105 protein-coding genes (2 of these 105 only partly in view) are annotated in these 115,343 nt (G+C 40.7%); 47 read left to right on the forward strand and 58 right to left on the reverse strand.

What is annotated here, in order from left to right; translation table 11 throughout:
- Positions 1–435: the 3' portion of a hypothetical protein gene (locus MST18_RS12935; protein ID WP_111884741.1), read on the forward strand. 135 nt of this gene lie to the left of the window's left edge; the window shows 435 of its 570 coding nt (coding positions 136–570); its start codon lies off the left edge, out of view; the stop codon is at positions 433–435.
- Positions 436–511: 76 nt separating this feature from the next.
- On the opposite strand, the gene der is transcribed toward MST18_RS12935, so the two are convergent.
- The 23 genes from der to MST18_RS13050 form a co-directional block, all read right to left on the reverse strand.
- Positions 512–1,921: a ribosome biogenesis GTPase Der gene (gene der / locus MST18_RS12940; protein ID WP_180073270.1), complete on the reverse strand. Its 1,410-nt coding sequence runs from the start codon at positions 1,919–1,921 to the stop codon at positions 512–514.
- Positions 1,922–2,094: 173 nt separating this feature from the next.
- Positions 2,095–3,240 carry an outer membrane protein assembly factor BamB gene (gene bamB, locus MST18_RS12945; RefSeq protein ID WP_078189607.1) on the reverse strand — a complete coding sequence of 382 codons (1,146 nt, stop codon included), beginning with the start codon at positions 3,238–3,240 and terminating at the stop codon, positions 2,095–2,097.
- Positions 3,237–3,935, reverse strand: coding sequence for a tetratricopeptide repeat protein (locus MST18_RS12950; protein WP_078192660.1), 699 nt, complete (start codon positions 3,933–3,935; stop codon positions 3,237–3,239). Before MST18_RS12950 ends, bamB begins: the two co-directional genes overlap by 4 nt.
- A gap of 30 nt (positions 3,936–3,965) precedes the next feature.
- Entirely contained in the window at positions 3,966–5,261 is a 1,296-nt protein-coding gene (hisS, locus tag MST18_RS12955; RefSeq protein WP_180005380.1) for a histidine--tRNA ligase, read from the reverse strand.
- Between the two features lie 3 nt (positions 5,262–5,264).
- Positions 5,265–6,386, reverse strand: coding sequence for a flavodoxin-dependent (E)-4-hydroxy-3-methylbut-2-enyl-diphosphate synthase (gene ispG / locus MST18_RS12960; RefSeq protein ID WP_078192661.1), 1,122 nt, complete (start codon positions 6,384–6,386; stop codon positions 5,265–5,267).
- Between the two features lie 23 nt (positions 6,387–6,409).
- Positions 6,410–7,204: a RodZ domain-containing protein gene (locus tag MST18_RS12965; protein WP_180124989.1), complete on the reverse strand. Its 795-nt coding sequence runs from the start codon at positions 7,202–7,204 to the stop codon at positions 6,410–6,412.
- Entirely contained in the window at positions 7,195–7,944 is a 750-nt protein-coding gene (gene pilW, locus MST18_RS12970; protein WP_373691629.1) for a type IV pilus biogenesis/stability protein PilW, read from the reverse strand. The genes MST18_RS12965 and pilW overlap by 10 nt, the downstream gene beginning before the upstream one ends.
- A gap of 69 nt (positions 7,945–8,013) precedes the next feature.
- Positions 8,014–9,249 (reverse strand): 23S rRNA (adenine(2503)-C(2))-methyltransferase RlmN, encoded by a 1,236-nt coding sequence (rlmN, locus tag MST18_RS12975; RefSeq protein ID WP_180034883.1) that lies wholly within the window; start codon positions 9,247–9,249, stop codon positions 8,014–8,016.
- 123 nt (positions 9,250–9,372) lie between these two features.
- The gene (gene ndk, locus MST18_RS12980; protein WP_004697669.1) at positions 9,373–9,804 is read right to left on the reverse strand and encodes a nucleoside-diphosphate kinase; all 432 of its coding nucleotides are present in this window, start codon (positions 9,802–9,804) and stop codon (positions 9,373–9,375) included.
- 109 nt (positions 9,805–9,913) lie between these two features.
- Positions 9,914–10,114, reverse strand: coding sequence for a Fe-S cluster assembly protein IscX (iscX, locus tag MST18_RS12985; protein ID WP_078189615.1), 201 nt, complete (start codon positions 10,112–10,114; stop codon positions 9,914–9,916).
- A gap of 121 nt (positions 10,115–10,235) precedes the next feature.
- Positions 10,236–10,787 (reverse strand): phosphatase PAP2 family protein, encoded by a 552-nt coding sequence (locus tag MST18_RS12990; RefSeq protein WP_180132660.1) that lies wholly within the window; start codon positions 10,785–10,787, stop codon positions 10,236–10,238.
- Positions 10,788–10,980: 193 nt separating this feature from the next.
- Complete coding sequence (locus tag MST18_RS12995) at positions 10,981–12,258, reverse strand: glycosyltransferase family 4 protein (RefSeq protein ID WP_373686661.1); 1,278 nt, start codon at positions 12,256–12,258, stop codon at positions 10,981–10,983.
- A 213-nt stretch (positions 12,259–12,471) separates the two neighbouring features.
- A complete protein-coding gene (locus tag MST18_RS13000) occupies positions 12,472–12,675 on the reverse strand; it encodes an ATP-binding protein (protein WP_180132662.1) in 204 nt (67 codons plus the stop codon).
- 277 nt (positions 12,676–12,952) lie between these two features.
- The gene (locus MST18_RS13005; RefSeq protein ID WP_180007213.1) at positions 12,953–13,363 is read right to left on the reverse strand and encodes a hypothetical protein; all 411 of its coding nucleotides are present in this window, start codon (positions 13,361–13,363) and stop codon (positions 12,953–12,955) included.
- Positions 13,364–13,376: 13 nt separating this feature from the next.
- The gene (locus tag MST18_RS13010) at positions 13,377–15,686 is read right to left on the reverse strand and encodes a fimbria/pilus outer membrane usher protein (protein ID WP_180132663.1); all 2,310 of its coding nucleotides are present in this window, start codon (positions 15,684–15,686) and stop codon (positions 13,377–13,379) included.
- A gap of 5 nt (positions 15,687–15,691) precedes the next feature.
- Entirely contained in the window at positions 15,692–16,420 is a 729-nt protein-coding gene (locus MST18_RS13015; protein ID WP_180132664.1) for a molecular chaperone, read from the reverse strand.
- A gap of 91 nt (positions 16,421–16,511) precedes the next feature.
- The gene (locus MST18_RS13020) at positions 16,512–17,012 is read right to left on the reverse strand and encodes a hypothetical protein (protein ID WP_078192670.1); all 501 of its coding nucleotides are present in this window, start codon (positions 17,010–17,012) and stop codon (positions 16,512–16,514) included.
- Positions 17,013–17,847: 835 nt separating this feature from the next.
- Positions 17,848–18,672 (reverse strand): hypothetical protein, encoded by an 825-nt coding sequence (locus MST18_RS13025; protein ID WP_257227484.1) that lies wholly within the window; start codon positions 18,670–18,672, stop codon positions 17,848–17,850.
- A 114-nt stretch (positions 18,673–18,786) separates the two neighbouring features.
- The gene (locus MST18_RS13030; RefSeq protein WP_180132666.1) at positions 18,787–19,380 is read right to left on the reverse strand and encodes a hypothetical protein; all 594 of its coding nucleotides are present in this window, start codon (positions 19,378–19,380) and stop codon (positions 18,787–18,789) included.
- On the reverse strand, positions 19,367–19,618 hold the full coding sequence (locus MST18_RS13035) for a hypothetical protein (protein ID WP_078192672.1): 252 nt from the start codon (positions 19,616–19,618) through the stop codon (positions 19,367–19,369). The genes MST18_RS13030 and MST18_RS13035 overlap by 14 nt, the downstream gene beginning before the upstream one ends.
- 439 nt (positions 19,619–20,057) lie before the next feature.
- A complete protein-coding gene (gene ilvC / locus MST18_RS13040) occupies positions 20,058–21,074 on the reverse strand; it encodes a ketol-acid reductoisomerase (RefSeq protein ID WP_078192867.1) in 1,017 nt (338 codons plus the stop codon).
- A 109-nt stretch (positions 21,075–21,183) separates the two neighbouring features.
- Positions 21,184–21,675, reverse strand: coding sequence for an acetolactate synthase small subunit (gene ilvN, locus MST18_RS13045; protein ID WP_078189625.1), 492 nt, complete (start codon positions 21,673–21,675; stop codon positions 21,184–21,186).
- Entirely contained in the window at positions 21,672–23,399 is a 1,728-nt protein-coding gene (locus tag MST18_RS13050; protein ID WP_180132667.1) for an acetolactate synthase 3 large subunit, read from the reverse strand. Before MST18_RS13050 ends, ilvN begins: the two co-directional genes overlap by 4 nt.
- A gap of 699 nt (positions 23,400–24,098) precedes the next feature.
- Between MST18_RS13050 and MST18_RS13055 the strand changes: the two genes are divergently transcribed.
- The 7 genes from MST18_RS13055 to MST18_RS13085 all read left to right on the forward strand — a co-directional run bounded on the left by MST18_RS13055 (position 24,099) and on the right by MST18_RS13085 (position 33,798).
- Positions 24,099–24,440 carry a DUF4124 domain-containing protein gene (locus tag MST18_RS13055; protein ID WP_257227485.1) on the forward strand — a complete coding sequence of 114 codons (342 nt, stop codon included), beginning with the start codon at positions 24,099–24,101 and terminating at the stop codon, positions 24,438–24,440.
- A gap of 127 nt (positions 24,441–24,567) precedes the next feature.
- A complete protein-coding gene (leuS, locus tag MST18_RS13060) occupies positions 24,568–27,189 on the forward strand; it encodes a leucine--tRNA ligase (protein WP_180132668.1) in 2,622 nt (873 codons plus the stop codon).
- Between the two features lie 197 nt (positions 27,190–27,386).
- A complete protein-coding gene (gene lptE / locus MST18_RS13065; RefSeq protein ID WP_078192675.1) occupies positions 27,387–27,920 on the forward strand; it encodes an LPS assembly lipoprotein LptE in 534 nt (177 codons plus the stop codon).
- Between the two features lie 9 nt (positions 27,921–27,929).
- Positions 27,930–28,913 (forward strand): DNA polymerase III subunit delta, encoded by a 984-nt coding sequence (gene holA, locus MST18_RS13070; protein WP_180109003.1) that lies wholly within the window; start codon positions 27,930–27,932, stop codon positions 28,911–28,913.
- 136 nt (positions 28,914–29,049) lie between these two features.
- Positions 29,050–30,402, forward strand: coding sequence for a MacA family efflux pump subunit (locus MST18_RS13075; protein WP_180132669.1), 1,353 nt, complete (start codon positions 29,050–29,052; stop codon positions 30,400–30,402).
- 2 nt (positions 30,403–30,404) lie between these two features.
- Complete coding sequence (locus tag MST18_RS13080; RefSeq protein ID WP_180132670.1) at positions 30,405–32,384, forward strand: MacB family efflux pump subunit; 1,980 nt, start codon at positions 30,405–30,407, stop codon at positions 32,382–32,384.
- A 10-nt stretch (positions 32,385–32,394) separates the two neighbouring features.
- Positions 32,395–33,798, forward strand: a complete 1,404-nt coding sequence (locus tag MST18_RS13085) for an efflux transporter outer membrane subunit (RefSeq protein ID WP_180132671.1) — start codon at positions 32,395–32,397, stop codon at positions 33,796–33,798.
- A gap of 30 nt (positions 33,799–33,828) precedes the next feature.
- On the opposite strand, the gene MST18_RS13090 is transcribed toward MST18_RS13085, so the two are convergent.
- The 6 genes from MST18_RS13090 to MST18_RS13115 all read right to left on the reverse strand — a co-directional run bounded on the left by MST18_RS13090 (position 33,829) and on the right by MST18_RS13115 (position 44,196).
- Positions 33,829–34,818 (reverse strand): hypothetical protein, encoded by a 990-nt coding sequence (locus MST18_RS13090; protein ID WP_180132672.1) that lies wholly within the window; start codon positions 34,816–34,818, stop codon positions 33,829–33,831.
- Position 34,819: 1 nt separating this feature from the next.
- Complete coding sequence (locus tag MST18_RS13095; RefSeq protein ID WP_180132673.1) at positions 34,820–37,798, reverse strand: toxin VasX; 2,979 nt, start codon at positions 37,796–37,798, stop codon at positions 34,820–34,822.
- Positions 37,788–38,642 carry a hypothetical protein gene (locus MST18_RS13100; RefSeq protein WP_180132674.1) on the reverse strand — a complete coding sequence of 285 codons (855 nt, stop codon included), beginning with the start codon at positions 38,640–38,642 and terminating at the stop codon, positions 37,788–37,790. Before MST18_RS13100 ends, MST18_RS13095 begins: the two co-directional genes overlap by 11 nt.
- Positions 38,642–41,260, reverse strand: a complete 2,619-nt coding sequence (locus MST18_RS13105) for a type VI secretion system Vgr family protein (protein ID WP_180132675.1) — start codon at positions 41,258–41,260, stop codon at positions 38,642–38,644. The genes MST18_RS13100 and MST18_RS13105 overlap by 1 nt, the downstream gene beginning before the upstream one ends.
- Positions 41,261–41,496: 236 nt before the next feature.
- Entirely contained in the window at positions 41,497–43,311 is a 1,815-nt protein-coding gene (locus MST18_RS13110) for a tetratricopeptide repeat protein (protein ID WP_180132676.1), read from the reverse strand.
- Positions 43,312–43,425: 114 nt separating this feature from the next.
- Positions 43,426–44,196, reverse strand: coding sequence for a ThiF family adenylyltransferase (locus MST18_RS13115; RefSeq protein ID WP_180004537.1), 771 nt, complete (start codon positions 44,194–44,196; stop codon positions 43,426–43,428).
- 199 nt (positions 44,197–44,395) lie between these two features.
- Between MST18_RS13115 and MST18_RS13120 the strand changes: the two genes are divergently transcribed.
- Positions 44,396–44,836, forward strand: a complete 441-nt coding sequence (locus tag MST18_RS13120; RefSeq protein ID WP_180128438.1) for a GNAT family N-acetyltransferase — start codon at positions 44,396–44,398, stop codon at positions 44,834–44,836.
- A 57-nt stretch (positions 44,837–44,893) separates the two neighbouring features.
- On the opposite strand, the gene orn is transcribed toward MST18_RS13120, so the two are convergent.
- The gene (gene orn / locus MST18_RS13125; RefSeq protein ID WP_067763591.1) at positions 44,894–45,451 is read right to left on the reverse strand and encodes an oligoribonuclease; all 558 of its coding nucleotides are present in this window, start codon (positions 45,449–45,451) and stop codon (positions 44,894–44,896) included.
- 125 nt (positions 45,452–45,576) lie between these two features.
- Here orn and rsgA point away from each other — a divergent pair, with 125 nt between their 5' ends.
- From rsgA to secB, 4 genes are all read left to right on the forward strand, one after another.
- Positions 45,577–46,635, forward strand: a complete 1,059-nt coding sequence (gene rsgA / locus MST18_RS13130; protein WP_180004539.1) for a ribosome small subunit-dependent GTPase A — start codon at positions 45,577–45,579, stop codon at positions 46,633–46,635.
- Positions 46,636–46,728: 93 nt separating this feature from the next.
- Positions 46,729–47,136 (forward strand): rhodanese-like domain-containing protein, encoded by a 408-nt coding sequence (locus MST18_RS13135; RefSeq protein ID WP_078189639.1) that lies wholly within the window; start codon positions 46,729–46,731, stop codon positions 47,134–47,136.
- 20 nt (positions 47,137–47,156) lie between these two features.
- Positions 47,157–47,411, forward strand: a complete 255-nt coding sequence (grxC, locus tag MST18_RS13140; protein ID WP_078189640.1) for a glutaredoxin 3 — start codon at positions 47,157–47,159, stop codon at positions 47,409–47,411.
- Between the two features lie 40 nt (positions 47,412–47,451).
- The gene (gene secB, locus MST18_RS13145; RefSeq protein ID WP_078189641.1) at positions 47,452–47,907 is read left to right on the forward strand and encodes a protein-export chaperone SecB; all 456 of its coding nucleotides are present in this window, start codon (positions 47,452–47,454) and stop codon (positions 47,905–47,907) included.
- Positions 47,908–48,059: 152 nt separating this feature from the next.
- On the opposite strand, the gene MST18_RS13150 is transcribed toward secB, so the two are convergent.
- The 7 genes from MST18_RS13150 to MST18_RS13180 form a co-directional block, all read right to left on the reverse strand.
- Positions 48,060–48,866: an enoyl-ACP reductase gene (locus tag MST18_RS13150; protein WP_180055657.1), complete on the reverse strand. Its 807-nt coding sequence runs from the start codon at positions 48,864–48,866 to the stop codon at positions 48,060–48,062.
- Between the two features lie 151 nt (positions 48,867–49,017).
- Positions 49,018–49,839: a TatD family hydrolase gene (locus tag MST18_RS13155; RefSeq protein ID WP_180132677.1), complete on the reverse strand. Its 822-nt coding sequence runs from the start codon at positions 49,837–49,839 to the stop codon at positions 49,018–49,020.
- 8 nt (positions 49,840–49,847) lie between these two features.
- Entirely contained in the window at positions 49,848–50,804 is a 957-nt protein-coding gene (locus MST18_RS13160) for an RsiV family protein (RefSeq protein ID WP_180132678.1), read from the reverse strand.
- A 74-nt stretch (positions 50,805–50,878) separates the two neighbouring features.
- Positions 50,879–51,706, reverse strand: coding sequence for a hypothetical protein (locus MST18_RS13165; protein ID WP_180132679.1), 828 nt, complete (start codon positions 51,704–51,706; stop codon positions 50,879–50,881).
- 106 nt (positions 51,707–51,812) lie between these two features.
- Positions 51,813–53,405 (reverse strand): peptide chain release factor 3, encoded by a 1,593-nt coding sequence (locus MST18_RS13170; protein ID WP_078192693.1) that lies wholly within the window; start codon positions 53,403–53,405, stop codon positions 51,813–51,815.
- A gap of 241 nt (positions 53,406–53,646) precedes the next feature.
- Positions 53,647–55,713: an EAL domain-containing protein gene (locus MST18_RS13175; protein ID WP_180132680.1), complete on the reverse strand. Its 2,067-nt coding sequence runs from the start codon at positions 55,711–55,713 to the stop codon at positions 53,647–53,649.
- A 437-nt stretch (positions 55,714–56,150) separates the two neighbouring features.
- The gene (locus MST18_RS13180; RefSeq protein ID WP_180084689.1) at positions 56,151–58,361 is read right to left on the reverse strand and encodes a carboxy terminal-processing peptidase; all 2,211 of its coding nucleotides are present in this window, start codon (positions 58,359–58,361) and stop codon (positions 56,151–56,153) included.
- A 200-nt stretch (positions 58,362–58,561) separates the two neighbouring features.
- Between MST18_RS13180 and nagZ the strand changes: the two genes are divergently transcribed.
- Positions 58,562–59,584, forward strand: a complete 1,023-nt coding sequence (gene nagZ / locus MST18_RS13185) for a beta-N-acetylhexosaminidase (RefSeq protein ID WP_180132681.1) — start codon at positions 58,562–58,564, stop codon at positions 59,582–59,584.
- Between the two features lie 130 nt (positions 59,585–59,714).
- The gene (locus MST18_RS13190; protein WP_180132682.1) at positions 59,715–60,584 is read left to right on the forward strand and encodes a class I SAM-dependent methyltransferase; all 870 of its coding nucleotides are present in this window, start codon (positions 59,715–59,717) and stop codon (positions 60,582–60,584) included.
- Positions 60,585–60,613: 29 nt separating this feature from the next.
- Here MST18_RS13190 and MST18_RS13195 read toward each other — a convergent pair whose 3' ends face one another.
- Complete coding sequence (locus tag MST18_RS13195) at positions 60,614–61,942, reverse strand: alpha/beta fold hydrolase (RefSeq protein ID WP_180128424.1); 1,329 nt, start codon at positions 61,940–61,942, stop codon at positions 60,614–60,616.
- Positions 61,943–62,245: 303 nt separating this feature from the next.
- Here MST18_RS13195 and MST18_RS13200 point away from each other — a divergent pair, with 303 nt between their 5' ends.
- The 4 genes from MST18_RS13200 (at position 62,246) to MST18_RS13215 (ending at position 68,357) form a co-directional block, all read left to right on the forward strand.
- Positions 62,246–63,511 carry a glutamate-5-semialdehyde dehydrogenase gene (locus tag MST18_RS13200; protein WP_180132683.1) on the forward strand — a complete coding sequence of 422 codons (1,266 nt, stop codon included), beginning with the start codon at positions 62,246–62,248 and terminating at the stop codon, positions 63,509–63,511.
- A gap of 493 nt (positions 63,512–64,004) precedes the next feature.
- Positions 64,005–65,222, forward strand: coding sequence for an acetate/propionate family kinase (locus MST18_RS13205; protein WP_078192700.1), 1,218 nt, complete (start codon positions 64,005–64,007; stop codon positions 65,220–65,222).
- A gap of 59 nt (positions 65,223–65,281) precedes the next feature.
- On the forward strand, positions 65,282–67,423 hold the full coding sequence (gene pta / locus MST18_RS13210; protein ID WP_180132684.1) for a phosphate acetyltransferase: 2,142 nt from the start codon (positions 65,282–65,284) through the stop codon (positions 67,421–67,423).
- A 259-nt stretch (positions 67,424–67,682) separates the two neighbouring features.
- Positions 67,683–68,357 carry a phosphatase PAP2 family protein gene (locus MST18_RS13215; protein ID WP_180132685.1) on the forward strand — a complete coding sequence of 225 codons (675 nt, stop codon included), beginning with the start codon at positions 67,683–67,685 and terminating at the stop codon, positions 68,355–68,357.
- Between the two features lie 152 nt (positions 68,358–68,509).
- Here the strand turns inward: MST18_RS13215 and MST18_RS13220 are convergent, their stop codons facing one another.
- From MST18_RS13220 to MST18_RS13230, 3 genes are all read right to left on the reverse strand, one after another.
- Positions 68,510–70,132: an alkaline phosphatase gene (locus MST18_RS13220; RefSeq protein WP_078192703.1), complete on the reverse strand. Its 1,623-nt coding sequence runs from the start codon at positions 70,130–70,132 to the stop codon at positions 68,510–68,512.
- 49 nt (positions 70,133–70,181) lie between these two features.
- Positions 70,182–71,402, reverse strand: a complete 1,221-nt coding sequence (locus MST18_RS13225; RefSeq protein WP_180132686.1) for an OprD family outer membrane porin — start codon at positions 71,400–71,402, stop codon at positions 70,182–70,184.
- 235 nt (positions 71,403–71,637) lie between these two features.
- Complete coding sequence (locus MST18_RS13230; protein ID WP_306674318.1) at positions 71,638–72,087, reverse strand: GNAT family N-acetyltransferase; 450 nt, start codon at positions 72,085–72,087, stop codon at positions 71,638–71,640.
- A gap of 761 nt (positions 72,088–72,848) precedes the next feature.
- Here MST18_RS13230 and MST18_RS13235 point away from each other — a divergent pair.
- Positions 72,849–74,375 carry a fumarate hydratase gene (locus MST18_RS13235; protein ID WP_078189659.1) on the forward strand — a complete coding sequence of 509 codons (1,527 nt, stop codon included), beginning with the start codon at positions 72,849–72,851 and terminating at the stop codon, positions 74,373–74,375.
- Positions 74,376–74,504: 129 nt separating this feature from the next.
- On the opposite strand, the gene MST18_RS13240 is transcribed toward MST18_RS13235, so the two are convergent.
- From MST18_RS13240 to tig, 4 genes are all read right to left on the reverse strand, one after another.
- Complete coding sequence (locus MST18_RS13240; protein WP_180055647.1) at positions 74,505–75,218, reverse strand: DUF2846 domain-containing protein; 714 nt, start codon at positions 75,216–75,218, stop codon at positions 74,505–74,507.
- 163 nt (positions 75,219–75,381) lie between these two features.
- Complete coding sequence (clpX, locus tag MST18_RS13245; protein ID WP_078189661.1) at positions 75,382–76,692, reverse strand: ATP-dependent protease ATP-binding subunit ClpX; 1,311 nt, start codon at positions 76,690–76,692, stop codon at positions 75,382–75,384.
- Positions 76,693–76,721: 29 nt separating this feature from the next.
- Positions 76,722–77,327 (reverse strand): ATP-dependent Clp endopeptidase proteolytic subunit ClpP, encoded by a 606-nt coding sequence (clpP, locus tag MST18_RS13250; protein ID WP_078192707.1) that lies wholly within the window; start codon positions 77,325–77,327, stop codon positions 76,722–76,724.
- Between the two features lie 195 nt (positions 77,328–77,522).
- Positions 77,523–78,854 (reverse strand): trigger factor, encoded by a 1,332-nt coding sequence (tig, locus tag MST18_RS13255; protein ID WP_078192708.1) that lies wholly within the window; start codon positions 78,852–78,854, stop codon positions 77,523–77,525.
- A gap of 272 nt (positions 78,855–79,126) precedes the next feature.
- On the opposite strand from tig, the gene MST18_RS13260 reads away from it, so the two are divergent.
- From MST18_RS13260 to MST18_RS13305, 10 genes are all read left to right on the forward strand, one after another.
- Entirely contained in the window at positions 79,127–81,337 is a 2,211-nt protein-coding gene (locus MST18_RS13260) for a TonB-dependent receptor domain-containing protein (RefSeq protein WP_180132687.1), read from the forward strand.
- Positions 81,338–81,637: 300 nt separating this feature from the next.
- Entirely contained in the window at positions 81,638–83,950 is a 2,313-nt protein-coding gene (locus tag MST18_RS13265; protein WP_180132688.1) for a TonB-dependent siderophore receptor, read from the forward strand.
- A gap of 110 nt (positions 83,951–84,060) precedes the next feature.
- The gene (locus MST18_RS13270; RefSeq protein WP_078192711.1) at positions 84,061–84,744 is read left to right on the forward strand and encodes a Fe2+-dependent dioxygenase; all 684 of its coding nucleotides are present in this window, start codon (positions 84,061–84,063) and stop codon (positions 84,742–84,744) included.
- A gap of 33 nt (positions 84,745–84,777) precedes the next feature.
- Positions 84,778–85,884: an alpha-hydroxy acid oxidase gene (locus MST18_RS13275; protein WP_180132847.1), complete on the forward strand. Its 1,107-nt coding sequence runs from the start codon at positions 84,778–84,780 to the stop codon at positions 85,882–85,884.
- Between the two features lie 263 nt (positions 85,885–86,147).
- Positions 86,148–87,845, forward strand: a complete 1,698-nt coding sequence (leuA, locus tag MST18_RS13280) for a 2-isopropylmalate synthase (protein ID WP_180132689.1) — start codon at positions 86,148–86,150, stop codon at positions 87,843–87,845.
- A 104-nt stretch (positions 87,846–87,949) separates the two neighbouring features.
- The gene (locus MST18_RS13285; RefSeq protein ID WP_078192713.1) at positions 87,950–89,110 is read left to right on the forward strand and encodes a homoserine O-acetyltransferase; all 1,161 of its coding nucleotides are present in this window, start codon (positions 87,950–87,952) and stop codon (positions 89,108–89,110) included.
- Positions 89,110–89,703, forward strand: coding sequence for a methionine biosynthesis protein MetW (gene metW, locus MST18_RS13290; protein WP_067763682.1), 594 nt, complete (start codon positions 89,110–89,112; stop codon positions 89,701–89,703). Before MST18_RS13285 ends, metW begins: the two co-directional genes overlap by 1 nt.
- Positions 89,700–90,290, forward strand: coding sequence for a tetratricopeptide repeat protein (locus tag MST18_RS13295; RefSeq protein ID WP_078189669.1), 591 nt, complete (start codon positions 89,700–89,702; stop codon positions 90,288–90,290). The genes metW and MST18_RS13295 overlap by 4 nt, the downstream gene beginning before the upstream one ends.
- A 103-nt stretch (positions 90,291–90,393) precedes the next feature.
- Entirely contained in the window at positions 90,394–91,017 is a 624-nt protein-coding gene (gene rdgB / locus MST18_RS13300) for an RdgB/HAM1 family non-canonical purine NTP pyrophosphatase (RefSeq protein WP_078192870.1), read from the forward strand.
- A gap of 65 nt (positions 91,018–91,082) precedes the next feature.
- Positions 91,083–91,376: a hypothetical protein gene (locus MST18_RS13305; RefSeq protein WP_180132690.1), complete on the forward strand. Its 294-nt coding sequence runs from the start codon at positions 91,083–91,085 to the stop codon at positions 91,374–91,376.
- A gap of 36 nt (positions 91,377–91,412) precedes the next feature.
- Here the strand turns inward: MST18_RS13305 and MST18_RS13310 are convergent, their stop codons facing one another.
- The gene (locus MST18_RS13310) at positions 91,413–92,294 is read right to left on the reverse strand and encodes a permease (RefSeq protein WP_180106416.1); all 882 of its coding nucleotides are present in this window, start codon (positions 92,292–92,294) and stop codon (positions 91,413–91,415) included.
- A gap of 141 nt (positions 92,295–92,435) precedes the next feature.
- On the opposite strand from MST18_RS13310, the gene tatA reads away from it, so the two are divergent.
- The 4 genes from tatA to MST18_RS13330 all read left to right on the forward strand — a co-directional run bounded on the left by tatA (position 92,436) and on the right by MST18_RS13330 (position 96,350).
- Complete coding sequence (gene tatA, locus MST18_RS13315; protein WP_078189673.1) at positions 92,436–92,657, forward strand: Sec-independent protein translocase subunit TatA; 222 nt, start codon at positions 92,436–92,438, stop codon at positions 92,655–92,657.
- A 12-nt stretch (positions 92,658–92,669) separates the two neighbouring features.
- Positions 92,670–93,146 (forward strand): Sec-independent protein translocase protein TatB, encoded by a 477-nt coding sequence (gene tatB / locus MST18_RS13320; protein ID WP_180040547.1) that lies wholly within the window; start codon positions 92,670–92,672, stop codon positions 93,144–93,146.
- Positions 93,143–93,913: a twin-arginine translocase subunit TatC gene (gene tatC / locus MST18_RS13325; RefSeq protein ID WP_180111316.1), complete on the forward strand. Its 771-nt coding sequence runs from the start codon at positions 93,143–93,145 to the stop codon at positions 93,911–93,913. Before tatB ends, tatC begins: the two co-directional genes overlap by 4 nt.
- Positions 93,914–94,133: 220 nt before the next feature.
- On the forward strand, positions 94,134–96,350 hold the full coding sequence (locus MST18_RS13330) for a PhoX family phosphatase (protein ID WP_180132691.1): 2,217 nt from the start codon (positions 94,134–94,136) through the stop codon (positions 96,348–96,350).
- A gap of 41 nt (positions 96,351–96,391) precedes the next feature.
- Here MST18_RS13330 and MST18_RS13335 read toward each other — a convergent pair whose 3' ends face one another.
- Positions 96,392–97,171, reverse strand: coding sequence for an NRDE family protein (locus tag MST18_RS13335; protein ID WP_180132692.1), 780 nt, complete (start codon positions 97,169–97,171; stop codon positions 96,392–96,394).
- A 93-nt stretch (positions 97,172–97,264) separates the two neighbouring features.
- Between MST18_RS13335 and lgt the strand changes: the two genes are divergently transcribed.
- The 3 genes from lgt to MST18_RS13350 all read left to right on the forward strand — a co-directional run bounded on the left by lgt (position 97,265) and on the right by MST18_RS13350 (position 98,994).
- A complete protein-coding gene (lgt, locus tag MST18_RS13340; protein ID WP_180007176.1) occupies positions 97,265–98,077 on the forward strand; it encodes a prolipoprotein diacylglyceryl transferase in 813 nt (270 codons plus the stop codon).
- A 156-nt stretch (positions 98,078–98,233) separates the two neighbouring features.
- Positions 98,234–98,632: a hypothetical protein gene (locus tag MST18_RS13345; protein WP_180132693.1), complete on the forward strand. Its 399-nt coding sequence runs from the start codon at positions 98,234–98,236 to the stop codon at positions 98,630–98,632.
- Positions 98,626–98,994, forward strand: coding sequence for a hypothetical protein (locus MST18_RS13350; RefSeq protein ID WP_180115879.1), 369 nt, complete (start codon positions 98,626–98,628; stop codon positions 98,992–98,994). Before MST18_RS13345 ends, MST18_RS13350 begins: the two co-directional genes overlap by 7 nt.
- Positions 98,995–99,016: 22 nt before the next feature.
- Here MST18_RS13350 and MST18_RS13355 read toward each other — a convergent pair whose 3' ends face one another.
- The gene (locus MST18_RS13355) at positions 99,017–99,529 is read right to left on the reverse strand and encodes a peptidoglycan amidohydrolase family protein (RefSeq protein ID WP_078189680.1); all 513 of its coding nucleotides are present in this window, start codon (positions 99,527–99,529) and stop codon (positions 99,017–99,019) included.
- Positions 99,530–100,089: 560 nt separating this feature from the next.
- On the opposite strand from MST18_RS13355, the gene thyA reads away from it, so the two are divergent.
- From thyA to msrA, 5 genes are all read left to right on the forward strand, one after another.
- Positions 100,090–100,932 carry a thymidylate synthase gene (gene thyA / locus MST18_RS13360; protein ID WP_078189681.1) on the forward strand — a complete coding sequence of 281 codons (843 nt, stop codon included), beginning with the start codon at positions 100,090–100,092 and terminating at the stop codon, positions 100,930–100,932.
- Between the two features lie 100 nt (positions 100,933–101,032).
- On the forward strand, positions 101,033–101,545 hold the full coding sequence (locus MST18_RS13365; RefSeq protein ID WP_168377882.1) for a dihydrofolate reductase: 513 nt from the start codon (positions 101,033–101,035) through the stop codon (positions 101,543–101,545).
- 27 nt (positions 101,546–101,572) lie between these two features.
- On the forward strand, positions 101,573–102,643 hold the full coding sequence (locus MST18_RS13370; RefSeq protein ID WP_180132694.1) for a DUF4105 domain-containing protein: 1,071 nt from the start codon (positions 101,573–101,575) through the stop codon (positions 102,641–102,643).
- 84 nt (positions 102,644–102,727) lie between these two features.
- A complete protein-coding gene (locus tag MST18_RS13375) occupies positions 102,728–103,186 on the forward strand; it encodes an META domain-containing protein (protein WP_111884063.1) in 459 nt (152 codons plus the stop codon).
- 159 nt (positions 103,187–103,345) lie between these two features.
- A complete protein-coding gene (msrA, locus tag MST18_RS13380) occupies positions 103,346–103,870 on the forward strand; it encodes a peptide-methionine (S)-S-oxide reductase MsrA (protein ID WP_180106278.1) in 525 nt (174 codons plus the stop codon).
- A gap of 86 nt (positions 103,871–103,956) precedes the next feature.
- On the opposite strand, the gene MST18_RS13385 is transcribed toward msrA, so the two are convergent.
- The 5 genes from MST18_RS13385 to MST18_RS13405 form a co-directional block, all read right to left on the reverse strand.
- Entirely contained in the window at positions 103,957–104,361 is a 405-nt protein-coding gene (locus tag MST18_RS13385; protein WP_078192724.1) for a biopolymer transporter ExbD, read from the reverse strand.
- Positions 104,361–104,984, reverse strand: a complete 624-nt coding sequence (locus MST18_RS13390; protein ID WP_078192725.1) for a MotA/TolQ/ExbB proton channel family protein — start codon at positions 104,982–104,984, stop codon at positions 104,361–104,363. The genes MST18_RS13385 and MST18_RS13390 overlap by 1 nt, the downstream gene beginning before the upstream one ends.
- 30 nt (positions 104,985–105,014) lie before the next feature.
- A complete protein-coding gene (locus MST18_RS13395; RefSeq protein ID WP_111884065.1) occupies positions 105,015–105,779 on the reverse strand; it encodes a TonB family protein in 765 nt (254 codons plus the stop codon).
- A gap of 210 nt (positions 105,780–105,989) precedes the next feature.
- A complete protein-coding gene (gene purU / locus MST18_RS13400) occupies positions 105,990–106,856 on the reverse strand; it encodes a formyltetrahydrofolate deformylase (RefSeq protein WP_078192727.1) in 867 nt (288 codons plus the stop codon).
- Positions 106,857–106,935: 79 nt separating this feature from the next.
- Positions 106,936–107,637 (reverse strand): TetR/AcrR family transcriptional regulator, encoded by a 702-nt coding sequence (locus MST18_RS13405; RefSeq protein WP_078192728.1) that lies wholly within the window; start codon positions 107,635–107,637, stop codon positions 106,936–106,938.
- 116 nt (positions 107,638–107,753) lie between these two features.
- Between MST18_RS13405 and MST18_RS13410 the strand changes: the two genes are divergently transcribed.
- From MST18_RS13410 to MST18_RS13430, 5 genes are all read left to right on the forward strand, one after another.
- A complete protein-coding gene (locus MST18_RS13410) occupies positions 107,754–109,202 on the forward strand; it encodes a coniferyl aldehyde dehydrogenase (RefSeq protein ID WP_180132695.1) in 1,449 nt (482 codons plus the stop codon).
- A 162-nt stretch (positions 109,203–109,364) separates the two neighbouring features.
- On the forward strand, positions 109,365–109,601 hold the full coding sequence (rpmB, locus tag MST18_RS13415) for a 50S ribosomal protein L28 (RefSeq protein WP_000048256.1): 237 nt from the start codon (positions 109,365–109,367) through the stop codon (positions 109,599–109,601).
- Between the two features lie 12 nt (positions 109,602–109,613).
- Positions 109,614–109,769, forward strand: coding sequence for a 50S ribosomal protein L33 (rpmG, locus tag MST18_RS13420; protein ID WP_001205031.1), 156 nt, complete (start codon positions 109,614–109,616; stop codon positions 109,767–109,769).
- Positions 109,770–109,910: 141 nt separating this feature from the next.
- On the forward strand, positions 109,911–111,629 hold the full coding sequence (locus MST18_RS13425; RefSeq protein ID WP_078192730.1) for a cation:proton antiporter: 1,719 nt from the start codon (positions 109,911–109,913) through the stop codon (positions 111,627–111,629).
- Between the two features lie 177 nt (positions 111,630–111,806).
- Positions 111,807–112,049: a hypothetical protein gene (locus MST18_RS13430; RefSeq protein ID WP_180024452.1), complete on the forward strand. Its 243-nt coding sequence runs from the start codon at positions 111,807–111,809 to the stop codon at positions 112,047–112,049.
- Between the two features lie 78 nt (positions 112,050–112,127).
- Here MST18_RS13430 and MST18_RS13435 read toward each other — a convergent pair whose 3' ends face one another.
- The 5 genes from MST18_RS13435 to MST18_RS13455 form a co-directional block, all read right to left on the reverse strand.
- Positions 112,128–112,406: a hypothetical protein gene (locus MST18_RS13435; RefSeq protein WP_078192732.1), complete on the reverse strand. Its 279-nt coding sequence runs from the start codon at positions 112,404–112,406 to the stop codon at positions 112,128–112,130.
- 105 nt (positions 112,407–112,511) lie between these two features.
- A complete protein-coding gene (locus tag MST18_RS13440) occupies positions 112,512–113,015 on the reverse strand; it encodes a DUF6586 family protein (protein ID WP_180010190.1) in 504 nt (167 codons plus the stop codon).
- A 75-nt stretch (positions 113,016–113,090) separates the two neighbouring features.
- On the reverse strand, positions 113,091–113,453 hold the full coding sequence (locus tag MST18_RS13445; protein ID WP_180132696.1) for an ASCH domain-containing protein: 363 nt from the start codon (positions 113,451–113,453) through the stop codon (positions 113,091–113,093).
- A 42-nt stretch (positions 113,454–113,495) separates the two neighbouring features.
- Positions 113,496–113,747, reverse strand: a complete 252-nt coding sequence (locus MST18_RS13450) for an RNA-binding protein (RefSeq protein WP_078189697.1) — start codon at positions 113,745–113,747, stop codon at positions 113,496–113,498.
- Positions 113,748–113,833: 86 nt separating this feature from the next.
- Positions 113,834–115,343, reverse strand: the 3' portion of a protein-coding gene (locus tag MST18_RS13455; RefSeq protein WP_168377891.1) for an ATP-dependent helicase. 479 nt of this gene lie beyond the right edge of the window; 1,510 of the gene's 1,989 nt are visible here — the last part of the coding sequence; the start codon falls outside the window, past its right edge; it ends in the stop codon at positions 113,834–113,836.

Here is a 115,343-nt window from a genome sequence, read left to right on the forward strand (position 1 = left end):
AATCAAAGCCGTCAAGAAGCTGCCAATGCTGTAGCTCAAGCAGACCGTGGCTATGCCTCAAATTTCAATCAAGCTAACCAAACCAACAATAGTGTTTATAGCACCAGTTATTTAAAAACCTTAGATTGCACTGATCTGAGCGTTGAACGTAAAACTTTCGAACGTACATTGGAAGCATCGCAACTGGCATTAAGCCAAGCGTCTGCACAGCAAAATAATCAAGTGTCAAAATGGGCGGGGCTTGCTGGCAACGCGCTATCCGCATTTTCAGGTCAATCTGAAACAGCCGCGCGTATGGGACAATTTGCGACAGCTTTTTCTGGCAATAAAAATACACAACAGGATAGCAGCAGCGCACAGCAAGCCATGGAAATTGCTCAAGCTAATCTGGATAATATTGATATTTACCGCCAAGCTAAAAAGTGTAAAAACTAATTTCTACATCTTTTTAGATAAATAAAGTGAAATAAAAAAGCCTGCATATCTGCAGGCTTTTTTTGTTCATCTAAACTTAGCGTTTGAATTTCTTTTCCGCCTTTTTGAACTTCTGAACATAACGACGTTTACGTGCCGCCGTACGCTCATCGATTTGCGACTTACGACCTTCAAATGGGTTATCAGAGGTTTTAAATTCAATTTTGACTGGCGTACCTTCAAGTTTATAAACTTTACGGAACACGTTTTCTAGGTAACGTCGATAGTCATTTGGCGTTTTATCGACTTTGTTACCATGAATCACAATCGTCGGTGGATTTTGCCCGCCAATATGCGCATAACGCATTTTGATACGACGACCTTGAACCATTGGTGGTTGGTGCGCATCAGTTGCATCATTCAAGATCTGAGTGATTTTCGCAGGTGATACTTTCAAATGCGAAGAATCATAAGCACGGTGGATCGATGGATAAAGATCACCAACACCTGTACCGTGAAGTGCAGAAATTAAGTGAATTTTTGCCCATGGAATAAAGTCAAAACGACGTTCAACATCTAATTTACATTGTTTACGGTCGTAGTCTGACATGTTGTCCCATTTGTTGATGGCAATCACCATCGCACGGCCTGCTTCAAGCGCATAACCGATCAAATGCAAGTCTTGCTCAACGATCCCTTCACGTGCATCGACAACAATAACCACAACATGCGCATCTTTCATCGCTTGTAAAGTTTTCACAATCGAGAATTTCTCGATCATTTCGTCCACTTTACCTTTACGACGTACACCCGCAGTATCGATTAATGTGTATTTACGACCGTCACGTTCAAATGGAATATAAATTGAGTCACGTGTAGTACCCGGCTGGTCAAATGCAACCACACGGTCTTCACCCAACAAACGGTTCACTAAAGTCGATTTACCTACGTTTGGACGACCAATAATCGCTAAACGTAAGCCTGTGTCTTTATCGTGTTGTTCTTCACTTTCATCTTCAGGTACATCAGCCAACACTTCTTCAAGCATCTGCTGAACACCACGACCATGGCTGGCAGCCACTTGAAGTGGTTCACCCATACCCAATTTAAAGAATTCAACTAAAGCTGCTTCGGCATGTACACCATCAACTTTGTTGGCAACAAGATAAACTTTTTTACCCAGCGTACGTAAGTCACGTGCAATTTGCTCATCAGATGCCAATAAGCCTGCGCGCGCATCGACCACAAAGACAATAATATCTGCTTCATTAATGGCAGTTTTTGACTGTTCTGCCATGTACGAGTCGATACCGCCCTCAGTTTCGCCAATACCCCCAGTATCAACGACGATGAAGGATTTATTTTGATAAGTCGCGTCACCATACTTACGGTCACGAGTCAGACCTGCAAAGTCAGCAACGAGAGCATCACGGCTCTTGGTTATCTGGTTAAACAACGTTGATTTTCCGACGTTCGGACGACCAATGAGCGCAATTACGGGTTTCATAGATTAACCTTTATTCCAGATCAGCCAGTTTGGTCTGGTCTGAACATCAGAAAGCTTAGGAAGAATGGAAATAGGATAAATGCCTAAAATAAATAAAAACACGGGGCATTGATGATTCAATCCCCCGCGTTAAAAATACGGTTTGGCTTATTTTAACATAAGCCGCAGAAAAATTAACGGTTCTGCCAAATGCTTAATGCACCCTTACGTGTCGACACATATAATTGATTGTCAATTACACGTAGTGAACGTACTTCACCACTGGTTTTAGAACGACCAACCAACTCACCTGTCGCTGGGTTGATTAAGTGAAGTACACCATCCAGATCACCAACCACAAGGTCTTGACCTAACATCACTGGGTTACTCAAATTACGATTAAGCAATTGGTCATTTTCCCACAATGTTTGACCAGTGGTAATTTCATAAGCCACAATTTTACCATCAGTTTGTGTCACAAAGACACCATTGCCCGCAACTTCAGGACGCTGAATGCTGCTCGCATCATTGCTCCAGATCACTTGTTGTGAGGCAAGATCAAGCGCTGTCACTTGGCCTTGGTAACTGGTGGTAATTAAAAATTGACCTGCTACAGTCGGTTCACCGTCAATATCAATGAGACGTTGTACATCTGAACGACCGTCTGACACTGCAACACGACGCTGCATTTTCGGAATACCGCTCAATGCATCAATCACATAGATATAGGCATTTGAAGAAGCGATGAGAACATGACGCGCATCGAGTGATACCGGTGCTGCCATACCACGTAAACTAAACTGTACATTTGGCAAGTTATAGGTCCAAGTTTGTTGGCCCGTTGCCACATCGTTTGCGTATACCGTACCATCATTGGTAACTGAAATAACGCGACCTGCTTGAATCAACGACGGTGAAAGTAACGCGCCGGTTAATTGCGCAGTCCACTTTTGTTCACCTGTTGCCTGATCTAATGCAAATAATTGACCTTTTGCATTACCAACAACCACAATTCCGTCAGCTGCTTCTACACCTGCAGTCAAACCTTGTTTAGAGATTTTCTTCTGCCATAAACGCTCTTTGCCTTTGTAGGCTTGAACTTCACCATTAGGATTTACGCTAAAAACAACGCCATTATCTGCATCCATACGTAAACGCAGTGGATCTGCTTCTTCAGTTGAAGCCACACTGTTTGAAAATACAGGTGCTAAAGTTTTTGCCTGTTCCAATTTTGGTAAAGGATTTGGTTTTACTTTTTCTACTTTTCCTTTATTTGCACAACCAGCCAAAGCAAGTGTTAAAACTGTCAGCGCACAGGTAATTTTGTATTTTCTATTCATTCAGTTGCTTCCACTTGTGTATCTATAATCGGACGTTCAATTTCAGGATCATCAACTAAAACGCCTACACTTTCGAGTTTAATTTGTAAAATTTGACGTTCTTCTTGTCGCTCAACCAAAGCATCCCATGCACTTTGATAAACTTTCTTTGCATTTTCAATATCATTTTTCGCAACATAGACGTCGCCACGGGCTTCATCTGCAGTCGCTTGAAAAGCAGGTTCTTTAACTGCTTCTAAGGTTTTTAATGCTTCATCAAATTTCTTTTGCGCCAATTGTGCATATGCCAAACGTAATTTCACCAATTGAATTAAGCCTGCATCATCAACTTTTGAATTTTCAACTTTTTTCAAAGCTTTTTCAGCGTTGGCATAATCCGCTTTATCATACGCCAATTTTGCCATAAGCAACTGAGTTTGAATGGCTTGTGGCGAATCTGGTGCTTCTTTTACAATTTTATCTGCAGTCGCAGAAAGTTGTGTAAAAGCGTCACCCGTCGCCGACTGAGCATCATCCATTAACTGCTGGACTTTGGCTGTTTGCATTTGTGATTCAGCCAAAGTTTTCTTCTGCCAGTATTCCCATCCGAAAAAGGCAATCAACGCAATTAAAATGCCGCTAACAATGGCAGAGCCATATTTTTTAGCAAACGATTTTAAATTATCAAGTTGTTCTTCTTCACTCAATGCGCTCATGAAATTACCTTTTTCCTTATGTTATAGGGATTATTTTGAAGAAATTTTTTCGATAATGAAGGCAACAAAGTCTGCCACATTCACTTCGTGTTGTTCTGCAATGGCTAGCTCTTTCACCAGCACTTGCCCAGCTGCTTGCTCACGTTCACCGTAAATCACAGCAAATAAAGCGCCCGATTGGTCGGCTTTTTTCATTTGCGATTTCATTGAACCTTGTGAACCAACTTTTAAGCGAATGTTGCTACCCGCCGCTTCAAGTTGATCACGTATTTGTTCAGCAAGCACCAACGCTTTACCTTGAGTTGCAGGATCTGAAACCAAGAATAGCTCACAGTCACGCACTGGGGTATTGTCTTCCACTTGTTCAAGTAGAAGAAGCAAACGCTCCATACCCATTGCAAAACCAACAGCAGGCACAGACTGGTCTGCTTTACCTTTAAGCTGACCGACTAAACCGTCATAACGACCACCAGCACATACCGTTCCTTGAGAACCTAAGTGTGTAGTTGTCCATTCAAAGACCGTTTTATTGTAGTAGTCAAGACCACGAACCAATTTTTGATTGATCACAAAACCAACACCAGCGTCAGTCAAATACTGCTGCAATTGAGCAAAGTGAGCCAACGTTTCTTCACCCATAAAGTCGTGAAGTTTTGGCGCATTTTCCAAAATGCTTTGTGTTTTTGCATCTTTAGAATCCAAAATACGCAGTGGATTCGTAGTTAGACGACGCTGTGAATCTTCATCTAAGTCATTTTTATGTGACTCTAAAAATTCAACCAATGCCGCACGATAGGCAGCACGTTCATCAGACTCACCTAATGTATTGAGTTCTAATTGAACTTTATCTGCAACGCCCATGCGTTTCCACAAACGCGCAGTCATTAAAATCAATTCTGCATCTTGATCTGGTGTTGCAACACCAAAGGTTTCTACGCCAAATTGATGGAACTGACGGTAGCGACCTTTTTGTGGTTTTTCATAGCGGAACATTGGGCCGACATACCATACACGCGGTGTAGCACCACGAAGTAAGTTATGTTCAAGCATTGCACGTACACACCCTGCTGTTCCTTCTGGACGCAAAGTCAAAGACTCAGGCGGATTACCTTTGTCTAAGAATGTGTACATTTCTTTTTCAACGATATCCGTTGCATCACCAATAGAACGTTTGAACAGATGAGTCTGCTCCACAATCGGCAAGCGAATTTGCTGATAACCATAAGCATCCATCAGGCTAGATAGATGCTGTTCTAGACGTCTCCATGCAGGACTTTGCGTAGGGAGAATGTCATTAAAACCTTTGATTGCGACGATTGAACTCATGATCTACTCAGAAAAACTTGTGCGAATAATCTCTTTAGCTTTAGCGTCTTCAAGATCGCTAACACGTTGACGAACCATCGCTTCGATTTCGTCAACCAACTGATTTGTGTCAATTAAATGGCTCTTTTCGCCATTACGATACACCAGTGAACGCGGACTTGCACCTACTACACCAATATCGGCTTCTTTGGCTTCGCCCGGACCATTTACTTTACAACCAATCACCGATACATCCATTGGGGTACGAATATCTTCTAAACGCTCTTCCAATGTTTGCATAACTTTGATGACATTAAACTCTTGGCGTGAACAACTTGGGCACGCAATAAAGTTAATGCCATTTGAACGTAAGCCCAATGATTTTAAAATATCAAAGCCAATTTTGATTTCTTCTTCAGGCTCTGCTGCCAATGAAATACGCATGGTGTCACCAATGCCTTCCATTAACAAACCACCTAAAGCGATAGCAGATTTGACTGAACCCGTGCGGTAGACACCAGCTTCAGTCACACCCAAGTGTAATGGGTTATCAATTTGTTTAGATAACAAACGGTAAGCATCCATCGTCAGAAAGACATTGGATGCTTTGACTGACACTTTAAATTCATGGAAATTTAAACGGTCTAAAATATCAATATGGCGCATTGCAGATTCAAGCAAAGCCTGACCTGTAGGCTCACCATATTTCTTTTGAATATCTTTTTCCAGTGAACCGGCATTGACACCAATACGCATAGAGATGTCATTATGTTGTGCAGCAGCTACCACTTCACGAATTTTAGCTTCTGAGCCAATATTACCCGGGTTAATACGCAAACAATCTGCACCAAGGTCTGCAACACGTAAAGCAATTTTATAATCAAAGTGAATATCGGCAACCAATGGCACTTGCACACGTTTACGAATTTCACCAAAAGCTTCAGCAGCTTCCATACTCGGTACAGAAACACGCATGATGTCCGCACCGACGTCTACACAGCGCTGAATCTGTGCCACGGTCGCTTCGACATCACAGGTTTCAGTATTGGTCATACTTTGGATGCTGATCGGCGCATCACCACCGACATACACCGAACCTACTTTAATTTTACGCGTTGGACGGCGCTTAATTGGATTTTCAATCATTGTTCAGTCTGCTCTGTTGTCCCTTAACGTGATAAACGGAAATCTGCTTTGCCGTTTACGGTATATGGTGACAATGAAATATTTTCATTATTTAAGCTTAATGACACTGCTGTTGCATCATCCAAACGAATTTGGAATGGTGTTTCACCGTTTAAGTTGAGCGTCGATGCTTGACGACCAGTTGCCAACACCTTACCCGTCGAATCAACAATATGTACTGAAGTCGGGCTACTAAAGGTCAATGTCAATTGATCACCGCTGACTGTTGCATTCCCACCATTCATGTCGAGGACTTGAACTTCTGAAGCGACTTCACTGGTCACAGCGTCTTCATTATCGCTGCCCGAGGTCATGCCCTGAATCGCTGCCACGATCGCACCAATGACCACCAACACCGCCAATGCAATCAGACCACGTTTGATCCATTTACGATTACGGTCACGGTTAGAACCGGGTAATTTACCCATAATTTTAATCGGTGAATTGTTTAACGCGTGATTTGGCAACAAACCCGTATCGTTAGCATAAATATCATCAAAACGTTGAATGATATTGGTGGCATCAACTTTTAAATATTTGGCATAAGTGCGGTAGTAACCTTTAATAAAGGTTGCTTCAGGCAATGACTTATAATCATCTTGCTCAAGTGCAGTCAGTGTTTTTAATGGAATATTGAGTTCTGATGCGACAGCTTCAAGTTCCAGTTTTTGCGTAATACGTACTTGACGTAAATACTCACCTGGGCGTTGTACATTTCCTAATGCATTTGGAGCTACGCTCGAACCATTCGATTGCGGTGAATTAGGATTTACTTCCATACGGCCTCAGTACTGTACTGTAATTGCAAATAGCGTTGGTATTCAGGACTTTCTGGGAACAAAGCACGTAACTGATTGACCAGTACTTGCATACCCAAATTGTCGCCATTGGCACGCGCTGTTCGAATGCCAATCCAGAGTGCACGCGCACCCTGATTTTTTTGTCCTACTGCACGTACAAATTGTTCATACATTTGTGTAGCAGCAGGGAACTGCTGATTCAAATAAAAGATTTCAGACAACTCTAACATTGAAACATAGGAATCACGATTAGCCTGCAAAGCTTGTTTGAATGATTTTTCAGCATTCGCCACATCACCCACTTTCAGGTAAATTCGACCTAAATTTTCCAATGCTTTGAAACGTTGATCATAACCTAAAGTTGAACCTGCGATGCTGAACTGTTCAATCGCATCATTATAACGCTCAACTTGGTATAAATACGTACCGTAGTTGTTACGTGCTTGAGAATTTTTTGAGTCTGCTGAAATTGCACGCTTAAAATAACTATCTGCTTTTTCTAAGTTGGCTGGACTGCCTTCTCGTTGTAGTAAGACGCCCATCATCATATTGGCTTGGGAATCGCGAGAATCCACTTCTAAAGCCTGATCCAATGCGCGCTTAGCAGAGTCCAAATCCCCTGCTTTCAGGTGTTCAACAGCCAATTGCGTTCTGATTTTTACGGCTTTCTCTGGGTCTTTTTTCCCAATCTCAGGCGTTTGACATGCTGTTAATGCCAAAACCGATGCACATAAAGCTGAAACGAAAGTGAACTTATACGTTAACTTTTTCAATTGGCTGCCTCTTTATTATCCTTGTGAGCGCAGTATCTCATTTTGCTGCGCAACTTTCTTTTTCCATTGCTCCGCACGACGAGTACGGTCAGCAACTTGCCCCACGAGTTGTCCACACGCAGCATCGATATCATCACCACGTGTCTGACGAATCGTACACACAAAACCGGCATCAGACAAAGTTTTTTGGAAAGAAATAATACGGTTACGGCTTGAACGACCGTATGGCGCATGCGGGAACGGGTTAAACGGAATTAAATTAATTTTGCTTGGTAAGTTTTTCAACAGCTTTAACATTTGCTGTGCATGTTCAGGATGGTCATTTACACCATCTAACATTACGTATTCGATGGTCACGTGTTTACGCGAACTTTCATTACCATCTTTGGCGATATAACGCTGACACGCTGCAATCAACTGTTCCAATGGATATTTTTTATTGATCGGAACAAGTTCGTTACGTAGTTCATCATTTGGCGCATGGAGTGAAATTGCCAAGGCTACATCAATGTCTTGTGCCAATTGGTCAATTTTAGGCACCACACCTGAGGTTGATAAAGTCACACGACGCTTCGACATACCATACGCAAAGTCATCCAACATGATACGCATTGAATTCAATACGGCATCATAGTTCAACAGCGGCTCACCCATGCCCATCATCACCACGTTGGTCACTGAACGTTCACGATCCGCAACTGGCACATCTTCCATATAAGAGAAGTTCGCCATCCAAAGCTGTCCAATAATTTCAGCTTGACTCAAGTCACGTTGGAAGCCTTGTTTACCAGTTGAACAGAATGAACAGTCCAGAGCACAGCCCACTTGTGATGAAATACACAAGGTCTTACGTGCGCCGGTTTTATCTTCCGCAGGAATCAGCACAGTTTCAACCAATGAACCTGCACCTTCACCTACACGGAACACCCATTTACGAGTACCGTCTTTTGAGTAATTTTTATGCACCACTTCAGGCGCTTTAATTTCACAAATCTTTTCTAGTTTTTCACGCAATTTTCCAGAAATATTGGTCATTTCAGCAAAATCAGTCACGAAGAACTGATGAATCCATTTCATCACCTGCCCAGCACGAAATTTCTTCTCCCCCATATCTTCGAAGAATTTTTCCATTTGTGGACGTGACATGCCCAGTAAATTCACTTTCTCCACAGTGTTTTGCTGCGTCGGAGCGGATGGAGATTGTTGCTGTGCATCAGAAACAGCTGATGTAGCGACTACTTCAGTACTCATGTGTAATTACCTAAACCATGTCTAAAGATCAAAGGAGATGCTCAGTATTTGAGCGAAGAATTATTCAGAGAATAAAAAAACCAGACAAGCAGTATACCACTTATCTGGTTTGAATACTTCGAATTAACGAGTACGTGGAGCGATCTCAGTTTGAGCGAAGAAGTAGTTAACTTCACGATCAGCAGATGCTACAGAGTCAGAACCGTGAGCAGCGTTTTCGTCGATGCTTACAGCGAAGTCTGCACGGATAGTACCAGGAGCAGCTTCTTTAGGGTTAGTTGCGCCAAGGATTTCACGGTGAGCAAGAACTGCGTTTTCGCCTTCAAGAACTGAAACTACAACTGGACCAGAAGTCATGAATGCAACTAGGTCAGCAAAGAAACCACGTTCTTTGTGCTCAGCGTAGAAGCCTTCAGCTTCAGCTTGAGTCAAGTGTTTCATTTTAGTTGCAACGATTTGAAGACCAGCTTTTTCGAAACGAGCAAAGATGTCGCCGATGTGGTTTTTAGCAACTGCGTCTGGTTTAACGATAGATAAAGTACGTTCAATAGCCATGAGAGGCTCCTTAAGTCAATTTGACGTGAAAAATTTGCCGCATTATACCGAATAATGCGCTATTTTCTGCTTTTGCTATACAAAAAAATTGCTTTTTTCGATGTAGGGATTAACTTGCCTCATCAATCCAGGCCATCTGAATTCCCTCAAGCAGACCTTCAGTCGACTTTTCTGGGTCATCAGTGAAATTTGGCAATGCACATACCCATGCATGTAGGTCAGTAAAGCGAATCCATTGCGGATCAACATCAGGGTGAGCTTCATACAGCTCAATTGCGATATCAATGGTATCTGTCCAGCGTAAACCCATGGGTCTTCCTAACATCGTCTATAGAATGATGGCTTACTTTAACAAATTTCAGCAATTGGACGTGATAAACCCTTTTAATTTTTTTATTACCAGATTTTGCAATTGTGATGTCCACATCAAACTATAAAACCAAACCGAAAAGAGGTGCACAGAGAATCATTGCGGCACCCACTGCAGCGCCTATAGCAGCACCGACAGCAACATCACTTGGGTAATGCAAACCTAAGATCATGCGAGATAATGCCACCAATAAGCTAAAGGGCAACATTAGGACCAACAGCATGGGTTGAATATAGCCCAACACTGTTGTCGCCATGACCGCATGCAAAGTATGCCCCGATGGAAAACTAAAATGATCTAGAGGGCGTTCACCTAAGCGAATCACTTGATGCACTTGGTACGGTCTTGGGCGCACAGTTTTCTTTTTGAGGAGTTTATAGATCGAGGTGCCGACGGAACCACCCAGTAATACATAGACGATTTGTACACTGTAAGACATGCCCTGCACGATCCAAACCGTCGCCAACATGACATACCAAAACATACCATCACCAAGTCGACTCACCATTTTAAATATGTCAGCAACAACTTGTTGATGTGAAAAATGATTGAGATAAATACAGCCTTTTAAATCGAGATGCAGCATTCTTGTTTTTGCATTTTTAAAATTCATCGCTAATCTCCTATCTACAGTCAAAGCCTGACTGTGTTGGGGTTGAGCTAGATTTGTGTTGTTATTTTTACAAGTTGAGATCTGTGTTTGACTCAGCTTAGGTTCTCTTTTTGACAGTGCAATGATGCTTTGATGACAGTTCGATGAATATTAATTTTTGAAGATGCTCAACTTTTCTATACAACCAATAGCGCTAGCTCCATTGGCTCATCATGGCTTGATCCACCACGCGATATAGCGCGTGCTCAAATTGCTGTACAGGATATTGCCAACCAATTTTAGCTGCGTCTTTTGCCGCTTCGATGCCCATCGTTTTTAATTTGGCGCGTTGCGGCAATTGTTGCATAAGACGAATAAATTCATCGGTTCGAGATAAATGACATAACCATCCCGTTTGCTGATTTCTCACGTGCAATTGGGCACATGCGGCATTATATGCAATCACCGGCAATCCGCTGGCCATTGCCTCCAAAACCACATTACCAAAAGTCTCAACCTGACTTGCGAAAACAAAAACATCCGCACTAGCATAGGCTTGCGATAAAGCCTGACCACTTAAACTTCCCATAAAAATAACATCTAGGGATTTTGCCAGTTGCATTAATCGTTCAAGATCTGGCCCATCCCCCACAATGACCAATTTCGTTCGTGCATCCATGGCCAACATCGAACGATAGGCTGAAATTAAAACATCCACCTCTTTTTCAGGAGATAGCCGACCGACATAGAGCATCACGCGGGTATGTTCATCTGCTTGCCACTGTTGTCTCAGTTCTGCTCGATAATGTGAGGGAGAAAATCGACTATGGTCCACACCTCGCCCCACCACCACCAATGGACAACTAAAACCTAATCGATGCAAGGCATCCGCAGTATCTTGGCTCGGGACACAGGTGAGTTGAGTATTGTTATGAAACCATCGTAAATAATGTTGTACAGGCTTCATTAAAAACGCTAAATCAAAGAAGCGACTAAAATCATGAAAGGCCGAGTGAAAACCACTGGACACAGGGATGTGTAAAGAACGCGCCAATTGAAGCATGGCAAAACCCAAAGGCCCTTCAGTGACTATATGGACAATGTCGACTTGGGCTTTTTTTAAAGCTTTACTGAGTTTGATCAATTGCGGCCAGCCAAATTGTAAACCTGAATATTTAGGAATCGACTGCGCTCGAACCAAACACTCTTGATCAGGTCTGAAATCATGACAACTTTCGGACTGTTCAGGACGTATTAAAAAAATTGAGTTGCCTTGTTGCTGCAAGCCTTTACACAACTGCAATAAAGAATGTGCAACACCATTAATTTCTGGCGCCCACGTATCTGTAACAATGGCGATTTTTAGACCTGGACGGATTAAAGTTGAGACCGTTTGCACATCCATTCGTGATTGCATATGCTTAAATTGGAATTGAAAGCGTGCAGGTTCATCCTGCATACACCCCAAATCGTTAGCCGATTCTGTCATGATCTTACACGCTTCTTATAAATGTTTATCCACAGTTTAAGCAGCAGTTTTTTGCATTTTGATGATTATTTGATGACAGTTTATTGAAAAAAATTATCTTATTTCATCTACAAAATCATGATTTATCCGTAATTTTTAATCAGTTTTAAAATCGTCTGACCCGCACGAGAAGTGATTTGCATATCTGCGTTCATCCTTTCTAAACACCCACTCATACTACGAAGCCCCACACTCAAACCGGCTTGATTGACCAGATCCACATCCCCCCACGCCATTGTCTTCAACTTCCATTATCAACGCCGAGTTTTCATAATAAATTCGGATCTGCACCACGGTCGCATGACTATGCTTCACAATATTGGTTAATGCTTCTTCAGCTACACGCTGTAAGCTTAGACATTCCAATGGAGTAACATCCACTTCCCATTTCGCAGGAACTGACCATTTAGCGTGTATAACGAGCTCATCAAATAACTGATTAAAACGGTGCCTAAAGTTGTTATCGGGGAAGCATATGCTGAAATCAAATTTCCTTCATTTCTGACTTTATACGCATAGCAGAAAATTAAGCTACTTAGATTAAAGCCCAAGATTCACCTAAATATCTATCATCAAGCTTCAATCTAGCGGTATGAACGAAATCAGCACTCCGCATATAGCTACCTTGGGCTTGAAATAAATTTTGTCGCTAAGCAACTCAAAACACCATATTTACAAAGACTGTATCGCGGTAGATTCCTGCAGGTGTCGTTGCATTCACTCGCTCCACCAAACGCACAGCAATCACATAGTTATTTTTGCCAGCGCCTTGCTCTGTAGAAACATTCCACAGATTTTCCATCGCACCTGAAACAGTCATCCGTGTTTTGAGCTTAATCGGGCCATTCGTCACAAAACTACTGCCCGAAGTATCCTGCAAATTACGGCTATTAAAGCGTATGCGGTATTTACCGGAACAATCGACACTAAATGAACTTGCCGCTTGACTATTATAGTAATTCGCCAAGCGCATATTGGTTTCACTGATTCGTCCCATTTCACAACGACTCGGCGCTGCAAATGTCATTGAACTAAATAACGCTGCTGAGATGAGTAAAATACTTTTCATTGGAAATACTCCTTTATTTACACTGCAATGTAATTAATTCAGGAGTTTGGTTTTCTACCTTTTTCGGCACTGTTAACGCTGTTTGGCAAGATCGACCACCACTGGTCCTCACCGTCAACTTGTAGTAGCCTTCAACCAAACCATATAACATTACCGTGCCATCTGAACCCACTGGATAAACATCAGCTTCTGGGGTATCAATTGCAACTTCACTTCCTGCCACAAATTGATGACCTTGTTCATCCAATATTTTGACCAATATTTGTTGTGTATCAAATACTGAAAAATTAATGTTATAACCACGCTGTCTTAACGCAACTAAACGATGTGCAGCATTCGGAACTTTGCTTTCGATCGGCAATTGGTTTTCATCGAATGAAATATCGTAATTAATATAAGGAACGATATCGTGTACAAAGGCATAGCCTTTTTTATTGGTTTTCGCGACTGGAGACATTGATCGCATGACATCAATATCTTCACGACCACCAACATTCACTAAAGCAAAAGCATTATCGACAAAACTGGTCAATGCGTATTGACCACCCAACCACACCATAGCACCACGGTAGCCAACCTGGGTTGTTGAATCATTTTCACTATAGAGATGACTTAGGGTTAAATCGCCTACATCAGTGGACAAACCACCATAGGCATTTAATACCGTTTCATCATTACGATAATCCACACCTAGCGCATAATTTGCACCATATTCACCAAATGCATTTTGGATGAAACGTACACCGCCGGATTTATTGGTACCAGCATCAGCCTGAATACGTTTACCACCACCAAAATTATAAGAAAATGTAATAAAGGCACCTGAGTCATCGCTATTACCAAATTCTTTAAAATAATTGGCGGTATACATTAAATTCTGTGTAATTTCGCGACTCACACCCACTGTAAGCATTTTGCGATCCTCTAATTCAAATAAAGGATCATTAGATTCATACTGGGTTTGTTCGATATAGTTCAGGTTTAAATTTTGAAAGAATGGAAAATTAGCAAAACTTAGATACGCCATATTTTCAAATTTTGGGAAAATATGATTATATTCATAACCCAATGCCCGATAATCATTTGTAGCATAGCGTGAACTCACACCAAAATTGAGTTTCCCGAAATTACGACTGATAGCCAAACCTGCAGAATAGCCATCGTCGTCATCGGTTTTACTGCCTAAAAAAATACTGTCTAAAACAAACCATCGATTGACCGCTTGCGTCCATAGCAGTCCTGCATTTTTTACTTTGTCACTATAGGTTGCACTTGCACCCAACGTGGTACGACTGGTGACACCTCTACGCCAATAGGCTGAACTAAAAAAATCGCGATAATCACTATTTTCTTCGTCATAACTGAAGCGTAGTTTCCCTAATGATATGTTGTAATCATTTAAATCTTCTTTAAGCAATTTACTACTAATTAATACCGGGAAGCTTCGAACAGTGGTATTCCCCAATACATCTTGTACAACCATTTGCGCTGTACCCGCACTTTCAATATTGGCACCTGTTTGTAAGTTATAATCTCCAGGTGAAATCTTTTTCTGATAAATATTTACGCCATCAATATATAAATCAACAGTCGAAGGTAAAACCGCACTGCCTTTTAGACTTGGAATATTCCAATACACAAAATCTGGGCGTGATGTATAGTCTGTACCAAAACTCAAACCACCAAATCGCACACCATGAATTAATGCACTATATGCAGAGGTCGTATCACCAATAATCAGTTTGGTCGCACTTTTAGAAAAATCAAACTCAAGACTACTATTTAACCTGACGAATTTTTCTTCACGATAATCATCACCTTTATTATTTCGATAAAAGGCATTATTTCTTAAAATCCAATTGTCTTTAAACACGCCCAGTTCAGGTAGCACACCAAAATTATTATGTTGAGTATTATTTTCAAAATGCATTTCATAATTAAGAAATGCACCAAAATTTGCAGGCATCGGCTGGCTGATTAAGGTATCAGTTTCTAGCCCAAAGAAATATTTTGATGGAAGATTAATTTTGACGGCTTGCAATTGAGAATCAAATCCAGACTGAATATCTTGATCCGTTACCAAACAAAATGAATTTTTAGTTGCATGTCGTTTCAGAATTTCTACTTTGATTTGCAGCTTATCAAGATCTGCGCACTCTATATAAAACTTGTTATTTTCAGTCAGTAATAATACTTCGCTCTTGCGGTCTACTTCGTTTACCCAAATACTGGTAGGAAATAAATCATCAGGCATATCAACGGCTTCTGCATGAGCAGAATTAGCACATAAAATACAATATAGAAGCAATGTAATTCTGTTCATAGCCACTACTCAACTAAATTAAACTCCAAAGGAGTGTCACCTTTATCTGTTTCCACAACGACTTTATAATTACTAGCACCTTGTAAAGAAACATTCCCGATGTCGTATTGGTTTTTACCTAATGCCAATAAATATTTCATATCGGAAGATTCAGCGACTGTTTTCTTGCTTTTATCGATGACATAAAGTTTTTGGATTTGAATGTGTGATTTTGCTAAATTTTCAACCTGAATAATGGTGCGACCATTCGATTTTTTGGCAATAAATTTCAAATAAGCGGGTTCTTGTTTACCGACAAAAAATGGCACATTAATACTTAATAACAGTGCAATTTTCGATTCAGAGTTCGTCACTTGTGGTAGCTCAGTATAAAGAATACGCCATGCTTCTTCTTGTTGTAGATTCATACTCTCTACAGATTGAGTAAAACCTACACGAACCATTTGTTTTGAATTTGGTTTTAAAATAAAGTTTTTTGGATTGATAATAATATTGGATTCAGGTGAAAGAATATCTTCGCCTGCAGCATTTTGAGTCCATTTAAATGCTTGAGCTTCAAATATACGTGGTGTCTCATCATCCCCTTTCGATTCCAAAGTAAATGTCGCACTGCGATGTTTAGATTTATCGGTTAAATATAATTGCACAGGGCTAATTGAAATACCTGCAAATATTTGAGCACTCAATAAGCAAGTCATTAAACTAAATGAAACGACTTTAAATAAATTTTTCATATACTCACCCCAGTACATTTAAATATTATTATCAATTCAAAATAAAAAGAAGTTGACCCTAACTGTGTAGAATCAACTCCCTAAATTTGGATTAGTAAGCTACTTTGATATATAAAGTATCTTTGTATGTACCAGCACGTTGAGTCGCTGAAATTGCAGTTTTTGGAGCAACAGATACTGTGAAGTTATCAACACTCATACCAGCTACAGGTGTAGAGCCGATTGGATAATTCACACCACCTTTTGTAGTCGTGATTTTTGTAGCTACTTTATCAGTAGTCGTTTCATGTTTTACAAAAGTATCTGCACTTGTGCCTGCATTCATTGTAGATAAATTCAGTGTATATGGAGTGTTTGTTGTAACTTGAAAGCTACTAGCACCTGTATAACTGTCTTCAACGAGTTTGATGTCTTTACCTACCAAAAGCTCACATGCTTTCAGAATCTGTAACTCGATGTCGATTTCGCCTTCACACGGCGCACCGCCACATTGTTTAGATTCTTTTTTACCACCAGCGATTGCAGATGTTGCTGGAAGTGCTACGAACAATGTTGCAGATAGTACTGCGGTTAAAATTTTAGATGTAGACATTTCACTTCTCCATTCTCATATGAGATTTATTAGTATGTGCATCAAAGGATATTTATTAAGAAAAACTAATTAATCTTACTTTCCCTAGGTGCTGATTCATTCTTAATCATGTTGAGAAAAAAAGAACCTAATATGGAAATTTCACACGAATATTCATGTAATATTATTTTTTACAAATATTTAAATTATGTGTTTGTAATATATTAAATATTTTTAATTTTTATGTTTTTATTTAATTTTTCTCTTTATCCCAAATTTTGGGGATTTTTTTCATATCCCTATTTTTTGGTATATTATATCTAATTGTTTTTATTAAATTTAGTAACATTAAAAATAATATAGGCTGTTACATATTTCATCAAATATTTGTGAAATAGTTCAAAATAATTTTCAAACAAAACAATATTACATGAATATTCAACTATATTAATAGTAACGACCGATTAAATTTAAATTTTAAATAGAATATTAAATATATAATCACTACTTTCAGGTATGTCTTTTGAAACGCAATACAAGAATTACGTCACCAAATACTGAGCCTTTGTATTAAATTACAGGTTTTGAAACACGTCTTAGTTTCCAATGTTAAGCTTTTGTAAATCATATTTTCTTTCTTTAAATTTCATTTTTTGTTTTTCCTATTTTTTAGAATCTCATTTATTACGTGATTTATCACATATATATAAATTCACCGCCTCTCTTTCAACACTCATTTTACTTTGCTTTTTTATTCAAAATACGGACTACCTCTTTTAAAACTGCCTGAATTCTTCTTTAGAAAATTCTATAAATAAAAAAGCCCCAAGTTATGGGGCTTTTTAAAAAATTTAACTTACTCACTGACTGGATAAAGCAATCCTTGATCGACTCGAAAGATTTGACCTGATCCAAAGTCGATCTGCTGCAGCTCTCCTTTTAATTTTGGGAAGCCAGCAATTTTCTCCAATTGCGGTGAGCGTTGAAAATTCTTCGTTTTAGGATTGTACAGCCAATAAATAAATCGCTTATCTTCTATTTTTCGACCATCAGAAGTGTCTGAGAGTACAACATCATAGTATCCATCAAAGTTTACATCTAAGAATCCCATACTATTCCCAAAGGCATTAAAGCCTTGTAATGACTGTAGTACCTCGCCATTTGACTTATTTATTACATCTACGCGCTTTAGAGATTTGCCATAAGGCTGATCTGCGGATTGCACTCCATAGAACTTAAACAACAGGATAGGTTTATCTACTGCTTTAAACGCAGGTTCAAACTGTAGATAACTTGTAGATGGTGATGCCGTTTTTTCCATCAGTTCAGCTTTAAACGAGCCTGTATTTGCATTCAAGGTTCCTGCCAATCGATAAGCAGTTGCCGCACTTTGTTCAGTCCCAACATTGACTGAATTCAGATCTATAAAATCAGCTTTTTGAGTCCCTTTAAAGTTAATTTGTTTGGGCTCTTGCAGATCAGTCAAAGTCCCGTGCGGATTCCATATACCAGCATACAAATCTAAGAAATAGCGTCCTTCAGTCGAGCGAAGCATCCGCTGCATGGATATCCGAACATCAGGTAAAGGCTTTAACTCAGGCAGTGTTATATCTGCCTCTTGTGCAAAACTCACCACTGGTAGACAAAGAGCGAGTAAAAGAGAGATTTTTGATATTTTCATTGCAATTACACACTCCATACAGCATGAATAATGCCTACTCTATCACAACCTAAATTCAACACAGATGACACAAATATAGGAGTTTTGAAACCACCTACAACTCAAATCATCAGATTAAATTGGAGTCGCTTTGAAAGCCCAAGTTTCCAAATCTAATGAAATACATTTCAAACCAATATTAAATTGAATACATAGATCTTTCAGCAATTCAAACTGATCTACCTTATGATCAATTACTGGCTTCACAAGCTCTTGCTTTCTTCTAAGATCAATATATGCATTTTTCCCAACATATACTTCAACAAAGGCTTCTTCAGGCAATTTTAACGTATAAATTGGACGCGTTTGCAATTGGACTCTTTGCCAAAGTTGGTCATTGATATATGCATGTATTTTTGTAGAAAAGTGATACCCGAATTGAGCATCGCTAATATTTTTTACAATACGTACTTCCTCTTTGTATGCCCATTCCTGCATTTTATAAAGCAAACCATGCTTTATTAAAACTTCTTCATTATCCCAATTTAAAATATTTGAATTTCCTACCGACATTAATTTTTCAACACTTGCCACATTGGCCTGCTTCGGCGCTGTTTTTAAATATCTCAACTCCCCTTTTGTTGAAGGAATAATAAATTGATCACCATCTTCAAGGCCTGCTTTGCATGTGTCTATTCCGATCACGACACCTTTTTTAACTATCCCCATAATGTGGCCAGATGAGTGGATTTAAAGCGGTTCTAGTCAAACTTAAAATCACATACTTTCTAGAAAACTGATTACGGAATGCCCCTATTGCTACGGATGTCGGTACATCCAAATCATAAAAACCAAAACCAGTGCATTCAAATGGGTCGTTAAAATCTTCTAAATGTGAAAAACCTAGAGATTTTGTTTTCAAAATCGTTAAAGCAGCTTCAAAACTCACATATTTATATAAAATCATTATTCTAACCCACGCTAATATTGGGTTCCTTGTATCATAAAACTCAAAAGATAATTAAATAAATTCTTTTCTTTGCTTACGATTTTGTTCGCTTGGATCCAAAGTATGAACGAGTACAAAACATTGTTTTGTACGAAGTACAACGAGGCAGCACACTGTTTTGAGTGACGCGTAAGGAATGAGAGCACTACTTTTCTATTTTTAAGGCAAGTAACTTTAAATATTAAAAAACCCACTCAAAATGAGTGGGTCTTCGTATTCAAATCAATTGATTCAAGAAATTAGTTTTTCTCTTTATCAACGATTTTGTTCGCTTGGATCCAAGGTACGCAAAAATAGAAAAGTATTCTTTTCTATTTTTAAGGCACGTAACTTTAGATATTAAAAAACCCACTCAAAATGAGTGGGTCTTCATATTCAAATCAATTGATTCAAGAAATTAGTTTTTCTCTTTATCAACGATTTTGTTCGCTTGGATCCAAGGCATCATCGCACGTAACTTGTTACCAGTTACTTCGATACCATGCGCCGCGTTTTGACGACGACGAGCAGTCATAGAAGGATAGTTCAACGCACCTTCTTGGATGAACATCTTCGCGTATTCACCAGATTGAATACGTTTAAGCGCATTACGCATCGCTTCACGAGACTGTTCGTTAATCACTTCAACGCCAGTTACGTATTCACCATATTCAGCATTGTTTGATACTGAGTAGTTCATGTCCGCGATACCGCCTTCGAACATTAAGTCAACGATCAATTTAAGTTCGTGTAGACATTCGAAGTAAGCCATTTCTGGTGCATAACCAGCTTCAACCAAAGTTTCGAAGCCCATTTTAACCAATTCAACAGCACCACCACAAAGAACTGCTTGCTCACCGAAAAGGTCAGTTTCAGTTTCTTCACGGAATGAAGTTTCGATAATACCAGTACGGCCACCACCAACACCTGAAGCGTAAGAAAGCGCAACGTTACGTGCATTACCAGAAGCATCTTGGTGAACAGCGATAAGATCAGGTACACCTGAACCACGTTGGAATTCTGAACGTACAGTATGACCAGGCGCTTTTGGAGCAACCATGATTACGTCAAGGTCAGCACGTGGAACAACTTGGTTATAAAGAACAGAGAAACCATGAGCAAATGCTAGCGTTGCACCTTGCTTGATGTTTGGCTCAATTACGTCACGGTAAAGTTGTGATTGGAACTCATCTGGAGTCAAAATCATAACTAAGTCAGCTTGAGCTACAGCAGCAGGAACTTCTGAAACTTTAAGACCAGCATTTTCAGCTTTTTTCCAAGAAGTAGAACCAGCACGTAGACCTACAGTTACATCAACGCCTGAATCCTTAAGGTTAAGCGCATGAGCATGGCCTTGTGAACCATAACCAATGATTGCTACTTTTTTGCCTTGGATGATAGATAAGTCTGTGTCTTTATCGTAAAAAATTTGCATTGCTGTCTCCGCTAAAATGCTTTTGTTTCCTTTAACTTGATACCGTGATTCTGTTTGATTATTCACGTTTCAAGTACCTCACCCATAGGAGTGAGGTGAATATATAAAATTAGATAGTTAAAACTTTTTCGCCACGTGCGATACCTGAAACACCTGAACGTACAACTTCTAGAATTGTATTTTCAGCTAAGGCATCAATAAAACCATCTATCTTTTCAGTTGTACCTGCGATTTGAATGGTATATGTCGTTGGTGTTACGTCTACGATTTGTCCACGGAAAATATCCGCAGTACGTTTAATTTCTGCGCGCGCTGAACCAAGTGCTTTGACTTTAATTAACATCAATTCACGTTCAATATGAGCACCTTCTGACAAATCAACAACTTTTACAACTTCGACAAGCTTGTTGAGCTGCTTAGTGATTTGTTCAATTTTATGCTCATCGCCATACGTGGTTAAAGTCAAACGCGAAAGCGTCGGATCTTCTGTTGGCGCTACGTTTAATGTCTCAATGTTATAACCACGCTGAGAGAATAAACCTACCAAACGTGAAAGCGCACCTGCTTCGTTTTCTACAAGTACAGAGATAATATGTCTCATTGTGTGCGCTCTCCTTTGCCTAACCACATATCTTTCATTGACTGGCCAGCAACCAACATTGGATATACATGCTCTGAACGGTCAACCATCACGTTAATAAACACGCACTTGTCATTGATCGCCATCGCTTCAGCAAGCTTCGACTCGAGTTCATCCGCATGGTCAATTTGAATACCTACATGACCATACGCCTCCATTAATTTAGGGAAGTCTGGAAGTGACTCAACATACGAGCTTGAGTGACGACCTTCGTAGTTCATGTCTTGCCATTGCTTAACCATACCTAATGCACGGTTATTCAAGCATAGAATTTTTACATTCAAGCCATATTGCTTACATGTAGATAGTTCTTGGATACACATCTGAATCGATGCTTCGCCAGTAATACACACTACTTGTTGATCTGGGAAGGCAAGTTTAGCTGCCATAGCATATGGCAAACCTACACCCATGGTTCCTAGACCACCTGAGTTGATCCATTGACGTGGACGTGTGTATTTGTAGTAAAGCGCACCAAACATTTGGTGTTGACCAACGTCTGAAGTAATGATGGCTTGACTATTGGTAATTTTATCCAACGCTTCAACAACTTGCTGTGGCTTCATCGAACCATCAGTTGGTTTGTCATAGTTCAAACCATGAACTTGGCGCCATTCATTGATTTGTTTCCACCAAGCCCCGATATCTTCAGGATTTGGTTTAGACACATTCAATTGTTTTAATTGCGCCAACATTTCAGTCAATACAGGCTCTACTGCACCCACAATTGGGATGTACGCCATAATTGTTTTTGAAATCGTTGCTGGGTCAATATCAATATGAATGACTTTTGCATTTGGACAGAATTTCGCTGGATTATTGGTTACACGGTCATCGAAGCGCGCGCCTACACACAGAATCACATCTGCATTGTGCATGGTCATATTGGCTTCATAAGTACCATGCATACCCAACATACCAATGAACTGTTCATCATTGCCTGGATACGCACCAAGACCCATTAAGGTACTGGTTACTGGATAACCCAATAAATGTGCAAGTTCTGTCAACTGTGCAGAAGCGTTGCCTTGAACCACACCACCGCCTGAATAAATAATTGGGCGTTTAGCATGAATCAATTCATCAATTGCTTTACGAATTTGACCTGAGTGACCACGATGCGGCGGTTGATACGAACGCATTTTCACTTTTTCAGGATATTCGTAAGCAAATTTCTCTGCAGGATTCGTCGCATCCTTTGGAATATCAACAACAACAGGACCCGGACGGCCACTTGAAGCGATATAAAATGCCTTCTTAATAATCGAAGGGATTTCGCTTGCATGACGTACTTGGAAGCTGTGTTTTACGATTGGGCGCGAAATACCGACCATATCCGTTTCTTGGAACGCATCCTCACCGATAAGATGGCTTGCAACCTGACCTGACAAAATCACCATTGGGATTGAGTCCATATAGGCAGTTGCAATTGGAGTTACGGTATTTGTTGCACCAGGACCAGATGTCACCAATACGACACCTGTTTTACCTGTGACACGTGAGTAAGCATCAGCCATATGACCAGCAGCTTGCTCGTGGCGCACTAGGTAATGATTGATTTTTTCTTGTTGAAATAGCGCATCATAAATATGGAGTACTGCGCCGCCTGGGTATCCAAAAACATGTTCAACGCCTTCGTCCGCTAAAGCGCGAACAAGCATTTCACCACCAGATAAAAGTTCCAACGTGATTCACCCTAATCTTTTTTCACGCACAAATGGAGGGCATTTGTCGTGGTTAATTCATTAACTGTGTGCTCTGTTATAGCACACAAATTTCATAGTTTTCATAGCAATAAGAAAAAAATCTGACCTGCTTGCTGTTTGAGCAATATGGGGTCTAAAACATGTTGGGATAAACATATTTTGTTGGCTTTGTTCAACCTCTCGGCTAGAGAAGAAGTCCATTGCTAAAATGCACTCATTCGAAGGGTGATCGATCTAAGGCATATAAAACTAAAGACAGCATTTTTGTAGTTTCAACCATTAAAGTCAAGTTTAAAAATGGGCTTTTTTCTGATTACTTACAGACCGTTTGTTTTTTAAGCACACTCCCGTTCTTTGCATTCTTTGTAGTTTGTTTATTTATAACCAGTTAGCATGTATTTAATAAAATACTTTTATAAATCTAATAAATAAATTAAATGAATTGCTGTGGGTTTTTAATTCAATTGCCTCACTTTCAACTTAAGGCATGGATTAAATGATAAAAACACAATATTTTGATTGCTTATTAATTCCACAATTCATCATTCACAAAGTTATTCATCCCACGCGATGTCCCTTTTATCCTTTGTGCTAAAAAATGCATAGATTCTACTGTCAAAAAAGCGCAAAATTTTCAGCATAATTTTGCATGATCACTCTAACTATGGGACTGAATTTATGATGAAGAAGACGATTGCTCGCACTGCCTGTATTTTATCTAGCATGGCATTTTGCCTGACCAGTTTGGACCTTTCAGCGAAAGAATATTACAAGTGGGTGGATGCAAAAGGTTCAACGCATTACACCACCACGCCACCGCCAAAAAATGCGCAGCGTAAAGGTAAAGTGAATACCTATGGTGCAACAACGACTACGCAATCAACTCCAGCAAAAAACCAAGAAGAGGTTTCACGTGAAGCCGAACAGTCGAATGAACAAAATGAGCAACTAGCGGAACAACAACGCGAAGCCAATGCAGCGCTCCGCCAAGGTCAAGCCGTAGCCTCCGCACCACAATAATTTACGCCAAAGCCTTCAATTTTGACTTAAATTATTTACATCTACACAGCATCGCAAAATTCACTCTAGGCGTATTTTGCGCTATGCTGTAGCACAAACTTTTTAACCGTTATTTCTATTTACGTTTATGACTACTCACATTGACCCTGAATATCAAGCCAGTGCGATTGAACCTACAGTCCAACAAGACTGGGAAAATCGCAAAGCCTTTAAAGTTGCCGACCAAGTAGAAGGACCACGTCGTTATATCCTCTCTATGTTCCCTTATCCAAGTGGCAAACTGCATATGGGTCATGTGCGTAACTACACCATTGGTGATGTGATCAGCCGTTTCCACCGTTTACAAGGTGAAACTGTGCTACAACCCATGGGTTGGGATGCTTTCGGTTTGCCTGCTGAAAACGCGGCAATTGCACATCAAGTCGCTCCTGCAAAATGGACTTTTGAAAACATTGATTACATGCGTAATCAGCTTAAAAAGTTAGGTCTTTCTGTAGATTGGGATCGTGAATTTGCAACTTGCACACCTGAATACTACCGCTGGGAACAATGGTTATTCGTACAGCTTTATAAAAAAGGTTTAATTTACCGTAAGCTTTCAACAGTGAACTGGGACCCAGTAGACCAAACTGTTTTAGCAAACGAACAAGTTGAAAATGGTCGTGGCTGGCGTTCTGGTGCATTGGTCGAAAAACGTGATATTCCAATGTACTACTTCCGCATCACTGACTATGCGCAAGAATTACTTGACGATTTAGAAACATTAAAAGACGGCTGGCCACAGCAAGTTTTAACCATGCAACGTAACTGGATTGGTCGCTCACAGGGTATGGAAATTACCTTCCCTTCAGCGAATCCAGACGTTTATGCAGATGGTTTAACTGTATTTACCACTCGTGCTGACACACTCATGGGTGTGACTTATGTTGCAGTTGCAGCAGAGCACCCAATGGCACTTAAAGCTGCGGAAAACAATCCAGAGCTTACTGCATTTATTGAAGAATGCCGTATGGGTTCTGTTGCTGAAGCAGACCTTGCGACTGCTGAAAAGAAAGGCATGGCAACAGGTTTGTCAGTTAAGCACCCAGTTACAGGTGAAGAAGTTCCTGTTTGGATCGCAAACTACGTCTTGATGTCTTACGGTTCAGGTGCGGTGATGGCAGTGCCTTCACACGATGAACGTGACTTCGAATTTGCCAACAAATATGGCTTAACCATCAAGCAAGTGATTGATGCCAAAGGTGCAGACGATGCAGACTTTGACGCAACCACTTGGCAAGAATGGTACGGTTCTAAAGAAGGCAAACTGGTGAATTCAGGCGAATTTGACGGTTTAGATTTCCAAGGCGCATTCGATGCATTCCTTGCAAAACTTGAGCCTCAAAAGCTTGCAAATGTAAAAGTTCAATTCCGTTTACGTGACTGGGGTGTTTCTCGTCAGCGTTATTGGGGTTGTCCAATTCCTATGATCAACTGTGAAAAATGTGGTCAGGTTCCAGTACCTGAAGAACAGCTTCCAGTTGTATTGCCAACGGACGTGGTGCCGGATGGTTCAGGCAACCCACTAAACAAAATGCCTGAATTCTACGAAACAACTTGTCCATGCTGTGGTGGCGACGCTCGTCGTGAAACAGATACGCTAGATACCTTTGTAGAATCGTCTTGGTACTATGCGCGTTACGCATCTCCAGACTTTACGGATGGCATGGTGAAACCTGAAGCGGGTCAAACTTGGCTTCCTGTGAACCAATACATCGGTGGTGTTGAACATGCGATTCTGCACTTACTCTATGCACGCTTCTTCCACAAATTGATGCGTGATGAAGGCGTCGTTCAAGGTAACGAGCCATTCACCAACTTGCTTACTCAAGGTATGGTGCTTGCGGATACCTACTACCGTGAAGCTGATTCAGGTAAGAAGACTTGGTTTAACCCTGCTGACATCGAACTTGAAAAAGACGAAAAAGGTCGTATCACTTCTGCGAAATACAAAGAAGATGGTCAAGACGTGATCGTTGGCGGTCAAGAGAAAATGTCGAAATCGAAAAATAACGGTATCGACCCGCAAGCGATTATTGATCAATACGGCGCAGATACTGCACGTGTATTCATGATGTTCGCTGCACCACCAGATCAATCACTAGAATGGTCTGACGCTGGTGTTGAAGGTGCAAACCGTTTCTTAAAACGTGTATGGCGCCTAGCAACAGGTTTCCTTGAACAAGGCAACTCTGCTGTAAACATCGACAAAGCGACACTTTCTACCGCTGCACAAGACTTACGTCGTAAAACACACGAAACCATTCAAAAAGTGGGTGATGACATTGCACGTCGTCATGCCTTCAACACCGCGATTGCTGCGATGATGGAACTTTTGAATGCAAACAATAAGTTTGAAGCCAAAGATGACAATGACGTTGCCGTTGCACGTGAATCAATCATTACCCTTCTAACTTTACTTGCTCCGTTTGCACCACATTTAAGCCAAACCTTATTGGCTGAGTTTGGTATCGAATTAACATCAGCACGCTTCCCTGCGGTAGATGAATCTGCGCTGACTCGCAATACACAAACGATTGTAGTGCAAGTGAACGGTAAACTTCGTGGCAAATTAGAAGTGTCTGTCGATGCCTCTAAAGATGACATTTTGGCACAAGCAAAAGCATTACCTGAAGTTCAGCAATTCTTGACTGGTCCAACCAAGAAAGAAATTGTGGTGCCGAATAAATTAGTGAACTTGGTGGTTTAAATTCCTTATATTTCCTTCTCCCTTTGGGAGAAGGTTGGGATGAGGGTAATTAACCTCTCCCTAACCCTCTCCTATGAGGAGAGGGAACAAAAGGATTTCACAATTCCCAAACAAAGCCCGTTGCCAGTCAACGGGCTTTGACTTTACAATCCACACAGGATTTCAACATTATCCCTTCGGGAAACAGAGGACACTTTATGCACTTGGTTCAACGTGTTGCTGCAATTGTATTAACTATGGGCCTGAGCGCAGGCATGGTCGGTTGTGGTTTTCATTTAAAAGGCACCAACCCTGCTGCTGTACCTGTAGCCTATTCCAATATGCGATTGGCACTTCCTGAAGATACGGATGACTTACATGAAAAGTTAGCGATTTATTTAGGTTCTGCGGGTGTGCAACTGAGTAATAATCAAAATGCCTATGTCTTACATGTGTTGGATTACACTCCACGTCGTTTAGAACTCAATGGTAAATTGGTTGAAACTTTACTGCGCTTGAACGTGACGTTCCAAATTGAAGATGCTCAAGGCAATCCTGTAACTGAACCCCGTACATTGATGGCAACACGTAGCTACCAATACGACGTTGCAACCGTGAACACCGATGACCAAGAAGAAAAATATTTAAAACAAGTGATTATTGATGACATTGCACAACAGATCGTGCGCCAAATTTCATCAAACCGCTTACCGAAAGCAAACCCACTAACTGCACCAACCAAAGCTGAGTAATTTTGATTTATGAAACTTGACTATCTTCAGGCATTAAAACGTGTAGATGAAGCGCAAGGTGCCTGGGTGCTACATGGTCAAGAGCCATTACTTGAACAAAATCTCCTTGATGCATTTCGTAAGAGTTGGAACGCTAGAGAAATCGAGCGTCAACGTTATGACATTAGCTCTGCTGCTGATTGGAAAAATGTCTTTAATGCTTTAAATAGCTTGTCATTATTTTCCAGTCAACTGGCAATTGAGGCACATGGCAGCATTAAACCCGATGCCAATGGACTAAAACTGTTAAAAAGCTATTTGCAGCAAAATGAAAGCAACTTGCTGCTCGTGGTCATGCCAAAGCAAGACAGTGCGAGTTTAAAGACCAGTTTTTTCCAAACCATTGATGCCAATGGAGTCAATGTTGCACTGACTGCAAACTACCCTAAAGATCGTCAGCAAATTTTGGCCGTTGAAGCACAAAAGCTTGGCATTCAACTCGCCAATGATGCTTGGCAATGGCTAGAACAGCATCATGAGCACAATTTACTGGCGGCAAAAAATAGTTTAATGCGTGTCGCAGATACTTTTCCTGAAGCAGAGATGATTCAGATTGATCATCTGTACTCTTGCTTACAAGATCAGTCACGCTATACCACCTATGATTTAAATGATGCCATGCTGCAAGGCAATTTGGCGCAATCAATTAAAATTTTTCAATACTTAATCGCTTCAGGCGAGCCGATGTCGCTGATTTTATGGAGTATCAGTAAGGAAATGCGTTTGCTGATGCAACTGTTTGAGCAGCCACAAAATGCCTTGCAAATCGGTATTTGGAAAACCAAAGTCGGGCTGTATCAACAAGCGTTACGCCGTTTAAATGCGAACGATTTTTTGACTTGGCCTGCCCTATTACTTCGTTTAGACGCGTCAATAAAAGGTTTAGGTCATGAAAATCCTGAGCACTTGGTACAACAAGCTATTGCCAGCTTGTGTGGGCGCAGACTCTTCTAGTCTAATAAAATGCTGTAATAACTTGCATTCCAGTATAAAAGAATAATTATCATTACTATTTGTTCAAAAAGTTCACAATTTATCCGTATTTAAATCTTATAATTCATTCATCTTTATAAACTTTTAACTGCCAATCATGCCAAAAATAAAACCAGCAAAATTGATCGTAGCCATCATCGTTGCTTTGGCAATCGCTGTCACTGCATGGCATTTCCTAAAACCTAAAGAAACTCAGCCGCAATATATTACTGCTGAAGTGAGTCGTGGTGACATTGAAAACACTGTGCTTGCAACAGGTGTACTTGAAGCAACCAAAATGGTGAGTGTTGGTGCACAGGTTTCTGGTCAGGTGAAAAAGATGTATGTGCAGCTCGGCGATGAAGTTAAACAAGGTCAGCTGATTGCCCGTATTGACTCGGTACGTCAGGAAAATGATTTAAAAACTGCAGAAGCCAGCATCAAAAACCAACAAGCGCAATTGGCAGTTAAACAAGCAAATCTTGCAAAAGTCCAAGCTGAATATAACCGTCAACAAGCAATGTACGCTCAAGACGCGACTAGTCGTGCAGAACTTGAATCTGCGCTAGCAAGTTATAAAACTGCGCAAGCTGATATTGCAGCCATTAATGCACAAATCGAACAATCACGTTTAACTTTAGCGACTGCAAAAGAAGACTTAGGTTATACGCAAATTGTTGCACCTATGGATGGAACCATCGTGGCGATTGTGACTGAAGAAGGTCAAACCGTAAATGCCAACCAAAGTGCGCCAACCATTGTGAAATTGGCAAAACTCGACACCATGACCATTAAAGCTGAAATTTCTGAAGCCGATGTGATGAAAGTCCAAGAAGGTCAAAACGTTTATTTTACAACCTTGGGCGACAGTGAAACAAAACACTATGCTACCCTGCGCCAAGTTGAACCTGCGCCAAACTCAATTAACACCGAAAGTAACAACAACACCTCTTCGTCTTCAAGTACTGCGGTTTACTACAATGCGTTATTTGATGTCCCAAATGAAGACGGTAAATTGCGTATCGATATGACTGCTCAGGTGTATATCATTTTAGATGAAGCCAAGAATGTCTTGACTGTACCTGCCGCAGCCGTTCAAACCTCGAACCGTCCACAACGTAGCCGTAATAATGCATCTGCAAATGGTGAATCTGCTGATAAAAAAGCCAGCGCAGAAGCTAGATCGAACAAAGACAATCCAAACCGTCCTAAACGTTTAGAACTGACTGAAGCTGAAAAAGCATTGGTCAAACAAGGTAAAGCCAGTGTTGCGATGGTTCGTGTACTACAAGCCGATGGTTCAGCTCAACCACAACAGGTATTACTCGGTTTAAATAACCGTGTGACCGCACAAGTGATCCGTGGCTTAAAACAGGGTGACAAAGTCGTGATTGCCGACGGTTCAGATACCTCTAATGATTCAGCGAAACGCAGCAACCGTGGTGGTGCTGGCGGCCCAATGAGAATGTAATGATGAGTCGAAATCAGACGCCTCTACTCGAGGTCAAGAATCTGACTCGTGAATTCCCTGCTGGTGAAAGCACAGTCCAGATTCTAAAAGGGGTCAATCTTGAGATTTACCCAGGTGAACTGGTGGCGATTGTAGGTCAGTCCGGTTCTGGTAAATCAACCCTAATGAACATTTTGGGGTGCCTTGATAAGCCAACCAATGGCAGCTACAAAGTCAAAGGGCGTGAAACCCGTGAACTTGAACCAGATGAACTGGCACAGTTACGCCGTGAATATTTTGGCTTTATTTTCCAACGCTATCACTTACTCGGTGATTTGAATGCTGCAGGTAACGTCGAAGTTCCTGCAATCTATGCCGGTGCAGATGCAACCGAACGCAATGCACGTGCCAAGCAACTGCTGACTGACTTAGGACTGGGTGAAAAAACCCAAAACCGTCCGAGCCAACTCTCGGGTGGTCAGCAACAACGTGTGTCGATTGCGCGTGCCCTCATGAATGGTGGCGATGTTATTCTTGCCGATGAACCCACCGGTGCATTGGATAAGAATAGTGGTATTGAAGTGATGCGGATTTTGCGCGAACTCAATGCCAAAGGTCATACCATTATTTTGGTCACGCACGACCATAATGTTGCAAAAAATGCGACTCGAATTATTGAAATTTCTGACGGTAATATCATCTCAGATCTGCCCAATGTACCTGAAACAGATGATGAACCTTTAGAAAAGCAACAACTCGTTCCAAATACCCAGAAAAAAACCTCGAGCTGGCGCTCAGCCGTTGACCGCCTTGGTGAAGCCTTCCGTATGGCGATCCTTGCCATGAATGCACACCGGATGCGTACATTTTTAACCATGCTCGGGATCATTATTGGTATCGCTTCTGTGGTTTCTGTTGTGGCTCTTGGGAATGGTTCACAAAAGCAAATTTTAGAAAATATCAGCAGTTTAGGTACCAATACCATCACGGTGTATCAAGGTCGAGGCTTTGGTGATAATTCCAGATCCTCCCAAGTAAAAACATTGGTTCCAGCCGATGCGACAGCCCTTGCTGAGCAACCTTATGTCGATGGCGTTAGTCCTTCGGTTAATTCATCTGTTACAGCACGTTTTAAAGATACAGAAGCGTCGACCACAGTGAATGGCGTGAGTGAAGATTTCTTCTATGTCAAAGGAATGAACTTCGCTTCGGGTCAGCCTTTTGATAAAGAAAGCGTGACTGAGCAAGCGCAAGATGTGGTGATTGATAGTAATACTAAAAATACCTTCTTTGCCGATGGCACCAACCCTGTGGGTCAAGTCATTTTATTAGGCAGTGTGCCGAGCCGTATCATTGGCGTGATCGAAGAACAAAAAAGCATGATGGGTAACTCAGATAGCCTGAATGTGTATTTGCCCTATTCAACGGTCATGAGTCGTATGTTAGGTCAGTCGAATGTACGCAGCATCATTGTCCGCGTAAAAGATGAATACCCAAGTGCTGCGGCTGAGAACGCCATATTGAACTTGTTGGTGCAACGTCATGGCGCGCAAGATGTCTTTACACAAAACTCTGATAGTATCCGTGAAACCATTCAACAAACCACTGCAACAATGACTTTACTAGTTTCAGCGATTGCGGTGATTTCATTGATCGTAGGTGGTATCGGAGTCATGAACATTATGTTGGTTTCTGTGACTGAGCGTACTCAAGAAATTGGTGTACGTATGGCCGTGGGTGCCCGTCAAAGTGACATTCTGCAACAGTTCCTGATTGAGGCGGTGTTGGTGTGTATCTTAGGCGGTGTGCTTGGGGTTTTATTATCTTTAGGTATTGGACAATTGATTAGTCATTTTGCCGGTGGAACATTCCAAATGGCCTATTCAACAACGTCTATCGTTGCTGCATTTGTCTGCTCAAGTATGATTGGTATTGTGTTTGGCTTTATTCCTGCACGTAATGCCGCACAGCTTAACCCTGTCGATGCGCTTTCTCGCGAATAAGGAAATAATGATGCAAATGACCTTAACTAAACTTGCAAGTGCCTTCATTCTCGGAAGTAGCTTAGTCGGCTGTGCCGCTGTGGTTAAGACCCCGTATGAAGCTCCTGCAACACAAATCCCGACGCAATTTCAAAATGCGAAAGCCATGAGTCAGCAAGTACATGCAGATACTTATGCTGACCAATGGTGGACATTGTTTAATGATGCTCAATTAAACCAGTTGGTGAATCAAGTTTTAGCTGCCAATACAGACCTTGCTGTAGCAGGTATTAATTTACAGCAAGCTCGACTAAAAGCTGGTTTGGCTGAGAATCAGCAAGGGCCACGCGTTAGTTCAAGTGTTTCAACTGGACATAACTTTGACCTTAACTCAGGTGATGATTCCTCAAAAGGTGTATCACTCAGTGGTGGCGTCAGTTACGAAGTAGATTTATTTGGTCGTTTGGCTAGCCAGACTGAGGCCGCAAAATGGGAAGCTTTAGCAACTGAACAAGACCTGCAAGCCACTGCCCAAAGCTTGATTGCAACAACAGCAAACCTATATTGGCAACTTGGCTATTTAAATGAGCGCTACAGTATTGCGCAGCAAAATTTGGCTAGTACGCAAAAAATCTACGACTTGGTCAAGGTGCAATATAAAGCTGGAGCCGTATCAGGTTTAGATCTAACGCAAGCGGAACAATCTGTACAAAGTCAAAAAGCAACCTTAAGCCAAATTGCCCAACAAAAAGTGGAAACACGTACTGCATTGGCTGTGTTATTACATCAACCTGTGCAACAACTGGATATTTCAGAGCCGCAGCGTTTACCTCGAATTGCATTACCGACGATTGCAGCGGGTTTACCAGCCGAGTTGTTGTCTCGCCGTCCAGATTTACAAGCAAGCGAGTTAAGATTACGTAAAGCTTTGGCAAATAAAGATGCAACGAAAGCGAGTTACTACCCTTCAATTAGTTTGACTGGCAGTTTAGGCTCGAGTAGTACCTCTTTGAGTAATTTATTACAAAACCCTGCTTTGGCTTTGGGCGCAAGTTTAAGTTTACCTTTCTTGCAATATAACGATATGAAGAAAGACCTTGCGATTAGCGATTTAGATTATGAAAAATCTATTATTCAATATCGTCAGACCTTGTATCAGGCTTTTGCCGATGTGGAAAATGCGCTATCCAATCGTACTGAGTTAAGCCAACAAGTTGCATTACAAGAACGTAATGTACAGCTTGCAGAAAAGACTGAGCGTTTGACTGAAGTACGTTATCGAAATGGTGCAATTGCGTTGAAAAACTTGCTTGATGCACAGGAGACCACACGTAATGCGCGACTGTCTTTGGTTCAAACCAAACAGAGTCAATATAATGCTTATGTAACTTTAATGCAGGCGTTGGGTGGCAGTCCGATTAAGCAGTTACCTTAATTTATATTAAAAAAGCCCCTGAGGGGCTTTTTATTTATCCATCATTTTAAACATCGTAAATTCAAAATTATCTTTTGCGCTGACTTCCTCTGGGCGCTCTAAATCCATTTTGTTTTTTCGTACTACATCTTCATGCCAAACGGGCAATGGTTTGATATGCAGTAAAATTCTTCGTGCAACAAAGTTACACACATCAAATGGATAAGCAAATAAAGCTGGAACCCAATTATAATGATAAATGATTCGAAATGATTTCCATGTATCTCTCCAACTTTCTTTTGCACCCACGACCTTTTGACAATAGGTTAGTTGGGTAAACGGATCGATGGTACCATACATAGGATGCGGTTTCGGATAAAGCTCTTCTGGTCCTTTCATCATAAAATGACAAATAAAAGCCCATAAACCTTGGGTGCGGAATATTCCAATCATTGGAAAGCCAATCACAAAGGTATGTTTCAATATGCCGTCTTCAACGATATGTGCCCGAAGTTCTCGTAGAGGAATACCAGAAAGCCCAAAACTACTACCCATGATATAGACCACATCCGTCCATTTTTTTTCTATATATTCTTGATCATTAATATAGAAAAAAACTTTACCTGTTTTTCTATTAAAAAGAACAGGCTTACAAATAGGTTGTTTATGATCGTATTTAAAATATGGGCTAAGAAAAGCGTAGAGAATTAAAAAAATCATAAATACAGCAATTAACACAAATAAAGCTGTTTCAGCAAAATTAATATAATCATCAAAAAATGGAGATATCCCTAAATATAAAGCCAATAAAATAATTGGCAATGAGAGAAATAATGGGCTGATGGCCTTTCCAAGTCGTGCATAGGATTGATCAATTAGTTCAATAAAATCATCATTCATTTTTAAGATTGACCAATTATGACTTCTTTTAGAATCATTGTCTGTCGTCAGTAAAATATCTCCTTCTTCTAATTGAGAAAAAGGAACATCTTGTTTAAAAACATCATAGCCAAAGACATGTTTTTTGATTTTACTTTTCATTTTAATGATATACCGACTTTAGTCCCAACATTTGTTGCTGAATAGTATCAAACCTTTTAATACTCTGATCCGTTGATAATAAACATTTTCGTATCCATAATTTGATATCATTTTCCTTAACAAAATATGCAATTAAAGAGAGAACTATCCCCGCTATTAAAGCAAGCCATCCAAATGGATTAATGAAAAATAGCATTATACTTCCTAACATGACTAACCCACCACTCGCCATTAAAAAGCGACCATAACTTTTTTCACCATTATTTGCCGCACTCCAACCATTATAAACATCAAATCCACCAAAAATTAAACCTGCAAACAATCCAAAACCACGCCAAACCCAACCTTTAATAATACTTCTATTATCCGTGGTCAACTCTAAAATAAACGTATTTAAAGACTTTAAGCTTGCCTTCACTTTACTTGAACTATTCAGTAGCGCACCAAATGCCTCAACGATAGACATAGACAAACCCACAGTGGCAGCACTACGTCTGGCATTTTTTTCTACTGGCGCACTATCAAGGCTTGGGTTATCGAAAGTTGTTTTATATGCCCAATATTGTAAACCTACAATACCTGCTTTCATCACAAAAAATCTTAAAAATTCAGCTGTTGGTTTTTCTTCAATCGCATCTGGAGCAATACCAGAAACGCGTACTTCGTTATTTTTTGCTTTTAACAATTCTCCATGCTTGATGATAGCAGTCCTTAGTCCTGCGGGTAACTTATTCAGCACATCCTTATTCACTTCTAATTTTGGAATATCGATATATTTTTGTTTTTCAAACAACTTATATAACTGTTTCCATTCACTGTCTTTAATATAGGCTCCAATTTTATTATGTTGCCCTATCAAATTAAAATGCGAAGAATAATAGAGTCGCATTTTTGTATTAAAATCACTCAAGCTTTTAAAATGTACACGTTCATATTCAATATCGGAAAGTGTAAAAATCGAAATCATCATCGGTGCGATTGGGTTTATCTTTTGATTATTCGGTGGTTGTAATCCAGTGACATTTAAAAAACCTCTCGCAATATTACTCAATAAAGTATATTTAACATCTTCAGATTTTATTTTTGATAAATAACCATTAAATGCATTAATTAAATCTCCAAAAGGCTGGGTAGCTATTACGCCATTTAGATTTTCTGACAAAAGCTTATTGATTTTTGCGTTAGTTTTTTGCCTAATTTGATCTGAATTAAGCGCTAAAAAGTTTAAAAAATAATTATTATTGTCCTCTGTTTTGTATAAATATTTCCCCATATATTGATTCATTTGTGGACCAATTTTACAACTTTCTAGAATGTAATTCACACACTCACCTAATGTAAGACAATCAATTACATTATTTTTTTCAAAGTTAAATGCAAAATGATCTGACAAATAAGGCTTCGAAATAAACTCTAATCCAAATTGATCTAGAGCATCAGCTATAGCCGCTTGCTCATTCTTTTTTTGCTGTAAACTTTTTAAACTTTCTTCAAATTTTTGACTATTGATGTGTTGAATATATTTATTATTCCATTCCTCATTTTTTCGCGTTTGTTGTATCTTTTTTCTTTCCTTTTCTTCAGCTAAGAGTTGCTCTTCAGATTTTTCTGCATCCCATTTCTCCTGCATAAAATCTGATGGAATAACTCCATATGGGTTTAAAGCTAAATTCAATTCTTTAGCTTTTATTTGTTCTTGAATTTCATCAATATTATAATATGGATCATCATTTATACCGAAATTAGATTTCAATATTTCTAATGTATGTGCAGTTTTTTCTAAATCAGTATATGTAGAATCACTCATTAAGACATCTGCTATATTTGATCCAATGTCCATCACAATACCTACAGGATCATCAATAGTTACTAATGCACCAAACAACATTCTCATTTTTTTCTCGTCATTCAATGCAAGTTTTAATTCTTCCTCCGTATAACTTTGAAAAATACTTTTTGTATGTGCTGGGTTATTTTCTTTTTCTTCCACATTTACATTTGACAAACTGATCGATGAAGATAACAACACAGATTTTAATTGATCATTTTTTTTCTCAATATAGTCACTTGAACTTAATTCACCTGAATCTGGATCTGGCATCTCATTTAAAATATATTCTAAATCCTTACCTGCCAAATATGATAAAGCCGATTTAATATCCTGTATGTTTTTTGATACATTACCCGCAACAGTATTAATATTTAAATAACTTACTTTTTCATCTACTTCATCTTTATTAATTTCACTTAATTTATCTACGCAAAAACTTGTAATACCGGAACTAATTGGGAAAACACCTTGTTTTTCCATACCATTTAAAAAATCTGGCACATTAAATACATTCATATTTTTTTTATAATTTTTACTATTTTTTTCTCTTGTTTTCTTAGACCATTGTGATTCCGAGTATTTAAAATAAACATTAGAAGCATCTAATGCTTTTGGTACCACTATCGTGAGTGATTCCGCTCTATGAGAAATAAGTGAACAAGGTTCATTTTGTTGTTTAATTTCACTTTTAAATTCACTATCCACTTTAAAAAAATTTAAATTATTTATTCGCTTTAAAAACCCCGAATCTGAAACTTCATACTCCTGCCAACCACTTATCCCCATATGTTCCATATAGACATATAAATATCCTTTCCTTAAAACACTACCTTTAAAACCATATCCTTTAACATTTTTATCACCATATATATTTTTATAAAAATTTTTGCTTTTCCCTGACACCGTAGTACTTATAGTTTCCATTTTTATTATATTATTTGGAAGATTAGTAGGCTTTTTTAATTCCGATGAAATTTCATCACTTTCAAAGCCATACATAATTTCTCTTATAACAGACCGCTCTTGTTCCAAATTATTTAAATTACTAATTTCAGATTTATCATCTAAATTTTTACTTAAAATATATCGATTTAAAAAAACTCTTAAACCTTGCTCTCTTTCACAGTATGGGCATTTATCAGTAGTCATACATCACCTTACTTCTTAAATCATTATCAAAAACTTTATATTCATCAAAAAAAATCATCCATTCTTTACTTGAAAGTAACTTACTCTCCGTCTCATAACCTTTTATTGAATTTTTCATTTTTCTAAAAAATCTAGTATTCACATACTCATCACCAAGCAATAGAGTGTGAAACACAATAGAAACTATATCCTTCTTGTTTTTTACATTATTTTTTTTACAAAATTTTATATAAAAAAATATTTTAGTTATTTTCTCAATATACCTTTCAAATCCAATATCTTCATTCAATAAAATCAAAACATTGTTACACATACTAACTTCATCTACAAACGCAAAATCTATAGAAGATGTTACAGCATTTTTAGCTTTATTCTCAAAGAAAAAATAATCCCCCATAAAACCAATTTTTATATTTCTAAAATACTTATTGATTTCAAAAAAGTCTGTTGATTCAAAAAAATTTAATAACATCCACACACGTGGATCATAATAACGATATAAATATTTTTTTTCATTCCTAACATAAACCAATATGTTTTTTAAATGATTAAAAATATCGGGCTCTCTAGTGGGAATACTTTTAAACATAAACAAAAAAAATGGATTAATACCTTGTTTTACTTTCACCTTATCAGACTCTTTTATTTTATTATAAAAAACAGAATCCAACTGATTTATTCTCAATAAATAAGGAAAAGAGTTTTCAGTTTTTTTTGCATAATCTGGTGCAAGTGAAATTAATTTATCCTTTACATCTGAAAAATAATCGGCATTTAAGTTAAGATCAATTATTGCATAATCAAATTCAATTTCGTCCATGGGTTCATATGAATTTAAAAACATTAACCCAACTCCACCGCTGCATCACCTTTTGCTGCAGCACCGGCAACCCTCATTTTACAAATAGGTAACTGAGGTATTTCTTTAATAATTTTTTGACCAGGTATGAATTTATGCTGCCCCGCTTTCGCCTCAAATTTTCCACTTGTGGTTGGAAATACACCTGAAGCATTTAGTTTGATCTGCGAACCACCCGCAGTTAAATTAATCTCTTTAGGGCTGGTGATATATACCGTATCTTCGGTTGAAATAATCTGAATGCCCTTACGTGCAATCAGATCCAAGCCATCGCACTGTGCCTTAATTTCAACTTTTCCTTTGCCAGCAAATGCACGTAAACCATCTTGTGCTGCAAATAAACTGATTTTTTTACCTGCATGGCCAATTAAGGATTTTTGTGTGGAAATATTCATACTATCGCCTGCAGTTTGGCTGATTTGACCATTTGCAGATACATGCATATCTTCATTACTGCTTAAAGCAATCGAATTGGGTGAGGCCAAGACCATAATGGCCGATTTAAACTCGGCAGCTTTTTGCTGATCATCCTGACTTAACACCTTAATAAAGGCTTGAAGACTCTCCAATACTTCAAGCGGGTCGGTCTGTTGGTTTTTCGCTACATCACTCAGCCCTTTAGCATTATTCAATGCGCTTTCAATTTGAGTATGGGCTTCATTGCTCGCTAAATGCACCCCACCTGCCTGTGCTTGCTGATGTGTCGACACCAACAAACCTTGTCCAGCTCGTACTGCCCCCCATTGATCGGTCCGCAGCTCAAAACCTTCACCCCGACTTTCACTCTCAGCCTTTTCTTTAGGATGACTTAAATGACCTAAATTCAGTTGTGTTGCACCATGGCTACTTTGCAACTGCGTACTAATTTGTCCCGTGGTGTCATCAAAGCGTAATTGACCAAATCCCTCTCCCGCCACTTCTTTAGAACGAATTCCCGCGAGTTTTTTGGTATCTGGTAATTGTCCTTTATTGTCAAATTTAGTGGGACTACGCTGCGCTTCATGAATACGACCCACGACAAAAGGTCGGTCAATGTTGCCATCAAAGAAATCAACGACAACTATTTCACCAACTCGAGGTAAGAAGCGCGCTCCATAGCCTTCGCCGGCCCAAGGGGTCAGTACATCGACCCAAGCCGAGTCTGTGTCATTATTGTTCGCACCTGCACCGCCATCATGACCATGATCATCGGAACGGGTAAATAGGAAACGGACTTTTATCCGTCCCCATTCATCCACATGGATTTCTTCACCAGCAGGACCCACAACTTTAGCACGCTGTGGATGTGTTACTGGTCGATGTGTGAGCGGATTAAATTCAGGGACGGTCGTTATATTTCGACGTTGCAAAGCCAAGGTATTGGCTTGGCGTTCATCCGCCTCGCTTTGTTTGACTTGCCACTGACTTTGATGGATCAGTTGTGTAACTTGATCGGTTAAGTCTTTGGGTAAATTATTTTGGTTATAAAAAGACTTGGATAAAATCAAAAATTCTTGATCGGCACCACGATGCTGGTCAATCTCTGGATGCTCATCCAATTTGAACCAGTAACCAACTTGTGTATCACGCACGGTACTTTTAGCAATAAATTGTTTGGCTTGAGCCGCATAATAATCACTAAAATTTTGATTGAGACGTTCAACTTGAGCACTATTAGAAGCTGTTGCAGCATCTTCACCATTCAGATCTTGTATCCAGGCAGGGCTCACATGCCATGCCTGCTCTAAACTTAAGCTCGCATTATTTTGATTTTGACTATGTAGATGCTTGCTTTGTACTGCACCACCACCCTCGTCCTGTTCAAGCACATCCGCTTGCCATCGTTGTACATGTACCGACGTTGGTTGCAGACTGCGCTGACCGATAAAACTGGTCATACTGTCATTTTTTTCAGTCGCACTACTGCGATGAAAACGGATATTACGTCGCTCCAAAGCTTGATATTGACTATTATTATCAATCAAACGTAGCTTTTGAGCTGCTATGGGTGTCACAGACGATGTTACAAAAGATTGAGCTTCATCAACCAACCAATGAATGCCTTCACTGCGTAGTAAGCGAGTAATAAAATCATAGTCGGTTTCATTACTTTGCATCATGAATGGTCGAACGTCATACTCTTTTTTTAAGCCACTTAAGTCCAAACTTAAGCTCGCTGCAAAAAGTGGGCTCTTTTTTTGCCATTCCTTAAAAATAATCTCGACCACATCTTTGACCGATTTATTCATAAACACACGGCTATTACGACGCTTATGCCATAGTGCTGTTGCATCTTCTAAGGTCAACTTATATAGCGTTAATGCACCATCACTTTGGCCTTGAAATGCTTCTGTAATGATCCCGGTAATACGGAAAAGTTGTCCAGCATCGGTCACCTGATCGATTGCGACTTGCGTGCCAATAAATTGTTTCAGTTCGAGCGTGGCAGAAGTTGAGAGACAGATGAGCTGAACATTCAAACCTTCACTTAAGGCATGTTCCCCATCAATACGTTGCAAGAATACTTGTTCATTCAGCGTGGTATTGGAAAATTGAATATGCAAGGCACGTTTTTGTGGACTAATGCCCAATTTCTCAAGTGCAGAATAAATATTGTTCAGCATCGTTATTATCTAAAATCAGATTTTTATAAAATATGCGGGGTATTTAATCAAAAAAACTCATATTTTTCTAGGCATAAACTGCCTGCTTTGTTGGGTTTTATGTAAGTAAAAATTCAAATTTTCACATCAATTCTTTATGTTATTTTTACTCTATTTATTTCTGCATTAAAAAAATATAGAGACCATCAAACTAAACTTCAGGTCTCTTCATACCACCTTACTGCCTTGCATCACGATTAATTGGCATTTAAAAATGCGTGAATATTCTCCAATTGTTCTTGTGCTTCGACATAGCCTTGCAAGGCCGCTTTTTCCAAATATTGCTGTGCAATTTTAAGATCACGCTCTACGCCCATGCCATGAATATATAAATAGCCCAATCGCGTTAACGCCGCAGCATTCATCCCCTGAGCCGCTTGTGCATAATAGCTATGTGCTTGGGTTAAATCTTGCTGTACACCTAAACCATGTTCTGACATTTCACCAAGCTGGTACAAGGCAGTCACATTTCCTAATCCCGCCGCTTGCGACAAATACTGCAACGCTTGTTGGAAATCTTGTGTTCCCCATTGTCCTTTTAAATTAACTAGACCTAGTTGCGTAAGTGCATCAGGATGGCCTAATTTCGCCGCCTTCAACAATGCTCGCTGGGTTTGAGCTTCATCAAACTGTAGATCAGGCAAGATATTGTCCACGGCTAAACGGTAGAGATACCAAGCAGCATCCTGCGAACCTTGTTCTGCGGCTTTTTCCAGATAACTCAGACACTGATCACGATGTGGTAAAGGATATTCTGGCAATGCATAAAAACGTCCAATCACATAATTCTGATCGGCGACACAAGTAATGGACATATCATTTAAGTGTCTTGCCGCTTCAACTAAAAGTTGCTGCGCTTGCTTGATATTTCGCTCAACACCGACCCCATGTAGATTGCATAGGGCCAAACCAACTTGGTTAATGAATAATGGTTTGAATTGATACGCTGTTTGATATAACTCAAATGCTTTTTGCGGATCATCACGAACCAAATACTTTTCAAAATACAGTGCGGCAATAAGACTAATCGCTTCAGCATCTTTAAGTTGAGCAGCTTCGGTCAGAAAGCGAAAACCTAAAGTTTCCTGCTTCTCCAAGTACCAACCATGAAAATGTGCAATACCTAATAATCGGCTGGCTGCAGCAACTTTGTGCTCTTTGGCCTGCTGCAAAAGATCATGATAAACCCGCTGACGCTGATCGACATCGATTCTACCCATCAATACTGCTTGATAATATTCATACAACTGCTGCTGGTGCCCGAGTAGCAATCCTCGCTTTAAATATTGCAATGACTTTTTATCATTTTGCGCAAGATACTTTCCTTGAGCATAGAACTGCTGCAATTGCTGAATAGCCGCCATATGATCTTGTTGGGCAGCTTTCAGTAAATATTCCAATCCCAGAGCAATATTTGGCGTGGCTTGTTTTAAATAGAACTGTGCCAATTGATACTGTGAATTGGCATGTCCATTGTCCGCATTTTTTTGCAACAAATCTAAATGTTGCTGCTCGGCATGTGTCTGATCTTCTGGATTTAATTCGGCGAGTCGATATTGCGCATCCAAATGACCGCGTGAAATCGCATGTCGATACCAATACTGCGCTTTTTCAAGATTGGGTACACCGCCATAGATACCTTCTTCAACTTGCCCCAATACATATGCAGCATCATCGCTGCCTAAACTATTGGCTTTTTCCAATAAAGCCAGCGCATTTTCCACACTGACTTCTCGGCCTAAACCTTGTAAATGCATCTGTCCCATAGCGACATAGGCCTGTGGAATTTCATGCTGTTTGGCCAAATTTTGATACAACTCATAGGCACGCGCATAGTCGGTTGGTGCATCAAGCATTAAACGTTCTGCAAATTTCAGCTGTGCATCTAATTGGTCTATCCACAAGTCATGCCCAACCGCTTTAGCCTGATCGCGTTTTACTGGATCGGGTCTTTTCCACATCCAAAACGCAAGTGCTCCCATCCCCAAAATTAGTATCAGTAAAAACCACATACTCGCCCCAAAAAATCAATATTTTAATTATTCCAACATTGTGTCTGATTTTAATTCTATATACAAAAAAAGCACCGAATTCGGTGCTTTATTTTTTTCAAAATGAGATAGCTGTCATGCTTTTGCTCGTTTTGCATCAAGTTTTTTGAGCACCTCTGACACAGCCACCATCGCAAAGCTGGACGTCACCACTACTGCTGAACCATATCCACCACAGCGTAGCCCTGCACTTGGACAAACATCAGCACTGGAAAATGGATTATCAATCGAATAAACACAGGTAATCCCAAACTTTTCTTTCGGCTTTTTACAAATGCCTTTGCCGCGTAATTGTGTGCGCAATTTGGCTAACATCGGGTCTTGCTCTGTTCTTGATAAATCTGCGACTCGGATTTTCAGCGGATCAAGTTTACCCCCTGCTCCACCGGAAACGATCAACGGAATTTTATTAAAACGGCAATGTAGCATTAAGGCAAATTTGGCCTTCACGTCATCAATACAATCTAAAATTAGGTCAGGAGCACCTGCCAAAATTTCTTTGACATTTTCAGGCGTGAGATAATCATCAATCAAATTTATTTTGATTCTGGGATTGATCGCACGGCAGCGCTCTGCCATCACTTCAATTTTTTCATGTCCCAGTGTCGTACTCATGGCAGGCAATTGTCGATTAATATTCGATGCAGCAACTACATCCATATCGACCAAGGTTAGCTCACCAATACCTGTACGCGCTAAAGCTTCGACCGCCCATGAGCCTACTCCACCGATCCCAATCACCATGACATGACTTTTTTCATAATGATGAAAACTTTCATCACTATATATTTTGGCTACGCCAGCAAAACGGCGGTCATATTCATCATCTTGGAGCAGTTCAGTCATAGGTTTGGAGGCTGTGTTAAATGAGCCGCCATTTTAGCAAATTCACTGCTTTTTTTCTTTGATAAAACGCAATTCAGCAGTCAGCGCAACAGAGCGGCATTCACATCAGGTCTAAATCCATCAAAATAAACATTTACAGCGAACGGAGATCTGCTTTAAAAAGTATAACCATAGATCTAAAACTCAAGTGTGTATTGCCATGGACATCCATCCTCTGCCAAATAATTTAAAAATTACCGATGACAAAAATGAAATGGATTTAGACACCGTGCATCGCTTTTTAAGCCATACCTATTGGTCAAAAGATATTCCAAAACATGTGGTGAAAAAAGCGATTGAAAACTCTTTGGCCGTGGCCTTACTTCTCGATGATGAACTCATCGGTTTTGGTCGTGCTATTACGGATTATGCAACTTTTGCTTATTTAGCCGATATTTATGTCGCCGATGAGCATCGAGGCAAAGGCTATTCAAAATTAATTGTGAGTACTTTATTTGAAAAATGTGGCGCCGCAGATCTAAGACGCATGTTACTTGCAACGGCGGATGCACATGGTTTATATCGTCAATTTGGCTTCACTGATTTAGCTCAGCCTGCAAGTTTTCTCGAGATTCATCAAGCCAACATCTATCAACGATAGAGAAAATATCTTGGATAAAAAAAAAGAGGCTTTCGCCTCTTTTTCGATCTTACAACCTTAGTCTTTATTCATAATAAAGAAATATTCACGGTAGTATTTGAGCTCTGCAATCGAGTCACGGATATCATCCATTGCTAAATGCGAGGCATTTTTCTTCAAGCCCCCCATGATCTCTGGGCGCCAGCGTTTCGCCAATTCTTTCACTGATGATACATCGAGATTACGGTAGTGGAAGTATTGTTCCATTTCAGGCATTAAACGATGCAAGAAACGACGATCTTGGCAAATTGAGTTACCACACATTGGTGATGATTTTGGATTCACCCATTTTTTCAAAAATTCTAAAGTTTGCTGTTCAGCATCTTGTGCTGTCAATTTACTACGACGTACACGTTCGATTAGGCCTGATTGACCATGTTGGCGAGTATTCCATTCATCCATTGCATTGAGCACACGGTCAGACTGATGTACCGCAAGCACAGGCCCTTCCGCCAGAATATTTAAATTATCATCCGTCACAATTGTTGCAACTTCAATAATCTGGTCGTTATCTGTATCTAGACCTGTCATTTCAAGGTCAATCCAAATCAGGCGTGTATCAGGTGTGCTGCTCATAAATGTGCAATCTTATTAGGCTGTAAAAATGAACATAGTAGCAAATTTATTGGGCTTGCGCTGTAAATAGACCCTGCTTTCATGCTATTTTTGCCATCTAGTTTTCACGGTTTTTTAGGATATGAATGGCTTTAATTCGTAAGCGCCGACTGACTGAACAGCAGCAACGTCGCATTCAGAAGCAACATAAATCTCGTCAGGAAGAAATCGATACTTCTGCAGATTTGGAAGGTTTGGTCGTCCAACATTATGGTCGTCAACTTGAAGTTCAAGCGCTGTCTACACCCGACCAACATCCTGAAAAACCTATTGTGCAAGCTGGTGAACCTGAACCACATTGGAAACCCATCGAATTAGGCAGTGTTTGGCGCTGCCATACCCGTACCAATCTCGAATTATTGGTGACGGGTGACCGTGTCAAATGGCAAGCTGACCCGATCACAGGTTTAGGGATTATTACCGCGATTCATCCACGCCAATCTTTACTAACACGCCCTGACCGTTATCACAAAGTGAAACCTGTCGCAGCCAATGTCAGCCTGATTGTGATTGTATTTGCACCACTTCCTGAGCCAGCGCCAGGTCTGATTGACCGCTATTTGGTGGCCTGTGCAGATGCCGATATTCCAGCATTATTGGTCTTAAATAAATCCGACTTGCTTAAAGACAACGATCCGATCTTAACGCTATTACAAGAATATCGTGACTTGGGCTATGAGGTCATGCAAACCCAATCTGATGGTGACTTAAGCGCACTTTCTGCTCGACTTTCTGGTGAAACTGTCGCATTTGTAGGTCAGTCTGGGGTTGGTAAGAGCACTTTAATTAATGCCATTGTTCCGGATGCTGCGCAAAAAACCAATATTATTTCGGAAAACTCCGCGCTCGGTCAGCACACCACCACCTCTACGCGCTTAATTGCGTTTGGTGAAGGTTCTGCATTGATTGATTCACCAGGAATCCGTGAATTTGGTTTATGGCACCTAGAATTGGAAAAAGTTCAGCAAGGTTTCCCTGAGATCGAATCACATTTGGGTTATTGTCAGTTCCGTAACTGTACGCATAAACATGAAAAGCAATGTGCACTTAGAATGGCGGCTCAAAATGGCGAAATTTTACCGCGCCGATTAGACAGTTATTTACGTCTGATCGACGAAATCACGGAAGCGCAGCAAAAAAATTAATTTTTATTCTGTTCATGCCCTTGAAGGGGTGATTTTGATCACCATATTTATGGGCTATACTCTTGGCAATTTAAAATTGTAGTTAGGTGAATTGTGGAACGTTGGTTCGAATTTATGGGGAATCACCCCTTCTTATTTGGAACGCTGGCTGTATTGGTCGTGCTGTTCTTTATTCTTGAAGGCCAGCGTAATGGTCGCAAAATTTCACCTCAATCTTTAGGGATTTTAGTTAAAGCTAAAAATGCTCAATTGATTGACTTACGTGATGCGAAAGACTTCCGCGAAGGTCATATTAGCGGTAGCCGTAATATTCCATATAGCCAAATTACAAAACATATTGAAGAGTTAAAAACTTCTGATCGCCCGTTGGTTTTTGTATGTAACCTTGGTCAAGTGGCAGGTTCTGCATTGCAACAAGTCGGTCATGCAGATGCATACCGTTTAGACGGCGGCATTAGCAACTGGAAAGCTCAGGGCTTACCTCTAGTTAAAAGCAAATAAGCGCTTCTTAGGAGATTAACATGGCTGAAGTTACGATTTATTCAACAACTGTATGTCCTTACTGCATTCGTGCAAAACAGCTCCTAGAGCGTAAAGGCGTGGCTTATAAAGAAATTAATTTATCAAATGAAGCGCCTGAAGTACGTGTTGAATTGATGCAACGCACCAACCACCGTACCGTTCCTCAAATTTTTATTAATGATCAGTTTATTGGCGGTTTTGACCAACTTTATGCTTTAGAGCGTGAAGGCAAACTCGACGGCATGCTATCTTAATTTTAAACATAAATCGTCACCTCATATTAAGGAATAAACAATGAGTGAAGAACAACAAGCTCAACCACAATTGGCATTAGAGCGTATTTATACTAAAGATATTTCTTTCGAAGTACCTGGGGCTCAAGTATTTACTAAAGAATGGCAGCCTGAACTAAATATCAATCTTTCTTCTTCTGCAGAAAAAGTTGATCCAACACACTTCGAAGTTTCACTGAAAGTTGTCGTTCAAGCGAACAATGCCGGTGACACTGCATTTATCGTTGACGTTACTCAAGCAGGTATCTTCCTAATCGATAGCGTTGAAGAAGAACGTCTTCCTTACATTCTTGGTGCTTACTGCCCAAATATCTTGTTCCCATTCCTACGTGAAGCTGTGAACGATATGGTTACTAAAGGCAGCTTCCCACAATTATTGCTTACACCAATTAACTTCGATGCTGAATTCGAAGCGAATTTGCAACGTGCGCAAACTGCTGCTGAAGGCCAAGCTTAATCGCTTATCTTCAAATCTAAAAAAGACCGCTTTTGCGGTCTTTTTTATTGCTTTTTAGCTTCCCCCCCCTTTACTAAAAGGGGATATGAGGGGGATTTACTTCTACTTAACAAAATCCCTCCCACCCTCCCTTTTAAAAAGGGAGGAGCAAATTACTCAGCATCCATCATTAAGTCAGCGCTCATACCTACAGTATTAAAGCCTGCATCAACATACAAAATTTCACCTGTAATACCATTTGCCCAAGGTGAGCAAAGGAACAATGCTGCATTACCGACATCTTCAATGGTGACATTGCGTTTAAGCGGTGCAACTTTTTCATTTAGGTCTAACATTTTACGGAAAGATTTAATCCCTGAAGCCGCTAAGGTACGAATCGGACCTGCTGAAATCGCATTTACACGAATACCTTCAGCACCAAGACTTGTAGCCAAATAACGTACGCCTGCTTCTAGTGACGCTTTTGCCATACCCATAACGTTATAGTTTGGCATTACGCGTTCAGAACCTTGGTAAGTCAGCGTCAATAAGCAACCTTGACGTGCAGCCAATAAAGGTTTTGCCGCACGAGCCATCGCAATAAAGCTATATGCGCTGATGTCGTGAGCAATTTTAAACCCTTCACGGTCGGTAATATCAGTGAAATCGCCATCTAAAGTATGTGCCGGTGCAAAACCAATTGAATGCACAACACCATCTAGACCATCCCAATGTTTAGCAAGTTCAGCAAAAGCGGTATCAATTTCAGCGTCCACTGCGACATCACATGGGAAAACTAAAGTTGAACCAAATTGTTCAGCAAAATCATCTACACGTTTTTTTAATTTTTCGTTTGGATAAGTAAAAGCCAGTTCTGCACCTTCGCGATGTAAAGCTTGCGCAATACCAAATGCGATTGATAACTTACTTGCAATACCCGCAATTAAAAAGCGTTTGCCAGCCAATAGTCCTTGTGCCATGTGAAACTCACTCAAAATAATTTAACAGCATAATGCCAAGTCTAAAGCATTTTAGAAATTGCATAATGCGCCTTTTTTTAGAAAACCATCATTGCATGCATAATGCGAATAAAAACCAGATTCAATCAAGCGGCGTCATATTTGTTGGCCCTTAAGCGTCCAGATGCAATGCTTGTAATGAATTTTTCCATAATATATCTGCAATCTCAGATTCAGTACGGTTTAAGCTCTGAGCCAAACCCTGCAATACATAGGGCAAATTAACAGGCGTATTGCGAGTACGCCCTTCTGTCGAATGCTGACAACATAAGGGGGTCATATCTGGACAGTCAGTTTCTAAGACCAAATGTGCCGCCCCTAAAGTCTGAACCACTTGCTGTAATTTTTTTGCATTGGGATTGGTGATTTGCCCTGTTACACCAATTTTAAAACCTAGCTTGGTAAATGCCTTCGCTTCTTCAACACCACCACTAAATGCATGTGCAATACCACCGAGCTTAAATTGATGCTTTTTCAACATCGAAAGTACCTCCGCATGGGATTTGCGAATATGCAGCAAAATAGGTTTATCAAACTGCTGTGCTAACTCAAGTTGTGCGGAAAAATACTGCTGCTGCTTTTGAAAAAGTTCAGGCTGCTTATACTGTTTCAAAAAGGTATCTAAACCTATTTCACCGATAGCGACACAATCATGCTGCTTTAGCAGCTGTTCCACATCGAACAAATGTTCTGTACGATGTTGCTCAATATAAAACGGATGTAAGCCGGGAGCTAAATAGCTTTTTGGAACATTGGATAAACGAGCTAAAAACTCTTGGGTATGCAGCAAATCTTGAAAACGTGACTGTACAAAACCAATCAATACTAACGCATCGACACCCGCCTGTTTGGCAGCATACGCCAACTGTTCCCGATCAGCGTCAAAATCGGGAACATCAAAATGCGTATGCGTATCAAACAATGAGTAAGTCATTGAACTAATTAATTTGCTTTTGCGGCTGAGGCTTCAACAGCTTCAACTGGAGGTAGATATTGCTTTTTCAATACACTTTGCAATTGATCATACGGAATGGTCAAACGTGGTAAACCCACCACATACGGCCCAATTTCATATTCGGCATATTGCAAAATTAAACCTTGCTGACTCAGATAAAAATTATCAGACAGTTTAAATTTCCAAATCTGTTCGTATTCTTGAATATTGTCTGCCAACTTGGCATCTTTCACCCAAGTTTTAAATACTTCATAGCCCCGCTTTTCAAGCTCAGCACGTTGATTTGGCAATAATATGTCGTTGAGCTGCACCAATTTTTGAGTGCTTAAATCGAAGTTATAATATTGCTGTGCAGAAGAACCATGCGCTCCACCTAAATATGAACTGGTATTTAAAACCACTGTTGCCAAGGGTTTTTCAGCATTCAATATTTTAGGTTTAATCATCAAACTGATTTGCTGATTGGCGCTTAAAGATTTCAACTCTTTATCTAAATTTAAGAACGCTTGCATGTAAGGCTGCGTGGCTTTTTCCAATTTTAATTTGGGCGTTTCAACCTTTGCCAAAGCAGATTTTGCTTCAGACGCTGCAGGAACTTCACTTGCAGCGGGAGCATCAGTACTCAGCGTTTTATCTTCTAAAGGCGATACAGATAGAATTTCACCTAACTGTTTTAGAATTTCCGCATCAATAAAGTCATCAATAAAGGCTTGATTACTGTTTAAGCGTTCAACTGAAATTTCAGGACAGACCCCGCCATCACATTCAGGTAAATTCAGTTGTAATTTTTCCGCATCACCAATCAGTTTTGCACTCAAATCTGGCTGTTCAGTTTTTGCTTGATCTGGCTTTTTTTCAGGTTCAGCTTGTTGTGGCTGACACGCCGTGAATGCAACAGAAACTGCCAATATTGAGCTTACCCAAATTTTATTTTTTTGCACCATTGCTTCAACCTTTCATTTCGAATAATTGATATTTATTTTGGTAAATATTTCATCAAATTAAATACTTTCGTTGATTAGAACATATGCTGATAAACGTCAGCTTTCAATACTTGTTGTGTTTGTGCTTTGCTGAGATAAATATCCAGTTGTTTACCATCTTTGACAATTTCATCAGTACGGTAATGCAAACCGACACCTTCTTGATCAAAGAACCAATCTGCTTGGCCCCAATAGAGTTTTTTCGGTGCCGATTTTTTGACATCCACCTCTTGTTCATCTAACCATTTGCTATAGGCTTGTTGCACAATAGCATCCATATTTTGCTGTTGCTTTGCATCAATAACATCTAAAGGTTTAAGATTCTTTTTCGCACGGCGGTCTGCCACAAAAAAATAATACCGCTCTTTGACCGTGATATTTTCCTGCTTGGTATCAACACCGATTTGCAGCAACACATATTGATTCCGTTGATAAGGAACTCGTGTGTACATGGCCAATTCGTAGGCTTTATTGGTTTTAAACTCTGCCTGCCAAGCATCTGATTTTTTCACATACGCATCGACGGCTTGTTGCAGATTCATATTTTGCTTTAATGCAATTTGATCTTGTACGACGCTGGCCTGATTCTTTTCAATCCAGCCATTCAACCATGTATCTACGGTCTGAATGGTTTGTATCTCTAAATCAATACAACTTTTATTTTCACAAAACGGTTTGGCAATTTTTGCTGCTTGCTCTTGGATATTTAAATAGGGCAAAACATCTGGATTGATCACGACCGCTTCAGAAGCGCCATCATCGGCCGGCTTTGTCGCTTTGTTTTCTTTTCCTGAATCACATGCACTGAGCAGCAAAACACTCCCCAAAAGTGCAAAAACTGTAGCATCCTTGAATTTTTTCATGATGTCCTAAACGACCAAATGATTGCGTAATGTATGGATTTAAAAACTCTACCACAAAATAAAACAGCTTCACGAAGAAGCTGTTTTATTTCTGTAAAAGAACAACTTAGTGTTCACGTGTATTACTGAACACAATATCCGGATAACGTTCTTGCATTAACTGTAAATTCACACGACTTGGTGCAAGATAAGTTAAATGACCACCGCCATCGACAGACAATTGGTCGTGTGCTTTTTTCTTAAATTCGTTGAATTTTTTCTCGTCATCACACGATACCCAACGTACGGTATTGATACTTACAGGCTCATAAATACAATCCACTTTGTATTCTTCTTTCAGACGATATGCCACCACTTCAAACTGAAGCACACCCACAGCACCCACGATTAAGTCATTACTGTTTTGCGGCATAAAGACCTGAGTCGCCCCTTCTTCTGAAAGTTCTTTTAAGCCTTTTTGTAGCTGTTTTGACTTCAAAGGATCTTTTAAACGCACGCGACGGAACATTTCAGGGGCGAAGTGAGGAATACCGGTAAAGTGTAAATCTTCACCCGAAGTGAAGGTATCGCCGATCTGAATCGTACCATGGTTATGCAAACCGATAATGTCGCCCGGCCATGCTTCTTCAAGGTGCTGACGGTCACCAGCAAGGAACGTTAAAGCATCACTAATACGCACATCTTTACCTAGACGCACATGTTTCATTTTTAAGCCTTTTTCATACTTACCTGAACAGATACGCATGAATGCAATACGGTCACGGTGTTTTGGATCCATATTGGCTTGAATTTTAAAGACGAAACCAGTGAAGCCTTCTTCAGTCGCTTCAACTTTCCGGTCTTGAGTTGGATGTGCTTTAGGTTCAGGCGCATATTGACTAAATGCATCCAAAACATGGTCTACACCAAAGTTACCGAGTGCCGTACCAAACAACACTGGCGTTTGACGACCTGCCAAAAATTCATCACGGTCTAAAGGTTCATTGGCCATTTGAACCAATTCCAATGATTCTTCAAATGCAGCCCAAGCGAGATCACCGACTTTTTCACGCAAATCTGCATAGTCATAGCCATCACGGACTTCAATATCCGTAATTGTTGAACCGAAACCTGCCTTATAAACGTAGAATTTTTCTTCGAGTAGGTTAAATACACCGGCAAAGTCACGACCTGTGCCCAGTGGCCAAGTAATCGGAACACATTTAATTTTTAAAACGTTTTCGATTTCATCAAGAAGTTCTAATGGCTCACGAATTTCACGGTCCATTTTGTTGACGAATGAAATAATCGGCGTGTCGCGCATACGACACACTTCCATCAATTTGATCGTACGGTCTTCGACACCTTTTGCACCATCAATCACCATAAGCGCAGAGTCAACAGCGGTTAATGTACGGTAGGTATCTTCAGAAAAGTCTTCATGCCCTGGGGTGTCGAGCAAGTTAATCATCTTGTCTTTAAACGGGAACTGCATAACAGAAGTGGTGATCGAAATACCACGTTCTTTTTCCATTTCCATCCAGTCAGACGTTGCCGCACGATCAGATTTACGGCTTTTTACCATACCTGCAACCTGAATCGCCTGTCCCCATAACAACAGTTTTTCTGTCATTGTGGTTTTACCGGCATCGGGGTGGGAAATAATAGCGAAAGTACGTCGCTGAGCGACCTGTGTCGCTAATTCTTCTTTAAAACTCATGAAAGACACCTACTGCAAAACTCGCAGTGCAAAAGATCAGATCTGATCAATATGGAAAATTGGCGATATTGTATCAGATTGACCATTAAAAATAATCAACCACATCGGGTTGAGTCAAAATCTTAGCGTGGTGTGTCTTGATGTTTTACATTGGATGACGACCTGTTTTTATCGACGATATAACGCATTTCTCTGTCTTTTTTTTCTCACTCATTGGCAATGCGATCAGACTACGAGGACTTTATTCAACTTTCATTTTCATACGTTCTTCAAGCTGTGCCACTGGCATCGGCATTCCTAACAAATATCCCTGCAACTGTTGGCAACCTAAACGTTTTAAAATTTCTGCTTGTTGTTCTGTCTCTACACCTTCTGCAGTGACCGTTAAACCCAGTCGAATTGCCAAGTGAATAATACTTTCTAAAATAATTTCTTCTTTAGAACCGACGCTCAAATTACGGATAAACTCACGGTCAATTTTCAGCTCATCTACAGGCAGTTCTTTTAAATACAAGAAACTTGAATGTCCCGTACCAAAGTCATCAATCGCAACTTTAATTCCCATCTTTCTCAAATGTTCAAAAGTTACGATACTGGCATCGATATGATGCATCGCAGTTGACTCGGTAATTTCAATAATTAAATGTGACGGGTTAATTTCATACCGTGCAAAAAGCGACTCTAAGGTACTAAATAAATGTTTATGTTCAAACTGAATCGCTGATAAATTGACCGCAATCGGATACAGCGGCATATTCAGCTTTTCCCAGTGCTGAATTTGCTTACAGGCTTCTTCAAGCGCCCAATAGCCCATGGCAATAATCAGTCCAGTTTTTTCTGCACCATTGATAAACTTATTTGGCGTCAGCATACCTAGAGTTGGATGATTCCAACGAATTAAGGCCTCAACCCCACAAATTTCACGATCAACGGCATTAAATTTTGGCTGATAAAATAAGATAAACTGTTGTTCTTCTACCGCTTTATATAAATCATTGATCAGTTTCGTCTGACTTTTTTCTTCAAATTGGTCGGCAGTATAATTAAAAAATGAATAGGTATTACGCCCCTGATACTTCGAACTCAGCATTGCGGTGTCTGCATTGATCAGTAGGTCTTGTAAGTTCGCACCATGTTCAGGGTACATCGCAATACCAATACTGCCTGAAATGTTAATTTCCTTACCTGCAATCAAAAAGCTTTCTTGCATCAATTCCAATATTTTTTCAGACATTGCTGTGGCAGAGTCATTGCTTGCCGACTCAAGCACAATCAGAAACTCGTCCCCACCGATTCGTAGCAATTTGGCTTTATCATTAATTAAACGGTGAATACGCGTAGCAATTTGAATCAGTAGTTGATCACCCACATGGTGTCCAAACACATCATTGACCGCTTTAAAACGGTCGATATCAATATAAATAAAAGCAATTTTATCTTGTCTTAAGCGATGCTCTGTAAATAGAAAATGTGCATATTCAGCCAAAAATAGTCGATTAGGTAAACGGGTCAAATTGTCCTGTACAGCTTGATTGGCTAGTTCTCGATTTGCGCGCATCAACTGCAAACTGCGATGTTCTAAACGTTGCTCAAGTACTGCAACGCTAAAGGCCGCCATCAACAATAAACTGGTGACAAATAAGACAATAAATAGCAATAAATTATGGTTAATTTGAGCCGCAACCAATACATCCATCGAGTTTAGCGGTACAAAATCAACAGCTGCCATACCAATATAATGCATAGCGACAATGCTAAAAGTCAGCATAACCGCAACAAAAGCATTCATGATGTTACGTTTTGGCGAGTATTTATTTTTAAACGTTAGCCAAAATGCCAAACACGAGCCACAGATCGCAACTAAAATTGAACAGATAACAATTAAAGGTTCGTATCGTTGCTCATAACCCTGAACGTCTAAACTCAGCATCCCCGTGTAATGCATTCCGGAAATGCCTAACCCCATTAAAACTGAGCCTAAAATTAAACGAGGAAATGGTAGCGTCAGTCGTGTGGTTAACCACACGGCAAAAGTGGACGCGACAAAGGCAATAAAATAGGATGTCAGAGTAAGACTGGTATCAAAACTATGATTTGAAGGTAAATGGCTGGCCATCATGCCTACAAAATGCATGCACCAAATCGCAGCACCTAAAATTGCACCGCTGAATAATAAAATGACATTTTCATATCTTGGTCGTGTTCCACGGAACAACATTTGTTCGAGTGAAACAGCTAAGTAACAACTTAATAATGCAACTACGATTGAACCAACGACCAGATTGTAATCATAATGAATATGGGTCATATCAAGCGTTCCGCTTAGGTTATCGTGGCACTTTCTTTAACCGAATTACCCAATCTATCTCTTCCCTTTAACTTGTTACATTTTCAATTACTTACTTATTTTCTCTTAGAATCTATTAGTCTACGGTAATGGTCAAGTCTTTCTTTCAAGATTTTAAGCAACTGATTAATTTAAAAAAATAAAGCTTGATGAAGTTCACTAAAACTTAAGCTTTTGATAAAAATTGCATCAGGTGTTTATTATTTTAGAACAGTTTCTAATCATAATAAAATGAATACGTTAGAATCATTTATAGATTGCTTTCTAGATTTAAATCGAACACCGCCCTACTCACAAAAAAAATAGCGAGCCGTAGCTCGCTATTTCTCAATGGATAAATTCATCTTTTCTGTCAAAAACTCAAGCAATCATCTCAATGTTATTTATGGATGAATTACTTACTTTTTGGCTGTTGTTGTATGCGTTTTGCCTTGTAATTTGGCATAGTCCATTAGCACGTTTGCTGCTTCCGTCACAAAGACTTCTTCTTCAGGCAGTGCTGGACGTTGGTTTGCCTTCATTTTTGCACGTGCCTCCACCAATGCATCCATAGACGCTTGGTAGCTTTCCCAGTTGGCATAAGGTTTTTGACCCACCACTTTACGACGCTGATTTTCAGCATCCAAAGACTTTTGCTCTAGTGCCAACAGCTCGGCTTTACGCTTCGCTAAGTCAAGCACCACACGCTTTTGCTCTTCTGTCTTTTTCGCAATCGCAGTACGTTGCTCTAAATATTTAAATTGCGGATCAATGCTGACACGTTGCTGAGATGACTTAATCAAATCGGGAACATAGGCTTGGATCGAGCCTTCACGTTTAAACGGTGCTGTAGGAATGGTATCCCACTGTAAAGCATTTTTCGCTTTACGTTCACCAAACTCTTCATTGTAAATATCAACCAACTTAATATCAGGCACGACCCCTTTATTTTGGGTACTGCCGCCAGTCACGCGGTAAAATTTACGTTGCGTTAAGGTTGCTTGACCATAGGCTAAAGAGTCAAGTTGTACCTGCGCTGTTCCTTTACCCGTTGTGGTGCTACCAATCACCACACCACGTTCATAGTCTTGAATCGCAGCAGAATAAATTTCACTTGCAGACGCCGAAGCCAAGTTAATCAATACTGCCAATGGACCTGCATAAGTTTGCGCGCCCCCATCATCATCTTCAAACACGCTGACATTGCCATTGCCATCACGGATTTGCACCACTGGACCTGATTTAATCACTTGACCAAGCATACGTGCCACTTCTTCAAGTGAGCCACCAGGGTTGTTACGCAAGTCAATGATGATACCTTCAACATTTTGAGCATCTAAAGTTTTTAAGGCTTTATTGGTATCTTCTGACACAGAACGGTAGTCTGTACCTGCACGACGTGCACGATAGTTCAAGTAAAACGATGGAATTTCAATTACACCGAACTTATGCTTTTTGCCATCACGCTCAATTTCAACGGTACGTGAACGCACGCCTGCATCTTCTTCTTGAATCACATCACGTACAATTGTGACATTTCGCGCTTGATTCATGGACGCACCAGCACCCAATAAACGTAGAGTCACTTTGGTGCCACGTTTACCACGAATCAGTCCGACAATTTCATTGCTCGGCCAACCGATCACATCCACCATTTTGTCGCCATCTTGGGCAACACCAACAATGCGATCACCTGACTTGACTTGTCCTGATTTGCTGGCTGGACCACCTTCTACAATCGTTTCAATTTTAGTGTAGTCTTCGTTGCCACGTTCAGGACGAATCGACACCCCAATCCCTTCCAATTGCAGCGTGGTTTGACGGTTCAATTCCATCGCATCTACAGGTGGGAAATAGTTACTGTGCGGATCATACGTCAGCATCATGGCATTCAGAGTTTTATCAAGCACATCATCGCTTTTTAAACGACTAATCCGCTCTAACTGACGTGTATAACGCTTAGTTAAAGTCTGTTCAGGTGTTAAATCTTCAGGACCAGTTAAATCTTGACCATTTGCCAAAGCAGGATCATCTTTCAACGCTTTCTGTTTGGCTTTCTCTTCTTCTTTGCTGATGGTTAAATTGATTAGCTGAGAGACCAACATTTTATTCCAATGCGCACGCTGTTCTTCTGTCGATTTAAAGAATGGCGCTTTTTCACGATCGGTTTCGATGTAGTTATTCGGTTGATTTAAATTCTGTGGCTTTTTCAGCTCTTCCAACATATAGGTGTAGAACTGTTTTAAGCGCTCACGATATTGCGCATGAATCGCATACGGCCCTGTTAAATTGCCCGCTTTGAGATTTGCACCAAAAGTTGAACCATAACGTTTTTTATAATTTTCAATATCCGATGCCAAGAACAACGTATGTTCAGCGTCTAAACTATCAATATAAAAATCTAAAATACGGTTAGATGTATTGGCATCTAAACGCTGATTTAAATAGTGTTGACGGTCTACCAATGTTGCAAGCTGACGTGAGACCAAGGCTTGCTCTTGTGTGGGCTGAATAGTACCCGCGCTCACTGCTTCTGTATTATTGGCAGCAATTGCGTCATTCACCACATGAGTGAAAAAAAATCCACCTGTCGCAATCGCAACGGCACAAGCTAATGTTTGAAGTTTCATAAATAATTTGTACTTCCTTGGTATTAAGACCAATATTACCGTGTTGGTTTTCGACCTGAATTGAATAGATTCAAAATCTTAAACAACTTAATATGTTTATGTCGTGTAGTTTTATCATATTCTCTGCTGACAAAGTGTAGCAAATCATTGCAGAATTCAGGTATTGTTTTTCCTTAAAAATTCCAACACGGACACCGAATATGATTGGCGCATTAATGCTCGACATTGCTGGCACAGAACTTACCCAAGAAGATATTGAACTATTACAGGCACCACAAGTTGGCGGCATGATTTTATTTGGTCGTAACATTGAATCTCCTGAACAAGTTCGTGCCCTAACCGACCATATGCGTCAAATTCGTCCTGATATTTTAATTGCGGTCGATCAGGAAGGTGGTCGTGTACAACGCTTAAAACAAGGCTTCACACTCCTACCAGCTATGGGTAAGTTTGGAGAACTTTACTTAACTGAACCTGAAAAAGCTGTTGAACTGGCTGAACAATGTGGCTGGTTGATGGCAGCTGAAGTCCTTGCGGTCGGCATCGATTTTAGTTTTGCACCAGTGCTGGACCTAAATGATGTGAGTGATGTGATTGGTGACCGTGGTTTTGCCAAAAATATGCAAGACATCATTCCACTGGCAAGTGCCTTCCTAAAAGGCATGAAACGTGCGGGGATGGCATCTACAGGTAAGCATTTCCCAGGCCATGGCTCGGTGAAAGCAGACTCACATGTTGCTGCTGCCATTGACCATCGTAGTTATGAAGAAATCTATCAAAAAGACATGCAAAGCTTTATTCAACTGCAACCACAGCTTGATGCCTTAATGCCTGCGCATGTGATTTATGAAAATATTGATCCTAATCCTGCTGGTTTTTCACGGTATTGGATACAGAAAGTCTTACGTCAAGAGCTCCAATTTGATGGCGTTTTATTCTCCGATGATTTAAGCATGCAAGCCGCTTGTGTCGCTGGCGGCGCAGATGCTCGTATCCAAGCAGCATTAAATGCAGGTTGTGATATGGGCCTTGTATGTAATAACCGTGAATCTGCATGCATTGCGCTGGATGGCATTCAAAACTTGGCTCTCCCAAATCAAGAACGCCTAGAACGTATGCGCGGTAAAATCCCACAAATTGAGATTGGACAAAGCATTGAACTCGGGGCGGACTGGCAAAACGTGCGTAACCGTATTGTGGATTTTAAAAATCAATATTGCTAATCCAAGACTTTCAAAATTCTAGAAAATGGAGCACGACAAGGTGCTCCTTTTTGATTTATGATGAAGACAAAATAAGTGCTTCGGCGCTATACAAAAATTACCAATAAAAACAACATTAGGGCAGGACGACATGACACAAAGTTTATCGGAACATCGACACATTTCCTTTACTGCACATTACACCGGCTATATTTGGTACAGCATGGGGATTTCGCATCCCGTTTTTGCCACACGTAAAGGCAAATTTTTAGCACGTTTAGCCCATCCTTTAGAAAGCTGGGCAGAAAAGAATGTGGGCGGTAGCATGCGTTCGACGCTTAAACAGCGCCATGCCATGATCGATCAATATTTAGATCAACTCATTGCCCAACACCCTCAGCTACAAGTACTCGAAATTGCCTGTGGCCTCTCCCCGCGCGGTTGGAATTTTCGTACCAAGCATCCTGAAATTGACTATCGTGAACTCGACTTGCCAGATATGGCAAAAATCAAAACACAGGCACTCAAACAGATTGACCCGCATGCCCCTGAGGTCTTAACTGGCGACATTTTCACTCAAGATTTTGAACGTATTTTTCAGAGTTTTGACCCTGAACGCCCTTTGGTGGTGATTAGCGAAGGTCTGATTAATTATTTTGATCAAATCCTACTGAATAAATTATTGCAAGGGATCACCGAATATGGCGCCTCGTTTCAGGAATTGCATTATCTGACCGACATCTATCCAGAACCCGTTAAGAACCGTTTAGCACGTTTTATTTGGGCCAGTAGTAAATTACTCAAAGTCATGTCTCGCAGCGCTTTTACTTTTCATTTTCAATCCCCTGCTGAATTACAGCAGTTCTTCAGTCATACAGGATTTGAAGAAGTAGACGTCGTTCAGCCGGCCTTATACTTTCCACAACAGCAGCAAGAACAAGTGATTCCTTTTCACGATGCAGAGCAGCACTGTGGAGATTTGGTTTGGATGGTGCATGCCAAAACAAAAAAACAGCGCTAAAGCGCTGTTTTTTTTTATATGTTCATGTTTTAACTTACAGCTTCTAATATCAACACATCTTCTTTTTGGCGTTGTACAAAACGCAATAAACGCTCTGCCAACTCAAAACTACCATGCTTAAACAAAGCGCGAACCTGCGTATCTACAACGTCAAAGATGAGACATTCAATTTTAAACTCACCTTCTTCATCTTCTAGATGTAATGCCAAATCCCGAGGATATGCGTGCATGGAGTCCAACATTTCAGCCTGTACATTCAACAACACCCCAAAATAATTTAAATCTATAATTTGAGTGTCAACCACGAGGTCTGAATGGCGATGAGATAAATGCGTGAATGGCTGTTGTACACTTACACGCGCTTCGCCACGGCGTTCAATATTTTGCATTTGCTCTCGGCTCATTGGAATGATCCCATCCAACTGCTGAATAGACTCACCGCGTAGATAAGTTGCAAACAAATTCATGGTTTCCTTACGGCGTTGCAACTGCGGTAAATGATCCGCATTGGCAATCATGGCAAATTGCATATTCGGACATTGCAAGGCAAAGCCCGCATTTTCATGTGGCAAAGTAAAACTGTCGTACTGCCCGCAAGACACCAATACATCACACTGTGGAATCGGCACGTCTTGCAAACGCAGCAAACGGTTACAGTTAATGTCATAACGCTCTTGTTCGGTATTGGTGAATTCAGCCATTTGTCTAAAGAACAAACGCTTTGCTGTCGGTGACATCCGCGTCACATCCAGTTTGGCATGATTAACCAAATACAAAATCACCGCTTGACCAAATTCATCCATGCGCTGTTCTTTCATCAAATGCAAGGATTCTTCAAGCAACATGCGCCAGCTCTTGCGCGTTTTTTGCATTACGCCCATCAATATCATGCGGTCAATCAATTCAGGACGTTGATCCGCCAGTCCTGCAGCCACCACTGAACCTAGTGACATCCCCATCACGGATACTTTTTCTAGACCGACGATATCCAGCCAAACACCCAACATCTGCGCCAGATCACCCAACTCTAAAGTCCCTGCTGACACCGAAGTATCGACATTGGTAATTTGCTGGTTTGAGCCCATGGATGGTAAATCAATTAAAATAATAGGGCCTGCCGCAAATAATTGTTCGACACAATATTTGTAGGAATTAAAGTTTTGAAATGCCCCACCAATAATAACAATCGGGGTGCGATGAATCGTTTCAGGTTGTGCAATGGCCATATATTCGACCTTCCAGCCATCAATCCATGTCGTTCTGGCAGGCTGTTTAAAGCTTTGCTTGTCATACAGATCGAAAAAACTGTAATGCGTACTTTCCTGTACGGTGGGATCCATTTGGATAATGGAATTCATATTCCTTTCCTCCATTCCTGCCTTATTTTTATTGTCAGGAATTCATTTAGAGACTCTGCTCGACTTAGCGTCCTGCTCTTTAATCGTTATTTGTACGACTTCAATGTCGCTATTGTTTCATTCTATACAGAGGTTCATTTTACAAGCAACTGATATCCCCGCCGCTTATCTACTTTTGCTCTAAAAACAATTTCAAAATGTTAATTCTGGTCAGCAAGTACAGTCGAATATGCACTTAAGTGCTTCATTGTTCAGTCACAGGCTGTTAATATCGAGTTGAAATTTCTAAGTGATCAAACCGCTATGCAAGAGTCTATTGAACAATACATGCAAACGGTAGGACAGCAAGCACGCACAGCATCACGTGTGCTCGCAGGGGCTTCTACCCAGACTAAAAATAATGCCTTATCAGCAATTTATACTGCTTTACAAAACAGTGAAACTGCAATTTTGGCAGCTAACCAAGTGGATATGACCAAAGCGCATAACAACAACTTGGATAGTGCTCTACTTGATCGCTTAGAACTTACCCCCACACGCTTTAAAGGCATGCTCCAAGGTCTAAAAGATGTAATCGCACTCACTGACCCGATTGGCGAAATCACCGATATGGCCTTTCGTCCGACAGGTATTCAGCTAGGCAAAATGCGCGTACCGCTAGGTGTTGTCGGCATGATTTACGAATCTCGCCCAAATGTCACCCTTGAAGCCGCATCTTTAGCGCTTAAATCAGGTAACGCGATTATTTTACGTGGTGGTTCTGAAGCTTTGGAATCTAACCAAGCAATTGCGGCAGCGATTCAACATGGCTTAACTGCCGCAGGTGTACCTGAACATGCCGTTCAAGTCATTAATACCCCAGACCGTGCTGCGGTCGGCCAATTAATTACTATGCCTGAATATGTCGATGTGATCGTACCACGTGGTGGCAAAGGCTTAATTGAACGTATCACCAATGAAGCACGTGTGCCTGTTATCAAACATCTTGATGGTAACTGCCATGTTTTTGTGGAAGCTCAGGCTGATTTGCAAAAAGCATTACCTATTGCGCTTAATGCCAAAACTCACCGTTATGGCGTATGTAATGCCATGGAAACCTTACTTGTCGATGAAAATGTCGCTGAAGAGTTTTTACCACGCATTGCTGAACTTTATGCTGAGAAAAAAGTTGAACTGCGTGGCTGTAATGAAACACAGCGCATTTTGGGTGAGTCGATTGTTCCTGCAACTGAGGAAGATTGGTACACCGAATACTTAGGCCCGATTTTGGCAGTGAAAGTCGTTACAGGCCTAGATGAAGCGATTGAACACATCAACAAATATGGCTCACACCATACCGACTCAATCATTACCGAAAACTTTAGTTTGGCTCGTCAGTTTTTGGCGCGTGTAGATTCGAGTTCAGTGATGATCAATGCCTCAACGCGCTTTGCAGATGGGTTTGAATATGGTCTTGGTGCTGAGATTGGTATTTCAACCGATAAAATCCATGCACGTGGTCCAGTCGGTCTTGAAGGTCTGACTTCTCAAAAATGGATTGTGTTTGGTGATGGTCAAATTCGCCAATAACACCCAATAAGACAACGAAAGCTGTGCTTTTCTGATTAAAGGCACAGCTTTTTTTATGGTGATTTAAAAAATTAGACCCAGGGTTCACATATTGAAATATAAGCCTGCAAACACACAGGATATAGAATCGAAAACAGATTTTTTGACAATTAAATACTTAAGAAGAATGAGAAAAGTTAAATTTACCTGTTTTTTTGCAACAATTTGAGGATTACAGCGCAGCGAACGCATGTTATGTTCTATGTATATCCCTTAAATCGTATAAATTTTGAGGACTATTTTATTAATAAATGAAAACTATGAACTGATAAATTTTAATTATTATTGTGCTCAGGGTCGATAGTGCTTAAGTCTAATCTCCTAAAGTCTATCTAGGACGATAAAAAAACCCATGATAAAACATCATCACAGATCTAAATTGTATCAATCAATACAACTGCAATCAGATCAATATTATGGATAAGTATTTCAATTAGAATTCGGGTATTTAAACGTGTCTACATCAGTATTAGTAATTAACTGCGGATCTTCTTCTATCAAATATGCGTTAGTTTCTGAGCGCCGTGAAGATCGTATTTTTGGTCTAGCCGAGAACCTAGGTTCTGCTGATGCACGTATTAAAGGGGTCACTACAGGTGGTGATGCGCTTGAGCTGTCTATTCCACATGCTGACCATGAAAAAGCCCTTGAAACTATTTTAGAGCGTTTGGCTCACCATAATCCTCAAGCGATTGGTCACCGCGTTGTTCACGGCGGTACATTAACCAAAGCTGAGCTCTTAACACCAGAAATTATTGAACGTATTCGTGAAGCAACTCCACTTGCTCCATTGCATAACCCGGCTCACTTGGTGGGTATCGAAGCAACGATGCGTTTGTTCCCTGAACTTCCGCAAGTAGCCGTATTTGACACTGCATTCCACCAAACCATGCCGTCTCATGCATACCGCTATGCTTTACCAAAATTCTTGTACACACAGCATAACGTGCGTCGTTATGGCTTCCACGGTACAAGCCATGCCTACGTATCTGAGCGTGGCTCAATGTTGGCAGGTAGCTTTAAACAAGGTGGCTGGTTAACTGCTCACTTAGGCAATGGTAGCTCGACTTGTGCGATTTGGAATGGTCAATCTGTAGATACGTCAATGGGTCTAACACCACTTGAAGGTGTGGTCATGGGTACACGTAGTGGTGATGTTGACCCAAGTATTCACAGCTTCCTTGCAAGCAACTTAGGTTGGGATATCTACAAAATCGACAAGATGCTGAACAGCCAATCAGGCCTACTCGGTTTGTCTGATCTTTCAAACGACATGCGTACATTGATCGAAGCGTCAGAACAAGGCAATGAAGATGCCGCGCTTGCCATTGAAGTATTCTGTTACCGTTTAGCAAAATCTTTAGCAGGCCTCAGCTGTGGTCTACCACGTATTGACGGTTTATTCTTTACCGGTGGTATTGGTGAAAATTCTGCCTACATTCGTGAAAAAACGGTTTCATACTTACCGCACTTTGGTTTCAACCTGAGTAAAGAATTAAATGACAACTTAAAACGCGGTACTGAAGGTCGTATTGACCACGGTACTGGCCCACAAATTTGGGTTGTTCCAACCGATGAAGAAGGCCGTATTGCCAAAGAAACTGAGCATGTTGTAGACGAGGTGACAGCGTCTGTTACAAAAAAGTCTGATGCTGAAGCTGCGATTGCATAAGCAATCGCATCAGCCCCTTCGCCTTCAATATTAATTTTTAGCTTTAATTTAGACACCGTATGAAAACAATTTTACTCGTGCCAACTGGGGAAGGTGTAGGTTTAACATCTGCATGCTTAGGTTTAATTTATGCTTTGGAATGCCAAGGGGTCAAAGCAGGTTTTCTGAAACCATTTTCACAGGAAAATGTCGCAGATACCGTGGACCGTACAACGGCTCTTTATCGTCATTTATTTAATAATGAAACGGTAGAACCTATTCATCATGCCACCATCGTGAAGCAACTCAGTCATGATGAAAGTGATGAACTGCTCGAAGAAGCAGTTCGTTTGCACCGTGAAATTGCAAAAAAGCATGATCTGATTATTGTTGAAGGCTTGGTTCCAAACAGCCGAGATAACTTTGCCTCAGAACTGAACTCGACATTAGCAAAAGCTCTTGATGCTAAAGTAATTATTGTCAGCACAGCAGATATTCAAAATGCCACTAAAACTGCTGAGAAAATTGACAGTTCTCTACGCCAATTCGGTGGTGCAGCATCTGAACGTACTGCGGGCGTTTTGTTTATGCGCACACGTGGTTTGCCAGAAGAATCTGCGCAAATTCCTGTCACGCTTGATCCAAATCTGCGTTTAATCAGTCATACCAATAAATTTGTACTCGAATTACAACAAAGTAATCCGCAAATTGGTTCTACACAGCTACCTGTCATTGGCCTCGTTCCATTTAGTAATACGCTCAGCGTACCGCGCATGTCTGACTTGGCGACGCATATTCAATCAGAATGGATCAACCAAGGCGATGCTGCTCATCGACGCGTACTACATAGCAGCTTAGTTGCCTCTAATATTGAACATGAACTTCACAAATTTGTGGCAGGTGAACTGATTATCAGCGCCTCTGACCGTATTGATGTGTTGTTGGCTTCTAGCCTTGCGAGTAGCAATGGTATTCCACTTGCCGGTTTGGTTTTGACTGAACACCATCAACCGAACCCACAAGTTTTGGATTTCTGCCAAACTGCGATTAAGCAAGGCTTACCGATTTTACATACGCCTTTAAGCACTTTTGAAACGGCACAACAACTTTCAAATTTAGGCAATGAAATTCCTGTCGATGACGTAGAACGTGCAGAACAAGTGACCCGCTTTGTTTCAAGCCACATCAATACTGAATGGATTACTGAAGTATTGAATGGTTCGTATCAACCCCGTTTGTCCCCTTCTGCATTCCGTCATGAATTGGTACAAAAATCAATTGCTGCGAAAAAACGAATTGTTCTACCTGAAGGTGATGAACCACGCACCATTCAGGCGGCTGCCATTTGTCAATCACGTGGCATTGCACACTGTATTTTATTGGCAAAACCTGAAGCCGTGATTGAAGTTGCAAAAGCACGTAACATTGAACTTCCACATGATTTAGAAATTATTGATCCAGATCTGATTCGTGAAAACTATGTGCCTAAAATGGTTGAGCTGCGTAAAGGCAAACTCAATGATCTACAAGCACGCGAACAGCTACAAGATACTGTTGTTTTAGGCACCATGATGCTTGCACTCGATCAGGTGGATGGCTTAGTCTCAGGCGCAGTACATACTACGGCGAATACTGTACGTCCTGCATTCCAATTGATTAAGACTGCACCGGATTATTCATTGGTTTCTTCTGTGTTCTTTATGCTGTTACCGGATGAAGTCTATGTATATGGTGACTGTGCAATTAATCCAGATCCAAATGCAGAACAGCTTGCAGAGATCGCGATTCAATCTGCAGATTCAGCGAAAGCTTTTGGTATTGACCCACGCATTGCGATGATTTCGTATTCAACAGGTACTTCTGGTGCAGGTGCAGATGTCGAGAAAGTGGCTGAAGCAACACGCATTGCCAAAGAACGCCGTCCTGATTTACTGATTGATGGCCCGCTTCAATACGATGCTGCATCGGTGGAAAGTGTGGGACGTTCTAAAGCACCTGACTCTAAAGTGGCTGGTCGTGCCAATGTGTTTATTTTCCCTGACTTAAATACAGGTAATACAACCTATAAAGCAGTTCAACGTTCTGCAAATGTTGTCAGTGTTGGCCCAATGCTGCAAGGTTTAAACAAGCCTGTAAATGACTTGTCACGTGGGGCTTTGGTCGATGACATCGTGTTTACCATTGCATTAACGGCAATCCAATCCGAACAGCAAGAAGCTTAATTTTAGTTTTGAGTTCTTAACCACCCTTTCGAAAGATTGGGTGGTTTTTTATTCATTCCGATTTTCCCGCATTTCAATCTTATTTATATTGCGATAATTTTCATCTTATTAATTCTTGTCATCTTAGAGTCAATATTATTGCTTATGGTATGAGCGCTTTTTTAATTATTCAAAACTTAGCTATATCATGACAAACTTAAAATTTTATACTCCATGTGCCATCTCTACATTAATATGGGTTTGCTTAAGCGCACACTCCATGGCCGCAGATTCATATCTAACACCTGACTCAGCTCCAAATAGTCTTGAAATATTATCTACTCCTCCACAAGCCTATAGTGGAGATTTTATTCGTGATCAAAGTATTTTTAAACAATCTCAATATTTGAAAAATACGGCTCGCTGGCAGCAAGCACAAATTGATGCTGATGTTTCAAATGCACACTTAGGGCGACCTTTTTCACATGCATTTGGCTTAGAAATTAATGAGAAAAATACACCTATTTTATTTGAAATTTTAAGAAAGATTAAACTTGATAGTAGATACTCTACTCAAACTGCAAAAAAGAAATATAGCCGTGAACGTCCATATGGCTATTTTAATGTCAGCACTTGTACCCCTGAAGAAGAAAATGAAAAAAATCAATATGTTTCCTATCCTTCTGGACATACAACTATCGGTTGGACATATGCATTAGTCTTAGCAGAGTTACGTCCTGAGCGTCAAAGTCAAATTCTTAAACGTGGTATTGAATTTGGTCAAAGCCGAGTCGTGTGCAATATGCATTGGCAAAGTGATGTCGATGCTGGCCGTATTATGGGAGCAGCGCAATTTTCACGCTTGCAGGCAGATCCACAATTCCAAGCCGATATGATTAAAGCCAAAACTGAAATTAACCATCTTATTTCTGCCACACATAAAAAATCTGATTAAAAAAATCAGCATCTTGTCTCATTGCATAGATAGTAGATCACATGCATGGGCAGTGGTTTTTAATAGATGTGCATGTCCAATATAAAAATAAAGCGCTTAGAACCATCTAAGCGCTTTATTTAATTTAGCAGAAGTATTTTGATATCGTTTTATTAAGATTCAATCTGCTTCAGTTCTGGCTTGCCGTAAGCCACTTCAAAACTTGCTACGGTCGTCATTTTTCCACCTGGTTTTTCAACAAAGTCTAGAACCTTTAAGTCTGTACGCATATAGTCTTTAAAAAAGTCTAAAGTCTGATAACCGCGTTGATCATTGATAAATTTGATGTGTGGATTTAACTTCAGCACATCTTCCTGCCCTGGACGAATTGGTTGACCATTGCCGGTAGAGGTTATTGATGTAGTTAAAAATTCAGTTGCAATCGATGGGCTCTTAAAATCATTCAAATCACTTGGAATATTCGCTGCAAAATATTGATGCAAATCTCCTGATAAAATTACTGTATTACCATGAGGTGCATTTTTTTTGATAGATTCAATCAAGCGCTCGCGTGCGTATGGATAGCCATTCCACGTATCTTTCCCAAAATAAGCTTTGCCTGATTTGTTATAACGTACCCAAGGCATAACCTGAATTTGCTGTGCCAAGACATTCCAACGCTTATCATGGCGCATTTGCTTCGCCAACCATTGCTCTTGTGCTTTACCAAGAACCTGCTCATTTCGGCTATTCTCAGTACGGCAGTAATCTATTTTATCAAACCCATCTTCTAACTGAGCTTTGGTGCATAAAATTGGAGAACGGTATTGTCGTGTATCTAAAATATTCATCCGTAGCATTTTGCCATAATCTAAAGTACGGTAAGCAAGGATATCTGGACCGTTCGGCTTCTGTTTTAAGCGTACAGGCATATATTCGTACCACGCTTGAAACGCTGCTGCGCGGCGCAGTAAAAATATGTCTTTCTTCTCGCCTTTTTCTTCAATATCTGCAGCCCAGTTGTTATCTACTTCATGATCATCAAACGTCATCGCAAAAGGTGCAGATGCATGTGCAGCTTGTAAATCGGGATCCGCACGGTACTGTGCATAACGAATACGATATTGCAGTAAAGTTTGAATTTCCGGACCAATATGTTGACGTGCAGGAATTGAAATTCTTAAATCTCCAATTGCACGCCCCCCACCTTTACCCTCTGGTCCTTCATAAATATAGTCACCATAGTGGAAAACTAAATCTATCTCTTTTTCTTTGCTCAAGTAGTCATAGGCCGTGTAATAACCCGTTTCATAATGCTGACAGCCCACTACAGCGACTCGAACTCGTTCTGGCATTTGGTGCGCGGCAGGTGCTGATTTTGCTGTACCTACAGAACTTTCATAACCAGCCAATCTAAATCGATAATAATAGCGTGTCATCGGTGCTAAACCACTTATCTCTACATGTACTGTGTGATGTAAGTCAGGATGTGCCTGCGCCTTCCCAGTTTGCACAATTTTCTTAAATTCAATATCTGTAGCAATATCCCAATCCACTTCAACAGCTTCCTTCGGCATCCCACCATCTACAGAAAGTGGATATGGTGCAACACGCGTCCAAATCACAAAGCCATCTGGCCAAGGTTCACCTGAAGCAACGCCTAATTGAAACGGGCTAATCGGAAATTTGGCATTTGCCCACGTGCTTACTGGACTCAGTCCAGAAAATAACGCTAAAGACCCGACTCCCATCAAACCCTTTAAGAATTGACGACGATTCGAATTAATATGATTCATTTTTATTTCTCTATAAACTTATTAATAAATTAATCTGATCAGTTTTGGATTAGAAAATTGGCATGGTATAGGTCAAGTAGATACGGCTTTGTTCCTGCTTTGTTCCTGTACTTTTTTTAAATTTTCCGTATTGAGCGGTAAAACCTAAATTTTTGAATTTGCCTTCCGGCACTTTATAACGCAAGGTATAGTCAATTTCGGACTCAGTTGCACAACCACATTTACCAAAGTCACGTCCTTGTACTTTCAGGAACGATACATTTAAGCCTTTTAAGTATTGATTATTGAAGTCATATCGATAGCCATACCATGTGGACTTTTCGCCTGCATTAGTAAAGTTCTGCAACAGACGATTTGTTGGCAAATAAATGAACGTACCATCCGCACCATTATCTAAACTGCCCTGATTCATATGCAGAAAATCGCCATCATCACCAATTTTTTGCGCGCCAAATTGCAGCTGATGATTTTTAAATTTGTATTTGAAATCCACACTGGCTGTCTGGTTATCTACTTTAGCGCCATAGCCTTTTTCACCACGCTCATTAGCTCCAGTCGCTTGAGTATCAAATAAACGTAAGTCCGTATTAAAACTCTGGTTTTCACTGAATGGAAATTTGTGTTTCACGCCGATAAATTGCTGTACATAAAAATCATCCAGCTCACCGGCATAGTACTGTAGCGTTAAATTTTTATTGGGCTTCCAGTCCGCACCGCCAAACATAAACCCATCACTGGTTTCTGTTGCGCCTTTAATAGAAAGCTTTGACGCATCTCGTGATGCACGTGGAATTGCTTTAGTGACGTAACCACCCGTTAAAGTCAATCCCTTTACATCTTTAGAAGTGACTTGACCACCTAAATAAGCAGATTCGAGCAAGCGAGCAAAGCTTCGACTTAAAATGGGTAAATTAGGGCGTAACTCCCCGACTTTTACATCAGTTTTCTGATAGCGCGCTTTTAAAGTGGGATATGCACGTGTCCAATAATTTGTTGGACTACCATCACCCTCTAAAGGAAACATCAACGAATTTTTGGCTTTATCTTTACTGCCGTCTAAACGTATACCTGCTGCCGCAGTAGCATCTAAACCAAAACCGACTTGACCTTCGGTAAAGCCAGATTGATAACTCAATTCAATACCTTGTCCCCAAACTGTCGAATCTTTATCCTTAGGCTCTTGATCTTGATCAAAATAATAATTTTTAAAATCTATTTCTGCTTTACTATCTTTAATAAATTCTGCTTGTGCTGCCTGCATTGTCAGCATGGGGGTGAAAACCATACAGCAGATGAGTGCTTTGTAATTCAACGTCTAACCTCTTTGGTCCTTGAGAAATACTGCAATAACCTAAAGACTCTGTATGACAATACACTTGCAATCCCATGACAATTACATGAAAAAATAAAACAAATATTAAATATAAATATCTGATAATATAAAAATTAAAGTTATTTTTTTATTTTTTTGTTTTTAATCACTTAAATACGAAAAAAGTTGACCATTAAAAGAGCTGCAAGCACTCCATTTTTTGACTGCTAAGCTTCGAGCCTGATATTAAAGAAGATTGCTCAAGAACTTTTATAAAACCTTGCTTAGAATAAAATTCAATAGCTCGTAAATTACCTAATTCAACACGAAGTACAATTTTTGTATAACCTTGGTTTGCTGCATATTTTTTTAGATGAGATATTAAAAGATCAGCAACACCCTTTCCTCGATAATTCTCATGTACCCACATTGCAACCACATTAAATTCATGCTGTTCATCAATAATACCTCCAGCCATGCCGACTGCTCTTATTCCGTCAAATGCCAATAGAAACTGACATGGTATTTTTTGCGCAGCTCTATCACGCCATTCAGACTCACTATGAGTTTTGGTTTTTTCATAAGTTGCTGTAAATGCATCGGGACTGTCTTGTAATGCTTCTAGCCGTAAATTTTTCAGTATCTCCCAATCTGATTCAACAGTTTAACGTACAGTAACAGAGCTCATTTTTATTTTATTTCTCAATTAATTACTTCAAAACTTAGTGTTTATAATTAAAGTTTTGTAAAAAATTGAAAGCTATAGCAATCAACTATGATTATCACTCTGACGCAAACTAATGCCAAGACTAAAAATTAGCTATTACTCATGATTAGATTTGAAGATTTGAAGATTTGAAGATTTGAAGATTTGAAGATTTGAAGATTTGAAGATTTGAAGATTTGAAGATTTGAAGATTTGAAGATTTGAAGATTTGAAGAAGAATATTATTTTTATAAAATTTAAAGCAAAAAAAAAGAAGATAAAGCTTTAGGCTTGATCTTCTTGTTGACCGTAGAACCAAGTTGCTGCGATAAATAGAGAAAAACCAATAACTGACAACACTGGAGTAACCATATAATTCACACTCTAACTTTGATGACGTCATTATGTAAAAGTTTTATGACAGTTATATGACAAATATGACATATCCAAAAATAATAAATATTATTTAATTTCATAATCTTAGAAACAAAAACAAATCTTCTCCTCTAGTTATGTGACAAATATTTCATGAAATATGACAGTGAAAACGTCATTTTTAGGATATTGATGACAGCGAAACATGGCGCTGTTTAAGCCTATTAAACTTTCGGCCAAAGATTAAGCGAAATACCCACACAACTGTATTTTTGTCTTATAATTTAGCCCGCTAGCTATCAGCCCGCTCAAGAGATATTTGTATGACAACTATTATCAAGCAAGATGACTTGATCACATCGGTAAAAGATGCGCTTCAGTTCATTTCTTACTATCACCCACAGGACTTCATCCAAGCGATGAGCCGTGCGTATGACCGTGAAGAAAACAAAGCCGCAAAAGACGCGATTGCACAAATTTTAATTAACTCTCGTATGTGTGCAGAAGGCCATCGTCCTATCTGTCAAGATACGGGTATTGTGAACGTATTTCTTGAAGTGGGCTTAGACGTTAAATTTGATTTAACCATGAGCCTAGACGATGCAATCAACGAAGGTGTACGTCAAGGTTATCTTGAAAACTCAAACATTCTTCGTGCATCAGTATTAGCTGATCCTGCTTTTGGTCGTAAAAATACCAAAGACAACACCCCTGCTGTAATTCACTACAAACTCGTTCCGGGTAATAAAGTTGATATTACTGTTGCTGCTAAAGGTGGTGGTTCAGAAAACAAATCTAAACTTGCAATGCTTAACCCTTCTGACTCTATCGTAGATTGGGTACTTAAAACTGTTCCAACAATGGGTGCAGGTTGGTGTCCTCCTGGTATGCTCGGTATCGGTATTGGTGGTACTGCTGAAAAAGCCATGATGCTTGCAAAAGAAGCATTGATGGAAGAAATCAACATGGACGAATTACTTCGTCGTGGCCCACAAAACCAAATCGAAGAACTTCGTATCGAAATCTTCGAAAAAGTAAATGCTTTAGGTATTGGTGCTCAAGGTCTTGGCGGTTTAACGACTGTTCTTGATATCAAAATCAAAGACTACCCATGTCACGCTGCGGGTAAACCAGTAGGTATGATTCCTAACTGTGCTGCAACTCGTCATGCGCATTTCCAATTAGACGGTTCAGGTGTGGCGCATATTCAAGCGCCTAGCCTTGAAGACTACCCTGCAGTGACTTGGGATTCATCAACGTCTAAACGTGTTGACTTAGACAACATTACTCAAGAAGAAATGAACTCTTGGCAACCAGGTGACACACTACTTCTTAACGGTACAATCTATACAGGTCGTGACGCTGCGCACAAACGTATGGTTGACATGTTAAACAAAGGTGAAGAACTTCCTGTTGACCTAAAAGGTAAATTTATTTACTACGTTGGTCCTGTTGATCCAGTCGGTGACGAAGTCGTTGGTCCTGCTGGCCCAACAACTGCAACACGTATGGATAAGTTCACACGTCAAGTGCTTGAAGCAACTGGCATGTTCGGTATGATTGGTAAAGCTGATCGTGGTCCTGCTGCTGTTGAAGCTATCAAAGACAACAAAGCAACTTACCTCATGGCTGTTGGTGGTGCTGCTTACTTAGTATCGAAAGCGATTCGTGAAGCTGAAGTGGTTGCTTTCGCTGACTTAGGTATGGAAGCGATCTACAAATTTGTTGTAAAAGACATGCCTGTATCTGTAGCTGTTGACGTAAATGGTACTTCTGTTCACGCAACTGCACCAAAAATCTGGCAAGCAAAAATTGGTAAAATCCCAGTAGTTGATGCTGCTGCGAACTAATTTCGCCACATTCAAGATCTAAAAAAGCACCCCATCGGGTGCTTTTTTTAATGTCAATATTTAGGCTGTTTGTCGAATGACATTCGCTATTTAATATTTTCACACACTCAAAAACACGAGCTAATTACATTACCAAGTTAATGGATTCCACAGTTTAAAAGGCTTGGTCAACTGCACATCTTCCGCAGGATCATAATGAGGTGCCTTCAACTTCTGCGCACTTTTCCGCACTTTTCCAGTGTTTTGATCTTTTGCCACAAAGTTAAAACTGTTGGATTTCAACTCTGTAAATGCGATTTCATTTCGACCAATTTTTTCAGGCATGAGCAGCAATGGCCCTGAAACCGTTCTTTTACTGGATAAATTCTCTTCATCATATTTAATGAAGTAAGTTTGACCTGCTTCAACATCAAAGTCTAAATATTTAGGCTTTTGAAAATGATTCACCCCCAAAGGGCGACTCGATGATAAGCGGTAATTCCCCGCCGGTAACTCCACCCAGTAATAATGATTATTCAATAAACTTGGAATACGCTCACTGTTCAGAAATAAGCTACTAGCCACAATTTCTTGACGATTCCACTTACTGTCTGGACGATATAAATACACAATCGCTGCTTGATCATGCTGAGCTTTTACTTCTTGAAAATGTCGGCCTTGTTTCTGATTGACCCAACCACCAATGGTAAACATACCCAATCGATATTGCTCAATATGACCCGGTGTACTTTCAGGATCCACAGGCTTTAATGTCGAAGCCAATGACGTTTGCTCAACGGCTGATTTTCCATGACAACCCAGCAGCGCTACACTGCTTAAAAGTAGAATTGCAACTCCACGCATGATTATCCCTCACTGCGTCTTTTTTTATTTTTACACTTTTGTTTTCAGTTTTTTACATTCAGGCATCCACGCCATCCTGCTGAGATTAACATTCTGCTTTTATTTTTGGAAATAAAAAACGTGTGCAAATCTTGGATTTACACACGTTTCAGACGAATAGCGCTTAAGCAGATTTAGAGTTCACAACTTTTAAATCTGACTTCGGTGCAGCTTCTTCAGTTTTCTTTGGTTGACGTTCTGATTTAAATTCAGGTTCCGCTTCACCATTAATCACCGCTTCATTGACGACAACCGTACCCACATCTGAACGACTTGGTAGATCATACATCGTTTCAAGCAATGAATTTTCTAAAATCGAACGTAGACCACGCGCACCCGTATTACGGTCAAGGGCTTTTTTAGCCACGGCACGTAATGCTGAGTCTTCAAATACAAGGTCAACATTTTCCATTTCAAATAAATATTGGTACTGACGTGTCAATGCATTTTTTGGTTCTGTCAGAATCTGCATCAATGCTTCTTCGTCGAGTTCTTCCAAGGTAGCAATCACAGGTAAACGACCAATAAATTCAGGAATCAGACCAAATTTAACCAAATCTGTCGCTTCAACTTGGCGGAATAAGTCAGATAATTTTTTAGTTTCATCTTTCTTACGTACTTCAGCCGTAAAGCCAATACCACCTTTTTCCTGACGCTGCTGTACGATTTTCTCTAGACCTGAGAATGCGCCACCACAGATAAACAGGATGTTTGAAGTATCAATTTGGATAAATTCTTGCTGCGGATGCTTACGACCACCTTGAGGCGGAATCGACGCAACCGTACCTTCGATCATTTTCAATAACGCTTGCTGAACACCCTCACCCGATACATCACGAGTGATTGATGGATTTTCAGACTTGCGGGTAATTTTGTCGATTTCATCGATATAGATAATGCCTTTTTGTGCTTTTTCTACATCGTAATCGGCTTTTTGAAGGAGTTTTTGAACAATGTTCTCAACGTCTTCACCCACATAACCAGCTTCAGTTAAAGTCGTTGCATCTGCCATCGCAAATGGCACATCTAAAAGACGCGCAAGTGTCTGAGCAAGCAGTGTTTTACCTGAACCTGTTGGTCCAACCAACATAATGTTACTTTTCGAAATCTCTACTCCGTCTTCTGGTTTTTTACCACTGGTGCCAACTTTTAGGCGTTTATAATGGTTGTATACCGCAACAGAGAGGGTCTTTTTCGCAACATCTTGCCCAATCACATATTGGTCAAGCGCAGCACGGATTTCATGCGGTTTTGGTAAAGGACGAGTTGCCCAGTCATTTGATTCAACTTGCTGACTGGTCTGAACTAGGTCAAGACATACGTCCACACACTCATTACAGATGTACGCGTCCTCACCTGCAATCAGTTTCCCGACTTCAGACTGCGTTTTACCGCAAAATGAACAATGCTTTTGTCCTTGAGGATGTTCGGACATATTCACTCCAATAATTAATTCTTTAAAACTTATGGGCGTTTAGATAAAACTTCGTCCACAAGACCGTATTCTTTCGCAGCTTGCGCTGTCATAAAATTGTCACGGTCAGTATCTCGAGCAACAGTTTCGTAGTCTTGACCACTATGCTCTGCCATTAAACGATTTAAACGTTCTTTGATGAATAGAATTTCACGTGCATGAATTTCAATGTCAGATGCCTGACCACGGAAACCACCGAGTGGTTGGTGAATCATGACACGGGCATTTTCAAGACAGTAACGTTTGCCTTTAGCACCGGCATTAAGCAGGAATGCACCCATCGATGCTGCTTGCCCCATGCAGTAAGTCACAACATCAGGTTTAATAAATTGCATGGTATCGTAAATCGCCATACCTGCAGTAACCGAACCGCCTGGTGAGTTGATATATAAATGAATATCTTTATCTGGGTTTTCTGCTTCTAAGAACAACATTTGGGCAACAATCAAATTTGCCATGTTGTCTTCAACTTCACCGGTTAAAAAAATCACACGTTCACGCAAAAGGCGTGAATAAATATCAAAAGAACGCTCGCCACGAGATGACTGTTCTACCACCATTGGCACTAGTGCGTTTTCAATTGTTGGAACATACATACGTTATTTATTCCTAAATTTTTCTGACTCAACCCATAATTCACAATATGAGGGATATTTGTCGAAATTGCAAAAGATTCCCAATTAAATAACAGATATTTTTTTCATAAGCATTGTGAAATCAGGACAACTTATTTGGGGGCAAATTTCGATAAAAAAAGGCGCTTAATGCGCCTTTTTTTGAAAGCTAGAAAATTAGCCTTGTTGACGAGCTTGTTGCTCTTTCAATAAGTCTTCATAGCTCACAGTTGTATCAGTTACTTTAGCAGAAGCTAAGATGTGATCTACAACTTGGTCTTCTAGAATAACAGCTTCGATTTGAGCACGTTGCTGTTTATCGTTGTTGAAGTATTCAATTACTTCTTTAGGATCTTCGTAAGAAGAAGCCATGTCTTCGATGTAAGCATCAACACGTGCAGCATCAACTTCAATTTTAGCATCAGCTAATACTTTGCTGACTAATACGCCAAGTTTAACTGATTTTTCGGCTTGCTCTTTGAATAGGTCATCTGGAAGCATGCTTGAATCAAACGCTTTAGCGCCTTGAGCACCAAACTGTTGAGTGAATTGTTGGATCATTTGTTGACGTTGACGGTCAATTTCTTGAGCAACCATTGCTTCTGGAAGTTCTACTTCGTTTGCAGCTACAAGCGCATCAAAAGTTGCACCTTTCACTTGGTTACGAAGACCGTTTTTCACTTCACGTTCCATGTTTTTACGCACGTCAGCTTTCAGTTTTTCAACGCCTTCTTCTTCAGTTAGACCGAAGATTTTTAAGAATTCAGCATCAACTTCTGGAAGTTTTTGTTTTTCAACAAGCTTAACAGTGATTTTGAATTGAGCAGCTTTACCAGCAAGGTTTTCAGCTTGGTAGTCTTCAGGGAAAGTTACATCGATAACTTTCTCTTCGCCTTTCTTCATACCAACGATACCGTCTTCGAAGCCAGGGATCATACGACCAGAACCAAGAACGAGTTTAAAGTCTTCAGCAGCGCCGCCTTCAAACTTCTCGCCATCAACAGTACCTTCAAAGTCGAAAGTTACTTGCATGTCTTTTTTAGCCATGCCTTTAGTTTCAACCCATGAAGCGCGTTGTTTTTGAAGATTTTCAATCATCTTCTCAACGTCTTTGTCGTCAACTGAAGTTGTTTTACGTTCAACTTCTAAACCTTCGAACTTAACTTCAACTTCTGGATAAACTTCTACAGTTGCTTCATAAACTAAAGCATCATCTTTCATTTCAGTTTTTTCAATGTTTGGCATACCAACAGCATTGATTTTTTCTTGTTGGATCGCTTCGAATACTGTGTCACGAATGATGTCGTTTACAACTTCTTGATAGATACCAGCACCGTATTCACGACGAACAACGTTTACAGGTACTTTACCTGGACGGAAGCCGTTGATCTTCACAGTTTTGGCAGTGCGTTTCAAGCGAGCTTCAAACTGCTCGTTAATACGGCTCGTCGGTACAGATACATTTAAACGACGGGCAACGCCCGAAACCGCTTCAGAAGTTACTTGCATGGCTTCCTCGATAATTTGTTAGTTAAAACAGTTTTAAAAAAAAGTGCCACATTATATGACAACAATTAAAGATATACAAAAATGGATTATAACACTATAAATTCAGGCATGGATGCCCTTCTTATTTTTAGAATTTTTCAGCTTTTTTCGAAGAAATATTGATTATTTTTTAATTCACCATTGAAAATGAGAAACTTTCTCACTATTATTCTTGATGATATTTTTTTAATTTATTTTCATATATTTATCTTGTCCATATTTGGTATTCTTTTATGAGTAAATTTAATCTCAACCCTCTTTCCGCTGCTTTATTTGGGGCAATTGTAACTACTACGAGTTTCGCACATGCTGAAACGACTGAATCTCAAGCTCAACAGATGGAAACCATTGTTGTTTCTGCAGCGGGCTTTGAACAAAAGATCAAGAATGCTCCTGCTTCAATTACCGTGATTACGGCTGAAGACTTAAAAAATAAACGAATTACATCCGTTGCAGATGCATTAAGTGATGTAGAAGGTGTCGATATTAGCCCTACAGCAGGGAAAACCGGCGGATTAAATATTCGTATTCGTGGTATGGACGCCGAATATACCTTGGTTTTAATTGATGGCCGCCGACAAAATAGTACAGGTGACATTGCCCCTAATGGATTTGGTGAGTCGAATAATAGTTTTATCCCCCCTGTTTCGGCTATCCAACGCATCGAAGTCATCCGCGGACCAGCTTCTACTTTATATGGTTCTGATGCAATTGGTGGTGTAGTCAATATCATTACCAAAAAAGTTTCACCTGAATGGACTGGTTCGGTCACGTTAGAAGGGACAGTACTGCCAAATCACTCAGACTTTGGTAACCAACGCGCTGTCGATGCATTTTTAACAGGGCCAATCATTCAAGATTTATTGGGCTTACAAATCCGTGCACGTAAAGCGGAACGTGATCAATCAGATTTAATACGTAGTGATGACGATGATACTGGTGCTGAACTTAGTGGCGGAAATAGCCCAACTAAATCAGATCTAGAAACTATCGGTGCTCGCTTAACCCTGACACCGCACAGCGACCATGATATTTCAGTTGAATATGAAAAAACTGAACAATGGTATGACAATAGCACAGGTCAATTAGGGACGCTTGGCGCAAACGGTGGTTATGGTGATGCTCAAGAATATAACCGTGAGAAAATGATCCTCGCACATACTTGGAATAATGCTATTGGCAAACTTGAGTCAAGTATTATCAATACTCAAACAGAAACGGTTGGACGTTTAATTCCTGCACGTGCACAAGGAATGTCAACAGCCATCACTCCTCGTGTATTAGAAAGTGAAGATACGATTTTTGATACTAAATTTACCACTCAACATTTTGAAGACCACCGTATTACTCTAGGCGGTCAATGGTGGGAAGCCAGTATCAGTGATGGTTTGCGTGTAAAAAAAGAAGTTTCTTTTGAGCAATTGGGTCTATTCGCCGAAGATACTTGGTCGCTGAACGACAATCTTGCATTAACACTTGGTCTTCGTTATGACGACCACGATACGTTTGGTGACTTTTGGACACCACGTGCATATTTGGTATGGAATGCAAATGAAAACTGGACCTTCAAAGGCGGATATAGTGAAGGTTATAAAGCCCCACGTTTAGAACGTTTAACTGATGGTGTGGTCAATGTCAGTGGTCAGGGTCGTACACCAACTTTTGGCAACCCAAATCTAAAACCTGAAACCAGCAAGAACTTTGAGTTTGGTACATACTTTTCTACCAATAATAATTTTGACTTGAACGTAACAGCTTTCTTTAGCCAAATTGAAGATAAAATTATGACGGGCAATAAAGAAATTAGCTGTAATACTGATAACACAACAACTTCGGGTATTAATTGGTCTAAAGCGGACTGTGAAGCATTCATGGCATCGGTGGGAACGCCGTGGGTGATGGATTATAACCGTGGCAAACCAGATTCATGGAATGTGACTCGTCCTGTGAATGCCGAAGAAGCTGAAGTTTATGGTATTGAAGCTGGTTTAAACTGGGCATTTGCCGACAATTGGAAATTTGGACTGAACTACACTTGGACTGAAACTGAAATTAAAGATAGCAGTTTAGGCAATCCTGTACTTAATGACACACCAGAACACATGGTCAATGCGTCGCTTAAATGGCAAGCTGCTGACTTTGTGAATTTATGGGCGCGTGGTGAGTATCGAAGTGAACGTGCACGTTTCACCTCAACCTATGACAATCTAACTGTAGCGAATCAACAGGTTTATGACGCCCTAGGTGACTACAAGGAATACGCATTATTACACGTCGGTTCAAACTTTAATGTAACGCCAAACTGGGATATAGGTGTTGCTCTGTACAATATATTTGATAAAAACTTTAACGATTACGAGAAAGTCGCAGATAGCTATTACAACCGTTATAGCAATACTCAGGAAGGCCGCCGTGTACAATTAAGTACAACCTTTAAATTCTAAATAACCGCATAATAAAAAACCTGCTTCGGCAGGTTTTTTTGCATAAATAATTTACGATTACTTCTTATTTAATTCACAATCATGTCTATATTTATAATCTCAATTAAACATAAAAAAACAATACATTTTATCAATATTTAAATAAAACATAGTCTTAAATAATACTTGTTATATCATTACATTAAATAGGACTATCACAATATGATTATTTATCGTGATTTACAATTACATAAAGATGTAAGAAAAAATAAGAATCATTATTATTCGCATACAAATTCACTATTCCAAATCGGGTTCGAAATGGCCTTCATTAAAACACGTAAGAAAATTGTTTCTTCAGCAATTGCTTCTTCACTTTCTGTTATTGCTGTTAATGCAATCGCACAAGAGCAAGTTACTCAACTCCCAACGATTAACCAAGAAGTTGCTGCTGAAAAAGCACCAAGCTTAAAAGTTGATAAATCTGCGAATGCTAAATTTGTTGCTCCCCTTCTTGATACACCAAAATCAGTATCAGTGATTTCTAAGCAACTGATTGAAGACACGCAAGTCACAACTTTAAGTGATGCTTTACGTACAGTACCTGGAATTACCCTCGGTGCTGGTGAAGGTGGCAATCCAAATGGCGACCGTCCATTTATTCGTGGTTATAACTCTGAAAGCTCAATGTATGTTGACGGTGTACGTAACTCAACTTCTCAAAACCGTGAGATGTTTGCTGTAGAGCAAGTAGAAGTTACCAAAGGTTCAGCTTCTGCTATGGGTGGTGCAGGTACTTCTGGCGGCAGTATCAACATGATTTCGAAAGTTGCGAAAAAAGGTGACTTTTTAGAAGGTTCAGTTGCTGGTGGAACAGATGCTTATGCACGTGTGACGCTTGATGGCAACAAAGATTTTGGCAATGGGATTGCTGCACGTGTTGCCGTTATGGGACACATGAATGAGAAAGCAGGTCAAGCTGATGGTGCTGAATACAAACGTGCTGGTATTGCACCAAGCATTACTTTTGGTTTAGATACCCCTACTCGTGCAACTGTTGGCTATTACTATCTAAAATCGGACGATATCCCTGATTCAGGCATTCCTTATAACAACCCTTTTGCAGCAACAAATGCAAATGCTGGCCTAAATGGTAATGGTAAGCCAATAGATGTAAAACAAGGTATGTATTACGGCTGGAAAGATCGTGATTTCCAAAAACAAGAAAATCACATTGGTACTATCAAGCTAGAACATGACTTAACTGACGATTTGACATTGACCAATACTGCAGTTTATAGCAAATCTAAAAATGATTACCTTTGGACGAACCCTGATGACTCAAAAGGTAATTTTTTTGATAAATCAACCGGTCAATTAACGGGAAATGTATGGGCACGTGCAAATTCACGAATTGCGGATACAGATGGCTTTACTGATCAACTGGCTTTAACTGGTAAATTTGACACAGGCTTTTTAAAACATCGTTTTAATTTGGGCGCAGAATATTCAGATCAAGAAACAGATCGTACCCAGTATATTATTGACGGCAAAAACTCGACAGGCTCTGCACATCAATCTTGTCCGGCAGATTCGATCGCAAATGGTTGGTGTACATCAGTGCAAAACCCTGACCGTGGTAATTGGACAGGCTCTTTAAGTACTGCTGGCGCAGATCTTTATAATATCGAAACTAAAAATACTTCAGTATATTTCCTTGATAGCATTGAATTACACCCACAATGGATCTTAGATTTGGGTGTACGTTGGGATGATTACTCAACAGAGCAAACGATGACTTATGGTGCGCTCAACAGCAATGTGACCTCAAATCCTGCTAAAGCTCAAGCTGGCGATAAAGTATCAATCAAAAATGAAAAAGACTTTATTAACTGGCAAGCTGGTTTAACGTTTAAACCAACTGAAAATAGCAGTATCTATGCAAGCTATGCGACATCCTCAAATCCAGTCGGTGTTGATGGTGGTGATGGCTCAGAAGGTATTACTGCAGCAATCGAAAATCTTAAACCCGAAGAGGTTAAAACTTACGAGTTAGGAACGAAATGGGATGTATTAAACGATCGTTTAAACTTAACTGCTGCAATTTTCCGTACAGAAAAAACCAATACACGTGCAACAACTACAGAGGGTACTACAAGCAACATTGGTGAAACACGTGTTGATGGTATCGAACTTGGTGTTACAGGTAATGTAACTGATAAGTGGGCTGTAATGGCAGGTTATACCTACTTAGACAGCGAATTAGTTGACGGTGGTTTCACGAAAGTCGGTGACGACTATGTTGCAAATCCAAGCAATGGTAACCAAGTTCAAAACGTTGCGAAAAACTCAGCAACACTTTGGACAACTTACCAAGTCCTTCCACAGTTCACAATCGGTGGTGGCGCTACCTACATGGATAAAGTATTTGGTAATGCTACCAATACGAAATGGGTTCCAAGCTACGTACGCTACGATGCCATGGCGCGTTATACCGTTAACAAAAATGTGGATTTACAGTTGAATGTAAATAACCTTTCTGACAAACGTTATTTCACTAAAGCCTACGCATCTCACTATGCCACTGAAGCAGAAGGTCGCAGCGCAGTTCTATCTGTTAACTTCAAATACTAAGAAAAAATAAATACCATAAATAATTTATGGTGTTGACTCAAATAGCCTCGCTTCGAGGCTATTTTTGTATATGATCGAAACACAAACATTACATTTCAAAAGGTCAGACCGTGATTCACCATATTCCAAATGTATTGAGTAAAGAACAGGTCAACTACTTCCGCACAGAAATGCAAAAAGTAGAATGGATTAATGGTCAAAAAACTACGGGCTCACTGTCTAAAAATGTAAAAAACAACCAACAGCTAGATATAGACCATCCATTAACACAGCATTTAGGTGACATTATTCTGCATGAATTGTCACAACACGCGCTTTTTACATCAGCGGCTCTCCCCCTCAATATTTTGCCGCCCTATTTTAACCGCTATGAAAATGGTGAAACGTTTGGTTTCCATGTCGACAATGCCATTCGCTGGATGCCTGACAGCAATCAAAAAATTCGTACCGATTTGTCCTGCACGATTTTTCTAAGTGAACCCGAAGAATATGAGGGTGGTGAACTTGTGGTAGAAGACACCTATGGCTACCACGAAGTGAAATTACCTGCCGGAGATTTGATTTTGTATCCATCTACCAGTGTGCATGAAGTTACTCCTGTGACTGCAGGCTGTCGTATTGCGTCATTTTTTTGGTTGCAAAGTATGATCCGTGAAGATGCTGAGCGTCACATGTTATTTAATCTCGATCAAAGCATTCAAAATTTGCGTATGCAATTGGGTGATGCACATAGTGAAGTCGTCAAGTTGACTAGTCTGTATCACAACCTTATCCGCAAATGGGCCGAAATTTAAAGCTTAAGGTCAATAGACATGGACAAACTACCAATGACTGATCACAACATTTTAGCGCCACTCACTCAGATTCCAGCTCATTTGCAAACCATTGCAGATTACGAAAAACAGGCTGAGCTGCACCTTTCTCAAATGGTGTGGCAGTACTTGCAAGGCGGCTCGATGGATGAACACAGTGTCCGTGACAATTTATCTCAGTTTGAACAGATACAACTGCTACCACGTATGCTGAAAGATCTGACCCAAGGTCATACTCAAATCGAAATTTTAGGGCAACGTTTCCCGCATCCGATTTTTGTAGCGCCCATTGGTCATCAACAACAATTTCATCCTGATGCTGAAGCTGCAACAGCCCTCGCTGCCGAAGTCCTTGGCAGCAATATGATCCTCAGTACATTTACCAATACAGATATGCGTGAGTTAAAGCAGGACAATCCGTACAAATGGTTCCAATTGTATTGGCAAGGTGAGCGCGAAAAGTCATTATCACTGGTCAAGATGGCAGAAGAACATGCTTATACAGCAATTGTAGTAACCATTGATTCCCCGCATACAGGGATTCGTGACCGTGAACGTCGAGTGTTTTTTCATTTGCCTGAAGGCATGCAACATCCGCATACCCCTGCACATATCCCATTGCCTGAGCTCAATGATGGCGACCATCCCGTATTTAACGGTCTGATGAAAATCGCACCGACATGGGCCGATATCCTTTGGCTCAGTCAGAACACATCATTACCGATTATTTTAAAGGGCATTGTCAATCCACATGATGCTGAACTTGCCCTGCAACACGGTGTACAAGGCATTATTGTGTCGAATCATGGTGGTCGAGTACTGGATGGTTGCATTTCCCCTCTCACCGCTTTAGAACTGATTAAAAAAGTTGTGCCTACGGATTTTCCAGTTTTATATGATGGTGGTATTCGTCGAGGTTCAGATGTGTTTAAAGCGATAGCCTTGGGTGCATCTGCCGTATTAGTTGGACGTCCTTGCATTTATGGTTTAGCGACTGCGGGGGCTTTAGGCGTTGCCCATGTACTCAAAATACTGAAAGAAGAATTTGAGATTACGATGGCATTGATGGGAACAGCCACCGTCGATGAGATCAATAAAGATTATATTTTTCAAAAAAGCTAATTTTATAGAAAAATATTTTCCAGTAATGGCATCTTGACGCAAAAATAGGAAATTATTTCCGGAATATATGGACTAATATTTAGTTATACATTTACGAGCTTACGGTAAAGCTAAGTCATGTGAATCTTTACAGATTTATTTCGACTTTCGACTAAAGACTCCGATATTAAACTTGTAAATTGCTAGAATAGACACAATCTATATAAGTAGTACCTTGCCGTTTATCCACGACATTTATCCACGGTGCTATAAGGAGTTTTCACATGATGTTGGCAGATCCAAGCAAAAAATACCGTCGCATGTACCAACGTGTAGACTTACCAGACCGTCAATGGCCAAATAACGAAATCAATAAAGCGCCGATCTGGATGAGTACCGACCTTCGTGACGGTAACCAAGCGATCTTCGAGCCAATGAACATTGAACAAAAGTTCAAAATGTTCCAAATGCTTGTGAAAATTGGTTTCAAACACATTGAAATCGGCTTCCCTTCTGCATCACAAATCGACTTTGATTTCACGCGTTTGTTGATCGAAGGCGGTCATATTCCTGATGATGTGTACATCGAAGTTTTGGTTCAAGCACGTGATCATTTGATTCAACGTACATTTGAATCATTACAAGGTGCGAAACTTGCCATCGTGCATATCTACAACTCAAACTCTCCAACTTTCCGCAATAAAGTGTTGAATGTTGATGTTGCTGGTGCAAAACAATTAGCAATTAACGCCGCAATGAAAGTCAAAGAATACGCTGCAAAACAGCCTGAAACTGAATTTGTATTCCAATACAGTCCAGAGTGTTTTACTGCAACAGAATTAGAAGTTGCTAAAGATGTTTGTGATGCGGTCACTGAAATTTGGGAAGCATCTCCAGAGAACAAAGTGATTTTAAACTTGCCTGCAACGGTTGAAGTTTCAGGTCCGAACGTCTATGCCGACCAAGTGGAATGGATGCACCGCAACATTCAACGCCGTGACGGTGTGATTATTTCTGTACACTGTCATAACGACCGTGGCTGTGGTATCGCCGCTTCTGAGTTGGCGATTATGGCTGGTGCTGACCGTGTCGAAGGTTGTGTGTTTGGTAATGGTGAACGTACAGGTAACGTGGACGTTGCAGCGATTGCATTGAACATGTATACCCAAGGTGTTGCGCCAAACTTAGATTTCTCAAACATTAACGAAATCATTTCAATCATTGAAGAATGCACAGGCTTGCCGGTACACCCTCGTCATCCGTATGCTGGTGATTTGGTCTTCACCGCGTTCTCTGGCTCACACCAAGATGCCATTAAAAAAGGTTTCGAGTTCCAAAAGAACGAAGAAATGTGGGATATGCCTTATTTGCCAATCGACCCGAAAGACTTGGGCCGCGACTATGATGCCGTGATTCGCGTCAACTCACAGTCTGGTAAAGGCGGTATTGCGTACTTGTTAGAATCAAATTACAACGTGGTGTTGCCTCGTCGTATTCAAATTGAGTTCTCGCAAATCGTACAGCAAAAAACAGATGAAGACGGCACCGAGATTTCTGCACAAGCGATCTGGTCATTATTTAAAGACACCTATGTTGCTGCCAAAGATACACATTATGCGGCGAAAAACTACCGCTTACATGATGAAAATGGCAAGCAAGTCATTGAACTCGATATCGAAGTGAACGGTGAGATCCAGCAATTACGTGGTGAAGGCAACGGCCCAATTTCTGCTATCTTAAATGCATTGCAGTTGCCGATTGATGTATTGAACTATGAAGAACGTAGTATCAGTTCTGGTGCGCATGCCAAAGCCTTGGCTTTAATTGAGCTTCAAGTGAAAGGTACAGGTAAGTCTGCATTCGGCGCAGGTGTGCATGACAACATCGTGACCGCATCTATCGAGGCGATTATTGCCAGCACTAACCGTTTAATTGAACAAGGTGTTTTGAGTACTGAACAAGTGATTGCTGCTGCAGTCTAATTCAATGCTTTAAATATCAAATAGCAATAAAATGACTTTAGAAGGATACCCTCAAGTGGTATCCTTTTATTATTCATACTAAAGATTTAAGGCGAATTATTCCTGTGTCTTTTCCAGCTGACTCAGTGGGCTTAGTTACCCCACAAAAGTTTATTTTTGAAGAGCCGTTAGAGCTCGAATGCGATCGCATACTCCCACGTTTTGAGCTCATGGTTGAAACTTATGGCGAACTGAATGCGGACAAATCCAATGCAATTTTGATTTGTCATGCACTGTCAGGCCATCACCATGCTGCAGGTTATCATCATGAAGATGACCGTAAGCCGGGCTGGTGGGACGCATGTATTGGACCAGGCAAAGCCATTGATACGTCAAAATTCTTTGTCGTAGCACTAAATAATATTGGCGGCTGTAGCGGTTCTACTGGACCGACCTCTCCAAATCCTGAAAATGACAATCGTCCTTATGGTCCTGATTTCCCATTAGTGACTGTCCGTGACTGGGTCAAAACCCAAGCCATGTTGTCTGATCGTTTAGAAATTCAGCAGTGGTATGCAGTGATTGGCGGCTCTTTAGGGGGCATGCAAGCTCTACAATGGTCTGTGGACTATCCAGATCGTTTACAAAAGTGCGTGATTATTGCCAGTACACCAAAACTGTCTGCGCAAAACATTGCCTTTAACGAAGTGGCACGTCAGTCGATTTTGTCTGACCCTGATTTCCATGATGGTCGCTATTTAGAAAATGATAGTTATCCTAAGCGAGGTTTGATCTTGGCCCGTATGGTCGGTCATATCACTTACCTCTCTGAAGAAGCCATGAAACAAAAATTTGGCCGTGACTTAAAGTCAGGTAAATTTATGTATGGCTTTGACGTCGAATTCCAAGTCGAAAGTTATTTGCGTTATCAAGGTGAGCAATTTAGCCGTAACTTTGATGCCAATACCTATTTGATCATGACCAAGGCTTTAGATTATTTCGATCCATCACGTGAATATGAGCAATCATTAAAAACCGCGATGTCTAAAACCAAGTGTCAATTTTTAGTTGTTTCGTTTACAACGGACTGGCGTTTTGCCCCTGCTCGTTCGCAAGAAATTGTAGATGCATTAATTAGCAATCATAAGCCTGTGAGCTATGTGGATATTGATGCTGAACAAGGCCATGACTCTTTCTTGTTCCCGATTCCGTTATATGTGAAAAGCTTACGTGCATTCCTAGGCGGTGTAAAACACCTGCAAGAAACACCGAAGGAGACCAACTAATGCGTATTGATCATCAACTGGCTGAACGTTGGATTAAACCAGATTCAAGCGTACTTGATTTAGGGTGTGGTGACGGTGAACTGCTTGCACATATGAGCAAAAAGCACAATATTCGTGCATATGGCTTAGAAATTGATCAAGAAAAGATTGCAATTGCAGTCAGTCGCGGGTTAAATATCATCCAACAGGACTTGAACTTAGGTTTAAGTCGCTTTGCCGACCAGTCTTTTGACTATGTGGTTATGGCACAAGCCTTGCAAGCTGTAGATGCACCAGACGTTCTCTTAAGAGACATGGTGCGTGTGGGGAAACAGGCTATTATTACCTTTCCAAACTTTGCACATTGGAAGACTCGTTCTTTCCTTGCATTAAAAGGAATGATGCCCGTTTCAGACGCGTTACCCTATATGTGGTATAACACGCCCAATATTCATTTATGTACTTTCCGTGATTTTGAAGCGCTGTGTGCTGAAAATAACATCCGGATTATTAACCGACTTGCCGTGAATGGGGATCAACAAGACAGTTTACTCAGTAAACGTCTTCCAAATCTATTTGGTGAAGTCGCAATTTATCGAGTGAGCGCTCTATGAAAAAATTATTATTAAGCACGACGCTACTGATTGGACTTTTTAGCATACAAGCCCATGCGGATTATGTTGCTCCATCATCTTCAGTTTCTAGCCAAGCTGCTCAATATTCAATTATGGATATTCACAGCTTAAGTAAAGCTGCTAAAGCAGGTCAGCCCGGTGCTCAGTTTTACTTAGGCACTAAATATCAACAAGGTAAAGACGTTGCCAAAGATGAACGTCAAGCTTTTGCATGGTATAAGGCTGCTGCTGATCAAGGTTTATCTGCAGCACAGCTTAATGTAGGTCGTATGCTTGCAGATGGCATTGGGACTAAAAAAGATGAAGCGCTTGCTCGTCAATATTTCGAAAAAGCAGCCAGCCGTGGTGATAACCGCGCAAGCTTTAACTTAGCCATGATGGAAGAGCAAAAGAAAAACTACATGGGTGCATACCAATGGTATGAGCTTTCTACCCGTGACGGCATGCTCGACAACAAAGTGATTAGCTTGTCTGAAGGTAAGAAAACGGCATTGGCAGCCAACTTAAGCCAAGACCAAATTCGTCAAGCACGTGACCGTGCAGACAAATGGATTCAAGCGCAATAAGTTTTTGAATCTTAAAAAGCACCTTCGGGTGCTTTTTTATTGCCTGTCAGCCACAGCATCTTGTTAAAATAGCCTCAAATCTTGTTTTATGGTGAATATTCACATGGCTTCAACTGATTGGTTATCTCAAGGCACTTTGGTGCTTGCAAGTAATAACAAAGGCAAAATTGCAGAATTTGAAAAAATGTTTGCGGAACTGAATTTGCCTGTTGAAGTGATTCCACAAGGTCAGTTGAACATTGAAGATGCCATTGAAGACGGTCTAAGCTTTGTTGAAAATGCCATTATTAAAGCGCGTCACGCATCGAAAATTTCAGGCAAGCCAGCCATTGCAGATGATTCTGGCATTTGCGTTCCTGTACTCGGTGGCGCACCGGGGATTTACTCTGCGCGCTATGCAGGTGAACATGGCAATGATGCCGCTAACAATGCCAAGTTGCTTGCTGACCTCAAACCGCTCCGTAAAGAGGGTGAAGCAATCGAAGGGATGTTTGTATGTGTCTTGGCTTTGGTCCAACATGCAGAAGACCCACTCCCACAAATTTTCCAAGGGATTTGGCGCGGTGAAGTGATGGAAGCAGCACGTGGTGAAAATGGCTTTGGCTATGACCCACTGTTTTGGCTGCCTGAACTAAACGTTTCTAGTGCTGAATTATCAAAAGAAGAAAAAAATAAAATCAGCCATCGTGGTCAGGCGATGAAATTATTTAAAGCAAGTTTGAAATAATTTGAATTGGAGTTAATCTTAATGCCAAAGATTAACTCCAATCCCTGAATAAAAATAGAATAATTATGGCACTTCAACCGATACAGATCATATGCAACACTTGCCATCACACTTCAACTGAAATCCCAACACGCTCATTTCTTGGTTTTCAAAAACTAAGCTGCCCTCATTGCCAGGCGCAACTAACCTACCCGCTCACCTCAGGCTTTCGTACCACTTACGTTATTTTTGCAGTGTTGATCGTGCTGTCGATCATGCTTAATCTGTCGCAAGGTCAGGTTGGATTTCCAGGCCTGATAGGTATCGCGATGATATATGCCCTCGTGCGTGATTGGCAGATTCGCAAACAGCTCAAGTAGTCACCCTTTGCCGGCATCTATAATTCACTTTTCATTTTAAAGCGAAAAAAGATGCAAAATTAACCCATAAAAACTGACGACGATGCAGCTCATAATCGTGCCTGAAGCAATATAACGTGCCGAAGTGCCTGTTCCTTGATAATGCGTTTCTAAAGCCACAATATTGGCTGCAGGGGGTAAGCAGAACAGCATGAACATCACCCCAATATATTTCTCGATCTGGGGAATCGGAAGAAAGGCATAACTCAAACTACAGATCACCGCGCCAACGGTGAGTTTCATCGCATAAATACGACTACTGTTCATCAGATCACGCCACTGTACCTTAGTTTGGCGCAGCCACATGCCTAAGACGCACATCCCTGTGAAACTCATTCCAATTTTTGCAGCCTGATACAGCCAATCTAAGATCTGATGTTCTTCTAAATGCTGTAATCCAACTATTCGACAGACACCTGCAATCATCAAGGCAAATACAGGCGGTGACATCGCCACTTTTTGAATCACGCTCGACCATGGGAGTTGGGCTGAACTGACGGCTGTAACGGCCCACATATTGCCAAAGATAGAACCACCGACATACAAAGCCACCATCGCTGCACTAATTTCAGGGCCGAACAATGCTAATGCAAAAGGAAACCCCAGCCAAGCCAAGTTCAAATAACTGACACACAAGGCACGTAAACTATCTTTTAACAGCCAGCGAAATAAATAAAACATCAGCACGGCAACACTAAAGCTAAAGAGCATGAGCGCTAAACTGCCTGCTTGATAGAACACCATGTTGTAGATGATTACGGCTGGAATAAAACAGCGTGCAAGTAAGCTAGAGAAAATCGATTTGAGCGATGCGGTTCCTGATAAAGATGCCAATCCGAGGCCACTTAAAAAACCCAATATCGGAAGAAGAAACGCCACTACACCACCCTCACTGCTCAATCCAAGCATAGTAACACTGAACATAAGCTTCGCGGCTGTCTTTAAACTGCAACATCTTGGTCACTTCACTGTCATCTACAACTGCTGAAATGTTGTGCAGACCAACAAGAGGATAACAAGATGGCTGGACTATCGATTTGGCATGTACTGATTTTTGCAATTGTGGTGATTTTACTCTTTGGTACATCAAAACTAAAAAACTTGGGCAAAGATGTCGGAGGCGCAGTCAAAGATTTCAAAAAATCGATGCGTGATGAAGACGCAGCAAATACACAGCTTAATGAGCCTCGCACGCTAGAGCATGAAGCTCAAAATAAAACCAATTCCTCAGTTCAAAGCTAAGGAGTTGTCATAATGCTTAATATTGGTATTAGCGAATTACTGGTGTTCAGCATTATTGCGCTGATCGTACTCGGCCCGGAAAAACTGCCTGAAGGTATCCGCTTTGCAGGTAAATGGTACGGGAAAGTTAAACGACTGATCAGTAACGTGCAAACAGATATTGATCGTGAGCTTCGCATGTCCGAACTTCGTGAAGAAATGCAAAAAGAAATGCAACGTATTCAACAGCTCGAAGCGCGTATGCAGGCTCAGATGAATGAATTGCAACAAACGCAACACCCCATAGAACAGACTGCGCAAAAACAACAAGAAGCAGTCCTACCTGACAATAAAAATTTATCCCCACGTTATCAGTACATCGAACGTGGTCAGAGCACGATATTTGCCGTGGTTACACCCCAAATGAAAATAAAGCACGAAATTAAAACAGATCAAGCTCCTGTATTAAGTTCGACCGATGCATTAGCAGAATATCAGGTGGCCGTATGACAGATCTTTCACTGAACAATTCCCAGAACACTGTGCCTGATTTGGAAGAAATGCCGATCACCAAACATTTGGTGATTTTGCGTCGGCATTTGATCAAAATTACAGGGCTCATTTTGATTCTGTTCTTTTGTTTATTGCCCTTTGCCAATCAAAGCTATCAATTGATGTCAGAGCCTCTGCGTGCGCAGTTGCCGATGACCTCATCCATGATCGCAACGGATGTGACCGCCACCTTTATGGCGCCGTTCAAGTTGAATTTCTTTGTCGCGCTTATGCTCGCGATGCCTTTCGTGATTTATCAACTTTGGGCCTTCATCAAACCTGCACTGTATGAAAAAGAGCGGCATTTGGCGATGCCCTTATTATTCGGCAGTATCGTCCTCTTCTATGCCGGAATTGCCTTTGCCTATTGGGTTGCCCTACCATCCATCCTGCATTTTTTTATGAGTGTTTCCCCTGAAACAGTCGCCCCAATGACGGACATCAATAGTTATTTAAGTTTCTGCTTAAAGCTTTTTTTGGTGTTTGGACTGACCTTTGAGATTCCGATCATCACATTAATTTTGATTTTAATCGGGGTGGTATCTACTCAAACCTTGGTGGAGAAGCGTCGTTTTATTATCGTCGGCTGTTTTTTTGTCGCCATGTTTGCCACGCCACCCGATGCGCTTTCGATGATCATGCTGGCCATTCCCATGTGGATGCTGTTTGAGCTGGGTTTGTTCTTTGGCAAGCTGATTGAAAAACGACGTGCAACTACAACTTAAATAGACTGATGTTTAGACAATTTTGGTGAGTTTTACACCTAAGAGGCTGAGATAGCCTCTTTTTTTATGTGCCCATTTAATGTTTTGCAATTTTCACGCAGCGAAATCTAAACGCCTATTTCATCAGTTTGCAACATTAGCTTCAAAGCATTGTCATATTTTATCGATAGTTTTATGTGATCAACTTTTACCCAGCACACCTTTGCCAGGATTTAAATTCATGACAAACATGCCATATAACGAAGATCAAGAACTTGATAACAACACTTCGGATAACCTTCATTTTCGTGACATTTTAGAACAGCGCATCAGCCGTCGTAGCTTGATTACCAAGACTGCGAGTGGAGCAGTCGCACTTGCATTGGCATCTTCATTAACGGGGTGTAATGATGACAATGACTCAGATTCAAATAGCAATACCAAACCACCAGTTACAGATCCAAATCAAAAACCGACCAAGTTCAATTTCACACCAGTGAAAAAGAATTTAGACGACATCGTGACCGTTCCTGAAGGCTATCAAGCGCATGTGCTATATGCGATGGGTGACTCGATTAACCCTGCATACCCAGCGTGGGATGATAACAATGTTCCTTCTGGCCCGAGCTTCCAATTCCGCTCTGGTGACTGCCATGACGGTATGAGCTTCTTTGGTTTAAATACCACCTCTGGACGTTATGATGCCAAGCAGTCTGACCAAGGTTTGTTGGTAATGAATCATGAATACATCAACCCGACCTTCTTGCACCCGCAAGGCCCAACCAAAGTGGAAGGTCGTCGCCCTGAAGATGAAGTCATCCGTGAAGTCAATGCACACGGTGTTTCTGTGATTCAAATTGAGAAAGACAGCAAGACTCAAGCCGTTAAACTGGTACAAAGCTCTCCATTTAACCGTCGTATCACAGCATCGACCGTAATGGACTTTAAAGGCCCTGTTGCAGGCTCAAGCTTAGTCAGTACGAAGTTTTCAGCCAATGGTCAACAAACCCGTGGTACACACAACAACTGTGGTAATGGTTATACCCCTTGGGGCACTTACCTGACGACAGAAGAAAACTTCATTGGTTACTTCGCTCGTGCGAAAGCAGATGATGCCAAACGTAGTCCGGCTGAAATTGTGGCACTCAACCGTTATGGCCTAAAAGCGGGTGCGAACTCACGCTATGGTTGGGAAACAGCGATTGGAAGTAATGAGTCTCAAGATTTATATGACCGTTGGTCGGCGAATGTTACCGGTACTCAGGCAGCAGAAGATTATCGTAATGGTCCAAACACCTTTGGTTGGATTGTCGAAATTGATCCATTTGACCGCCGTGAAAACCCAGTAAAACGTACTGCACTGGGTCGCTTTGCACATGAAGACTGCCGTGCAAGTCGCTTACGTGAAGATGACAACCTCGCGTTTTACATGGGCGATGATTCACGCGGTGAATACATCTATAAATTTGTATCCGACCAAAAATGGAATAAAAAAGATGTCAACGGTGGCTATGCCGCGGGCGACAAATACATGAATAACGGTAAGTTATACGTTGCCAAATTTAACAATGACGGCAAAGGTCAATGGATTGAATTGAGCTATAACGTCAATGGTTTAAACCAAAGCAACAGCGTTTATCCGTTTAGCTCACAAGCAGATGTTCTGACCTTCGCACGTCTTGCCGCAGATGCTGTCGGTGCTACCAAAATGGACCGTCCTGAATGGGTCGCTGTGCATCCAGACAATGGTGAAGTCTATGTGACCCTCACCAATAACTCGAACCGTGGTACGACACATGCACTAGATGCTGCCAACCCACGTAACTACATTGACCCTGAAGGTGGTAAAGGCAACGTCAACGGTCATATTATCCGTTTCCGTGAAGATGGTGATACAACCACAGCACTCAGCTTTACTTGGGATATTTACCTGTTTGGTGCTGAAGCAAAAATGGCGAGCAACATTAACTTATCTGGTTTAAATGACAACAATGACTTGTCATCACCCGATGGGATGTGGTTCGACCCACGTGGTGTGTTATGGATTCAAACCGATGACGGTGCTTATACCGATACCACCAACTGTATGATGCTTGCTGCGCTTCCGGGTCAAGTCGGTGACGGCACGAAAGCCACGACATCATCTGGTCAAGAAACCATTGTGGGTGCAAAACTGAATGATGAAAACTTACGTCGCTTCCTGACTGGACCCAAAGAGTGTGAAATCACAGGTGTGACGATGACACCTGACTACAAAGCGATTTTTATCAATGTGCAACATCCCGGTGAAGATTCAGCATCCTATTCTGAACCGACCAGCCACTGGCCTGCATCACAAACCAATGCTGCAGCGACTTCTCGCCCTCGCTCAGCGACCGTTGTCATCACCCGTAAAGATGGTGGAGTGATTGTTGGTGAAGCGGTAGAACAAGCTCAGCCAACACAAAAAACCGCATAAAACACCTTTTTAAAAAAAAGCCGACGAATCGTCGGCTTTTTTTATGGCTTTAAATGCACTTCTATCTGGGTGATCTGTCCTTGTTGCTCACCCTGCTGCTGTTTTTCTTGCCAATGCCACTGTGAATCCCGCATACACAATAAATTTGAACAGCGGGTGCCATACACCGGACTTTGAATAAAGGTTGAAGACAGCAAATGTTCCATCTCTGTCTGAATCCTAGTATTGGGTAGCAGCGCTGGAATGATTTTACGTTCATCTTCCAAAATATCCCACGCAGCGGCATCTATGTCCGCCTGTGGTTGCTGGCTTTGTAGCATCGGCAAAAATTCTTGCGTGAAACGTTTACGCAAATGTCGAGTCTTTTCCCAATGTTCAGTCATTAAACCATTGGATGTGACATAAACCCCTTTGGCTAAGACTTGTGGCGCTTCACCGCGATTACTCATATAAACGGCTTGAGTGGCGTCGCCAACGAATAAATTAAAGCCGGCATAATTACATTGGACTTGTTCAAGTGCTTGCGCAAAACGAATGGGCGTTTGCTCAGATTCTAAAAATTGCTGAATCAAAGCGCCACGTGAAGTGGGATATGCAGTCTGATCACGACCATCACGAAAATTGGTCACAATCGCCCAACGCCCTTGAGCGGTTATCCCCATCCATGTTCCACCAGACTGTAAGTCCTGCCCTGCAATAATCGGACTATCTACCCATTGCTTTAGGCCTGCCGTCGGTCGATGATAAAACTCATCACGATTCGAAATCAGGCAGAGTGGCATGTCATCCAAGACCTGCCAAGCAAAAGCCACAATGCACATATTCAACTCTCAATATCTTTACACATTGAATGTACAACATTTTTCAGCACATTAAGCTAAAATCTGTGCAAAACATAATGACAAGGAACAGCAATGCTGACATATCCAAATATCGACCCTGTGGCGATATCACTGGGGCCACTACAAGTTCACTGGTATGGTCTGATGTATTTATTGGCCTTTTTATTTGCATGGGGCTTGGCAAGCTACCGCGCAAAACAACGTGACGGCTGGAACGCAGAAATGGTCTCAGACCTGATTTTCTACGGTGCATTGGGTGTCGTGATTGGTGGACGCTTTGGCTATGTCTTCTTTTATGGTTTCGATCAGTTCCTTGCCAACCCATTGTGGCTATTCCAAGTTTGGACAGGCGGCATGAGCTTCCATGGCGGTTTCCTTGGGGTCATGATTGCCATGTTACTGTGGTGCAAGAAATATAAAATGACTTGGTTCCAGACCCTCGACTTTATCGCACCCTGCGTTCCAACAGGCTTAATGTTTGGTCGTATTGGGAACTTTATTGGTGGCGAGCTATATGGTCGTGCAGTGACCGACCCTAATTTTGCTTTCGGCATGATCTTCCCGACCGATCCGCTTCAGTTGGTGCGCCATCCGTCGCAGCTCTATCAAGCCCTCTGTGAAGGTTTAATTCTGTTTATCGTGCTGTGGTGGTTTAGTTCAAAACCTCGTCCACGTTATGCCGTTTCAGCCTTGTTTCTCATCGGATATGGTATCGCACGCTTCACCGTTGAATTCTTCCGTGAGCCGGACAATGGTCAACTGTTCATTGGATGGATGAGTAAAGGTCAGTTCCTGACAGTTCCGATGATTCTGATTGGACTATGGATGATGTGGTATGCCTACCAGAAAAAAATCTATGACTGGGGTCCACAAAAGAATCATTAATATTTTCTAAATATCTTTAAGCAAGCGAGGTCCAAGCCTCGCTTTTTTATGCGCTGAAATTTATTCCTTCATACGCATTTACTCCACATGAAGTGACTGAATTAGACAACTGATCTGTGCTAAAGTTTATTCAGCTTATTTTTAAACTATCGATCCATGCTTGAATTTTGGTTTAACCCCAGCGTTTCTGTACTTAAAAAAATCCTGTTTTTTATTGCGATGGCCGTACTGACCGGTGTTCTGTATTGGATGGAACCCCTAACACTTCAAGCCATTCTAATGTTCATGGGTACAGGCGTCATTTTCCTGATTTGTCGTTATTGCAAGATTCATTTTGCAGCAAAAAACCCAACAGGTTTGCTCTATCGTTTATTGACGTGGATACCGATTGCACTGCTGTTGGCATTGGTTTTTATCAATATGAATAGGGGTGAAATTCTGATCCCGGGTGCTCAAGGCATTGGCTTCATGGCTTTGGCAATCTGCCTACTCTCCCCGATTTCTCTACTGAATAAAAACGAGAAAACTTCACCCCAAGGTAAAATTAAATGCTGACGTTTTGGTACTCTGAGCGCTGTAACCGACAAATCAAGCTCATCATTTGTATCAGTACCTGTGTGCTTATTTTTCAATGCGCTGAACAAAAACAACTAGATCCCCGCTTTGCGGGCATAAGTTTAGCCATTGGTTTGATGATTAATCTGCTTTATAAGCTCAGACAAGACAAACTAAAAACACTGTCTCCGTCATTAAAATGCGGTTTGGCTAGTTTGCCAATTTTATGTTTAGTGTGCTTAATTTATTTTCTACCCAATGAGCAACGCTGGATTTTAGCGCTGCAATGTGTGGGCTTTACTGCAATTGGATTATTTATCGTCTCGATCTACAGTCAGCGTGCAAAAAGGTTTGAAGACTAACCTTTTATTCAGCCACGGGCTGTTAATCTGCTAAGCGATAATAGCTATATTTCACATTTGGAGTTCGATAGACCGCATAGCCCGCTTGACGATAATCAGACACCCAGTCCTTACCTGAATATGCTGCGATATGACCATAACGACTACTTTGATTGCGGTCGATAATATAAATATCGCCTTTCTTAGGACGATCAAACGCTAAATTAATTTTTTGATAACCAATTTTTTGTAATGTGCTGCCCCAGTCTGCTGCGGCAACGGGGTGACCGTTAAAACGTGCCCCTGCGGACTCAAGTGCTAGACGAACACTGCGGGCACATTTCTGAGTACTGCTTTGGCGGGTAATTCCTTGTAAAAATCCAGTCAAACGATCGATATCGATACGCTGACCATTGCGGGATACCACATTTTTAGTCGCTGCTTTTTGAGTGGTATTGGACTTGCCCGTATTTTTACTCGCCTGAGAACGAATTATGATATTTGCCTGAACTGGAGCATGCACTTCACTCAAGTTTACATTGTGATCATAAGCCATTCTTTAACCCACACTCCCGCCTATATTTAGGCATTCAAAAATTTTAACGAGGGTGATAGTACCGCGTAAATCATGTTTTTTCATGTAAAAAATGTAAGATTTCTTAAACAAATCTTCACATTTAAATACGACCGTCTATTTTTAATTCAAATAGATTTATTTTTGATATCAAACTCTTATTCAGAAATAACAACCCAAAATCATCTCTTCACAATGAGAAAAATCACGTGTATTTTTTAATCAAACTTATCTGTATTTTTTTCAACAACGAGAATGAAACATCGCTCAATATGTGAACAATAGGGCTTAAGTCTTCTAAGCTCATGCTTGATTGAACAGACATATTGTCTCGTTAACACTTGATGTAATTGTTATTAATAGACGTCTTCAGCTCAGACAACTCAGCGCTTGTTGCCTGCAAAATTTGGTCATCACCCAATAAACACCGTATGCTTTTGATTTTTTAAACCTGACCATATTCAAGCGCCCATCGCAGTTCCTTCCACACGCAAAACAAGCTAATATGTGCCACAAGAAATTTAGCAAATTATGAGAGAGACATGCGCCAGTATTTAGACCTTTTACAACACATTCTCGACAACGGCGGCGACAAGGGCGACCGTACGGGTACGGGAACACGTTCTGTATTTGGTCATCAAATGCGCTTCGATCTTTCTCAAGGTTTCCCTTTACTCACCACCAAGAAAGTTCATTTCCGCTCTATCGTGATTGAACTGTTGTGGTTCCTTAAAGGCGATACCAATGTTCAATATTTGCAAGACAATAAAGTCTCGATTTGGGATGAATGGTCTACAGCAGAACAAACTGCACGCTTCGGTCGTCCTGCCGGAGAATTAGGTCCTGTTTACGGTCATCAATGGCGTAATTTCGGTGCAACCAAAAAAGCCGATGGCCTATATGAACAAGATGGTTTTGACCAAATTAAATGGTTGGTCAATGAAATCAAAACCAATCCTAACTCACGTCGTCTAATCGTCTCTGGTTGGAACCCAAATGAGGCAGGTAATGTTGCATTGCCACCATGCCATACCTTGTTTCAATTTTTTGTTCAAAACGGAAAATTATCCTGCCAATTATATCAACGTAGTGCTGACGTTTTTTTGGGTGTGCCGTTTAACATTGCAAGCTATGCCCTGTTAACACACATGATTGCGCAAGTTTGTGGTCTTGGTGTGGGCGACTTCGTTTGGACCGGTGGGGATACACATTTGTATGCCAACCATTTCGAACAAGCGCAGTTGCAACTGACACGTGAACCAATGGGTCTGTGCCAATTAAAACTCAATCCTGAAATCACCGATCTTTTCGATTTTAAATTTGAAGATATTGAAATCGTAGGTTATGAATCACATCCTGCAATTAAAGCCCCTGTTGCGGTTTAATTTTTAGAAATCCCAAGTGAAAAGCAAAATCCCGCTTTACCTCAAGCGGGATTTTGCATTCTAATAGACGGCAAATATTTCGGCTATTTGAGTTCAAACTATGGCATTTCAAAATTTAGAAATCGTGCACGTTGTCGCTATGGATCAGCAGCGCTGCATTGGTAAAGGGAATGATTTGCCGTGGCATATTTCTGCAGATTTACAACACTTTAAAGCCATCACCCAAGGTGGTGTGGTGGTTATGGGACGCAAAACCTTAGAGTCTATGGGACGTACCCTACCGAAGCGTGTCAATTGGGTCATTACACGAGATAGCAATTGGTCATTTGAAGGCACCAAAGTCGCATATAGTATCGACGAGGCGTTAACGCAAGCTGTTGCTGATGTCGCGAGTTCAGAAAAACCAACGAGTTTGTTTATTATTGGTGGTGGTGAAATTTTTAAGCAAACCATCGGCATCGCAGACCGTTTAGAACTCACGCATGTTGAACTCGATGTTCAAGGTGATGCGCATTATCCTGAAATTCCTGCGGACTTTCAAAAAGTGGCATCAGAACAACACATCGACGACAAAACTGGGATTGCTTTTGAGTTCGCAACTTACCGAAAATAAAGAAAAATCTTAAGCTAAAAGAAAAATATGCAACAGAGTGACCAACGAGCAATGTTCAAAAAAATAGGGCGAAGTATTCTTCATGCCCTATTTAGTGTATTTGTCCTCTGCTCTTCGATTTGGCTCTGTGCCGCCCTGTGGATACAGCAACCGGCAGGCTGGTTAGGCAGCCGCATTATCATTGGGATCTGGATCGCTTTTGCTCTTAGCATTTTAGGCATCTATATTACCCAACACTTTTTTAGCCGTCGTAAAGATGTCTTGATTTATATTGTGGGCTTTATCTGTGGTCTATTTTGGTATTTTGGCATGGAGGCACGCCAAGATCGTGAATGGAATCCTGAAGTAGCAGAAATTCTACATTATGAAAAGCAAGGCAATCTCGTCACCTTGCACAATGTGCGTAATTTCGACTGGCATGCCGATGGCAGCTATACCCCGCGTTGGGAAACCCGCCAATATGACCTAAGTCAAATCAATGGCGTCAGCATCATTACCTCGTATTGGATGGGACCGCAAATTGCCCATACACTGGTCAGTTTTGATTTTGCTAACAGACCACCGCTGACGTTTTCGATTGAAATTCGCAAAGAGAAAAATGAAGAATTCTCTGCGATTGGTGGTTTTTTCCGTAAATATGAACTGAGCCTTATTGCATCAGATGAAAAAGATATCATCTATACCCGCAGCAATACACGCGGAGAACAGGTCTATTTCTTCCCCGTAAACATGCCAAAATCTGAAATGCAAGCGCTGTTTGTAGAATATCTCCATAAAGCCGATGAACTGCAGACTCAACCTAAATGGTACAACACGCTCACCAGTAATTGTACAACACTGGTTTTTGACATGATTCAAGCTGTTTCCAAACATCAACTTCCAACCGATTACCGCTTATTTGCATCCGGTTATTTGCCGAATTATTTATATGACCTCCATGCCATAGACCAAAATTGGGATATGAAAACATGGTATCAAAAAGCCCATGTTAACCCTCGTGTCTCTCAAATCAAGCAACTGAGCAGTGAACAATATTCGAAGTTAATCCGACAAGGTTTGCCGCATTCACATTCCAATCCAAGCGCCAATCAATTGTAATTCTTAAATATTGATACAAATATGGCTAGCTTATCTGTGCGATATTTGCTTAGATAGTTGAAATGCTTCCACGGGGAAATTCCGATGCTAAAACAAATATTTGTTGCTGCAACTTTGGTTTCAACTTTAGTGGTGACAGGCTGTGAAAGCATGCCTGCACAAGACAACACCATAACTGAAAATTTAAACCTATTACAAAACCGTACTTGGATTGCCACTCAGATTGGCAACACTCCAATCAAAACAGCACCCAATGCGCATAATATTCCAAGCATTCAATTCGATGCGGCTTCAAAACGTGTCTCAGGTGCAGACGGCTGTAATCGTATAATGGGTGGCTATAATGCTGGCAAAGACACCATAACGTTTGGCCCGATTGCTGCGACACAAATGGCTTGTCTCAATAACAATGGGCTAGAGCGACAGTACCATGCAGCACTCGAAAAGGTAACGCATTATCAAGTTTTTGGAAAAACCTTGAAATTGCTAGACCGTCACGGCAATTTATTAATTCAATATGAAAGCGCTGTTCAACCGCGTTAAATCATTAAAAAAGTCTGCTTCGGCAGACTTTTTTATTCACTGTTCAGTCATGCCAGAGACATTTAATGCACATAAACTAGTGATTAGTATACAGACGTACATTGCAGTTTTTAGCTATAACCCCATATTAAACATCAGGGAACAAGATAGGATTTCACTATGCAACAAGCGGTATTTGGTGGTGGGTGCTTTTGGTGTGTAGAAGCAGTTTTTCTACAACTAAAGGGCGTGCAAACAGTCGTCAGTGGTTATGCAGGGGGAGTTACTCAGCATCCGAGCTATGAGCAAATCTGTGAGGGAAACACCCAACATGCAGAAGTCATTCAGATCAATTTTGATGACAGCCAAATCAGTTTTAGCCAATTGCTAGATGTATTTTTCGCAACTCACGATCCAACCACGCTGAACCGTCAAGGCAACGATGTCGGTACCCAGTATCGCTCAGTGATTTTCTATCAGGATGAATCACAAAAGCAGCTTGCTCAACAACGTATTGAAGAATTAAAAGCTGAAGGCATCAATATTGTGACTGAACTGAGTCCAATGCCGACCTTCTACCCTGCCGAAGAATATCATCAGAACTTCTTTGCACGTAACCCAAACCAAGGTTATTGTAATTTTTCAATACCACCTAAACTCATGAAATTACGTAGCAAATTTCAAGACCTACTCAAATCTGAGTGATCTAATTAAACGGCATCTATTTTCAAAATAGAGACATAAAAAAAGCGACATTTCAGTCGCTTTTTTTAGTTATCTTTGCTCAGTGCTTAGTTATCACTAGCAAAGGCGATATCGCTGAGTCCGGCTCCACTCGCACGCGACATCACTTGTGCAACTGTGTCATAACGTGATTCTTTATCGGCTTTTAATACCAATGCAGGCTTACGTTCTTGCTGACCAGCTGTATTTAGACGACTTTCTAAATCTTCAAGCGTCACAATATCACCATTCCAAGCGATATCACCCGCTGAGTTAATGCTGATGGTTACGCTTTCAGTTGGCAGATCAATCACTTCTGCAGTCGTTTGTGGCAAGGTTAATGGAATTGATGGGTTGGCAACAGTCGCAGTCACCAAGAAGATGATCATCAATACCAACATAATATCGATGAGCGGAATGAGGTTCATCTCATTCATGCCAGCATCGTTGTCTTCACCCAATTGAAAAGCCATTAAGCTTGACCTCCAGCTAAACTTTGCTGTGCAGTTTTCACGTCTTCTTTCTTCGCTGCAGATTCTTGTTGCAACATAGTATCAATCAATAAACCATGCGCTTGATCTTGCAATTCATTCGACAGTGTACGGTTAAAACGAACACAGATGTTATAAGCCAAAACCGCAGGAATCGCCACAGCCAAACCAAGACCCGTCATGATCAAGGCTTCACCGACTGGTGTTGCTACTTGTGCAAGACCCGCTTGACCGCTTTTACCCACTGCTACAAGGGCATGGAAAATACCCCATACTGTACCGAACAAACCTACGAACGGTGCAATTGAAGCAATCGTACCCAATACAGATACGCCTTTTTCAGCATTAGCTTTTTCTACCGAAATTTGACGTAGTAATGCTTGTTCAGCCACAGCCTTACGTTGTTCAAAAGCCAAAGGAGCAAATTTCGCTTTCAGTTTGCTTAGTGCATCTGCAAGGTGGTTATACGCCACTTGTTTGAGCTGACGTGTGCCCATAATACGAAGAACGAAGATCGTCCAAGTCGCAATCGACATTGCAAGTAACACGAAATACAGTGTTTTGCTGACTGCATCTGCATGTTGCCAATAAACTGAAAAGTTCATATTCGAACTCCTAATAGGTTAGCCGGAATCTTAATTAAGTTTAAAGTTGAATGGTTGATCAACTCGCGTCGGAGTTGCCACACCATTATCAATATATTTGGATAAACGTGCACGCTTCACTGCAGCAGTCACTTTACGGTTTACAGCAGCGCCACAAGTCGAGTTTTTAATCGTTGCTGATTCGACTTTACCTTCAGCACTTGCTGCAATCGCAACTTCAACTGTACACGACGCTTTTAATTCACCATCTTCAAATTGAACATTAGGTTTCTTAATCCAACTGACACCATTACCAATGCTCACAGTTTTAGGTGTCGGTGGCGCAGGTGGTGCTGGTGGCGCAGGTGGTGGTGCAACAGGTGCCGGAGGTGTTGGTTCAACACGAACGACTTTCGTTTCAGAAACCACAGTTGAAACAACAGGTGTTGGTGGTACGTTTTTGACCGCTTCAACAGTTGGTTTCGGCGCATCTTTCTTTTTCACCTGTTCCACTTTTTCCACTTTCTTCGGTGGAGGTGGTAAAGGCTTATCTACAATTTTAACTTCTTTTGGCTTTGGTGGCTCTTTCTTCGGTTCTGGTTTTGGCTTCGGAGGTTCTGGTTTTTTCTCTTCAACAATCTTCACAAAGCGAACTTTAATCGGATCTTTTTCGATCGGTTTAAGTTCTGGTGCTTTCATATTGCTGACCGCCCACAATACCCCCATATGCCCTACCACAACAGCGAGAAGCGCAGTAATGATTTTCTTTTTCATCGGGTTAGGTGATTGCATCATTGGAGCGGGAGATTGACTCATTAAACTCAGTTACCTTGAAGAAGCGATTGCATTTATTTTGTCAAAAATACAATCATGCTCATCGGTTAGCACAATTAAAGTACGGCAATAATAAATGAGAAGTGTTTTCATTTGCAACTATTAATTCGTCAGTTTTAATGACTTTTTTTAATCATAATATAAAAAAGGCATACCTAAAGTATGCCCTTTTATTCAAAAATTTATCTCGTTTTATTGAAATACAACAGTTTTATTACCATCGACAATAATACGATCTTCAAGATGCCATTTGACTGCACGTGCGAGTACATTACGCTCTACGTCCTGACCTAACTCACGCAATTGTTCAACGGTAAAGTCGTGACTGACACGCTCTACGTCTTGCTCAATAATCGGCCCTTGGTCAAGATCAGCAGTCACATAGTGCGCTGTTGCACCAATCAGTTTCACGCCTTTTTCATGCGCTTGCTTATATGGGTTCGCACCAACAAAGGCTGGGAGGAATGAATGGTGAATGTTGATCACTTTCATTTCCCATTTTTGAACAAATTCTTCGTCTAAAATTTGCATATAACGAGCAAGAACGAGTAAATCATTGCCTTGCATCAACTGATCAATTTGCTCATAAGCTTCACGTTTGTTTTCTTTGTTTACAGGAACAACCTCAAACGGAATACCGAAATTTTCTACAGATTCACGTAAAGCATCGTGGTTAGACACCACTTTAGTGATTTCACATGGCAAACCACCACGTGCATGACGCCACAACAGTTCAAGCAAAGCATGGTCAACTTTTGACACCAAGATACCGACTTTCTTCACATCACTGACTAAAGCTAAACGCCAGTGCATGTTGTAACGCTCAGCAACATTGCTCGCAAATGTTTGAGTTAGACTTTCTTTACGGCTTTGTAAATTGTCCAATTCGAACTCAACACGCATGAAGTATCGCCCCCCTTGAGCTTCAGTCGCGTATTGATCAAGTGCGGTAATATTTGCTCCCTGATGATACAAAAAGCTCGATACAGCTTGCACAATCCCTGGTTTATCTTCACAGGTAATGAGTAAGCGTGCTGTGTTAGCGGTCGACATATTCATGTTGGTTTATATCACTAATCAGTTAAATTGAAAAAAGAGCCGAGTATTCTAACGCTTTTTAAAGCCAGACTAAATAGTCTTATTCAGTAACCTGATGCTTTACGTTTGAAAGACTTGCAAATAAGTCCGACGGCCCTAAAGTTTCGAGCAGTCGCTCATAGGTTTCACGGCTTTCACCACGTAGATATGCGCCTTCTAAGAACACCATTTGTCGCAGTGCTTGCCACACCCACTTTTCTTCCAAAGTGTTGGAGTCAGTAATATGGCCCGACATATAAAGGAAGTTGGTCCAGTTGGTCAGCACGATCCACAAGTTAATGGTTAAGGCCTCAATTTCAGAATCGGTCATCTGCATTAAGCCTGCATCGACAAAAGCACGATAAATTTTCTGCCCTTGTTGCATAACTTGACCGGCAAAACGTGGATACATTTTGCGGAAATCTTCATTATTTTCGACCAAGTGATAAACATCACGATGTAAAAATCGATAAGCCCATAATTGGCTACTTAACACTTGGAAATAGCGAATTTTATCATTGGCATCAAGCTGACGATCATCAGGAAGCGCTAACATTTCTAGCGTTTCATGCTGATATTGCTCCATTAATTCCTTAATAATTTCACTTTTATTTCGGAAATGGTAATACAAGTTACCAGGACTCATTCCCAGTTCAGCAGCAATATGATTGGTTGTCACTGAACGCTCGCCACGCTCATTAAACAACTGCAAACTCAGCTGCAAAATACGTTCTTTCGTTTTTAAGGTTTTGGTGTGAGACATCCTAAAACAACCATTTATTTCAAAGCATTAGAACACTAACACATAAAGTAACTTGACTATTTAGAGTATTTGCTCTAAAAATTAATTAATCGCTAATTTGGATATGGTCGTGCGACATGAATAGTCAAACAAAAACAACTTCAATGACACCACATTCTTTTGATCACCAGCATCTCAACAATATGTTGGAACAGCAGAAACAAGCGTATTTACGTTACCCATTGCCTACAGCGAAGGAACGTATAGACCGTTTGGCTCGGCTTAAGCGTATCTTAGTTAAGTATCAAGATCAATTTGCTGATGCAATTAATCAAGACTATGGTAACCGTTCTATTGGTGAAACCAAGATTGGTGAGTTGCTCACATGTCTTGAACACATCAAATATTATAGCAAGCATTTGACAGACTGGATGAAACCATCCAAACGCCATGTCGGAATTATTCATCAACCTGCAAAAGCATGGGTGCAATATCAACCGCTTGGTGTCGTCGGCATTATTACGCCATGGAACTACCCACTGCTTCTTTCTATAGGCCCACTGATTTGTGCTTTGGCTGCGGGCAACCATGCCATGATCAAAATCTCGAGTGCCTCTGCGGCATTCGGTGATGTATTAGAAAAAGCCCTCGCAGAAGCATTTCCTCAAGAATTGGTCGCAGTCGTCAATGGTGGTGGCCCAATTTCAGATGCGTTTAGTCACCTTGCCTTCGATAAAATGATTTTTACTGGCTCAACCAATGTCGGTAAAACCGTCATGGCGGCAGCGTCTGAAAACTTAGTTCCGGTGATTTTAGAATTAGGCGGAAAGTCACCTGTATTGGTTCATCCGTCTATTGACCTTGCGGATGTTGCACAGCGTCTTGCGGTTGGTAAACTTTGGAATGCAGGTCAAACTTGTGTTGCACCTGACTATGTGTTCTTACCTCGTGGTAAAATGGCTGAATTTTTAGATCACTATAAAGTGTGCGTTGAAGCTATGTATCCAAGTATTGCTCATAATCAGGACTACACCTCGATTATTAATGACAAGCAGTACAACCGCCTACAAGGTTATTTAGAAGATGCGCGTGATCAAGGCGCACAAATCATCAGTTTTAACCCACAAAATGAAGATGTGGATGCTGTACGTAAAATTGCACCTACGGTTTTAACTGGTGTCACTCCAGACATGCAAATTATGCAGCATGAAATCTTCGGTCCGATCCTTCCGATCATGGAATATGATCAAATTGACGAGGTTATTGCTTTTATTAATAGCCGTCCTCGTCCACTTGCTTTATACTATTTCGACTTTGATCAGGCACGTGCCGACTATGTCGCAACACGTACCCATTCAGGACATTTCGGACAAAACACGGTATTAACCCATGTTGCTCAAGATGACCTGCCGTTTGGCGGTGTGGGGGCTTCGGGTATGGGGAAATATCATGGTCCAGAAGGTTTCTTCAGTTTGTCGCATGAACGCTCGGTGATGTCGAATCCAAAACTCTATAGTTTGAAATTCATTCTTCCACCGTTCAATAAGCCGATCCACAAACTGATTTCGAAGACACTTCTTCGATAAACGATCAAGGCATGAACGATCACACTAGGTGATCGTTCGTTTTATGCAAAATCGCTTGTCTTTTAAGCGCATTTTTGATATAAAACGCCCCTTGAATGAATTCAATGTTTTTTTTGACTGGCCATACAGATTTGCTGTTGGCTAAATCAATGGAGTTACACCATGTCTAAGGTTTGCCAAGTTACCGGCAAGCGTCCAGTCGTTGGTAACAACGTCTCACACGCCAACAACAAAACTAAACGCCGGTTCGAGCCGAACCTGCATCACCACCGTTTTTGGTTAGAAAGCGAAAAACGTTTCGTACGTCTTCGTCTAACTACTAAAGGTATGCGTATTATCGACAAATTGGGCATCGAAAAGGTTGTTGCTGACCTACGTGCTCAAGGTCAAAAGATCTAAGGAGCTACGAACATGCGTGATAAAATTCGCCTAGTTTCTTCTGCTGGTACAGGTTATTTCTACACTACCACTAAGAACAAACGTACTATGCCGGAAAAAATGGAAATCAAAAAATTTGATCCAAAAATCCGTCAACACGTAATTTTCAAAGAAGCTAAAATCAAATAATTTTAGTTTTTTGAAAAAAACGACCTGCTTAGGTCGTTTTTTTTTGCATTTTTTTTATTCGAATTGCTAAACTTTCAAAATGCTTTTGGCACTTTTTGTGCTTGTCTTTTTTACCCTTAACTTAGGCTTAAGGAGTTTTTAGTGCCTCATGATGTAGAACTTATAATATTACTTGCTGTTGGCTTTGGTTTTGCCTTAATTTTTGGCTATATAGCTGCGCGCCTGCGACTTCCTCCCCTCATCGGCTATCTGATTGCCGGTATTATTATTAGCCCAAATACGCCTGGAGTAGTTGGTGACATCCATCTCGCTAACCAGTTGGCCGAACTCGGTGTCATGTTCCTGATGTTTGGCGTGGGTATGCACTTTTCACTCAATGATTTGATGCAAGTCCGTCGTATTGCTTTGCCCGGTGCCATTTTACAAATTGCAGTGGCGACCTTACTGGGTATGGGAATTTCCATGCTTTGGGGCTGGAGCATGGGCTCAGCCTTAGTGTTTGGCTTAAGTTTGTCGTGTGCAAGTACGGTGGTTCTCCTCAAGGCTCTCGGTGACCGAGGCTTACTTAACTCCGTGAATGGTAAAATTGCTGTAGGCTGGCTCTTGGTTGAAGATCTGGTCATGGTCTTGGTTCTGGTCTTACTCCCTGCCACAGCAGTATTGCTTGGTGGACAGCCACTCACAGAAAGTAGTGCAGATGAAAATATCTGGCTCACCCTTGGTATTACCTTACTCAAAGTGGCAGGCTTTATTGCCTTCATGCTGATCATTGGTAAACGCTTAGTGCCAATGATTATGCAAGTGGTTGCACGCTTAGGCTCACGTGAATTATTCACGCTTACCGTGGTTGCAGCAGCTGTGTCTATTGCCTTTGGTGCCTACAAGGTATTTGGTGTATCCATGGCACTGGGCGCATTTTTTGCTGGGATGGTAGTCAAAGAATCGGACTTTAGTCACCGTGCAGAAGAAGAAACCCTTCCGCTTCGTGAAATTTTTTCGATTCTGTTTTTCGTCTCCGTCGGCATGCTGTTTGATCCACGGATCTTGATTGAACAACCGCTTCACGTCTTAGCAGTAGTCGGCATTATCATGATTGGTAAGACCATCGCTGCAATGGCGTTGGTGTTGTTCTTCCGTTACCCCATCAATACCGCATTAACCGTTGGGGCGAGTTTGGCGCAGATTGGTGAGTTCTCATTTATTTTGGCGACCTTAGGTGTATCTCTAAATCTCCTTTCAATGGAAGGTCAAAATCTGATACTGGCAGGCGCTTTAATCTCGATTACGCTGAATTCATTTATATTTTCTGCAATCGAGCCTATGCAGCGACTCATCCGTGAGCGCTCGAATTTGGCCCGTTTACTGGAACGTAGTAGTGACCCATTGGCCATGTTGCCGGATGAGGTCTCACAGGATTATCTGCGTGATCAGGTGGTGCTGATTGGTCATGGTGAAGTCGGTCGTCGTATTACTCGCGAATTAATGAATGAAAACATTAAAGTGGTTATTGCTGAAGAAAACCGTGAAATCGTGGAAAACTTGCGGGAAAAAGGCATCGCTGCGGTATCTGGTGTAGCAACAGAACCGGGTGTTTTAATTCAAGCCCATATTCAACACGCACGCCTTTTGGTCATTTCACCTATGGATATTTTAGATATCCATAAAATTGTCGACATTGCCAAAATGCTGAATCCCTCTATCCAAGTATTGGTTTGTGCGGAAAGCAAAGAAGAAGCTGAAGTCATTCGTCGTGACAATGTCGGTGAGGTTTATTATGCCAAAGAGGAAATGGCGAAAAATATGAGCAATCATATTTTAAATCAAATCCAAATTGCGCATCACCAAACACCGACACACTAAATGCCTAAATAAAACGCTTAGGGGCAATACCCAAAAGGCGATGCATTAAAGCATCGCCTTTTTTTAAACTGATATAATTCAGTAATATTAAAATCACAAATAATTGAATTTAAAAAACATATTGATAAAATGAGCACCAAACAAAGCATCATTTTAAAAACTTCAAACAAGATAAACATGTTCATTCTCTATTTAGGCTTTGCCATTATTTTAATTGGCGGTCTGGGCTTTCTCATCGCTGCATTTAAAACCAGTATTTTATGGGGTCTAGGCTGTCTATTGTTTTATCCCATTTCCATCGTCTTTCTGATTTTGTATTGGCAAGATGCCAAAAATCCATTTTTCTTACAGCTCATCGGGGTCTTCATTGTATTTTTAGGTTCGATGCTGATCTCACCTGCTGAACTGAGCAAAGTCTAAGTGCCATTTTGAGTATAAAAAAACGCACCAAAAGGTGCGTTTTCATCAACATGATCCACAAAATCAGCAGCTATATGATTAGCTCATATATTTTGGCTTTTCATCAACCACTTCGGCATGCCATTCATCCACTTGTTTTTCTAACAAACCAAACAATGCAGCCTGAATCATTTGCTGAGCGATCACACTCATTTGATCGCCCAAAATATTGCGTAATTCTTCATTGAATTGGATAGTCACCAAAGGCTCTTTTTCTGAGCCTGCATTACGCAATGCCAACTCACCACCTTCCAATTGAACCAGCTCTAAAATTGCTTCCTGGTTCCCAAAGAGTTCTTTCAACTGTTCTATAGACATATATCCCTCCATGCGCAACATGGTGATAAAGGCATCTGCACTTTGTATTACTTAGATAATCTTATATCGGGTTAAATAAATTTATTTCAAGTAGCAATAGTCCGATTAGAACTCCACCATCTCGTTACGAAATCCATCAATTAATTGAGTTAGATCACGATGCCATTCACGCAAAATAGCGGTATCTGGCAACCATGCTTGCGGTGTTTGGGTAACTTTAATAATTAAATTTGAAGACGTTTCATCTTCTGGCTCTGGTGCAGACGGTTCAGGTGCATATTGACACATACGATGTGCGCGTTTCAGCTCTGCAATAAAGCCCTGCTTTGCCAATTGCTGCATAACAGTCACTTCAGGTGATACCTGACCTTTTTCAGCCATCAGCGTTTCAATCGACTTTAACGTGGGCGCAGGATCATTTAAACGATAGTAACGCACCAACTCTTGTAAAAACGCAAGTACTGCACCATGCAAATGAAAAACTGCTGCTTCGCGATAAGCCTGAGCTTGTTGAACATGATCAGTCTGCTCGGCTTGCTGACATGCAAGACGGCTAAAATATAACTTTTGATTGGTACGATCAGCATGAAAGCGAGCAACACGAGACATGAACAATTCCCTAAATTTTGGCATTTTTCTACATGAATAAGCTTAAACGGATTTTTAGGAAATTCACAATAAATATTATGGATGATCGATTTCAATTAAATAAATGTCACGCTTTGCGGGAACAGACATATCCCAATCAATCATCCTGATATTTTCCAGACGCCAAGCCCAGTACCCTGCTGCCCAATATGTAGCCTGCGCTTGCTCTACCTCTGTTTCAGTCCATGCATGAACGTCATATACATCGACCATCGCCACTGCACGTCCAATATCTTCATCTCCGCTTTCATGTAAGTAGCGTTGATTTTCCACGATCACTAAATCTTTTAAAGGCAAATGTTCGGGCTGCCATGAGCGGACTTCAAGCGTTTTAAGCCCACAAGCAATGTTCGAACCAGATGGCGCAACAATCGACAAAGCCGAGTAGCATTTTTTCATAGATCACTGATAAAAAAAGGAGCGTAACGCTCCTTTTTAAATTTATGCTTTAGGCTTATCTTCAGCCGCTTTTACGCGAATACCCGCACCTTTGACTTTCAAAGTATTCAGGCCTTTAATCGCTTTTACAGCTTCACGACCATTTGGCATTTCGACAAAACCAAACCCTTTCGATTTACCTGTGCTTGCATCCATAACAACAACAGCAGACTCTACTGCGCCAAATGGTTTAAACAGTTCAACCAATTCTGCTTCAGTAACTGAACGCTCTAAGTTACGTACTAAAATTTTCATTCAATCTTCCAAATAGACAGCATCATCAAAAAGCATTTGTCTATTTTGCTTTTTAACTTGCGTGTAAATCACGTCAAAAATCTATTTTAATCGAGATCGATACCAAAATCTAAATTAATCGATTTTCTTTCGATTAACGCACTTTTTACGGTTTGCTGACGGGTTTTATAATGTGTTTCCAAACTACATAGGTTTCGAGTTAAATCATTCATAAAGTAACTTTCTACTTTACGCCCTTGCTCATCGACAGTTTCACGCGCCCAGTGGTTCAAGTTTTGCTTAGTCAAAATCAATTCATTTTGCGCACGTGTCAGCGCCACATATAACACCCGACGTTCTTCTTCCACTTCATCGAAATTACCTTGGGCACGTGCATGCGGATATTGCCCTGGTGTGACATTCGCCACATAACAGACTTTTTGCTCCGTTCCTTTTGCCGAATGAATGGTAATTAACGTCACGACATCACTGTCAGATTGGCGTTCAATTTCAGAAATGGACACTGGATCAAGGACATATTCTTCTAAGAATTCACTCAACTGCGTATGTTTGGATGCCAGTTGTTTCACCAGATCAAAATCCCCGACACGGCGGTTCCAATCTTTTTTATAGTTTTCTTCCAGCTGCTCAGAAATCGCTTGAACAGCCAAGCTTACACATTCTTTGACTTGATCTTTCAACACCGACATTTGCTTCATCATCAGAATCGCTTGATCAGGTACTTTGCCAAACTTTTCCAACTTGGTTGCAATGGCTTGCATTTCTGGCTCGAGTAAAATCTGCTGCGATAACTTACTCGCACCTACATCACCCACACCATTCCACAAGGTTAAAAAGCGCATCCATGCAATATCATCTAAAGGATTGGCCACTACACGCAATACACTGAGTAAGTCTTTTACATGGGCTGTTTCAAGTAATTTCATGCCACCAATAAAGCGATACGGCACGTTTGCGGCAATACAGGCCGCTTCAATATGACGAGCAGCAAAGCTTGAACGCACAAGCACCATATGATCCGACCATTTGCTGCCTTCGAGGTAATGACGCTCTTTAATATCAATGGCAATCCATTTGGCTTCATCAAACTCATTCGGAAAAATATGCATTTTCGGCTTAATCCCTTCACCACGATAGGCATCTAGGCGTTTGTCATATTTAATTTCACTTTCATCCAACAACCAATTCGACAGATCTAAAATTTCTTGGGTTGAACGATAATTTTTTTCGAGTTTGAAAATCTGTGCGTCGGGTACACGCTCTTTGAAATGATGAATATTTTCAAAGTCTGCACCACGGAAGCCGTAAATGGACTGTGCATCATCGCCAACACAGAACAAGCTGACACGTTCTTTTAATGGCTCAAGTAACGCCCATTGCAGAGGATTGGTATCCTGCATTTCATCGACCAACATGTGGCGGCAAATCGAAGCCACATAATCGACCAGTCCATCTGATTCCGCCAAGGCTTTCGCCACAATCGCCAAGATATCGTCATAATCTAAAAAACTACGCGCACGTTTACGAGCTTCGTATTCTTTCATGATATCCGCGATTTGATCTTTTAAAGCAAAGTACTCAGGCATTTGCTTTTCC

Origin of the sequence: Acinetobacter sp. YH12068_T (assembly GCF_024606005.1) — a bacterium.
Classification (GTDB): domain Bacteria; phylum Pseudomonadota; class Gammaproteobacteria; order Pseudomonadales; family Moraxellaceae; genus Acinetobacter; species Acinetobacter amyesii.

Bases quoted from the DNA above. Each gene is read 5' to 3' on its own strand.
- MST18_RS13395 (WP_111884065.1), bottom strand. From the start codon at position 105,779: ATGAGTCAATCTCCCGCTCCAATGATGCAATCACCTAACCCGATGAAA.
- MST18_RS13375 (WP_111884063.1), top strand. From the start codon at position 102,728: ATGCTAAAACAAATATTTGTTGCTGCAACTTTGGTTTCAACTTTAGTG.
- MST18_RS13015 (WP_180132664.1), bottom strand. From the start codon at position 16,420: ATGAAAAATTTATTTAAAGTCGTTTCATTTAGTTTAATGACTTGCTTA.
- MST18_RS13075 (WP_180132669.1), top strand. From the start codon at position 29,050: ATGCCAAAAATAAAACCAGCAAAATTGATCGTAGCCATCATCGTTGCT.
- MST18_RS13165 (WP_180132679.1), bottom strand. From the start codon at position 51,706: ATGAAAAAATTCAAGGATGCTACAGTTTTTGCACTTTTGGGGAGTGTT.
- MST18_RS13335 (WP_180132692.1), bottom strand. From the start codon at position 97,171: ATGTGCATTGTGGCTTTTGCTTGGCAGGTCTTGGATGACATGCCACTC.
- MST18_RS13370 (WP_180132694.1), top strand. From the start codon at position 101,573: ATGCAACAGAGTGACCAACGAGCAATGTTCAAAAAAATAGGGCGAAGT.
- MST18_RS13435 (WP_078192732.1), bottom strand. From the start codon at position 112,406: ATGTCTATAGAACAGTTGAAAGAACTCTTTGGGAACCAGGAAGCAATT.
- clpX (WP_078189661.1), bottom strand. From the start codon at position 76,692: ATGTCCGAACATCCTCAAGGACAAAAGCATTGTTCATTTTGCGGTAAA.
- msrA (WP_180106278.1), top strand. From the start codon at position 103,346: ATGCAACAAGCGGTATTTGGTGGTGGGTGCTTTTGGTGTGTAGAAGCA.
- MST18_RS13450 (WP_078189697.1), bottom strand. From the start codon at position 113,747: ATGAAAATTTTAGTACGTAACTTAGAGCGTTCAGTTACTGAAGCAGAA.
- MST18_RS13215 (WP_180132685.1), top strand. From the start codon at position 67,683: ATGGCCGCAGATTCATATCTAACACCTGACTCAGCTCCAAATAGTCTT.
- ispG (WP_078192661.1), bottom strand. From the start codon at position 6,386: ATGATTGAAAATCCAATTAAGCGCCGTCCAACGCGTAAAATTAAAGTA.
- MST18_RS13385 (WP_078192724.1), bottom strand. From the start codon at position 104,361: ATGGCTTTTCAATTGGGTGAAGACAACGATGCTGGCATGAATGAGATG.
- MST18_RS13170 (WP_078192693.1), bottom strand. From the start codon at position 53,405: ATGAGTTTTAAAGAAGAATTAGCGACACAGGTCGCTCAGCGACGTACT.
- MST18_RS13260 (WP_180132687.1), top strand. From the start codon at position 79,127: ATGAGTAAATTTAATCTCAACCCTCTTTCCGCTGCTTTATTTGGGGCA.
- MST18_RS13275 (WP_180132847.1), top strand. From the start codon at position 84,778: ATGACTGATCACAACATTTTAGCGCCACTCACTCAGATTCCAGCTCAT.
- nagZ (WP_180132681.1), top strand. From the start codon at position 58,562: ATGATTGGCGCATTAATGCTCGACATTGCTGGCACAGAACTTACCCAA.
- MST18_RS13265 (WP_180132688.1), top strand. From the start codon at position 81,638: ATGGCCTTCATTAAAACACGTAAGAAAATTGTTTCTTCAGCAATTGCT.
- MST18_RS13440 (WP_180010190.1), bottom strand. From the start codon at position 113,015: ATGTCTCGTGTTGCTCGCTTTCATGCTGATCGTACCAATCAAAAGTTA.
- MST18_RS13080 (WP_180132670.1), top strand. From the start codon at position 30,405: ATGAGTCGAAATCAGACGCCTCTACTCGAGGTCAAGAATCTGACTCGT.
- metW (WP_067763682.1), top strand. From the start codon at position 89,110: ATGCGTATTGATCATCAACTGGCTGAACGTTGGATTAAACCAGATTCA.
- pta (WP_180132684.1), top strand. From the start codon at position 65,282: ATGAAAACAATTTTACTCGTGCCAACTGGGGAAGGTGTAGGTTTAACA.
- MST18_RS13160 (WP_180132678.1), bottom strand. From the start codon at position 50,804: ATGGTGCAAAAAAATAAAATTTGGGTAAGCTCAATATTGGCAGTTTCT.
- MST18_RS13020 (WP_078192670.1), bottom strand. From the start codon at position 17,012: ATGTCTACATCTAAAATTTTAACCGCAGTACTATCTGCAACATTGTTC.
- MST18_RS13200 (WP_180132683.1), top strand. From the start codon at position 62,246: ATGCAAGAGTCTATTGAACAATACATGCAAACGGTAGGACAGCAAGCA.
- iscX (WP_078189615.1), bottom strand. From the start codon at position 10,114: ATGGGTTTACGCTGGACAGATACCATTGATATCGCAATTGAGCTGTAT.
- tatC (WP_180111316.1), top strand. From the start codon at position 93,143: ATGACAGATCTTTCACTGAACAATTCCCAGAACACTGTGCCTGATTTG.
- MST18_RS13095 (WP_180132673.1), bottom strand. From the start codon at position 37,798: ATGACTACTGATAAATGCCCATACTGTGAAAGAGAGCAAGGTTTAAGA.
- secB (WP_078189641.1), top strand. From the start codon at position 47,452: ATGAGTGAAGAACAACAAGCTCAACCACAATTGGCATTAGAGCGTATT.
- MST18_RS13030 (WP_180132666.1), bottom strand. From the start codon at position 19,380: ATGGGGATAGTTAAAAAAGGTGTCGTGATCGGAATAGACACATGCAAA.
- rsgA (WP_180004539.1), top strand. From the start codon at position 45,577: ATGGCTTTAATTCGTAAGCGCCGACTGACTGAACAGCAGCAACGTCGC.
- grxC (WP_078189640.1), top strand. From the start codon at position 47,157: ATGGCTGAAGTTACGATTTATTCAACAACTGTATGTCCTTACTGCATT.
- MST18_RS13345 (WP_180132693.1), top strand. From the start codon at position 98,234: ATGCTTGAATTTTGGTTTAACCCCAGCGTTTCTGTACTTAAAAAAATC.
- MST18_RS13005 (WP_180007213.1), bottom strand. From the start codon at position 13,363: ATGAAAAGTATTTTACTCATCTCAGCAGCGTTATTTAGTTCAATGACA.
- MST18_RS13220 (WP_078192703.1), bottom strand. From the start codon at position 70,132: ATGAATCATATTAATTCGAATCGTCGTCAATTCTTAAAGGGTTTGATG.
- hisS (WP_180005380.1), bottom strand. From the start codon at position 5,261: ATGAGTTCAATCGTCGCAATCAAAGGTTTTAATGACATTCTCCCTACG.
- MST18_RS13150 (WP_180055657.1), bottom strand. From the start codon at position 48,866: ATGGCACAAGGACTATTGGCTGGCAAACGCTTTTTAATTGCGGGTATT.
- rpmB (WP_000048256.1), top strand. From the start codon at position 109,365: ATGTCTAAGGTTTGCCAAGTTACCGGCAAGCGTCCAGTCGTTGGTAAC.
- ndk (WP_004697669.1), bottom strand. From the start codon at position 9,804: ATGGCTATTGAACGTACTTTATCTATCGTTAAACCAGACGCAGTTGCT.
- MST18_RS13350 (WP_180115879.1), top strand. From the start codon at position 98,626: ATGCTGACGTTTTGGTACTCTGAGCGCTGTAACCGACAAATCAAGCTC.
- rdgB (WP_078192870.1), top strand. From the start codon at position 90,394: ATGGCTTCAACTGATTGGTTATCTCAAGGCACTTTGGTGCTTGCAAGT.
- MST18_RS13295 (WP_078189669.1), top strand. From the start codon at position 89,700: ATGAAAAAATTATTATTAAGCACGACGCTACTGATTGGACTTTTTAGC.
- lgt (WP_180007176.1), top strand. From the start codon at position 97,265: ATGCTGACATATCCAAATATCGACCCTGTGGCGATATCACTGGGGCCA.
- MST18_RS13190 (WP_180132682.1), top strand. From the start codon at position 59,715: ATGACACAAAGTTTATCGGAACATCGACACATTTCCTTTACTGCACAT.
- MST18_RS13085 (WP_180132671.1), top strand. From the start codon at position 32,395: ATGCAAATGACCTTAACTAAACTTGCAAGTGCCTTCATTCTCGGAAGT.
- MST18_RS13235 (WP_078189659.1), top strand. From the start codon at position 72,849: ATGACAACTATTATCAAGCAAGATGACTTGATCACATCGGTAAAAGAT.
- lptE (WP_078192675.1), top strand. From the start codon at position 27,387: ATGCACTTGGTTCAACGTGTTGCTGCAATTGTATTAACTATGGGCCTG.
- MST18_RS13445 (WP_180132696.1), bottom strand. From the start codon at position 113,453: ATGAAAAAATGCTACTCGGCTTTGTCGATTGTTGCGCCATCTGGTTCG.
- MST18_RS13195 (WP_180128424.1), bottom strand. From the start codon at position 61,942: ATGAATTCCATTATCCAAATGGATCCCACCGTACAGGAAAGTACGCAT.
- MST18_RS13390 (WP_078192725.1), bottom strand. From the start codon at position 104,984: ATGAACTTTTCAGTTTATTGGCAACATGCAGATGCAGTCAGCAAAACA.
- tig (WP_078192708.1), bottom strand. From the start codon at position 78,854: ATGCAAGTAACTTCTGAAGCGGTTTCGGGCGTTGCCCGTCGTTTAAAT.
- MST18_RS13225 (WP_180132686.1), bottom strand. From the start codon at position 71,402: ATGCTGACAATGCAGGCAGCACAAGCAGAATTTATTAAAGATAGTAAA.
- MST18_RS13155 (WP_180132677.1), bottom strand. From the start codon at position 49,839: ATGACTTACTCATTGTTTGATACGCATACGCATTTTGATGTTCCCGAT.
- MST18_RS13110 (WP_180132676.1), bottom strand. From the start codon at position 43,311: ATGTGGTTTTTACTGATACTAATTTTGGGGATGGGAGCACTTGCGTTT.
- MST18_RS13090 (WP_180132672.1), bottom strand. From the start codon at position 34,818: ATGAAAAGTAAAATCAAAAAACATGTCTTTGGCTATGATGTTTTTAAA.
- thyA (WP_078189681.1), top strand. From the start codon at position 100,090: ATGCGCCAGTATTTAGACCTTTTACAACACATTCTCGACAACGGCGGC.
- MST18_RS12950 (WP_078192660.1), bottom strand. From the start codon at position 3,935: ATGAGCGCATTGAGTGAAGAAGAACAACTTGATAATTTAAAATCGTTT.
- MST18_RS13410 (WP_180132695.1), top strand. From the start codon at position 107,754: ATGAATAGTCAAACAAAAACAACTTCAATGACACCACATTCTTTTGAT.
- MST18_RS13305 (WP_180132690.1), top strand. From the start codon at position 91,083: ATGGCACTTCAACCGATACAGATCATATGCAACACTTGCCATCACACT.
- leuA (WP_180132689.1), top strand. From the start codon at position 86,148: ATGATGTTGGCAGATCCAAGCAAAAAATACCGTCGCATGTACCAACGT.
- ilvC (WP_078192867.1), bottom strand. From the start codon at position 21,074: ATGCAAATTTTTTACGATAAAGACACAGACTTATCTATCATCCAAGGC.
- MST18_RS13100 (WP_180132674.1), bottom strand. From the start codon at position 38,642: ATGTTTTTAAATTCATATGAACCCATGGACGAAATTGAATTTGATTAT.
- der (WP_180073270.1), bottom strand. From the start codon at position 1,921: ATGAAACCCGTAATTGCGCTCATTGGTCGTCCGAACGTCGGAAAATCA.
- MST18_RS13405 (WP_078192728.1), bottom strand. From the start codon at position 107,637: ATGTCTCACACCAAAACCTTAAAAACGAAAGAACGTATTTTGCAGCTG.
- tatB (WP_180040547.1), top strand. From the start codon at position 92,670: ATGCTTAATATTGGTATTAGCGAATTACTGGTGTTCAGCATTATTGCG.
- MST18_RS12990 (WP_180132660.1), bottom strand. From the start codon at position 10,787: ATGAATTTTAAAAATGCAAAAACAAGAATGCTGCATCTCGATTTAAAA.
- ilvN (WP_078189625.1), bottom strand. From the start codon at position 21,675: ATGAGACATATTATCTCTGTACTTGTAGAAAACGAAGCAGGTGCGCTT.
- MST18_RS13355 (WP_078189680.1), bottom strand. From the start codon at position 99,529: ATGGCTTATGATCACAATGTAAACTTGAGTGAAGTGCATGCTCCAGTT.
- MST18_RS13240 (WP_180055647.1), bottom strand. From the start codon at position 75,218: ATGCGTGGAGTTGCAATTCTACTTTTAAGCAGTGTAGCGCTGCTGGGT.
- MST18_RS13105 (WP_180132675.1), bottom strand. From the start codon at position 41,260: ATGCTGAACAATATTTATTCTGCACTTGAGAAATTGGGCATTAGTCCA.
- MST18_RS13430 (WP_180024452.1), top strand. From the start codon at position 111,807: ATGTTCATTCTCTATTTAGGCTTTGCCATTATTTTAATTGGCGGTCTG.
- MST18_RS13115 (WP_180004537.1), bottom strand. From the start codon at position 44,196: ATGACTGAACTGCTCCAAGATGATGAATATGACCGCCGTTTTGCTGGC.
- rpmG (WP_001205031.1), top strand. From the start codon at position 109,614: ATGCGTGATAAAATTCGCCTAGTTTCTTCTGCTGGTACAGGTTATTTC.
- bamB (WP_078189607.1), bottom strand. From the start codon at position 3,240: ATGAATAGAAAATACAAAATTACCTGTGCGCTGACAGTTTTAACACTT.
- clpP (WP_078192707.1), bottom strand. From the start codon at position 77,327: ATGTATGTTCCAACAATTGAAAACGCACTAGTGCCAATGGTGGTAGAA.
- MST18_RS13120 (WP_180128438.1), top strand. From the start codon at position 44,396: ATGGACATCCATCCTCTGCCAAATAATTTAAAAATTACCGATGACAAA.
- MST18_RS13175 (WP_180132680.1), bottom strand. From the start codon at position 55,713: ATGACCCATATTCATTATGATTACAATCTGGTCGTTGGTTCAATCGTA.
- MST18_RS13025 (WP_257227484.1), bottom strand. From the start codon at position 18,672: ATGAAAATATCAAAAATCTCTCTTTTACTCGCTCTTTGTCTACCAGTG.
- MST18_RS13010 (WP_180132663.1), bottom strand. From the start codon at position 15,686: ATGAACAGAATTACATTGCTTCTATATTGTATTTTATGTGCTAATTCT.
- MST18_RS12965 (WP_180124989.1), bottom strand. From the start codon at position 7,204: ATGGAAGTAAATCCTAATTCACCGCAATCGAATGGTTCGAGCGTAGCT.
- leuS (WP_180132668.1), top strand. From the start codon at position 24,568: ATGACTACTCACATTGACCCTGAATATCAAGCCAGTGCGATTGAACCT.
- holA (WP_180109003.1), top strand. From the start codon at position 27,930: ATGAAACTTGACTATCTTCAGGCATTAAAACGTGTAGATGAAGCGCAA.
- MST18_RS13180 (WP_180084689.1), bottom strand. From the start codon at position 58,361: ATGAAACTTCAAACATTAGCTTGTGCCGTTGCGATTGCGACAGGTGGA.
- purU (WP_078192727.1), bottom strand. From the start codon at position 106,856: ATGAATATGTCGACCGCTAACACAGCACGCTTACTCATTACCTGTGAA.
- tatA (WP_078189673.1), top strand. From the start codon at position 92,436: ATGGCTGGACTATCGATTTGGCATGTACTGATTTTTGCAATTGTGGTG.
- rlmN (WP_180034883.1), bottom strand. From the start codon at position 9,249: ATGAGTACTGAAGTAGTCGCTACATCAGCTGTTTCTGATGCACAGCAA.
- orn (WP_067763591.1), bottom strand. From the start codon at position 45,451: ATGAGCAGCACACCTGATACACGCCTGATTTGGATTGACCTTGAAATG.
- MST18_RS13035 (WP_078192672.1), bottom strand. From the start codon at position 19,618: ATGATTTTATATAAATATGTGAGTTTTGAAGCTGCTTTAACGATTTTG.
- MST18_RS13330 (WP_180132691.1), top strand. From the start codon at position 94,134: ATGACAAACATGCCATATAACGAAGATCAAGAACTTGATAACAACACT.
- MST18_RS13055 (WP_257227485.1), top strand. From the start codon at position 24,099: ATGATGAAGAAGACGATTGCTCGCACTGCCTGTATTTTATCTAGCATG.
- MST18_RS13365 (WP_168377882.1), top strand. From the start codon at position 101,033: ATGGCATTTCAAAATTTAGAAATCGTGCACGTTGTCGCTATGGATCAG.